Here is a 114,757-nt window from a genome sequence, read left to right on the forward strand (position 1 = left end):
GCATCGGCCAGCGCGGGCTCGACCAGCAGCGAATCGGTCAACACCGCAGCAGAGAGCCCGGGAACACACAGTGCCGGATCCAGAAGTGCCGGATCGAGCAGGCCCGGATCGAGCAGGCCCGGATCCCCGGCCTGCCATTCAATCGTCAGTGTGTTCTCAATTAGCCACGACGCGTCGGGCGGACGATCGGGCGGCGGGACCGGACTATCCAGCTCCTCATCTGGCATTTCCCGTGAAATGGTCATAGCTCTATTTTCCCACACCCCACCCCAAAACTCGAGCATTATTCAGGAATTGTGGCAAGAAAATAAGAGCTGTGTACTAGCCGATCCCCTAACAGGCTCGACACGGGTTCGAGTTTACACAGGGGGGGGCGGACAATTCAGTCCGCGTGCCCACGAGGTCGGCGCCATCGATGTTGCTCGATTGGGCAAAAAAAGAGCCACTCCCCAAGCAAGCCGCGAAGGCGATGCAAGGGAGTGGCGGTGGTGGCCCCGACCGGCGTCGATCCGGTGACCTTTCGATTTTCAGTCGAACGCTCTACCAACTGAGCTACAGGGCCAGAAAGCTGTGCACGCTTTCGCTTGCGACCGCTCTCTAAGACGAAAAGCCCTTCCTTTCGAAAGGGCTTTTGCCTTTGCGACCCTGACCGGACTTGAACCGGCGACCTCCGCCGTGACAGGGCGGCGCGCTAACCAACTGCGCTACAGGGCCAAACTTGGTGCTGGTGATGCGGTGCCTTGCGGCACTTGGTAAGACTATTCTATTTTCTCTCGTGCTGTGTACAGGTGAAGCTGATGCCCATCACTTGCGTGACCCCAACGGGATTCGAACCCGTGTTAACGCCGTGAAAGGGCGCCGTCCTAGGCCACTAAACGATGGGGCCGAAGCAGCCACAAACTGAATGGCTGCCGACGAGTAAGCATAAGGGGTGATTCGCCATTTTCCCAAATTGAACGCGGATCCGTCGAAAAGATGTCCCACCCGTTGACAGCCACGCCTGCGAATCAGCGGGGTTCCACCCCCGTGGCGGGTTAGATTCGATGGGTCATTGGGTGAACAGCGCCCGGTTTGTTATTGTGAAAGCTGTTAACAGCGTGATAGATGTGACAAGCGCTTCGCAGTAGCCACAGTTTCCGCAAGCCCAGGCCCGATCGGGGAGTAATGAATCGCACGGCACTCGTGATCGGCCGCGGCCGAACCGCCCTCCAACGGTTTCGCGCCCCCGCATCCGACCGTGCGAACCGCACCGCGTTCACCGTCGTCGGCCTCGCCGCGACGCTGGCGTTGCTCACGACCCTCATCGCCCCGGTGTCGTCCGCCCAGGCCATTGAGTACCCCACCTGGGAAGACCTGCAGAGCGCCAAGGCCAGCACCAGCTCGGCGGCCGGCAAGGTCACCGAGATCCAGGGTCTGATCGCTGACCTGCAGGCGCAGGTCGAACAGACCCAGGCCGAGTCCGAGGCTCGTGGCCTCGAGCTCGAGGTCGCCCAGGAGAAATATGATGACGCCACCCGCCGGGCGACCGACCTGCAAGCGCAGGCCGATGCAAGCGCCACGGTAGCGGATGCCGCCACCCGCCAGGCCGGCCAGCTCGCCGCCCAGCTCTACCGCACCGGCGGCACCGACCTCAGCGTGAACCTGTTCCTCGACGGAGACTCGTCGGATCCCGCCGCATCCGGTTCGACCGACGGCACGGATGGTGCCGATGCCCTGCTCTCCAAACTGGGCAACATGAGCAAGCTCGTCGAACGTAGTACCGGCGTCTACGAGGAAGCACAGACCGCCCAGAACAGCGCCCAGGCCCTGGGGGATTCCGCCAAGGAGGCCCAGGCCGAGCGGGAAACCCTGCGCATCGCCGCCGAAGGAGCCCTCGAGGCCGCGCAGGCCGCAGCCGATGCGGCCGCAGCAGCCCTCGTCGAGTCCGAGGCGAAGAGCGTCGAACTCGCCGCACAGCTCGCTTTTCTGCAGGACGCGGAGGCCACAACATCCGCCGGCTATCAGGCCGGAGTCGTCGAGCGCGCCCGCATCGAGGCCGAACGGGTCGAAGCGGAGCGCGTTGCCCGTGAAGCGGCAGCAGCCGCCGCCCGGGCGGCAGCTGCGGCCGCCGCCGCAGCCCGACCCTCAGGTGGCAGCTCAGGCGGCAGTGCTCCGGGATCCAGCCTCGGTGGTGGCTACACCAGCGGCTCCGGCTGGGGCGTACCGGCCAGCGGCCGCATCACCGGCGGATATGGGCCTCGCTCCGTGATCTGCGGCGGCGGCAGCTGCAGTGGCGGCTACCACTACGGAACCGACCTCGGCACCGGCTGCTACGCGCCGATCTATGCCGCCAGCGCCGGAACCGTCACCTACGCCGGTCGCCTCGGCACCTACGGCAACTTCGTGAAGATCGACCACGGCAACGGTGTGTCGACGGGCTATGCCCACATCGTTGACGGCGGCATCTTCGTTCGCGCCGGCCAGCAGGTCAGTGTCGGCGACAATATCGCCAGTTCGGGATCCACCGGAGCATCCACGGCCTGCCACCTGCACTTCGAGGTCTGGCTGAACGGCGTTCGCAGCAACGCCGTGCCGTTCATGGCCGCTCGCGGTGCCAGCCTTGGATAGTCTCTCCACGCACACCGGCAGCGCGGCGACCCCGCCTCGCCAGCGGCCCGCCCGCCGCGTGCGGCATGCGGTTCGCCCGGTCACCGTGTTCTCCGCTGTCGCCGTGAGCGCCGTGGTTGCCACGTTCGGTCTCACGGTACCGGCCGCCGTCGCGGACGAGGACTACCCGAGCTGGACCGACGTCGAGCAGGCCAAACTCAACGAGGACACCAAACAGGCCGAAATCGAGAACCTGACGGAGCTGCTCGTCGGCCTGCAGACGACGGCAGCGGATGCTGCCACCGCCTCGCAGATCGCCGCCGAGGCGTACCGCATCACCCAGGACGACCTTGACGCCGCGGCCGAGCGCGAGACGAGTCTCACGGCGCAGGCCCAGGCCGCGCAGGCCACCGCGGACACCTCGAAGCTGCGTGCCGGCCTCATCGCCGCGCACCTCGCCAAAACCGGCGCCCAGAGCCTCTCGCTCAACCTGTTCATGAACTCCAATGGCGCCGACGACCTGCTGGGACAGCTCGGCACCGCGAGCAAGCTCAGCGAACAGTCGGAGCGCATCTACGCGGAAGCATCCCAAGACGCCAACACCGCCGAGTCCCTCGCCGACCAGGCTGCCTCTGCCGCGGTCGAACGGGAGCGCCTGACCGAGGAATCCGCGGCCCGATTCGATGAGGCATCCGCTGCCGCCGCGATTACGCAGACGGCCCTCGAGACCGAGCAGAGAAAATCGCAGGAGCTGTACGAACAGCTCGCCCTGCTCAAAGACACCACCGCCGAGGCCGAGCGGAGCTATCAGACCGGCCTTGACGCCGCAGCCGCGGCACGGGCCTTCGCCGCGGCCCAGGCCGCGGCCGCCCAGATCGCCGCCCAGGTCGCTCAGCCGCAGGCCCCCACGGAGCCGAGCGGCTCGGGCAGCAGCGGCTCGGGCAGCAGCGGCTCGGGAAATACGGGCTCGGGTAACACGGGTTCCGGTTCGGGTGGATCGTCCGGCGCCGGAGAAGCGGCCGCCCCCGAGGCATCCGTTCCCGCGGAGTCGGTTCCGGCACCGACCGTGCCCGAGACGAGCGTTCCTGCCCCGAGCGCGAGCGCGGTCTCGACGGCCTTGAGCTTTGCCCGCGCACAGCTCGGCGATCGCTATCGTTTCGGTGGCGCCGGCCCCGACGAGTGGGACTGTTCCGGCCTCACCAAGGCGGCATATGCCGCTGCCGGCATTTATATCGGAACGCACTCGGCGACAAACCAATACAACACCCTGGCCGGCCAGGGCAAGCTCGTCTCCTTCGCCAATGTGCAGGTCGGCGACCTGCTGTTCTGGGGCAGCCCCGGCAACTATTACCACACCGCCATCTATGTCGGCGGCGGCCAGATTCTCGAGGCACCGAACCCGAGCCAGCGTGTGCGCGTGCACTCCATCTGGTCGATCGGCGCCGTCGCGCCCTACGTCGGGCGCCCCTCCGCCTGACCCGCCCTCTCACGGCTCGGGCGGTGAGGTGCGGACTTCGCGCCTTTGTGGGGCTCGTGAAGGTGCGTTCTCCGCACCTCAACCGGCCGATGGCAGCGGATGCGCGGTGCGGGCGCGAAAAAGGCCCCCACCAGTGTGTGGCGGGGGCCTTCGTGCAGTTCTCAGAGAGGTCAGTGACCCTCGGCGAGCAGCTTCGCGATGCCGTCGACGACGATCTGCTCGGCCTCAGCGGCGTCGCCCCAACCCTCGGTCTTGACCCACTTGTTCGGCTCGAGGTCCTTGTAGTGCTCGAAGAAGTGCTCGATCTCCTTGCGGGTGTACTCGGGAATGTCGAGGACATCCTGGATGTGCGCCCAGCGCGGGTCGCCGGCCGGAACGGCGATGACCTTCGCGTCGGAGCCGCCGTCATCGGTCATGTTGAACACGCCGACGGGGCGAACGGACACGCCCACCCCCGGGAACAACGGGTAGTCGAGCAACACGAGCACGTCGACGGGGTCGCCGTCGAGCCCGAGGGTGTTCTCGAAGTAGCCGTAGTCGGTCGGGTACATGAAGCTCGTGTAGAGCACCCGGTCGAGGTAGACCCGGCCGGTGCCGTGGTCCACCTCGTACTTGTTGCGGCTCCCGCGAGGGATTTCGATCACTGCGTCGTATTCGGCCATAGCTGTGTTTCTCCCTTGTTTCACGTCTGCGGATAACGTTACTGGATGCAGTATGAACGCCGCCCCCGCTTGACTCCGGCCATCGCCGACGTGCGGAGGGCCGTGCGCGCCGTGCTTCCGGCCGACGGGCTGGTGCTCGTCGGCCTCAGCGGGGGAGCGGATTCGCTCGCCCTCGCCGCCGCGACGGCCTTCGAGGCCCACCGTGCGGGCCTGCGCGCGGGCGCCGTGATCGTCGACCACAACCTGCAATCCGGGTCAGCTGCTGTCGCGGCACGGGCCGCCGGGCAGGCCCGCTTCCTGGGCCTCGACCCGGTTCTCGTGTTGGCCATCGACGTGCCGCCCGGCGCAGACGGCCCGGAGTCCGCCGCCCGAGATGCCCGCTACGACGCCTTCACTCGCGCGATCGAACAGACCGGGGCCTGCGCAGTCGTGCTCGGCCATACCCTCGACGATCAGGCCGAGACCGTGCTCCTTGGCCTCGCGCGGGGGTCGGGGCCGGGCAGCCTGCACGGCATGGCGGCCCGGAGCGGGCCGTGGCTGCGCCCGCTGCTCGGCATCCGTCGCGCCCAGACCCACCAATTCTGTCTCGATGTCGGCCTGACCCCCTGGCACGACCCGCAGAACCGCGACCCGCGCTACGCCCGGGTGCGCGCCCGGCAGACCGTGCTTCCGATGCTCGAGCGCGAACTCGGCCCGGGCATCGCCGAGGCCCTCGCGCGCACCGCCGAGCAGCTGCGCGAAGACGCCGACGCCCTCGACGCCCTCGTGCCCGCCCTCCTCGCCGCACTTCCTGCCTCGGGGGAGCCGGGCCGGCGGGTTGCCGCAGTCGTTCTGCAGCGCCAACCGGCCGCCCTGCGCCAGCGGATGATCCGCGCGATCGTGCGGGAATCCTTCGGAATCTCCCTGGACCGCTCGCATACCCTCAGGGTCGCGGCGCTCGTCACCGACTGGCACGGTCAGGGTTCCCTCGACCTCCCAGGCGTTAGAGTTATACGGCAGGACGGAGACCTCGTGTTCTCCCGTTCTGGACCCGCACCGATCGAAGGACATTTCCGCTCCTATGGAACCCCGCGACATTCCTGAAGACCTCACCGAGATTCTGATCAGCGAGGAGCAGATTCGCACCCGCCTGGCCGAGCTCTCCCGCCGCATCGAAGCCGACTACGCCGGTAAAGACCTGCTTCTCGTCGGGGTGCTGAAGGGTGCCGTGATGGTGATGGCCGACCTCGCCCGCGAGCTGCACCACCCCATCACGATGGACTGGATGGCCGTGAGTTCCTACGGGTCGGGCACCGAGTCCAGTGGCGTCGTGCGCATCCTCAAAGACCTCGACACCGACCTGTCGGGCCGCAACGTGCTCATCGTCGAAGACATCATCGACTCCGGACTGACCCTCTCGTGGCTGCTGGCCAACCTGAACACGCGAGGCCCGGCATCCGTCGAGATCTGCGCCCTGCTGCGCAAGCCCGAAGCCGCACGCGTCGAGATCGACGTGAAGTATGTGGGGTTCGAGATTCCGAACAAATTCGTCGTGGGCTACGGTCTCGACTACGACGAGAAGTACCGCAACCTGAAGTCCGTCGGCATCCTGGCGCCGCACGTCTACACGCCCGTCGCCGCGCAGTAATCCCCGCAGTAATGTCCGCCCCCGCGTGCTGGAGTCACGCCTGAGTTCTCCTGAGGGCGAACACACGGCCATCGTCCAGTGCCGCCACGCTAGCCTGTGAGGATCATGAACGTCAAGAAGCTTCTTCGCGGCCCCATTCTCTATTTCGTTCTGGCCATCATCGTGGTCTGGGTGGGGTCGAGCCTGCTCACCATGTCCGGTTTTCGCGAGGTGTCGGTCCAGCAGGGTCTCGAGCTCCTGGAATCGGGAGACGTCGTCGAGGCCAAGATCGTCGACGGCGACCAGCGCGTCGACCTCACCCTCAGCAAGGCGACTGGCGACCTCGGCACCGAGGTGCAGTTCTACTACGTCGCCCCGCGCGGCGAGGAGATCATCCAGGCCGTGACCGCCGCCGATCCCAGGGACGGCTACACCGACGAGGTGCCCCAGCCGAGCTGGATCCTCTCGGCCCTCGGTTTTCTGCTTCCGCTGCTGCTGATCGGTGCCTTCTTCTGGTTCATGCTCGCGGGCATGCAGGGTGGCGGCAACAAGGTCATGCAGTTCGGCAAGTCGAAGGCGAAGCTCGTCTCGAAGGAAAGCCCACAGGTAACCTTCGCCGACGTCGCCGGCTCCGACGAGGCCATCGAAGAGCTCGAAGAGATCAAAGACTTTTTGAAGGAACCGGCCAAGTTCCAGGCCGTCGGCGCCCGGATCCCCAAGGGCGTGCTGCTTTACGGCCCTCCCGGCACCGGTAAGACCCTGCTCGCCCGTGCGGTGGCCGGCGAGGCGAACGTGCCCTTCTACGCCATCTCCGGCTCCGACTTCGTCGAGATGTTCGTCGGTGTCGGTGCCAGCCGGGTGCGCGACCTGTTCCAGCAGGCGAAAGAGAACGCCCCCGCCATCATCTTCATCGACGAGATCGATGCCGTCGGCCGTCACCGCGGCGCAGGTATGGGCGGCGGCCACGACGAACGTGAGCAGACCCTCAACCAGCTGCTCGTCGAGATGGACGGCTTCGACGTCAAGGCGAACGTCATCCTGATTGCGGCGACCAACCGTCCCGACATCCTCGATCCCGCGCTGCTGCGCCCGGGCCGCTTCGACCGCCAGATCGGTGTCGACGCGCCCGACATGCTCGGCCGCAAGCACATCCTCGAGGTGCACTCCAAGGGCAAGCCGATGGCCCAGGGAGTCGATCTCGAGGTGCTCGCCCGCAAGACGCCCGGCTTCACCGGCGCCGACCTGGCGAACGTGCTCAATGAGGCCGCGCTGCTGACTGCCCGCTCCAACGCCCAGCTCATCGACAACCGCGCCCTCGACGAGGCCGTCGACCGCGTGATGGCCGGCCCGCAGCGCCGGTCCCGCGTCATGCGCGACAAGGAGAAGCTCATCACCGCGTACCACGAGGGCGGCCACGCCCTCGTCGCCACCGCGATGCGCAACACCGACCCCGTCACCAAGATCACGATCCTGCCGCGCGGCCGCGCCCTCGGCTACACGATGGTCATGCCGCTCGAAGACCGCTACTCGGTCACCCGCAACGAGCTGCTCGACCAGCTTGCCTACGCGATGGGCGGCCGGGTCGCTGAAGAGATCATCTTCCACGACCCGACCACCGGCGCCTCGAACGACATCGAGAAGGCCACCGCCACGGCCCGCAAGATGGTCACCGAGTTCGGTATGAGCGCCGCCGTCGGCCCGCTCAAGCTCGGCCAGGGTTCGGGTGAGGTCTTCCTCGGCCGCGACATGGGTCACCAGCGCGACTACTCGGAGCGTCTGGCCGAACGGGTCGACGCCGAGGTGCGCCAGCTGCTTGAAGACGCCCACGATGAGGCCTACGAGGTGCTCATCAACAACCGTGAGGTGCTCGACCGGCTCGCCACCGCGCTGCTCGAACACGAAACCCTCGACCAGGTCGCCCTGGCCGAGATCTTCACGGACGTCGAGAAGCTCGCGCCGCGCCCGCAGTGGCTCTCGAGTGACAAACGCCCCGTCAGCGATGTGCCCCCCATCGAAATGCCGGCACCGAAGGCTCCGATCGACGGCGCCGCCGTCGACGGCGGCATCTCCAGTGGCGACTCCGCCAAGCCCACCCGAGCGCCGGTACGCCACCCCCGCCCCGCGACCGCCTAGGTCACCGGTGGCAGTCGACAGGGAACGCGTGGGCCGTGCCGTGCTCGAAATTCTCGCCGCCATCGGGGAAGACCCCGATCGCGAGGGAATCGCGGAAACTCCGCGGCGGGTAGCGGATGCCTACGCTGAATTCTTCGGCGGCCTCGACCAGGACCCCCTCGCGCTGCTCGCCGACACGGTTCCGGTCGGGCCCGCCACGGGCGAACTCGTGCTGTTGCGCGACATCGCGTTCCGCTCGATCTGCGAGCACCACCTGCTGCCCTTCCTCGGCATTGCGCACGTCGCCTACCTTCCGGGCGACCGGGTCGTCGGCCTCGGCCGGCTGCCTGCGGTCGTGGAGGCCCTCGCAGCCCGTCCGCAGCTTCAGGAACGCCTGACCGAAGAGATCGCCGGCGCACTCGACACCGGCCTCGCCCCGCGCGGCGTGCTCGTAGTGCTCGACGCGGTGCACGGCTGCGTCGGTACCCGGGGCCCGCGGCAGAGCAACAGTTCCACGGTCACCATGGCCAGCCGCGGTGAGCTCTCCGACCCCGTGCAGCGCGCCGAGATCATCGCCCTCATCGCCGCGGGACATCAGGCATCATGAGCCGCACCCTGATCATGGGCGTGCTGAACGTCACGCCGGACTCCTTCAGTGACGGGGGCCGCTGGGCGTCGACGGATGCCGCGATCGAGCACGGCCTGCTGCTCGCCGCCCAGGGCGCCGACCTCATCGACGTCGGCGGAGAATCAACCCGCCCGGGCGCGACCCGGGTGCCGCCCGCCGAAGAACAGTCCCGCGTAGTGCCCGTCATCACGGAACTGGCCCGGCAGGGGCTGCGAATCAGCGTCGACACGCTCAACGGCTCGACCGCCCGGGCCGCGGCGGAAGCCGGCGCCGAGATCATCAACGACGTGTCCGGTGGTCTCGCAGACCCGCTGATGGCATCCGTCGCTGCCGAAACCGGCCTGACCTACGTCGCCATGCACTGGCGCGGCCACGCCCAGCAGATGGATGCCCTCGCCCTGTACGACGACGTCGTCGCCGAGGTGCACGCCGCCCTTGCCGAGCGCATCGCCGTGCTGACCGCGGCGGGTGTCGCCCGCGACCGCATCGTGCTCGATCCCGGCCTCGGCTTCGCCAAGCTGCCCGAGCACAACTGGCGGGTGCTCGCCCACCTCGATGCCCTCGCCGACCTCGGCCTGCCGGTCATGGTCGGCGCCAGCCGCAAGCGGTTTCTCGCCGAGGTCGTGCCCGACGGCGCCCCGGTCACGGACCGGGACCTCGCGACGGCCGTCGTCAGCGTGCTCTCCGCCCAGGCCGGCGCCTGGGCGGTGCGCGTGCACGACGTACCCGGCACCCGCACAGCACTGAACGTGCTCGACCGGCTCGGGTCGACCAGAATGGTCTCATGAGCCTCGACTGCATCACCCTGACCGGGCTGCGCATCAACGCCCACCACGGCGTCTACGACTTCGAACGGGAAAACGGCCAGGACTTCGTCATCGACGTCACGGTCTGGCTCGACCTGCTGCGCGCGGCCGCGAGCGACGACGTGACCCAGACCATCCACTACGGCGAACTCGCCGTACAGGTCGCCGACGCCGTGCGCCACAACCCGGTCGACCTGATCGAAACGGTCGCCGAACGCATCGCCACCGTCGTGCTCGCCCATGCCGCCGCCGAGCGGGTGCGGGTGACCGTGCACAAGCCGCAGGCGCCGATCGAGATCCCCTTCACGGATGTCTCGGTGCAGATTGAACGGAGCCGCGCGTGACGGCGCCGGCGGCCGCGTCTGACGCCCGTCCGGTCATTCTCGCTCTCGGCAGCAACCTCGGCGACCGCGCTGCGACCCTGGTCCAAGCGGTGCAGGACCTCTTCGCGGTCGATGGCCTCGAACTGAGCGCCGTCTCGCCGCTCTGGGAATCGGCTGCCCTGAAACTCGACGGGGTCGATGAGGCAGCGCCGCGGTACCTGAACGGCGTCGTCGCCGGCAGCTTTGCGGGCGAGCCGCTCGACCTGCTCGCGGCCGTGAACGCGATTGAAGCCGAGCACGGCCGGGTGCGCGCCGAACGCTGGGGCGACCGCACCCTCGACATCGACATCGTCGTGATCGGCGATCTGGTGCAGACGGATGCCCGACTCACGCTGCCGCATCCGCTCGCCCATACCCGTGATTTCGTGCTGGCCCCGTGGCTCGACGTTGACCCCGACGCCGTGCTGCCCGGCCGCGGCCCGATACAAGACCTGCTGGCCGCGACCGAGCGCAGTGCCGTGCGCTACGCCGACACACGCCTCGATTCGAGCGCGGATACCGCCGCCGAGGCCACGCGGTGAAGCGCAGCCGGCCGACACCGCTGATCGCCCTCGGCCTGCTGGGCTTCGTGCTCGGGCTGCTCGTCGAGATCGCGGCCGCCGCATCGGGGCGGGCGATCATCGTTCCGCCCGTGACGCTTCCGCTCACGCTGATCGTGGTGGGCATCGTCGTGGTGATTCTGGCTTGGCCGATCCGGCAGGTGACCCGCGGCCGAGGCCGCCGACTCGTCGACCCGTTTCGGGCGATGCGCGTCGCGGTGCTCGCCAAGGCGTCGAGCCTCAGCGGATCGCTCGTGCTCGGTGCCGGACTCGGAATCGTGGCGTTCATCCTGACGCGCTCGGTCGTCCCGGCGGTAGCATTATTGTGGCTGGCCATCGCAACAGCGTTCGGGGCCGGAATCCTGCTGGTGGGGGGCCTGGTCGCCGAAAAGTTCTGCACCCTGCCGCCGGACGACGACGAAAGCCAGCCGGGAGGCGAACGTGCCTAATCCACCATTTGACGCCGCACAGTACGACGAAGTGCCCTTCGACTCCGAACCGGCTCCCGAGCCGACTCGGCTGCCCGAGCCGACGCTTTCGGAGCAGCCGGTTTCGGGGCAGCCGCTGTCTGAGCCGCGGCCGCCGCGCCTCGACCTCGACGGCGAATGGCAACGAGTGTCGCCCCGCTACGTTGTCGTCGAAATCGTCGGCACGATCATCTTCGGGCTCGTCGTCTGCATCGGCGCTGCACTGCTCTGGCTGCTGGCCGACCAGACCTGGGCGCTCTGGGTGGGAGCCGCGATGCTGCTCATTACGGTGCTGAACCTGATCTTCGAACCGCGCCGGGTGCGTTCGATCGGATATCAGTTGCGCGCGGACGACCTGCTCTTTCGCCGTGGCATCCTCTTTCAACGTTTTGTGGCCGTGCCGTATGGCCGCATGCAGCTCGTCGACATCACCCGCGGGCCGGTAGCCCGCTGGCTGGGGCTCGCGGACCTCAAATTCGTGACCGCCGCCGCGACGACCGCCGTGTCGATCCCGGGACTGCGTGAAGCCGACGCCGAGAACCTGCGCGACCGGCTTGTCGAGCTGGCCGAGAGCCGCCGGGCCGGACTGTGACCGACCCGGCAGCGTCGGCACACGCCGCGTCGGCGGATGCAGCGTCGGCACACGCCGCGTCGGCGGATGCAGCGGTGGCTGCCAAGCCGGCGCCGCCGAGCCTGCGCCCGCAGGCGCCGCTCACCGACGGGGAGTGGCACCGGCTGCACCCGGCCACCCCGCTGTTGCGTGGCGGAATCTTCGTGGTCGCCATCCTCGGTTTCGTCATCACGAACCTGCGCGAACGCCTCGTCGAGTTCTTCTTCGGGGAACCGCACTTCGAGGGCGACCCGCTCGACGAGATCGTGCGCCGGGGCGCCGTCGGTTGGGCGCTGCTGATCATCGCGGCCGTGCTCATCATCATCCTGCTGGCCTTCTACGTGTCCTGGCGCATGCACACGTTCCGCGTCGGGGCCGACGCTGTCGAGGTGCGCAGCGGCATCCTCTTTCGCAGTCACCGCAAGGCCCGCCTCGACCGCATCCAGGGCGTGAACCTCATGCGGCCGTTCATTCCGCGGCTGTTCGGCGCCGCCCGGCTCGAGGTCAGCGTCGGCGGGCAGGACGGCTCGGTTCAGCTCGCCTATCTGCGCGGCGACCTGGCCGATGACCTGCGCCGGGACATCCTGCGACTCGCCTCGGGCATCCGCCAGGCTGCGGCGACGGATGCCGCGGCCCCGCCCGACGAGTCGGCCTCCGGCCCCGCGGGCGCTCATGATGCGGCGCACCCACGGTCCGCCGCCGGCTTCGGCGACCTCGCCTCCGCTCGCATGCACGAGTTCATGGCGCCCGAACTCGACCCCGACGCCGCGCCGCCGGAGTCGGTCGTGCGCATTCCGGTCGGCCGGCTGATCGGCTCGATCGTGCTGAGCGGCTTCACCGTCTTTCTGCTGGCGGCCGTGGTCGCCCTCATCATCGGCGTGGTCAACGGCGGCAGCGGCTGGCTGCTGTTCGCCATTCTGCCCGGCATCATCGGCAGCGTCGGCTACTACTGGTCCCGCATCACGAAATCGCTGCGCTACAGCATCTCGAGCACGAGCGACGGCGTGCGTGTCGGGTTCGGCCTGTTGTCGACCAGCAGCGAGACCCTGCCGCCCGGGCGCATCCACGCCATCGGGGTGTCCCAACCGCTGCTCTGGCGGCCCTTCGGCTGGTGGCAGGTGCAGATCAACAAGGCAGGCCAATCCGTGATGCAGGGCGCCGGGGGCGCGGCGAGCACCCTGATGCTGCCGGTCGGCACCGTGACCGACGTAGAACGCGTGCTCGAACTGCTGCTGCCCGGGTTCTCGACCCCGGAGCAGCGCCACCTCGTGCAGCAGGGCATGGCTGGCGCCGGCAGCGACGCGGATGCCCGCAGCGCGGTGGCCGACGGCAGCCCCTTGACCGACGGCGGCCCGGTCGGGCTCGGCGACGGCCGGGGTGACGGATTCACCAACGCGCCCCGCCGTGCCCGCTTTCTGCGCCCGTTCTCGTGGCGCCGCACCGGCTACGCCGTCTCCGGGGGAGTCGCGCTGCTGCGCCACGGCGTCATCTCCCGCGACCTGATCCTCGTTCCGCTCGCCCGGTTGCAGAGCGTCGGCATCGACCAAGGCGCGATCAAGCGGCGCCTCGGCCTCGCATCCGCTCGCCTGCACACCGTGATGGGTCCCGTGACGGCGCAGCTCAGCGTGCTCGACTCTGACGAAGCCAAGCGGATGTTCGCCCGCATCTCCGCGGACGCGGCCGCCTTCGCCGCGACGGACACCAGCCACCGCTGGAACCAGCCCACGGTGCTGAGCGCCCCGGCTGCACCGATCCCCACGGCTGGCCCGACCCCCGCGACTGGCCCGACCCCCACGGCTGGCCCGACCCCCGCGACTGGCCCGACCCCCACGGCAGGCCCAACCCCCATGACAGGAATGGCCGAATGACCTCTCGCCCCGGACGCCTCGGCGTCGGCATCATCGGCGCGGGTCGCGTCGGCCCGATCCTCGGCGCGGCCCTGGCCGGCGCCGGCCACGCCCTCGTCGGCATCTCCGCGATCTCGCAGGCCAGCCGCGACCGCGCCGAGGCGATTCTGCCCAACGTTCCCATTCTGACCGTTCCCGAAATCGTCGAGCGCAGCGAACTCGTCATTATCTGCGTTCCCGACGACGCCCTCGACAGCCTCGTCACCGGCCTCGCCGCGACCCACACCTGGCAGGCCGGCCAGCTCGTCATGCACACCTCGGCCCGGTTCGGAACGGATGTTCTCGCCCCCGCCCTGCTCGGGGGTGCGATTCCGCTCGCCATCCACCCGGCAATGGCCTTCACGGGCACGAGCCTCGACCTGGCCCGCCTCGCCGACAGCTACTTCGCCGTGACCGCGCCGACGCCGGTGCTGCCGATCGGGCAGGCCCTCGTGGTGGAAATGGGCGGCGAACCACTCATCGTGGCCGAGCGCGATCGCGCCGCCTACGCGGAAGCGATCGAGACCGCGACCACCTTTTCCACCTCGATTGTGGAACAATCGACACGGTTGCTCGCCGGAATCGGCATCGAGAGTCCCGGTGCGGTGCTCGGCCCGCTCGTGCGTTCCGCCGTCGAAAACGCCCTGCAGCGCACCAGCCCTGAACCGCTCGACGTCGACGTCGCCGCCCTCGACTATTCCGCACCGCCCCGCACCGACCCGGAGGACGAATGACCGTGCTCACCCGGCCAGAACTGATTGGCTCCATCACCGACCTGCGCGCTGCGCTCGACCGCGCCCGCGCCGCCGCGCGCTCCCGTGTTCGCGGTGACGGTCACGCCGGCCGCGTCGTGCTGGTCCCGACCATGGGCGCCCTGCACGCCGGGCATCTCTCGCTCGTGCGTCGCGCCCGCGCACTCGGCGACATCGTCGTCGTCTCGATCTTCGTCAACCCCCTGCAGTTCGGCGTCGGCGAAGACCTCGACGCCTACCCGCGCACCGTGGAGGCCGACATGGCCCTGCTCGCCGATCTCGGCGTGGACTACGTGTTCGTGCCGACGGCCACCGAGATGTACCCGGCCGGGGCCGGCGAAACCCGCGTCGTCGCCGGCCCGGTCGGCTCGCTGCTCGAGGGCGCCGCACGCCCCGGACACTTCGACGGCATGCTCACCGTCGTCTCGAAGCTCATCAACATCGTCGGGCCCGACACGGTGATGTTCGGCCAGAAAGACGCCCAGCAGGTCTTCCTCGTGCAGAGCATGATCGCCGACCTCAACGTGCGCGTCGCGATCGAGGTCGCCCCCATCGTGCGGGAACCCAGCGGCCTCGCGCTCTCCAGCCGCAACCGCTACCTCGCAGCCGACGAGGTCGAGGCGGCGGTGACCCTGTCGGCCGGGCTCGCCGCGGCATCCGTCGCCGCAGCACTGGGAACCGCGGATGCCGCGGCCGCCATCGAGACCGCACGCGCGATCATCGCCGCCCGCCCGCTGGTTAAACTGGACTATCTCGTTGTCGTGCACCCGCAGACGTTCCTGCCCGTTGAGGCCCAGTACCACGGCCCGGCCCGCATGCTCGTGGCCGCGCTCGTGGGCCACACCCGCCTCATCGACAACGTGCCCCTCGACCTGAACCCCACAGCACGCCCCGAAGCACGCCCCGAAGCACGCTCCACAGCACAGGAAATCTGAGAAACGTTATGAGCACGAACCCCTCCGCCCCCGCCGAGCTGACCGACAGCGCCCTGGCCTTCGCCGGCCTGAGCGATTCGGAGGTCAGCGAGCAGCAGGCCGTGCGCCTCGGCAAGCGTGACCGCCTCAACGCCGCCGCGGCCACGCCCGGTGGTGGCGCCTACCCGGTCTCCGTTCCCGTGACCCACACGATCCCGGCCGTGCGCGCCGAATTCGGCACCCTCGAAGCGGATGCCGTCACTGGCGTCACCGTCGGCGTCGCCGGCCGCGTGGTCTTCCTGCGCAACACCGGCAAGCTCTGCTTCGCCAGTCTGCAGTCCGGCGACGGCACTCGCATCCAGGCCATGGTGAGCCTTGCCGCCGTGGGCGCGGACTCCCTCGCCGAATGGAAGGACCTCGTCGACCTCGGCGATCACCTGTTCGTGACGGGCGAGGTCATCTCAAGCCGCCGCGGCGAGCTCTCGATCATGGCCACCGACTGGCAGATCGCCGCCAAGGCCCTGCTGCCGTTGCCGAACCTGCACAGCGAGCTGAGCGAAGAGACCCGCGTGCGCAGCCGCTACCTCGACCTGATCAACCGCGAACAGGCCCGCCGCACCGTCGTTCAGCGCTCGCAGACCGTCGCGAGCCTGCGCAAGACGTTCACCGACCTCGAGTTTCTCGAGATCGAGACGCCGATGCTGCAGACCATGCACGGCGGGGCATCCGCTCGCCCGTTCGCGACGCACTCCAACGCCTTCGACACCGAACTGTTCTTGCGCATCGCGCCCGAGCTGTTCCTCAAGCGTGCCGTCGTCGGCGGCATCGACCGGGTCTACGAGATCAACCGCAACTTTCGCAACGAGGGCGCCGACTCGACGCACTCGCCCGAGTTCGCGATGCTCGAGGCCTATGAGGCGTACGGTGACTACAACTCGATCGCCGACCTCACGCAGAAGCTGATTCAGAACGCGGCGATGGCGATCGCCGGGTCGCACGTGGTGACCTGGGCCGACGACACCGAGTTCGACCTCGGCGGCGACTGGGACCGCATCAGCATGTACGAGAGCCTCTCCGCCGCCGTGCACCGCGAGATCTCGCCCGCTACGCCGCTCGCCGAGCTGCAGGAGCTGGCGACCCGCGAGGGCCTCGAACTCGACCACCCGATCCACGGCAAGTACGTCGAAGAGCTCTGGGAGCACTTCGTGAAAGACGGCCTCGTGCGCCCCACCTTCGTGATGGACTTTCCGATCGACACCAGCCCGCTCGTGCGCGGCCACCGTTCGATCGCCGGCGTCGTCGAGAAGTGGGACCTGTACATTCGCGGTTTCGAGCTCGCCACCGGGTACTCCGAGCTCGTCGACCCGGTCATCCAGCGTGAACGTTTCGTCGAGCAGGCGAGCCTCGCCGCCGACGGCGACCCCGAGGCCATGCGCCTCGACGAGGAGTTCTTGCGGGCCCTCGAATACGGCATGCCGCCGACCGGTGGCATGGGCATGGGCATCGACCGCCTGCTGATGGCCCTGACCGGCCTCGGCATTCGCGAGACGATCCTGTTTCCTCTGGTGAAGTAGCTCGGCTGCCATGAGCACGGGCCGATGAGTTACCTCCCACCCGGCGAGCTCGACCCCGACAGGGGCGGGCGGAAGCCGCCGTCGATGAACCGGATCGCCATCTGGGTCATCGCCGGCGGCATCGGAGTGTATTTCGTGGGCACAGGCCTCTACGGGCTGCTGACGAGCTAGCCGCGCGCCGCGCCATCCGCTCGCCCGCGTGGCGCAGGGAGGACGTTTCGCTCCCGCGTCGGCTGGGGGAGGATGATTTGACTGTTTTTGCGCGTTCTGTCCTCCCTTGGCGACGGGCGCCGTTCCTCCACAGCCCCGCCCGCGGGCGGCTTATACACAAAACGCTCGGGTGCCGCCACGAAACCGGCCTGCTTCAGCGATGCTCGACCCATGAATCGTTCACTCGCTCAGGATCTGGCCCGATTCGGTAATTTGGCCACCCGCTCGCAATTGCGAACTCTCGGCTATACCGACCGTGACCTGCGTCGGGCAATGGCAGCCCAGGAGTTGTGGCCACTTGGACGCTCCTGGCTTGCCCACCGCGGCGTCGACCATGATGCCCTGCGGGCCGTGGCCCTGCATGGCCGGCTCGCGGCAGAATCCTCTCTGGCGAATCACGGCGTCTGGGTCACTCGCCCCACCGGCTTGTGGATCGGAACAGCACTCCACTCGGGTCACGCTCCGGCCACCGGTGCAAACGAGCACCGGATCTGGGTGAATGAACGCTTCCCGCGCGACACAGACGTTCGCTGGCGGATGTCGGTGCCCGACTCGCTGCTGCAATTCGCCGCTCTCGGGGAGGGTTGCGACGTGGTCGCGTCGATGGACAGCGCGCTCAATAAGGGGTTGGTGACACCGGCCGAACTTGAACGGGTGATCGCTGCGGTGCCGCGGCGTCTGCGCCGGCTGCTGGGACGCGTGGACGGCCGCGCTCAATCGGGGCTGGAAACCCTGCTGCGCCTGGCCGCCGAAGCCGAGGGCTGGAATGTGCGGATCCAGGTGGTGATCTCCGGGGTCGGCCGCGTCGACGTACTCATCGACGGCTGGCTCGTCATCGAACTCGACGGGGCCCGGTGGCACGACGACGAGCAATCCAGAGATGAGGACAGCCGCCGCGATGCCGAACTCACCCTGCTTGGCTATCGGTACCACCGCTTTCGGTCGCGCCAGGTGCTGGAGGAGATGCCGCTGTGCCTGGCGGTCATCCGCACCATTCTGGCGAGCGGGCGGCCCCTAGTGGCCGCGTGAGCGCATCCGTTGCCGCAGCCGTGTGGCAAGCGGAGGACGATTTGCTCGAGCGTCGGCGCAGGGAGGGCATTTTGACGAGAAGCGGGTGTCGCTTCCTCCCTGCGGTGCGGGTGTCAACTCCCAGCGCAACCCCGTATTCTGGAACCATGGTTGAGAACTTTTGGGCGAACGCGGCATGGTCGGTCATTCCCACGATTCTGCTGGGGCTGACGTTCTGGTACGTGCTGCGCTCGATCATTCGGGCCGACCGCACCGAGCGCAAGGTGTACGCCAAGATCGAAGCCGAAGAGCGCGCGCGCCTCGGCCTGGACGCTCCCGGCCTCGACACACCCGCCACATAATTCCGCATGCCGGCCCTTGACGGTTCGACCTTCCTCGTTCTAGCCGCCTTTGTCGTCGACTTCATCGTTCGTGTCATCGCCGTCATCGTCGTGCCGCGCAATCGCCGACCGATGTCGGGCATGGCCTGGCTGCTGACGATCTTCTTCATCCCGTACCTGGGTGTCTTTCTCTTTATGCTGATCGGCTACCGCACGCTGCCCAAGAAGCGGCTGGCCCAGCAGCAACTCATCAACCGGTTTATTCTGGAGAGCACCGAGGGCGTCGAGTTGGTACGCCACGAAGAAGTGTGGCCGGGCTGGCTGGAATCGGTGGTCGAGCTCAACCGCAACCTCGGCGCGATGCCGCTTGTCGGCGATAACACCGCGACCCTGCTCGGCGACTACCAGGGCAGCTTCGACGCCATGATCGCCGACATCGACCGCGCCGAACGCTACGTGCACGTCGAGTTCTATATCCTCTCCCTCGACCCGACCACCAAGCCGTTCTTCGACGCCCTCGAGAACGCGGTGAAGCGCGGGGTCAGTGTGCGGGTGCTGATGGACCACATCCAGTCGATGCGCAAGCCCGGATACAAGGAGACCAAAGCGCGGCTGACCGCCTCCGGCGTGAAGTGGGAACTCATGCTGCCGGTGCAGCCGTTCAAGGGCAAGTGGCAGCGCCCGGACCTGCGCAACCACCGCAAACTGCTCGTCGTCGACGGGCTCGTGGGGTTCATGGGCTCGCAGAACATCATCGACCGCTCCTACAACATGCGCCGCAACATCCGCCTGGGGCTGCAGTGGAAAGACTTCATGACCCGCCTCGAGGGCCCGATCGTCTCGGGTCTCAACGCGATCTTCATCACCGACTGGTACAGCGAGACCAACGACATGCTGATCCGCGACATCGAGCCTGTGCATCCGCGGCCGCTGACCGACGGCCTGGACTGCCAGGTCGTGCCGAGTGGGCCCGGATTCAAGGGCGAGAACAACCTGCGCCTGTTCCTCGCGCTGCTGTACTACGCGCAGGAGCGCATCATCATCACGAGCCCGTATTTCGTGCCGGACGAGTCGATGATGTACGCGATCACCACGGCGACCCAGCGCGGTCTGCACGTGGAGCTCTTCGTCTCCGAGATCGGCGACCAGGCCGTGGTTTACCACGCGCAGCGCTCATACTACGAGGAGCTGCTGCGCGCCGGGGTGCACATCTACATGTACAAGGCGCCATACATTCTGCACGCCAAGCACTTCACGATCGACGACGAGGTCGCCGTGGTCGGCTCGAGCAACATGGACCAGCGCTCCTTCAGCCTCAACATGGAGGTCTCGCTGATGGTGCGCGGCCACACCTTCGTCGAGCGCCTGCGCGCCATGGAAGACGAGAACCGGGCCAACAGCCGAGAGCTCACCCTCGAGGAGTGGATGAAGCAGCCGCTGCGCTCCACGATCCTCGACAACCTCGCCCGGCTCACGTCGGCCGTGCAGTAGCCCCGGTCGTCAGTAGGTCCCCGACCTCACAGTCGAGCGCCGTGCAAATGGCTTCGAGCGTCGAAAAGCGGATGGCCCGGGCTCGGTCGTTCTTGAGTACCGACAGGTTCACGACACTCACCCCGACCAGCTCGCTGAGTCGGGTCAGGGTCAGCCCGCGTTCGGCGAGCAGCTCGTCGAGGCGGCAGTGAACCGTGCTGCCTGCTTCGGGCACTATACGAGCCCCTCGGTGTCGCGCTGCAGGCGGTTTCCGACCTCGAAGACCATCGCCACCAGCAGAATCACGAAGCCCACCAACACCGGTGTCGGATCGACCTGAAACCCCAGGGGCCAAAACCCGCCGGGGGAGACCGTGTCGAGTTCCGTGCTGGCGACCATCAGGCCGAACCCGCCCAACGCCCCGCCCAGCGTCGACCCGAGCACCAGCACCGCGCCCACCGACGTGGCCATCCACGAGACCGACTGGTCAAACGCGCGGCGCCGCAGCAGCTTCCAGCACAGGTGTGCCACGGCGGCGCAGATCAGGGCAGTCGTCACCATCGCGACCACGTTGCTGAGGGCCCACAGGAAGATGGGCAGGGAGCTCAGGCCGGAGATCAGAACGGATGCGCTCGAGAACGTTCCCTCGACCAGCTGCGCGGTGCCGGCATCCGCTTCGGCTGGCAGCGGAGCGTCGATCAGCAGGCTGAGGGGAATGCGGTCGGAGGTCAACCCGGTGATCAGGTGGACCAGGCCGAGAGTGAGGTTGATCACGGCGACCAGGATGGCCGCGCCGAGGAAGGTCCAGAGGATGGGGCGTTCGAGCCGGGCATCCAGGCGCTTCAGCCGAGCGTAGGTGGTGGACATGTGATCCCCTCATCGTCGTAATGTCTGTAGAGCCATAATGCTTATCGATATGGTTAACATATTGCTTATCGATATGTCGCACAAGCCCGCGTGCCCCGACGGGGGTACCCGGGCGCAGCATCCGTCACGCCCACGGCGAACAACGACCATCTCGTGCCGAAGGATCGTTACTCTCGATGTATCGGCACCATATAACTGCCCTGGCGCCAGAGGAGCGATCACATGTTTGAGAGATTTACCGACCGAGCTCGTCGTGTCGTCGTTTTGGCCCAGGAAGAGGCCAAGATGCTCAACCACAACTACATCGGGACCGAGCACATTCTGCTCGGCCTGATCCACGAGGGTGAAGGCGTCGCCGCCAAGGCTCTGGAGAGCCTCGGCATCTCCCTCGATGCCGTGCGCGAACAGGTGCAAGACATCATCGGCCAGGGTCAGCAGCAGCCGACCGGCCACATTCCCTTCACGCCGCGCGCGAAGAAGGTCCTCGAGCTCAGCCTGCGCGAAGCGCTGCAGCTCGGCCACAACTACATCGGCACCGAGCACATCCTGCTCGGCCTGATCCGCGAGGGCGAGGGCGTTGCCGCCCAGGTTCTCGTGAAGCTCGGCGCCGACCTCAACCGGGTGCGCCAGCAGGTCATCCAGCTGCTCTCGGGTTACCAGGGCAAGGAGCAGGTGCAGGTCGGAGCGAACGAGCAGGTTGCCGGCGCCGCCGGAAGCCAGATTCTCGACCAGTTCGGCCGCAACCTCACGCAGTCCGCCCGGGACAACAAGCTCGACCCGGTCATTGGCCGGGAGAAGGAAATCGAGCGGGTCATGCAGATCCTGTCTCGACGTACCAAAAACAATCCCGTGCTGATCGGTGAGCCCGGAGTCGGAAAGACGGCCGTTGTCGAGGGCCTCGCCCAGGCCATCGTCAAGGGTGATGTCCCCGAGACGCTGAAGGACAAGCAGCTGTACTCGCTCGACCTCGGTTCGCTCATCGCTGGCAGCCGCTACCGCGGTGACTTCGAAGAGCGCCTGAAAAAGGTCACCAAGGAGATCCGTACCCGCGGCGACATCATCGTCTTCATCGACGAGATCCACACCCTCGTGGGTGCCGGAGCCGCCGAGGGCGCCATCGACGCCGCATCCATTCTGAAGCCGCTGCTCGCCCGTGGTGAGCTGCAGACGATCGGTGCGACCACCCTCGACGAGTACCGCAAGCACTTCGAGAAGGATGCCGCCCTCGAGCGCCGCTTCCAGCCCATCCAGGTGAACGAGCCGTCGCTGCCGCACACCATCAACATCCTCAAGGGCCTGCGCGACCGGTACGAAGCGCACCACAAGGTGTCCATCACGGATGGCGCCCTCGTCGCCGCGGCGAACCTCGCCGACCGCTACGTGTCCGACCGCTTCCTGCCCGACAAGGCCATCGACCTGATCGACGAGGCCGGCGCCCGCCTGCGCCTGTCGATCCTGTCGAGCCCGCCCGAGCTGCGCGAATTCGACGACAAGATCTCCGTGGTGCGTGCCGCCAAGGAGACCGCCATCGAGGAGCAAGACTTCGAGAAGGCCGCGGGCCTGCGCGACGAGGAGAAGAACCTCCTCGGCGAGCGTCTGCGCCTCGAGAAGAAGTGGAAGTCCGGCGACGTCAAGACGACCGCGGTCGTCGACGAGGGCCTGATCGCCGAAGTGCTCGCCCAGGCGACCGGCATCCCGGTCTTCAAACTCACCGAAGAAGAGTCCTCGCGCCTCGTCTTCATGGAGAAGGCACTGCACCAGCGCGTCATCGGTCAGGAAGAGGCCATCTCGGCGCTCGCCAAGACCATCCGTCGCACCCGTGCCGGCCTGAAGGACCCGAAGCGTCCGAGCGGTTCCTTCGTCTTCGCCGGCCCGACCGGCGTCGGCAAGACCGAGCTCGCCAAGGCGCTCGCCGAGTTCCTGTTCGACGACGAAGCCGCACTGATCGCCCTCGACATGAGCGAGTACGGCGAGAAGCACACCGTCTCGCGCCTGTTCGGTGCTCCCCCCGGATTCGTCGGCTTCGAAGAGGGCGGCCAGCTCACCGAGAAGGTACGCCGCAAGCCGTTCTCCGTGGTGCTGTTCGACGAGATCGAGAAGGCCCACCCGGACATCTTCAACTCCCTCCTGCAGATTCTGGAAGAGGGCCGGTTGACGGACGGCCAGGGTCGTGTTGTCGACTTCAAGAACACCGTGATCATCATGACGACCAACCTCGGTACCAAGGACATCTCCGGCGGACCGGTCGGGTTCCAGATCGAGGGCGACACCTCGACCGGGTACGACCGCATGGCCGGCAAGGTGAAAGACGAGCTGAAGAAGCACTTCAAGCCCGAGTTCCTCAACCGCGTTGACGAGATCATCGTCTTCCCGCAGCTGACGAAGCCCGAGCTGCTGCAGATCGTCGACCTGTTCATCAAGCGACTCGGCGACCGCCTGCTCGACCGCGACATGACCATCGAGCTGACCCTCGCGGCCAAGGAGCGCCTCATCGAGGTCGGGTTCGACCCCGCCCTCGGTGCCCGCCCCCTGCGCCGCGCGGTGCAGCACGAGATCGAGGACCGCCTGTCGGAGAACATCCTGCACGGCGAGCTCAACGCGGGCGACCACGTTCACGTCGACTTCGTCAATGCGGAGTTCGTGTTCACCACGACCCAGCGCGCCGACGCCGTCTCGGTCGGCGTCAACGCCGGCGCGAGCATCGGCACGGGCGCGGGCACGCCCGACCTCGCGATCACGAGCGACTAAGCACCAGAAACACCGAGAACGGGCCCGGCAGATCTTGCCGGGCCCGTTTTTTGCGCCCGTGATTACCCACCGAAGCGGATGTCTAAACTGGGCAAATGACGAAATCGAGCGTTTCCGAGACCGAGCAGGGTGCCAGCGAGCAGGGGCTGGCCGATCGGGGCTACACCGTGCGACGTGCGCGCACCGGCGACGTTCCCGGCATCCAGGCCCTCGTCGAACCCCTCGTGCAGCAACGCATCCTGCTCGGCAAGGACCGCGTCGTGTTCTACGAGGCGGTGCAGGAATTCCGCGTCGCCGAAGACCCCGACGGAAAACTGATCGGCGTCGGCGCCCTGCACGTGATCTGGGAGGACCTCGGCGAGGTGCGCACCCTGGCCGTGACCGAAGACTGGCTCGGCAAGGGCGTCGGTCACGTGCTGCTGCGTCGCCTCGAAACGGATGCCCGCGAACTCGGCCTCACCCGACTGTTCTGCCTCACCTTCGAGGTGCCCTTCTTCAGCCGCAACGGGTTTCGCGACATGGGCACCGAGACCGTCGATCCGGAGGTTTATGCCGAACTCGTCCGCTCCCACGATGAGGGCGTCGCCGAGTTTCTCGACCTGGCCCGGGTGAAGCCCAACACCCTGGGCAATACCCGCATGGTGAAAGCCCTGTACTGAGGCTGTTTATCTGTGCTCATGTGAGCAAACTTTTCCTCCGTAACCCAATGGACACCTGGGCTACTTAGTCTCAGAGAGTTGCACCATTAGAGCCACTCTCACAGGGGGAACCAATGTCACGACCGCCCAGGAGCGTTTCCACGCTCATTTCCGCAAGCCTTCTCGGGGTGAGCCTGGTGGTCGCCCCGCTGGTCGCACTGCCGGCGTCGGCCAACACCGATGGCACCGGGGTGATCATCAACGAGGCCTACCTCAGCGGTGGCAGCGCCGGGTCCGCCTACAAGAACAAGTTCGTCGAGCTCTACAACCCGACGGATGCCGCGATCACCCTCGACGGAACATCCATTCAGTATCGTTCTCCGACGGGAAAAGTGAACCCGACCGGAGTGGTCGAGCTCACCGGGTCAATCCCCGCAAACGGTTACTTCCTCGTCGGCGGCGGATCGAATGTGGCCACGTCCACCAGTCCCGCCTTGCCTGCCCCGGACGTTGACAGCAATGCAGGTTGGGGCGGTACCAACGGAACGATCTTCTTCGCTGACCAGACCGACCCGCTCACCGAGCCGGCCGTCGGCAGCCAGATCGACAACCCCCTGATCATCGACTTGCTCGGCTACGGCTCCTCAAACACCTTCGAAACCGTTGCGGCGTCCTCGCCCAGCGGCACCGGAGACGTGCGATCCTTCAACCGCACCGACTTCGTCGACAGCGATGACAACTCGGCCGACTTCACCCTCTCGGCCACCATCACGCCGACGAACTCGACGTCAGGCAGCACGCCGGAGCCGACCGGCACCCCGACGCCGACCTCCACGAGCACGCCCAGCGCAACGCCGACGTCGACGCCGACCGCCGAGCCGACCGAGACGCCCGCCCCGACCGACGTCACCCCGATCGACGCGATCCAGGGAACGACCGACATCAGCCCGTTCGCCGGCCAGGCGGTCAAGACCGTCGGTGTTGTCACGGCCGCCTACCCGGGTGGCGGCTTCAACGGCTTCTACATCCAGTCCCCGGACACCGGCGGACCGATCGACCTGGAGACCCACACCGCTTCCGACGGAATCTTCGTCTACGGAACGGCAGCCACCGCATCCGTCGCCATCGGCGACTATGTCTCGGTCGTCGGTAAAGTCAGCGAGTACTACAACCTCACCGAGATCTCGGTCGCCTCCGCCTCCGATGTCGAGCAGCTCGACGACAACGGAATCGTCGACCCGATCGCCGCCACGGTGACTCTGCCCGAAACGGAAGCCGCCCGCGAGTCGCTCGAGGGCATGCTCCTCGCGCCGCAGGGTGACTTCACCGTCACGAACAACTACACCACCAACCGGTACGCCGAGATCGGTCTCGCCGCCGGCACGACGCCGCTCGTGAACCCCACGGTCACCAACGTTCCCGGATCCGACGGCTACACGGCCGCGATCGCCGCCAACGCGGCCCGCGCGGTGACGCTCGACGATGGTGCCAGTACCGACTACCTCTACTCTGACGCTGAGAACACCGCGGTGCCGTACCTCTCCACGACCGAACCGGTGCGCATCGGAGCGGCCGTGACCTTCACGAAGCCCGTCATCTTCGACTACCGCTTCGAGGTGTGGAAGTTCCAGCCGACCACCGCGCTCGTCGCGGGCAACGCTGACACGGTTCAGCCGGTCACGTTCGAGAACGACCGCACGGATGCCCCCGAGGACGTGGGCGGCGACATCCGCCTGGCCAGCTTCAACGTTCTCAACTACTTCTCGACCACCGGCGACTCGCTGAACGGCTGCAACTACTACAGCGACCGTGCCGGCGACCCGACCACCGTCAGCGGAGGCTGCGACGCCCGCGGCGCCGCCGACGCCGAGAACTTCGAGCGCCAGCAGGCCAAGATCGTCGCCGCGATCAACGCCCTCGATGCCGATGTCGTCTCGCTCGAAGAGATCGAGAACTCGGCCGCCTTCGGCAAGGACCGCGACGACGCACTGCAGAACCTCGTCACCGCGCTCAACGCCGATGCCGGCAGCGCCGTCTGGGACTTCGCCGGTACCCCCGACGCGCTTCCGACCAGTGAAGACGTGATTCGCACCGCGTTCATCTTCAAGCCCGCCACGGTTGAACTGGTCGGGGATTCGGTCATCCTGGCCGAGTCCGAGGCCTTCAACGGCCGCGCCCGCGAGCCGCTCGCCCAGGCGTTCCAGCAGGTCGGCGACGACAGCAGCAGCTTTCTCGCCATCGCGAACCACTTCAAGTCCAAGGGCTCCGGCTCGGGCGTCGACGACGACCAGGGCGACGGGCAGGGCAAATCGAACGCCACCCGCGTCGAACAGGCCGAGGCGCTCGTCGCCTTCGCCGCTGAACTGAAGACCGACACGGGCATCGACCGGGTCTTCCTGATGGGCGACTTCAACGCCTACGACCTCGAAGACCCGTTGCAGGTGCTGCTCACGGCCGGCTACATCAACCAGGGCGCCACAACCGGCGAATACACCTACGCGTTCGGGGGTACGGTCGGTTCGCTCGACCACGTCTTCGCCTCGCCCGAAGCGGATGCCGCGGTCAACGATGTCGACGTCTGGAACATCAACTCGGTCGAGTCCGTCGCGCTGGAGTACAGCCGGTACAACAACAACCTGACCGACTTCTACACGCCCGACGCGTTCCGCTCCTCGGACCACGACCCGGTCGTGCTCGGTCTGAACCTGTCCAACCGCACCGACATCAACCTGCTCAACATCAACGATTTCCACGGCCGTATCGATGACAACACGGTGCGCTTCGCGGGAACCATCGATTCGCTGCGCGCCGAGTACGGTGACGACGCCACGCTGTTCCTCTCCTCGGGGGACAATATCGGCGCCTCGTTGTTCGCCTCGTCGTCGCAGCTTGACGTTCCGACCATCGATGCCCTCAACGCGCTGGGCCTGAAGACCTCCGCCGTGGGTAACCACGAATTCGATCAGGGCTTCGATGACCTGACCGGGCGCGTCACCGACGCGGCGGACTTCTCCCACCTGGGCGCGAACGTCTACCTCCAGGGAACCACCACCCCCGCCATGGACGAATACGCGATCTTCGACGTCGACGGGGTGCAGGTTGCCGTCATCGGCGCCGTCACCCAGGAGACACCGGCGCTTGTCTCGCCGAACGGCATCGCCTCGCTGAGCTTCGGCGATCCCGTCGAGGCCGTCAACCGCGTGGCCGCGACGCTGACCGACGGCAACCCCGCGAACGGTGAAGCGGATGTCATCGTGGCCGAATACCACGAGGGTGCCGGTGCCGGAACGGTCGAGAATGCGACGCTCGCCCAGGAACTCGCCCTGACGGACAGCGCCTTCGAGCGCATCGTCAACGACACGTCCGCCGACGTGAGCGCCATCTTCACCGGTCACACGCACAAGCAGTACGCGTGGGACGCGCAGGTTCCGGGGGCCGCCGATGGCGTGACCCGCCCCGTGCTGCAGACCGGCAGCTACGGTGAAAACGTCGGACAGGTCGTGCTCAGCTACGATCCCGAGTCGGGCGATACGACGACCGTGGTGAACAAGAACGTCAAGCGTCTCGTCGGAACCCACACTGTGACCGGAACCTCCGCTGAGGTTGCGGCCGCGCAGAAGGCCGCCGATGCGGCCCTCAACGTGTCGCTGATCGCCGCGTACCCGCGGGTCGAGATTGTCGACGGCATCGTCAAGGCCGCGCTCGAACAGGCGGCAATCCTGGGTGATGTTCCCGTGGGTTCGCTCACCGCAGATATCAGCCGGGCGTGCCTCGTGGCCGGCATCGCGACCTGCTCCGAAGACCGTTCGGCCCCGTCGGCGATGGGCACCCTGGTGGCGAACTCGCTGCGCGAGTCGCTCTCCAGCGACCTCCGTGGTGGTGCCGAGATCGGCATCGTCAACCCCGGTGGCATGCGCACCGACCTCACCGTCGGCGACGACGGCGTGATCACCTACGCCGACGCCAACGCGGTGCTGCCGTTCCTGAACAACCTGTGGACGACGACCCTGACGGGTGCGCAGTTCAAGACCGTCCTGGAACAGCAGTGGCAGCGCACGGCTCTCAACGTGGTGCCGAGCCGCCCGTACCTGCAGCTCGGGCTGTCGGACAACGTGAACTACACGTTCGACGCCAGCCGCGCCGAGGGTGACCGCATCACGGGAATCTGGGTCGACGGAGTCGCCGTTGACGCAGAGCAGCCCTACCGCATCGGGTCGTTCAACTTTCTGCTCACGGGAGGCGACAACTTCCACGAGTTCAAGAACGGCACCGCCACGGTCGACTCGGGACTCGTTGACCGGGATGCCTGGATCGACTACATCAAGGCCGAGAGCCCGCTCTCGCCGTCATTCGCCGTCAACCAGGCGTCGGTCACTGGAGCGCCGACCATCGCCGTCGCCCCCGGCGACACGGTCAACTTCACGGTCGCCGATGTGGACCTCTCCTCGCTCGGGGCTCCGGCCAACACCGAGTTCAGCGTGGAGTGGGTGGGCAGCAGCACCAACCCGGGTTCGGCATCCGTCGACGCCTCGGGCGTGTTCCCGGTCAGCGTCACCGTTCCCGCCGACGCGACCGAGAACAGCGTGATTCTGCTGACCTCGGCCGCGACCGGCACCGTCGTGCGCGTCCCGATCACGGTCGACACGACCGTGATCGCGCCGACCCCGACGCCGACGCCGACGGATGGCACGACCCCGGTCGTGCCGAAGCCGAGCGCCACCGTGCTGCCGACGATCGCCCCGGTCTCGGCCGCAGCAAGCGTGCTGGTTCCGTCCCTGGAAGACGTGATCGACACCGCCGAGGGCATCGACACCGCCGGTGAGACCATCACCATCGACGTCGGCGTCGAATATGCCGGCCAGTTCGTGTCGGTCTGGATGCGCTCAGTGCCGGTGAACCTCGGAAGCTGGCTGCAGGTCAGCGCGCAGGGATTCGTGACCGTCACGATCCCGGCGAACACGGCAGCCGGCACGCACCGCATCATCGTGCAGGATGCGACCGGAGCGGTGATCGGCTGGACCGAGATCCAGGTCGCTGCCGCGGCATCGTCGACGGCGAGCCTGCCGTCGATGGGCATCGACGCGACGCCCGGGCTCTTCGCCGGAGCGCTGCTGTTGCTGCTCGGTGCGGTGCTGATGATGCACCGCCGTCGGGGAGGAATCGCACAAATCTAGCCGACACGCACGCCATTACCGGCGCCGGCGCGGAACGTGAATAACCTTGGGGCATGTCGACGATCAAGCATCCGGTCGGCCGCCAGTCCAGCAAGGTGTACCGGCGCCGGCGTCTCGTGGTTGGGATCGGCCTGCTTGCCGTTCTCGTCATCATCTTCTTTCTCGTGGTTCGGCCCGGGGCCAGCAGCGGGGAGTCCAACTCGGGCTCCCCGGCTGCGGGCTCCGCGGCCGCAACCGATACGGCGACGGATGCCGCGGCGACCCCGGTCCCCGAGCCATCCGCCGTCGACGGCGCGCCCTGCGATCCCGGCCAGGTGCAGGTTGAAGCCGTGACGGACGCCGTACGTTACGAGGCCGGGCAGCAGCCGCAGCTCTCGCTCAGCCTGACCAACACGGGCACGAATGCCTGCCTGATCAACGCCGGCACCGCGGCACAGGTGTTCACCATCACCAGCGGCGCGGAAACCTACTGGACCTCCACCGACTGCCAGAGCGAGTCCTCGGATAGCCAGGTCACTCTCAAGCCCGGCATCGTGGTCAGCTCCTCGACGCCGATCGCCTGGGACCGCACCCGCAGCGCGGTCGACACCTGCGACGCCGTCACCCGCGACGGCGCCCCGGCCGGCGGCGCCTCCTACAACCTCAGCGTGACCGTGGACGGCATCACGTCGGCTTCGGCCAAGCAGATTCTGCTCTTCTAACTGCGGGCCAGATTCCGCGCCGGGAGCGCCTCCTGATTGAATAGGAGGGTGACCGACGTGCCCCCCACCCCACCCACCCATTCCGAAGCCCTCGCCGCGGCGCTCGCCGCCCAGGACGTCGTGGCCGTCGCCTACGCGCTGCGCAACGACTACATCATCGTGCCGCAGCTCGTCATCGACGGCCAGGGTGAACAGGTGCGCGTCTTTGGCCGCGAGGGCAGCGACAAGCGCATGCTGCTGCTGTTCTCGTCCGCCGCGAACTACGCGCTGATGCTGCCCGACGACCCCGACCTGCGGGTCATGGTCTGCGACGGGCAGTGGCTGCGCGAGTTTCTGACCGTGCACGCGAGCACGGTCGAAATGGTGTTTTTCGACATCGCCGGCCCGAACGTCATGCAGGCCGCGCCCGCGGACCTGCTGAAAGCCCTCGGCCCGCTCGACGAGATCGCGCCCGACGAGTCGTGACGAAAAGCGGATGATTCGAGTCTCAGCGGCTGAATGCCGGATCAAACGCTGGGTATCTGTCAGCGCATCCGCTTCTCGTGCCGGGTGTGCGGCGACTAGATGCGGCGGCGCCGCGACAACTCCCCGCCGAGCAGCGACAGGTCGGTCGCGACGTCGATCGAGACGATCGATGCGTCATAGGTGGTCGTGAAGCCGAGGCGTTGGGCCTCGCTGGCGCGTTGCCGGGCAGCGGATGCCGGCCGCACCTCGCCCGCGAGGCTGATCTCCCCGAACGCCACGACGTCGTGCCCGATGATGGCGTCTTTGGCCGCGGAGGCGATGGCCAGGGCGATCGCCAGGTCGGCCGCCGGCTCGGTCAGGCGGATGCCGCCGACCGTCGACACATACACGTCGCAGTCGGACACCTTGATGCCGGCGCGCACCTCGAGCACGGCGATGATCATGGCGACCCGGCTCGAGTCGACGCCGTTGGTGACCCGGCGCGGGTTGGGCGCGTTCGTGGCAGCGACGAGCGCCTGCACTTCGACGGGCATCGCGCGCCGGCCCTCCATGGCGATCGTGACGCAGGTGCCCGGTACGGACTTGGCGCCGCGGCTGAGGAACAGCCCACTCGGATCGGGTACCTCGGCGATGCCGTCACCGGTCATCTCGAAGCAGCCCACTTCATCCGTTGAGCCGTAACGGTTTTTGAGCGCGCGCACGAAGCGCAGTGCGGTCTGCCGATCGCCCTCGAACTGGCAGACGACATCGACGAGGTGTTCGAGCACCCGGGGGCCCGCGATCGACCCGTCTTTGGTGACGTGGCCGACGAGCATCACGGGCAGGTTGCGGTCTTTGGCGAGGCGGATGAGGGTCGAGGCCACCTCGCGCACCTGGCTGGGCCCACCCGGGGCCCCCTCGGAGAGTGCGCTCGAGACGGTCTGCACCGAGTCCACAATGAGCAGGTCGGGTTTGATGGCGTCGATCTGGCCGAGGATGGTGCCGAGGTCGGTCTCGGCGGCGATGAACAGCAGCGGCTCCAGGGCGCCGGTGCGTTCCGCCCGCAGGCGAATCTGGCTGACCGATTCTTCGGCGCTGACGTAGAGCACCCGGCTCTTGGCAACAGCGGCTTTGGAGGCGACCTCGAGCAGCAGGGTCGACTTGCCGACACCCGGCTCGCCGCTGAGCAGAATGACCGAGCCGGGCACGATGCCGCCCCCGAGCACGCGGTCGAATTCGGCGACGCCGGTGGGCCAGTGGGCCGCGGCATCCGTCGCCGCATCGGTGATCGGACGGGCGATGCTGCCGTCGCGCAGGTGACTGGCGGCGACGGTGCGAATGATGCCGGTTTTCTCGTCGCTGGCCTGAACGGTGCCCCATTGCTGGCACTCGCCGCAGCGGCCGGCCCATTTCAGGGTGGACCAGCCACACTCGGTGCACCGGAAGGAAGCTGAGGGTTTCGCCATGCTGCGAGCCTAGCCGCGACCTCCGACAGTCGAAGAAGCAGACCGGTCGATCGGGGGAAACCGCTGCGCGAGGTCGGCTGTGAGGGAAGGCAAAAAGGCCTCGGCCCAGACCCGGTAGCCGCGGTCATTCGGGTGGAACATGTCGTTGGCGAACTGGGTGGCGACGCTGCGCAGGCCCTGCCGCTTGGTGATGGCGTGCAGGGGAACCACCGACAGGTCGTGCACGGCGGCGCGCTGCCGCAGCAGCCGGTTGGCGATCGCGACCTTGCGTTCGTTGTGGGGCAGGTGAAAACACGGCAGGTCGGCCACGAGCGAGTGCTCGGGAAGCGCCTTGAAGAGGCGACGGATACCGGCGGCGAACACCGCGGCATCCCACTGGGCGATGTCATTGGCGCCGATCGCGACCGTGACGACGTCGGGGGTGAGCTTCTCGAAGCGCGGCAGCTGGTCGCGCACCGCGAGTTCGACGGTGGCACCCGACACGCTCAGGTTGATCACGCGCACAGTGCGACCGGTCACCAGGCGCATGTGGTCGGCGAGCAGGCCGACGTAGCCGCGGTTCGGCACGCTCGCGCCGATGCCCTGGGCGGCGCTGTCGCCGATGGCAACGTAGAGCAGTTCGCCCTTGACCTTGGAGTGGTCGCGCCACCACTGGGAATTCACCGGCAGGGTGTCGTTGAGAATGGCCGCCTGCTCGGCCAGGTGGCGGCGAAAGCTGCGGTAATTGAGGGCGGCGATGCCGAGGCCCACGGTCGTGGCGAGCGTGGCAGCGGCGGGCAGGGTCAGCGAACGGATGCCTCGGGTCGGGTGAGTCATTCGACGAATGTACCTCGATTCGCCGGGCAGCGGTCGCGGTCGAGGCGGGTTTCCGTGCCCGGATTCGCGTCGAGCCTCGGATTCTACTAGGATCGACGGCGGTACCGTGTCCGAGCGGCCGAAGGTGCGACTCTCGAAAAGTCGTGTGGGGGAGACTCCACCGTGGGTTCAAATCCCACCGGTACCGCCACCAATCAGCCCCCTGCATCCTGGTTTTTTTACTGGGAAGCGGGGGGCTTTGTTGTGCCTGGATGGACGAAGTGCCCACTCTTTGGATCAACGGGGTTCTTGAGATGAGCGCGCCCGGAATGGGTAGCCGCTACACCCGTTACCGTCGCGGCCACCGAAACGGGGTGCCGGCGTCGCGCTACGGCGCCTCACCGGGAGATTTTTCGTCGGATCCCGCTACCTGGTGATCGGCGATGTCGTGAAGCGTCGAGGAAGTTCGTGACGATATCGCGACCCGCGACGTCTCACTGGTAGCCCGTTCGGGCTGGTGTGTGCGCCGGAAATCCCCGTTGATGGACCCCAAGGAGCGAAATGACAGACAACACCCGCAACGCTGACGATCCCACGACCAAGTACTTCTCGGGCGGCTTTCCCCGGCAAGAACAAGAGCAGCCCGGCCTCACCTCACTGACCCAGCCGCGCCCAGACCACGGCGAAGCCTCCTACGTGGGCAGCGGCAAGCTTGTCGGCAAACGTGCCCTGATCACCGGCGGTGACTCCGGAATTGGTCGAGCCGTCGCCATCGCCTACGCGAGGGAAGGCGCCGACGTCGCCATCTCCTACCTCCCCGACGAGCAAGCGGATGCCGAGGACACTGCCACCGTAATCCGGGAGAGCGGCCGAACCGCGCTGCTGCTGCCGGGAGATATCCGCGACGAGGAGCACTGCATCTCACTTGTGAATGAGACGGTCGAAGCGCTCGGCGGTCTGGACATTCTGGTTCTGAACGCGGCGTATCAGGAGAATCGCGACGGACTCGAGAATCTGCCGACAGAGGAGTTCGACCGGGTCTTCAAGACGAACCTGTATGCAACCCTGTGGATCGCGCGCACCGCCATTCCCCATCTCACACCGGGATCGTCGATCATCTCCACGTCGTCCATTCAAGCATCGAGTCCGTCTCCGGCCCTGATCGACTATGCGATGACCAAGGCGGCGCTCGTGGCTTTCACCCAGGCCCTCGCGCAGCAGATGGGCCCGGTGGGGGTGCGCGTCAATGCGGTGGCGCCTGGGCCGATCTGGACGCCACTGATTCCGGCGACGTCGTGGCCCGACAAGCTGCCCACTTTCGGTCAAAATACCCCGCTGGGGCGGGCTGGCCAGCCCGCCGAGCTCGCCGCAGCGTACGTGTTTCTGGCCTCAGCCGAAGCGTCATACGTCTCCGGTGCGGTCGTGCCTGTCACGGGCGGACGCGGCTTCTAGGGGCCGGCGGTTGAGCGATGGCCCTTCTCTGGGCACGGATGGGCTCAGTCGCTGGCCCCGGGCCGCAGATCGAGGCGGCGCAGCAGCTGGGCGTTGACGGCCACGACGATCGTGGACACCGACATCAGGAGCGCCCCGATCTCCATCGGCAGCACGAAACCGATCGGCGCCAGCACGCCGGCGGCGAGCGGCACCGACAACAGGTTGTAGCCGGCGGCCCACCACAGGTTCTGCTTCATCTTGCGGTAGCTTGCCCGTGACAGCTCGATCACGGACAGCACCGATCGCGGGTCATCGCTCGCGAGGATGACGCCGGCCGAGGCGATCGCGACGTCGGTTCCGGCGCCGATGGCGATGCCGACATCCGCTTGGGCGAGCGCCGGAGCGTCATTGACGCCGTCGCCGACCATCGCGACCCGACGCCCTTCGCGTTGCAGCTCGGCGACCTTCTGTGCCTTGTCTTCGGGGTGCACACCGGCGAAGACCCGGTCGATGCCGAGCTCGGCGGCCACGGACTGCGCCACGGCCTCGGCGTCGCCGGTGATCATCACGACCTGGATGCCGCGGGCCGTGAGCGCGGTCACGGCCTGCCGGGACTCCTCCCGCACCTCGTCGGCGAGGCCGATCGCCCCGACGACTGCGCCGTCACGCAGCACGTGCAGGATGATCGCGCCCTGGCTCGTCCACGTCTCGGTGACGGCGAGCGGCGAAGCGTCATGGGCCGTCAGCAGGCTTGGCCCGCCGACGCTGAGTGTCGCCCCCGCGACGGTGGCCCTGACGCCGACCCCGGCCGCGGTGCTGAAGTCGGTTGCCCGCGGCGCGGTCAGGCCGCGACCCACGGCGGCGGCCACGATGGCCCGGGCCAGCGGATGCTCGCTGTCGGCCTCCGCGGACGCGGCCCAGGCGAGCAGGTCGGCTTCGTCAACGCCGTCGACGGCCGACACGTGCGACACGGTCGGCTCGCCCTTCGTCAGGGTTCCGGTCTTGTCGAACAGCACGGCGTCGACGGTGCGCATGCTCTCGAGGGCGAGTCGGTCCTTGATCAGCACCCCGCCCTTGGCCGCACGTTCGGTGGCGATCGACACGACCAGCGGGATCGCCAGGCCCAGGGCGTGCGGGCAGGCGATGACCAGAACCGTGATGGTGCGGATGACGGCGTCCTGCGGCTGTCCCAGCAGGGTCCAGGCGACGGCCGTGATCGCGGCGGCGCCGAGGGCGAACCAGAACAGCCAGCCGGCGGCGGTGTCGGCGATGCGCTGGGCCTTCGACGACGAGCCCTGCGCCTCGGTGACCAGACGCTGGATGCCGGCGAGGGCGGTGTCGTCGCCGACCGCGGTCACCCGCACCCGCAGGGCCGAGTCGGTCGCAACGGTGCCGGCGACGACCTGGTCGCCCGGCGCGCGGGTGACCGGGCGGGATTCGCCGGTGATCATCGACTCGTCGACGTCGGCGGTGCCCTCCACGATGCGGCCGTCGGCGGGAACCCGCCCGCCGGGGCGCACCACGACCACGTCACCGAGGGCGAGCTCGGTGGGGGAGACGGTGACCACCTGGTCGCCCTCGACCCGTTCGGCCGTGTCGGGCAGCAGCGCGGCGAGCGATTCCAGGGCAGTGGATGTCTGCGCCAGCGACCGCATTTCAATCCAGTGCCCGAGCAGCATGATCACGATGAGCAGCGCGAGTTCCCACCAGAAATCGAGCTCGGCGTCGATGAGGCCGAGGCTCGCAGCCCAAGAGGCGAGGAACGCCACCGTGATCGCCAGCGCGATGAGCAGCATCATGCCGGGCTTACGGCTGCGGAGCTCCGACACGGCGCCGGTCAGGAACGGGCGCCCGCCCCAGACGTACATCACGGTGCCGAGCACCGGGGAGATCCACGTCAGCCAGCCCGACATCGGAAGGTCGTAACCGACGAGCATGGAGAACATCGTACTGAAGCCCACCACGGGAACCGCGAGCACCAGCATCACCCAGAACAGGCGGCGGAACTGGCCGACGTGGTCCATGTGGCCGGAGTGCCCGCCGTGGTCCATGGCGCCGTGGTGCATGGCCCCGTGCTCCATCGACGCATGGTCCATGGCGGCGTGCTCGCTTGCTGCGGTGTCGGGATCGTGCTGCATGGCTGTCATGACCCCGAGTTTATACCCATGGGGGGTATGCATCAATCACTCCCATCATTCCGGAATCCTCATGATCCAGAATGTGGCAGTGGTACACACTGCGGCCGCTGAAGTCCTCGAACGCGACGCGTACACGCACCGAACCGTTCGCCGGCACATTGACCACGTCCTGCCACTTCACGGTGCGCACCGGCTGGCCGCCTTCTTCGACGATCTGCATCGGCCAGACATGCAGGTGCAGGGGGTGGTCGAGGGTGCTGGTATTCGTGAGCAGCCATTCTTCGACGCTGTCGAACTGCACGGTCGTGTCGATGCGGGAGGCATCGAAAACGCGGCCGTTGATGGTGGCGCTCATCATTCCGCCCCCCATTCCGCCGCCCATCCCCATCGCGAAGACCAGCTCGCGTCGGGCGGACACCGTCGTCGCGCGCAGGTCACGCGGAACCGGCTGAGTGGGGATCTGCTCCAGGGCCTCACCGGCCTTACCGGCCACGGTTAGCGTGGCCAGATCGACGTCGACTGGGGTCCCTGAGCCGCCACCCATCATGCCACCGGATGCTCCGCGGTCGAAGGCGAGCGAGCGCAGCACCGCAGTTCCCGCCGAAACAGTCACGAGCAGGTCGGCGCGGTTGCCGGGAGCCAGCACGATTTCCTCCATCTCCTGGGCGGATTCGAAACGGCCCGAATCGATCGCGAGCAGTGACATCCGCTGCCCGTCGAGACGCAGGCGCAGGTAACGCGAAACGCACGCGTTGACGATGCGCCAGCGCTCGCGCTCGCCGGGGCGGGCGGCGAGGGTCGGGTTGAGCTGCCCGTTGACGAGCACGAGTTCGCCCTCCCGTCCGGACATGATCTCGTGCGCGGTGGCCGCCGCAATGTCGCCGACCCCGGTGAAGGTGATGTCCGAAATGACGAGCACGCGTTCCCGGCTGGCGGCGATCGGGACCGGGTCCTCGACGATGATGGCGCCGTAGAGGCCACCGAACACCTGATCTGCGACAGACCCGTGCGCGTGCGGGTGGTACCAGTAGACGCCCGGCGGATGATTTGCCGGCAGCACGTACTCGTAGTCGAAGGTGTCACCGGCCGCGACCGAGACGAACATGTTGTCCCCATTGTTCTCGGGCGACACGTGCAGGCCGTGCACGTGCAGGTTGCTCGGGTCGGTCAGGCCATTGCGCAGGCTGACGCTGAGCGTGTCGCCGGCACGCACCCGCAGTGTGGGGCCCGGCACGCCGCCGTTGTAGCTCAGCGCTGACACGTCCCGGCCGGCGAGGGTGACCTGCTGCCGCGCGGGCGTGAGGGTCGCGGCGAGCCGACCGTTGGTGCTGCGCAGCTCGGCGGGCTCGAGAAAATCCTGCCCGCCGCCGGGGTCGCCGCTCCCGGAGCCGACTCCGGGGCGTGTCGCCGCGAAAACCGTTCCCCCGATTGCCATGCCGGCGACCCCGATCCCTCCCAGGATCAGGGCGTTGCGCCGCGTCATCAGCGCCATGGTTGTGCTCCTTCCTGGCCTCGCAGGGGTGTGGTCGGCCACATCAACATCCGATTCCGCTCGAGCGGGGCGGCCGGGTTAAAGCGTCTCGAGCAGGTCGGCCATGACGGCGATTTCTGCGGTCTGGGTGGTGACGATGCCGGTGGCCATCTTGACCGCGTCCGCGTTCTCCCCGTCGTCGATCTCGAGCTGGGCCATGGCGACCGCGCCCTCGTGGTGCAGGGTCATCTGCTGCAGAAAGAGACGGCTCGCATCCGTTCCCGAGGCATCCTGCAGCATGGTCATGTCCTCGGCCGACATCATGCCGTCGGACCCGTGGTCCATGCCGGCCATGCTGTCTTCCTCGGCGTCCCACTCGGTCAGCCAGCCCTGCATCCGGTCGATTTCGGGCTGCTGCGCGGTCTTGATGTCGGCGGCGAGGTCGACGACGTCCTGGTCGATGCCGTCCTTGGCGAGCAGGTCATCGCTCATCTCGACGGCCTGCTCGTGGTGCGGGATCATCATCTGCGCGAAGATCACATCGGCGGTGTTGAAGGTCGAGGTCTCACTGGCGGCTGAGGGGGTGGCGGCGGGGCTGCCGCCGGCGCAGGAGGTCAGGGTGAGGGCGGCCGCCATGGAGAGGGCGGCGAAAAGTGTGGTGCGGGTCGTGAGCATGGTTCATCCATTCGTCGTGAGTGTTTATCGGTGGCTGAGCGCCGTGGGTACGGCAGGGCCACGGTCTAAACGCGACTGATGGAGAGTTGGGTGAGACTCGGTTGGTGGCTCGGCGCATCGACCGTGCGCCGGGTCACGCCGAGCGCGGCGCCGCCGGCGTCGAGCAGGCGGCGATAGGACGCCGGACGCCGGGAGAGAAGCACGACGGCCGCGAGGGTGAGCAGCAGCACACAGGTCAGGGCGAGCAGTGCGCAGTCGAGCATGCCGTCTGTCGAGCCGGAGGCGAGCACCATGACCGCGGGTGCGGCCATGGATACTGCGGTCATGGACACTGCGGCCATGGATACCGCGGTCACGGCGTCGGCTTCGTCGGTGTGGTGCGCCATCGAGGTCGATGTTGCCGTGGCCGCATGCATCTCGTGCCCGGTCATCTGGCAGTGCAGGGCGAACACCCCGAGGAGCAGGGCGGCGAGGGCCAGCAGGGCCACCAGGGGGCGTGCCGCGCGCTGCTGCATTCGTGTCACCCCGTCCTAGTCTCCCTCGAACCCTACTCCGTTACGAAAAGAGGATGCAGCGTGCCTGGGGGTCCATTTCATCCGCTTTTCGTGCACGAAGCGCGATTTCGTGTGGTTTTCGTGCGACCAGATGCTCCGCTTGGCTGGCAATCTACTGATTGCCCACAACTGTATTGTGCACAATGTGTTAGTTTCGGGGTGTGGCCGACAACAGTATTTCCCTCAACACCGAGCAGGTCCCCGTGCTCGACGAGCAGATCTGCTTTGCGCTCTACAGCGCCTCCCGCGCCATCACCGCCCGCTACCGCGACCTGCTCGACCCGCTCGGCCTGACCTACCCCCAGTACCTCGTTCTGCTCGTGCTGTGGGAAACCGAGCCGGTCACCGTGAGCCACCTCGGCGAGCGGCTGCACCTGGACTCGGGCACCCTCTCGCCGCTCTTGCGCCGCATGGAATCGGCCGGCCTGCTCACCCGCAGCCGCCTGCCGCACGACGAGCGCAGCGTGCAGGTGTCGCTGACCAAACGCGGAAGCATCCTGCGCTACGAGGCGCGCGGCATCACCGACCTCGTCTGCGCCGCCACCGGTGTCGGGCTGGCCGACCTCCAGGCCCTGCGCGAACAGGTCGCCCTGCTCGACGGCCACGTGCGCGACGCCCTCTAACTCCCTCCCTCACCCGCACGACGACAGAACAGGAATCACACCATGCCTACACGTACCGCACGCACCGGATGGAACGGCAGCCTCGAGGCCGGCGCCGGCCAGGTTGAACTGACCAGCTCGCAGCTCGCGACCTACGACGTGTCGTTCCCGAAGCGCACCGCCGAGACGGCCAACGGCTCCACGAGCCCCGAAGAACTGCTTGCCGCCGCGCACTCCGCGTGCTACGCCATGCAGCTCTCCGCCGTGCTGACCGCAGCCGGCGGCACCGTCGAGGCCCTCGACGTGCAGGCCGACGTCTCGATCGGCGCCGACCCGGCCGGCGGATTCATGCTCACCGGAATCCTGCTCACCGTGCGCGGCGAAGTGACCGGCCTCGACAGCGCCGCGTTCCTCGCGGCCGCGACCGAAGCCAAGGGTGGATGCCCGCTCAGCAAGGCCCTGACCGGCGTGGAGATCACCCTCGACGCCGAGCTCGTCGCCGAAGCCGCATAAGCCGCGTCAGCAGGCTTGGCCTGAAACAAGCGGATGCCCGCGGCCGAGTGACGAATTCGTCACTCGGCCGCGGGCATCCGTCTGTTAGTGCGCCAGCGGAGGGATGAGCCCCTCGCGTTCGTAGCGCTCGAACAGCGCCGTGAAACTGTCGATGGTGCGGTGGAAGCTGGTGAAGCCGGCCAGCCGGCTCTTGCTCACATCGGTCACGACCTCGATCGTGCGGCCGAGGTCGGCGTCGGTGTGCCACCAGGAGGCGAGGCGGGAGACATCCGCTTCGGTGAGACCGTGCTCGGCGGCGATGCTGGCCCAAACCTCGTCGATGCCCTGCATCTGGTCTTCGAGCGGCTGCGGAACGGCGCTCGGGCCGACGGGCTCGACGCCGAACTGGGCGGCGAGCTGCGACCACAGGCGGCGCCAGCGAAAAATGTCGCCGTTGACCACGTTGAAGGCTTCGTCGCGGCCCGCATCGTGGGTGGCGGCCCAGACCATCTGCTCGGCCAGGATGGTGGCGTCGGTGACGTCGGTCAGGCCGTTCCACTGCATCTCACTGCCGGGAAACACGAACGGGCGGCCCGGTGACCGGCAGATCGAGGCGTAGACGGCGAGCGTGAGGCCCATATTCATGAGGTTGCCGACGGCGTGACCGATCATGGTGTGAGAGCGGTGCACCGACCAAGTGAATCCCTGCGCGGCGGCCGCGGCGAAGAGAGCGTCCTCCTGCGCGTAGTAGAAGTTCGGGGCGTCCAGGCGCGGTTCTTCTTCGCGAAACGGGGTGTCGGGCATGTTGCCCTGGCCGTAGGCCTCGAACGGGCCGAGGTAGTGCTTCAGTCCGGTGACCAGGGCGACGTGTTCGAGTGGCGCGACGGTGAGGGCGGCGAGCAGGTCGCGCACCATGCCGCCGTTCACGGTGATGTTCTCCTGCTCGGTCGCCTGGCGTGACCATGCGGTGAAGAAGACGTGAGTGGGGCGTTCGGGCGCCAGCACGCGCCTGAGGTCGTCGGCGGAGCGCAGGTCGGCCGACAGCCAGCGCACGCCCTCGCGGGCCTGGCCCGGGCGGCGGCTGAGTGCGAGCACGGTCCAGCCGGCGCTGAGCAGTTCATCGGTCACGGCGGAGCCGCTGATGCCGGTCGCGCCGACGACGAGAGCGGTTCGGTGCGGGGCGGTGGTCGGTGTGGTGGGGGTGTTCTGTGCGGAAGTCATTGTCAGGCACAACGCGGCGGGCTCGCGTGCCATTCCCGAGGCCCGGAGCGCAGCATCCGTCGCGGGATCGTGTGGCGAAGGGAGGACTGCACGGTGGAAACGGGCCACATCATCCTCCCCTGGATGACACGTGTGCGAATCGTCCTCCCTTCGCCAGGGCCGGCTCAGGTCAGGAAGCGGGGCGCAACTGCGGCTGCAGCACGACGACGTTCGCGCCGTACTGCTCGTCGAGCAGGGACTGCACGGTGCCGTTGTCGAAGAGAACGTCGACAAAGAGATAGCCGTGCGCGATATAGCTGCCGAGGGCCGGGGTCGATTCGGGCAGCGCCAGCTCCGCCTGGATGCGGGTCAGCTCGGCCTCGTCGGTGCTGCCCGGCTGGCTGCCGTCGCTGCGCGGGTCTTCGATCGGCATGGCGTCGTACAGCGAAAGTGGGATCGGGTCTCTCGTGGTGGTCAGGCTCGTGCCGTCCCAGGTTCCGAACACGGCGTAGGTGCCCCAGGTCACGTTTGACACGGTCTGCGACTGGTCGACGGATGTCCACTCCCACCCGATCACCGTCGGCCCACTGCACTGCGGCGGGTACGACTGGGCAATCGGGCCGAGGCAGAGTTCGGGCTCGGCGTCGCCCACCTGGATGACCGTGCCCTGGCCGATCAGCTCGGTCGTCTCATCCGCTGGGGGAGCGTTGCCGGCCGTGGATCCGTTCGCGCACGCGGTCAGGAGCAGGGCCAGGCCCGCCAGTGCCGCAATGCCAGCAGAAACCTGGGAACGACGCCGATTTTCACCCGAAGTTTCTCTCACGGTGCCACCTCTCGTCGACCCGGCTCGGGATATTAACCGAGTGTAGCGAGACGGGCCAGAACATGCTCGGGTACCGCAGTCGACGGAATCTCGGCGAGGAGGAATTCGCCCGCCGGCGGCTGCTCGACGCTGCTACCCGGCCAGAAGGCGGGCGGAATCACGACGCCGGCGCGCTCCTCCCCGCCGGACGGCACCGACAGGCGCACGCCGTCGCTGCCGCGCAACCCGAGCGTCCAGCCGTAGTGGTCTGTCACGTTGCGCACCGGGGAGTAGGTCTCCAGCGGCACCGCAACCGTGGCATCGTCGCCCGGCAGCGGGCGGTCGTCGAGCAGAACGGATGCCAGCGGCAGCACCGCAAATGCGCGCAGCCAATCCGCGACGTACATCGAGGCGTTCTCGGCGTTGTCCGCGTCGAGACCCGCGGCATGCGTCGCCCCGCTGAAGCCATGCGTGCGCGCCAGCCATTGCATGGGGCTGGGAATCTGCAGCACCACCGGTGCTCGCTGGGTCTTGCTGAAGGTGGTCGCAAAATCCACCGCGTCGGCCAGCAGCTCGGCATCGCCGAGCAGGGTGCGCAGCGCGAAACCGGTGCGGCTCTTTGCGGCCATCGTCTCGCGCAGGGCCGCGTCGGACTGCAGCCGATAGGCGTAGAACCGGTCGAGGCTGAGCAGCGCCAGGTCGCTCGCGAGCAGCCCCTGGGCCTGCCCGAAAAAATTGCAGTAGGCCATCGGCTCGCCCCACGGCACCGGCTTGCCCTGCAGCAGGACGGCCTGGGCGTAGTCGTGGGAATCGACGAGCACGGCCCGGGGACGCCCGGTGGGCGGGGCGGCGATCACGGCGGCGAGCGAGAGGGGCATGGGGTCTCCGATATCGATGGGTATAAGCGAGTTGCCGGGGTGCGAGGCCAGTGAGCGGGCCCCGCACCCCGGCGGATGGTACGGCGTGGTGCGGCCCTAGGACTTGTGCACGACCTCCTCGCCGTACTTCTGCTCGAGTTCGCGCACCCGGGCCTCGAGCTTGCTGATCTTCAGCACCCGGCGGTCGGGAACCATGATGAGCGGCAGGTCCTCGAGTTTGCCCTTCACCCGTTCGGGTTCGAGGCCGCCCCAGTGGGTGGCGAGCAGCTGCTCGTCGTTGTCCTGGCCCCAGGATCCGAAGTACAGCAGCTCGGCCGGCGGCTCCTCCGTCACGAACTGCTTGACGAACTCCGCGTAGGGCGTGCCGCGGCTGATGCGGTCGCGGCGCAGCTGCGCGCGCAGCTCCACGGTCGCCTGCTCGTGAACGACGTAGGTGCCGGGCTCCCAGACCACGCCGTACATCGTCGTGGCGGTGTGGGCGCTGATGCGGTCGAGCTCGAGGTCGGTCACCACGAGTTCGGGGTCGCGTTCGAGAACGTCGCCGTAACCGCCGCCGGCGCCCTGGGCGATCATGTACAGCTCGCCCTCCTTGGCCACGTCGAACTGCAGCCCCATGTGCGCGGACTGGTAGTCGCCGCCCTCGAAGGGCTGCTCGTTCATGACGCGTTCCATGGACAGGTCGAACTGTGAGGGGTCCTTCCTGATCACGTCGTAGATGTTGATGTTCTTGACCATCGCGAGCGGATATACCGGGCAGCCGTAGCCGCCGAACATGCCGGGCACCGAGGAGAACTTCGACCCACTGGTGACGGTCATGAAACCCCAGCTGGGTGTGCCGCGGGAGGCGACGATCATCTCGTAGCCCATGCCGCCGCGAAACTTGCCGAAGCCTTGGTTGTCGCGCACCAGGCGCTTGCTGACCAGCTGCAGGAACGGCACCTCTTCCTCCATGACCTCCTGCTCGCCGATGTCGGCCATCGCGCAGAACAGCGGCGCCACGGCGTCTTCGCCGTCGCGGAACGCCTTCGCGCCGCCGCCCATTCCGTTGAGGTCGGCGCACAGGTTGCCGACCTGTTCGCCGTTCTGCGTGGTGCCGCCCCAGAGAAAATCGTTGATCTGGTTGAACCAGGGCGCCACGACGTTCGAGTATTTCTGCGGGGACGAGAACTGCATCTTGGCGAACGCCGTCTGCAGGGCCGAGAACCCGCGGAAGGAGGCCTGCAGCGACTGGCCGACGGGGGCGTCGTAGCCGGCATCCGCCCAGCTGTGCTCCTCGGTGATGACCTCGATCGGGCTCAGCGCGCCCGTCGAGCGGGGCAGGTCGGGCCACCAGTACGACAGGATGGCCTGCGCCATGAACGACTTCGTCGAGGCGAGCGGCGAGTTGATGGCCCGGTTCAGGATTTCCGGGCCGGTCCCGGTGAGGTCGACGATCATCCGCTCACCCGTGATAGTGATCTTGCAGGCGAACTTGATCAGGATGTTCTCTTTGAGGGTCGAGTCGACGAACTGGTTGAAGGTGACCGTGCCGTCGGGCAGCTCGCCGATGCGGCGCTTCACCTCGGTCTCGACGTCTTCGACGGTGACCCGCAGCGAGGCCACGAAGGTCTCCTGGCCGACCTCGTCGATGAGGCGGTCGACGGTGTCCATGATGCGGCGCACCGCGCCCATCTTCACCTTGATGTCGGCGAGCATGAGCTTCGGGTCGCGGGTGGAATGCTGCAGAAAGGTCAGCAGGTCGCGGCGCAGGTGCCCCTTCTCGACGATCTTGATCGGTGAGGCCCGCAGGCCGTCGTCGAACGGCGTCTCGGAGCCGCTCGGCATACCTCCCGGCTCGCAGGCGCCGTTTTCGCCCTCGTGGATGGTCGCGCCGACCCAGGCGATGATGACGCCGCCGCGGATGACGGGCACGAGCATCGACTGGTCGGTGTTGTGCACCATGCCGAAGCGCGAGTCGTTGTGGAAGAAGCCGTCACCCGCGTTGATGCCGACGGTCGGTTCGTCCTTCCAGTTCTTCATGATGTAGCGGATGGGGTGGTGCAGCACCGCGGAGAAGGCGATCACCCCGCGGTTGGAGAGGTAGGTGACGTCGCCCTCGGCGGTGTAGACCGCGCAGGAGAGGTCGGCCCACTTGGCGCCGGGTGCCGCGCCCATGCTCTCGCACATTTCGAAGGCCTCGTCGAGGGCACCGGCCAGGCGCTTGCGGATGCGGTCGATCTCGAGCGGGTCGATGCCCTGCGCGATGCACTCCTCTTCATACGCGGTGCGCGGCATGATCTCGTGGTGGCGCATGATGGCCGGGTCCGGGCCGAGAAAAAGTGTGGTCTCGTCCATGAATTTGTCGACCCACTGCTGTTCCTGGTCGCTCAGCAGCTGGGTTTCGTCGTCGCCGTCGGGGCCGGCGGGGGTGAACTGGTCGGTTGTCAGTGTCATTGTTCTCAAGCTCCTTTGCTTGTGTTCGAAGTGAGGGAAACGATCAGGCGCTGAGCAGCCACACGGCGCCCTGCACGGTCGGCTCGAGCCGCCAGCCCGGTTCGACCAGGTAGGTCGTGTTCTCGGTCGTCACGATCGCCGGACCGTGAATGACGTACTCGTGCGTGAGCGCTTCGGCGTCGTAGACGGGCGTGTCGACGGCGCCCGCGATGCCGGTGAAGTGCACCATCCGGCGGGCGACCGGCTCCGGTTCGGTCTTCTCGCCGCCGGCGAGGATCGACTCGAACTTGATCACCTCGCCCTCGATGTACGACGCCACCCGAATCGTCTGCACCCGGATGCCGGCCTCGGGCGCCTGGGTGCCCTCGCCATAGCGCTCGCCGAAGATCTCCGAGAACGTCTTGATCAGGTGCAGCACGTCGGCGACCCCGTTGACCCGGTTGATGTCGAACGCGACGGCGGTGGTGACGAGCTGGTTGCCGTAGCGCATGTCCATTTCGAGGCGGTAGCGAACATCCGCCCGGTCGTAGCCCTGGCGCACGAGGTCCTCTGCGCCCTTCGCTTCGAGTTCGGCGATGTAGCCGTTGAGCGCCTCGTACTGGTTGTACAGGCTGCGTTTGATGGCCTCGTAGAGCACGACGTAGGCGCTGCGCTCGTGGATGTGCAGCGGCCGCATATTGCCGGCGCCGAGGGCGGAGAACACCGAGGCGAACGGGGGAAACAGGATGCGGCTGATGCCGGCGCTCGCCGCGATGCCGCAGGCGTGCAGTGGGCCGTTGCCGCCGTAGGCGAGCATCGTGTAGTCCTCGATCAGGCCGCCGCGGGAGCGCAGCTCCTTTTCGATTCCAATCGCCATCTGCTCGTCGACGGTCTTCTTGATGACCTTCGCGACCTCCACCGCGTCGAGGTCGAGCTCGTCGCTGAGAGTCTCGTCGATCACGTAGATCGAGCGCTTCCGGTTGAGCTTGATGTGCCCGTTGGCGTAGTTGTCGGGGTCGAGATAGCCGAGCACGAGGTCGGCATCCGTCACCGTGGGCCGCAGCCCGCCGCGGTCGTAGCAGGCCGGACCCGGGTCGCTGCCGGCGGACTCCGGACCGATCTGGATCGCGTGGTGGATGCGGTTGTAGGCCGCGATCGAGCCGCCGCCGGCGCCCAGGGTGTTCAGGTGGATCATCGGCGCCGAGACCATCCAGCGCCCGATCGTGGGCTGGAAGTCGTAGTGCCGCACGCCGCCCTCGGGTACCAGGCCGATGTCGAAGGAGGTGCCGCCCATGTCCATCGACACCACGTCGCCGAGCCCGGTCGATTCTGACAGGTGCGAGGCCGCGCCGACGCCGGCGATCGGTCCGGAGTGAATCGTCTGCAGGGCATCCGTCGAATTGGGCTGGGCCATGCCGCCGGAGTTGTGGATCACGAGCATCGGTTTCTCGTAGCCGGAGTCGCGCAGGTTGTTCGAGAGCTGGTTGAGGGCGTGGAACATGGTCTCGTGCAGGAAGGCGTCGACGATCGTGGCCATGGCGCGTACGTATTCGCCCTTGCGGCCGGAGACCTGGCTGCTCAGCAGCACCGGGATCGACCCGAGCTCGTGCGTGGGGTACTCGTCGAGGATGATCTCGAGGATGCGGTCCTCGTGCACCGAGTTCTCGGTGGCGTTGGTGAGGGCGACCACGATCGCCTCGGCGCCGTTGTCCACGAGCTCGCGCACCATGGCACGCACGTCGTCGTACATCAGCGGCACGAGCACCTCACCGACGGAGTCGATGCGTTCTTTCACCGAGCGGATGAGGCGGCGCGGCACGAGCGGGTCGGGCCGCTGGGCGTCGGGCATGTCGCCCTGTTTGACGCCGTCGAGTCCTTCGCCGTAGCCACGGCCGCGGGAGAGCGGGATGGTGTCCTCGAATCCGTGGGTGACGATCGCGGCGACCCGGGGGCCCTTGCCCTCGATCAGGGCATTGGTGCCGAGGGTCGTCGCGTAGCGCACCGAGTCGACCTCGCGCAGGGCGGTGTCACGGCTGATGCCGGCCCGTTCGCAGGCCCGGTCGAGGGCCTCGTTGAAGCCGAGGGCCAGGTTGTGGTGGGTGGTGAGGGCCTTCGATTCGATGTACTTGTCGTCCCAGACGAAGAAGCAATCGCTGAAGGTGCCGCCGATGTCTACCGAGATACGTTTCACGGTCAGTGCCCTTCGGTCGTGGTGCCGCGGTGGGAGTGGGAGTGGTGGGCGACGGAATCGAACCGGGCACTCAGGTCGGTTTCGGCGTTCTCGCCGGGACCGTAGTTGACGACCTCTTCGGGGTTGCCGCCGTGGGTTTCCCACTTTTCGCGCAGCGAGTCGATGTCCCAGAGCATGTCGACGGTCGGCGGATGTCCCGGCGGCAGGTATTCGGCCTCGATCTGGGTGCCGCAGGTGGGGCAGTAGAACTCCAGGATGCGGCAGAAGGTGGGGTCGGGCGAGAACGTGAACTCGTACTTCTCCGGGTCGATCACCGGCGGATGGATCTCCCGCGGGTCCCGGTCGTAGACGAGGGTGCCCTCCTTGTAATTGCCGCGGGCGTCGCCGAAGTCGTGGGCGCAGATGCGGCAGATCCAGCGCTCGGTGTCAAGGTCGATGAGCAGATATTCGGTCATGGGGACTCGCATGGTGGTTACCGTCCTGATTCGGGGTTGGGGGTGCTCGCAGTGTCTGAGGCGGTGTCGTTCAGCAGCAGGTCGCCGGCGGTGGAGACGTTCAGGGTCCAGCCCTGCGGAACGCGGGCGGTGAAGAACGGGCCCTCCACGATGGCGGGGCCGTCAGCGCGGGCGCCGGGCACCTGGTCGTCGAGCTGGAAGACCTCGACGGTGTCGATGCGGTCAGCGGATGCCCGCACCCGGCGGGTTCCGCTGGCCACGGCGGGGCTGTGTTCGGAGGGGGTACCGCCGTCGAGGTGCGGGTGCGGCAGCCGGTAGGTCGCCGTGAGCAGCAGCACCTCGTGCTCGTCTTCGACGAGGGTGCTCCAGGCGAGGTCGCAGTCGGCGATGTCGTGACCTTCCTGGAACATGTCGCGCGAGGCATCCGTCAGCATCTGCTCGCGGGCGTCGGCGACCGCGGCGGCGGAGAAGCCGGTGATGGTGACCTCGTAGGACTGGGCAATGTCGCTGAAGCTGATGCCGTAGGCCGAGAACACCGCGGCCAGGCGCGGCACCAGAACCTGCGTCACCCCGGCAGTGCGGGCGGCGCTGCACGCGTTCATCGGACCGCCGCCGCCGAACGCGGCGAGGGTGGTGCCGCGGGTCGGGTCGACGAGGTGCGCGAAGCTCTGCGCGAGCCGGTCGGAGTAGGTGCGCTCCATGCGGATCAGGGCCTCGTCGAGGGTGATGCCGAGCGGCTCGGCGATCGTCGCGGTGATCACGGCCCGGGCGCGGTCGGCGTCGAGGGCCAGTTCCCCGTTCAGGTAGGTGGCCGGGTCGAGCACGCCGAGCAGCAGGTTGACGTCGGTGATGGTGGCCCGGGTGCCGCCGAACCCGAAGCAGGCCGGGCCGGGAGCGGCGCCGACACTCTCGGGGCCGACGGTGATCTCGCCGTCCTGCACGGCGATGATCGAGCTGCCGCCGACACCGCTCGAGTGCACGTTGCTCATCTCGTAGGAGATGTCGACGCCCTGGATCGATCCGCGTCGGTCGACCGCGATCGTGGAGTCTTCGACCACGCCGACATCGGTCGTCGTGCCGCCGACGTCGATCATCAGCACGCTCGGCAGGCCGTAGGCCTCGGCGAGGGCGCGGGTGCCTTCGAGGCCGCCGCGGGGCCCGGAGGAATAGGTCTTCAGGGCGACGGACTTGGCGACGCGGGAGGAGGCGCCGTCGTTGCGGTAGATGAGCAGCGGGTTCTTCATCTTGTAGGCCCGCAGCCGGTGCTCGGCGCTGTAGAGGAAGCGTTCCACGGTGGGGTGCAGGAAGGAATTGAGGATGCCCGACCAGATCTGGCGCGGCCGGGAGGTGTCGCTCGCGAACTCGCGGGAGAACAGGATCGGCACCGAACCGAGCAGGTGCCGGGGAAAGTTCCTGAGCATCGTGCGCTTGTACAGGTGCTCGCGTTCGAGGCTCGACGCGGCCACGACGAGGCGTTCGGCGCCGGCCGTGGTGAGCCGGTTGATCTCGGCGACGAGTTCGCTCGCGAGCTCGTCGTCGGCGCCGTGCGGGGAGACCACGCTGATGCGGGCACCGACGAGGTCGTCGAACAGGCCGGCCTTGGTCTCGGTTCCGCGCAGGGTCGCCGCGAGCGTCGGGTCGTCGGTGATGACCCCGATCAGCGGGCCCTTGCGTTCGACCAGGGCGTTGGTGCCCTGCGTCGAGCTGTAACGGATGTGCCGGGTCGAGTGCAGCAGGTCGGCCAGGTTGGCCTCGCCGTAGAGCAGGACCGAGGCTTTGGTCATGCCGTCGAACAGGCACTGGGACAGGTCGACGGGGGTGGTCAGGGTCTTCGTGAACGTGAAATCGGTGCCGGTGCCAACCACGATGTCGGTGAGCGTTCCCCCGTTGTCGATGTTGATGAGTCGTTCCATGAGCGCTCCTTTGCGTCAGGTACTTGCGTCAGGTACTTGCGTCGAGTGGTGTCGCTGGGCGGTGTCGCTGGGCCCTGCGAAACGGCCACGAACCTCAGCGTGCGGCCCCGGGCATCCGTGTCGATGTCCCAGATTGGGACACCGGTCAGGTAGCGCCGGGCCGGCGTTCCAAGGCATGCTTGCAAGGTCCACAAGGGAGTAGACATGCCGCACGCCCGTCTCAAGCGCCTCAAGATCGCCGCCGCGCGCGCGGATTTTCTGCGTGTCGGGCGGGCGCAGGCCGCCGCGGTGCCCGGCGACGCGGTGCCGAGCGTGGTGGCCGCCTCCTGGCAGCGGTCCTTCACCGCGGGGGTCAACGCGGCGACGGCCCAGGCCGCCTTTCACGCGGACCTCGACATGTCGAGCCGGCTGATGCGATGTGCCCGGCCGGTGATCGCCCGCCTCGGCGACGAGATGGCGCAGATGCCGCTGAGCATCGTGCTCACCGACAACCGGGCGCGCATCCTCAGCCGCTCGGAGACGGACGAGACCATCGCCCGCCAGCTCGATGACGTCTCGCTTGCCCAGGGCTTCAACTATGCCGAGGGCTCGGTGGGCACCAACGGGATCGGAACGGTGCTGGAGTCGGGCCAGCCACTCTACATCGTGGGTCCGGAACACTTTCACGAGCAGTTGCAGCCGTTCGCGTGCGCGGGAAGCCCGATTCGCGACCCGCTGACCGGACGGATCGAGGGCGTGCTCGACATCACCTGCCTGAGCGAATTCGCGAGCCCGCTGATGCACTCCCTGGTGCGTTCGGCCACCCACGACATCGAACACAACCTGCTGGCCGACCGCAGCCTGCGCCAGCAGGCCCTGTTCGACACCTTCGTGCGGGTGGATGCGCGCAGCCGCGGCGCCGTGATGGCCGTCGGCGGCACGATGGTGATGGGCAACGCCGCCGCGCAGAATCTGTTCGGCGCGGCCGAGCAACGCACGATTCACGAGCACGCCCGCTACCTGATGCTGGGTGTGGGAACGGCTTCGGATCGCATCGAACTCTCCAGCGGCCGCTGCGTCTCCCTGCACGGGAAACGGGTTGTCGTGGGCAGCGACGTGGCTGGCATCGTGCTCACCGTGGAGGTCCTGGCGGAGATCTTGGCGGCACCGACTGTGCCGGCGTCGGCATCGCCGCCCCGGTCGCCGGTGGCTTCGGCGGCGCCGCAGCGTGGCCCGTCACTGCTCGGCAAGCGCGCCGTGGAGGGGGTCTCGCGGGCGCTCCTCGCGCGCACCGCCCTGCTCGTCGTCGGCGAGGCCGGCTGCGGAAAGCTGTCGCTCGTGATCGAGCGCTACCGCCTGGACGTTCCGGACGGACACAGCGTGGTGGTGGCCTGCGCCCAGGCCGACCGGGCCGATCTCGCGGTGGCCCGCGCCGTGCTGGCGCGCACCGGGCCCGGCGATCGGCCGGGCCCGGTGCTCGTGGTCTTCACCAACATTGACCGGCTGGACACGGCCGGCGTGCTCGAGCTCGAGGCCTTCTTCGTGCAACTCGCGGCGAGTGCGTGGCCCGTGTCGGTGGCCGCGACGGTAGCTCAGGACTCCGTCAACGCGGATCTTCCGTTTCAGCAGTTGCTCGCCCACTTCGGCCAGGCCGTGACCGTGGCTCCGCTGCGGCATCGGATCGACGAGCTGCCCGATCTCGTCGCGGGGCTGCTGCAGGGCCTGCCGCCCCGCCGCGGGGCGACCCTGAGCCCGGCGGCCCTTCGCCTGGTCTGCCGCTACTCCTGGCCTCGCAACATTCGCGAACTGCGGCAGGCACTCGAGTTCGCGCTGCTGCGCCGGCCCGTCGGCGAGATTCAGGAGGACGACCTGCCCGGCCACTGCCACAGCGGTGCCGCACGCCTGCTGACCCCACTCGAGACCGGGGAACGCGACCTCATCGTGTCGGCACTGAACGACGCGCACGGCAACCGGGTGCACGCCGCCGCGGCCCTCGGCATTGCGCGGTCGTCGCTGTACCGCAAGATCAAGAGCTTCGGGATCGACGCGGCGTAGTCATCCGACCGCATTTGCCACCCGCCCGGATACCCCATAGGGTATACACGTCGGCTCGAACGAGCCGGGTGGAGCGAGGGTGAATTCGTGAGCATTCTGGTCAGAGACCTCGGAGCCTGGACCGGTCGCCGCTGGCTGCTCGCGGCCGGCACCGCGGCAGCGGCTTTCATCGGTATGGTCGCCGCCGGCGGTCTGGTCGTGACAGCGGATGCCGCACTCGGCAACCCGAGCGTCGCGGCGTGGTGGGCCCTTCCGGCCGTCGTCGTCGTTTCCGCGCTCGTTGCCATGGTCGTCGCCAGCTACGTCAACACGCCCATCGGCGCCGACGCGACGATGTGCGACACCCGCTGGCCCCTGTTCGGCCTGGTCGGGATCTACCTCGCGACGGAGCTGCGCTCCCTGGAACCGGTGCTCAGCACCCCGGTTCGCCCCGTCGTGGCGCTCGCCGCGGTCACCCTGCTCGTCTGGGCACTGCGCTCGCGGCTCGCGAAGGAACACCGCGCGACCGCCGCCCGGGTCGCCGACTCCGATGCCCAGCCGGGGGGAGGTCTGCACCACCTGCCGGCCGCTGTTCGTCCGCGCGGCGCGGCCCGCCGCATCCGCTCTCACCCCACCAGAAAGCCACCCATGAAGAAGACCCTCGCCACCCTCGTGCTCGCCCTCACCGCCGTCTTCGGCCTGGCCGCCTGCGCGCCGACCGCCGACCCGATCGAGGTGACGGCGAACACCGTGGTGATCGACGTGCGCACCGCGGCCGAGTACGACGCCGGACACCTCGAGGGCGCCGTCAACATCGACGTCGAGTCCGCCGATTTCGACGCCCTGGTCGGGGCGCTGCCGACCGACGGCGAGTACGTGGTCTACTGCGCCAGCGGCAACCGGTCCTCCGGCGCCGTGCTGCGCATGGCCGACCTCGGCTTCACCGCGGTGACGGATGCCGGCGGCATCTCCGCCGCCGAGTCCGCGACCGGCCTCGCGGTCGTCGCTGCCCCCTGACCTGCTGACCCCTGACCCGCTGGGCGCGTTCACGGTCGGCCGCCACTTAGCGCAGCCTGTCCTTCGTGGCGCGCCGGGCGCCCGGTCCCTAGCATGATGCTGTACAGGCAGTCCAGGGCGTGCTGGGCTTCAGCCGATCGCGGTGCTGCCTGGCTCAAGGAGCATCATGTTTGACGTCTTTTTCGGCCTCCCCATGCATCCATTCGTCGTGCACGCGACGGAAGTAACGGTGCCCCTGGCCGCGCTGCTCGTCGTGCTCGCGGCCGCCTGGCCACGTTTTCGCCGGTGGGCCGGGTACTTGCCCCTCGGCGCGGCGCTGGCCGCGCTCGTGCTGGTGCCACTGTCGACGGAGTCGGGCGAGGCGCTCGAGCACCGGGTCGGCGAGAACGCGCTCATTGAAACGCACTCCGACCTGGCGGAAGGGCTGCTCCCGTGGGTTGCCGGGCTGGTCGTCGTCGCGGCCGCGCTGCTCTGGTTCACCCTTCGTGAGCGCCGGGCGAAGTCGGCGCGCACGGGCGCAGAAGCCTCCGTGCGGCGCGACCCCAAGTGGATGGCGATCGCCCTGATCGTGCTCGCGCTCGTCGCCGCGACCGGAACGACGGTTCAGGCCATCCGTATCGGCCACAGCGGCGCGACGGCGGTCTGGTCCGAGGACATGGGCGCCCCGGCGCCCGCCGGGGACTAGGCCGGCGCGGCCCCGCGCCGATTCGATTCGGGGCGCGGCCGCGCCCGCGCCTCCGTGCGGCCTACTGGAAGGCAGAGATGCCGGTGATGGCGCGACCGACGAGCAGGGTGTTGATCTCGTAGCTGCCCTCGTAGCTGTAGACGGCTTCGGCGTCGGCGAAGACGCGCGCCATGCCGAAATCGGTACTGATGCCGTTGCCGCCGAGCAGGCCGCGGCCGAGCGCGGCCGATTCGCGCATGCGGGCGCTTCCTGAGGCCTTCGCCATGGCCGCGTGCTCGGGTCGCAGGGTGCCCGCCTGCTGCAGCTGCGCGATGCGCACCATCGTGCCGAGCGAGGCGGTGGCGTTCTCGAGCATGCGCACGAGCTTGTCCTGCACGAGCTGGAACGAGGCGATCGGCTTGCCGAACTGGGTGCGCTCGAGGGCATAGCGCAGCGAGTAGTCGTAGGCCGCGAACTGCAGGCCCACGGTCTGCCAGGCCACCCAGACCCGGGAATTGGTCAGCAGGGCGTTGGTGTCGCAAAAGGCGGATGCCCCGGGCAGCCGATCTGCCTCGCTCACCACGACATCCGCCAGCGTGATCGTGGCGTTCTGCACGATGCGCAGCGCGATCTTGTTCTCGATTTTCACGGCGTTGAACCCGGCGGTTCGGGAAGCCACGATGAAGCCCTTCACCTGGGCGTCGGCGGTGTCGCGGGCCCAGACCAGCACGTGGTCGGCGAAGGTGCCGTTGCCGATCCAGCGCTTCACGCCGTTCAGGGTCCACGAGTCGCCCGTGCGCGTCGCCGTGGTCTGCATGTTGCGCGAGATGTCCGAGCCGTGGTCGGGTTCGGTCAGCGCGAACGCGCCGATCGTGCGCAGGGCGAGGGCATCGGGCAGGTAGCGTTCGCGTTGCTCCGCCGAGCCGAGCTGGGCGATCGCGGCGGTGAAGAGCTCGCTGTGCACGCCGAGGAAGGTCGACATCGACGTGTCGACGCGGGCGAGCTCGAGGTGCATGAAGCGGTGCAGAAGGTAACTTTCCCCGGCGGCAGGCATGCCCACGAGGTGCAGGGCGGCGAGCGTGGGCACAACAGCGAACGGAAACTCTCCGCGGTCCCAGTGGTCGGCGACCAGCGGGCGCACGTCGAGCTCGAAAACCTCGCGGGCCGCGTCGAGTCGCAGGCGTTCGGCGGGCGTGAGCAGGTCTTCATAGCCCAGGAAATCGGCGGAGTGGAAGCCGGCGGTCGTGCAGTCGGCTGCGACGGCGGCATGCTCCGCAATGCTCATGGGGTCCTCTCTGACCGGTGCTCTCGAGCCTGCGCCATTAGCATCCGCTGCACAACGTCACGATTTCAATCCGTGCAAAGTGCACGCGTGAACCCCGGCGTGCCGTGCCATACTGCGGTACATGCCCACCATCGACGCGATCGACGCCCGCATTCTGCTCGCCCTCAGTGATGACGCCCGGCTCGCTGGGGTTGAGATCGCCCAGCGCCTCGGGCTCTCACGCAACACCGTGCAGAGCCACCTGGCCCGGCTGGAGTCCGGAGGCTTTCTCGCCGCCATCGACCGCCGCGTCATTCCGCGGGCGCTCGGCTATCCGCTGACGGCCTTCGTGTCGGCGCTCGCCGACCAGCACCGCCTCGCCGAGATCGAGATTGCTCTCACGACGATCCCGGAGGTCGTGGAGGTGCACGGCGTGGCGGGGGAGAGCGACGTGATGATCCAGATCGTCGCCCGCGACGCCGATGACCTCTACCGCATCGCCGGCGTGATCCTGGCGACCCCGGGCATCCAGCGCACCGAAGTGGCCCTGTCGATGCGGGAGATGGTCGCCTACCGCACCCGGCCGCTGCTCGAGAAAACCGCGGCCCCGCGCGACTGAGGGGTGTCGGGCGCGCCCTCGTTCTTCAAGGGTCTTGACACTGGCCCGTCCTGCGTTTCACAATGTACTAACTAGTACGTACTGAAGCGCGACTGTGACCACCAACACAGCGACCACGGACACAGTGACCAAGGATATGAATCAATGATGATTTCGGATCGAACAGACCTGCCGGACTCCGCGAGCCTGCCCCTCGTGCTCGTCGTGAACGGGCCCAATCTCAACCTGCTGGGCACCCGAGAGCCGGCCACCTACGGCTCCGAGACGCTCGCCGATGTCGAACAGCGCATCACGGCGGCGTGCGGCCGGCTCGGCCTGCGCGCCGAGTTCGTGCAGAGCAACCACGAGGGCGTGCTCATCGACGCGATCCACGCGGCGCGCGGCCGTGCCACGGGTCTCATCATCAACGCCGGCGCCTACACCCACACCTCGGTCGCGCTGCGCGACGCGATCCTGGCCGTGGAGCTGCCGATGGTCGAGGTTCACCTCACCAATGTGCACGCCCGCGAACCGTTCCGCCATCACTCCTACCTCTCCGACATCGCGCAGGCCGTCATTGTCGGTGCCGGGCCGCTCGGCTACGTCTTCGCCCTCGAACTGCTCGCCCGTCGCCGCGCCGCGCCGGGCAGCGCGCCGATTGTGGCAACGGATGCCGCGGCATCCGCTGCCGACACCGTCACGGCGGCCGTCGCATGACCGCGGCCACCAGCTTTCTCGTCGGCCTGATCGGCGAGGGCATCACCGCCTCGCTGACTCCGCCGATGCACGAGCGGGAGGGTCGCCACCTCGGGTTCGAGTACGACTACCGCACCCTGGACCTGCTGGAACTCGGCCGGGCGCCGGGGGATGTCGGTGCCCTGCTCGCGGAGTGCCGTGATGCCGGTTACGCCGCCCTGAACGTGACACACCCCTGCAAGCAGCTCGTCATTCCCTTTCTCGACGAGCTTGACCCCGCTGCCGAGCACATGGGCGCCGTCAACCTCGTGCTCATTCGCGATGGCCGCTTCCTCGGCCACAACACCGACTGGACCGGCTTTCGCTCGGCCGTGCTCGCCGGCCTGCCGGACGCTCCCCGTGACCGCATCGTGCAGTTCGGTTCCGGCGGCGCCGGCTCCGCGACCGCCTACGCGCTGCTCACCCTCGGCGTGGCGCACCTGGTCATCGTCGACGTGTTGCCCGAACGCGCCCAGGCTCTCGTCGACCGCTACGCCCCGCTGTTTCCGGCACAGGAGGTGGTCGCGGGCACCCCGCAGACGCTCGGTTCCGACCTCGCGACCGCCGACGGAGTCGTGCACGCCACCCCCACCGGCATGAAGGAACACCCCGGCCTGCCCTTCGACGTGACCGCGCTCGCCGCCACCGCCTGGGTCGCCGACATCGTCTACCGCCCGATCGACACCGAGCTGCTGGCCGCCGCCCGGCGGCGGGGACACCAGGTGCTCGACGGGGGACGGATGGCGGTGGGCCAGGCCGCGGACAGCATCCGTCTGATCACCGGCCGCGAACCCGACGCCGAGCGGATGCGTGCCCACTTTCTCGAGCTGCTCGGCGACGACGCGGCCCTCTCGGCCGCGGCCACGGGAGGGCGGGCCTGATGCGTTCCTCCATCGCGACCGTGTGCATCAGCGGATCACTCGGCGACAAGCTCACCGCGATCGCCGATGCGGGATTCGACGGCTACGAACTCTTCGAACTCGACCTCGTGACCAGCCGCCTGTCGCCCGAAGAGGTCGTCTCTCGCTCGGCCGACCTCGGGCTGTCGATCGACCTCTACCAGCCGTTCCGTGACTTCGAGGGCGTGACATCCGACACGCTCGCGCTCAACCTGCGCCGGGCCGAACACAAGTTCGCGCTGATGAACCGGCTCGGCATCGACACCATGCTGCTCTGCTCCAACGTCGGCACCGCGACGCTGCCCGGCGACGCCGTCGCGATCGACCAGCTCGGCGCGCTCGCCGCCCTCGCCGAGACGAACGGCGTGCGCATCGCCTATGAAGCCCTCGCCTGGGGAAAATTCGTCTCGACCTACGACCACGCCTGGGACCTCGTGAAGCAGGTCGACCACCCGGCCCTCGGAGTCTGCCTCGACAGCTTCCACATCCTCTCCCGCGGCAGCGACCTCGAGACGATCGCGACCATCCCGGGCGAGAAGATCTTCTTCTGCCAGCTGGCGGATGCCCCGCTGATGAACCTCGACGTGCTCAGCTGGAGCCGCCACTACCGCCTGTTTCCGGGGGAGGGCAGCTGGGACCTCGCCGATTTCGTGGCCCGGATCGTGCACGCCGGCTACCAGGGCCCGCTCTCGCTCGAGGTCTTCAACGACGTCTTCCGGCAGGGCGACCCCTGGGTCACCGCCCGGGATGCCCGCCGCTCGCTCGTCGTGCTCGAAGACGCCGCCCGCGCGGCCCGGCTGCCGGCCCCGGCCGTCGTCGTTTCGGGCGCCGCGCCGGCCCCCGCGCTGCTCACGGGCTTGCCGGCCGTCGATGCCAGCCGCGGCTTCAGCTTCATCGAGCTGCAGCCGGGCGCCGGAACCGCCGTCGACGTGGCCCTTACCCAGCTCGGGTTCACCCCGCGGGGCCGGCACCAGCGCAAGAACGCCGAACTCTGGTCGCAGAACGAGGTTCACGTGATCGTCAACCACGACCTCGCGGGAGTGCAGCCGCGGGTCGCGGCCCTCGGCTTCGAGGTCACCGACGTGCAGCGGGCGTCGGCCCGCGCGGTCGCCCTGCGCTCGCACCTGCTGCCCCGCGACCGCGCCACCGACGAAGACGTTCTCGACGGCATCCTGGCACCCGACGGCACCGAGGTGTATTTCAGTGAGCGTGACGGCGAAGCGCCGAGCTGGCTGGGCGAATTCGGCCCCGCCGACCCGGCCGAGGCACCCGCGTCGGCAGCCCTGCCGCCGACCGGCATCACCCACGTCGACCACGTCGCACTCGTGCAGCCGTGGCAGCGCGCCGATGAGGCCGTGCTCTTCTACCAGAGCATCCTCGGGCTCGTCGTCTCCGACGGCCTCGACCTCGCCGGAGAGGCGGGACTCGTGCGCAGCCGCAGCCTCGTCACCGCTGACCGCGGCATCCGTCTCGCGCTGAACGTGACGCCGTTGCAGCCGGGGGCGACGGATGTCTACCCCAACCACGTCGCGCTGCACACCGACGACCTGGTCGCCACGGTCACCGCGCTGCGGGCGCGCGGCGCCCGGTTGCTGCCGATTCCGCAGAACTACTACGACGATCTCGATGCTCGCCTCGACCTCGGCAGCGAGGTCATCACGACGCTGCGCGCGCATGAGATTCTTTTCGACCGTGACGAGCGCGGCGATTTTCTGCACGTCTACACGATGCCGGTCGGCCAGTTCTTCTGCGAGATCGTGCAGCGCACCGGCGACTATGACGGCTACGGAGCGGCCAACGCTCCCGTGCGGCTCGCGGCCCAGCGCGCCGAGGAACGCCAGCACCACACCGATTAACCTCCCCCTCACACAGAACAGGATCAACGATGACTCCTCCTTTGACCGCTCCCGCCCCGGGAAGCGCGCCCAGCGTCACCCAGGCCAATCCACGCCGCGCGGCGGCCGCCGCCTGGATCGGCAGCGCCCTCGAGTACTACGACTTCTTCATCTACGGCACCGCCGCGGCGCTCGTCTTCGGCCGGGTCTTCTTTCCCGACAGCAACCCGCTCGCCGGCACCCTGCTCGCCCTGGCCACCTTCGGCGTCGGCTACCTCGCCCGCCCGATCGGCGCCCTCGTGCTCGGCCACCTCGGCGACACCGTCGGCCGCAAGAAGGTGCTCGTCTTCACGGTGCTGCTGATGGGGATCTCGACCGTGCTGGTGGGCTTCCTGCCGAGCTACGAACAGATCGGGGTCGCCGCGCCGATCCTGCTGGTCGTGCTGCGCCTGGCCCAGGGCTTCTCGGCCGGCGGCGAACAGGCCGGCGCCAACTCGATGTCGATGGAACACGCCCCCGACCACCGCCGGGCGTTCTTCACGAGCTTCACACTCAGCGGAACCCAGGCCGGGCAGATCTTCGCCACCGCGGTATTCATTCCGGTCGCGCTGCTGCCCGAGGCCGACCTGCTCAGCTGGGGCTGGCGCATCCCGTTCTGGATCAGCGCCATCGTGATCGTGGTCGCCTTTCTCATTCGTCGCACCCTCGACGAGACCCCGGTCTTCACGGCCGAGGTCGCCGGCGGCGCCGTCGCCGAGGTGCCCGTGCGGGTGCTGTTCCGCGACCACTGGCGGGGAGTGCTGCGCGTGATCGCCGCCGCCCTGATCGCCTCCGTCAGCACGATCTTCACCGTTTACGCCCTGAGCTTCGCCGTGAACACGGTGGGGCTGGACCGCACCACCATGCTCTGGGTCGGGGTGCTGGCCAACGTGGCCGCGCTCGGCACGATCCCGCTGTGGGCCATGCTCAGTGACCGGGTCGGCCGCAAACCCGTCTTCATCACGGGGTCGCTCGGCTGCGCGGCGCTGATGTTCGCCTACCTCTACGCCATCTCGATCGCGAACTACCCGCTCATCTTCATCGTGGGTATCGGCATGTTCGGCTTCATCTACACGGCCACCTCGGCCGTCTGGCCGGCCTTCTATGCCGAGATGTTCCCCGCCGCCGTGCGGCTCTCGGGCATGGCCATCGGCACCCAGATCGGCTTCGCGGTTGCCGGATTCGCGCCGACGATCGCGATCGCCGCGGCCGGGGACGGCCCCAACGCCTGGCTGATCGTGGCCGCCATCACCGCGGTCATCTGCCTGATCAACGTGATCGCCGTCGCCACCGCCAAGGAGACCTTCCGGGTGCCGATGAACGAGCTCGGGCTGAAGCCCGGGGCAACCGTTCGCCAATCCGGTTCGGTCAAGGTGTAGGCGGCACCAGCGGATAGGGTGGGGAACCGGCGAGCACGACGGCCGGCTTCCCCGGCCTGCATTCCAGGTGTGGGACGGTAGAACGGCACGAAGGTCGAAGGAGAACCATGAACGCGATCGTCGCGGAGGACGGCCCGCTCCGCCGTGATCCGGAGCGCACGAAGCGCGAGATCCTCGAGGTCGCCACGGCCGAGTTTTCGGCGAGCGGCTTCGCCGGTGCCCGCGTGGACCGCATCGCGGAGCTGACCCGCACGACCAAGCGCATGATCTATTACTACTTCGAATCCAAGGAAGGCCTGTACCTCCAGGTCATGGAGCGGGCGTACGCGCTGATCCGCACCATCGAGCGGCAGCTCGACGTGGCGGGACTGACCCCGGTCGACGGCCTGCGCGCCGTCGCGGAATTCACCTACGACCACCACACCAGCCATCCAGACTTCATCCGTCTCGTCAACATCGAGAACATCCACCGGGCCGAGCACATCGGCAAGTCGGCCGTGATCCACGACCTCAACTCGACCGCGATCGACACCCTCGACGACCTGCTGCGCCGCGGAGTCGCGTCGGGCGAGTTTCGCACCGATATCGACGCCCTCGACCTGCACCTGCTGATCAGCTCCTACTGTTTTTTCCAGGTCGCCAATCGCTATACGTTTCGCACCCTGTTCGGTCGGGACATGCTCGAACCCGAGCGGCACTCGTATTACCGCCGGCTGGTCGGCGATATGATCGTGGCGACCATGACTGACCTGGCCCGTCCCGATCTGATTCAGCCGGCCTCGGGCAGTGACCGGTCGGGGCCGCTCCGCTAGAGACGACGGATGGCGACCGCATCTCGGTTTGCAACTTCGGACTGCGCTCAGGGACGCCTGAGGATATTCAGAAGCTGGTGCGCGGCGAGTCGGTGGATCCCGCGCGGATGTACTTTCGGTGCAGCATCCGTCTGGACGCTGCCGGGCAACGACGGTCGTGGCTGCGTTCCAAAATAATCATCGAAACGGACGAGCGGTTCACGAACAGCGTGCGTCTCAAGCTCTTCAACGTGGAGTGACGCCCTCGATGGGTGGGGTCTGGTCGAAGGCGATGCGGCGCAGCAGTGAGCGCAGTTGCTCGCGCTCGGCCGGGCTGAGATCACGCAGGGAGTCGTCTTCGGCGGCCTGGATGACGGCCGCGGCCTGCCGGTAGAGTATCCGGCCGGCGGCGGTGGCTACGATCACCTTGGAGCGACGATCGCGCGAGTCCTGCTCGCGGGTCACCGCGCCCCGATTTTCGAGGTGGTCGACCAAGGCGACGATCTGGCTCGGGTCGAGGCTGAGAAAAGCCGCGAGTTCGCGTTGGGAGGGATTCTGGCCGCTGCAGGCCAGGGACAGAACTGAATACGACCGCACGCGCAGGTCGAGTTCGGCGAGCATGGCATTGGCGCGACTTGATCCGATCGACCGAGCCCGCGCGGTCATGAACTCGATCTCGTTGGCCAGGTCCGTGTCGTGCAGCCGGTCCGGGTCGCGCAGTCGGACCCCGATCGCGTCGGCCGACCCCGGTGAGTCGGCTGCGGCGGCGGTGGTCGCCGGTGAGGCGGGCACCGTTGCGCCGGGAATGGACTCTGTCATTGTCATAGAATAAACCATACCTTTTTAGTTGACTTTTTCAACGGTATAGGTTTTCATGGGTTTTACAGCAGCACCAACCCGTGGCACCGACGCCACACCTGAGCTAGGAGTCACAATGACGTTGACCGGCAAAGTACTGAGTGGCAAGGTCGCAATCGTGACCGGTAGCGGCCGAGGCCTCGGCCTGGCCTATGCGCAGGAACTGGCGCGGCAGGGAGCATCTGTTGTGATCAACGACGTCGACCAGCTGATCGCCGATGACGCCGTCGCCAGCATCACGAACGCTGGCGGCCAGGCCGTCGCCGTGGTCGCCCCGGTGGGCTCGACCGCCACCGCGCAGCAGCTCGTCGCCCAGGCCGTGGAGAGCTTCGGCCGCCTCGACATCCTGGTGACCAATGCGGGCGTGCTGCGCGACACCGTGGTCTGGAAGATGACCGACGACGACTTCGACACCGTCATCAACGTACACCTGCGTGGCACGTTCACCTGCGTGCGCGAGGCCGCCATCCGCTTTCGCGAACAGGGCGAGGGCGGCCGCATCATCTGCATCGGCTCGCCCACCGGCCAGCGCGGCAACTTCGGCCAGACCAACTATGCCGCCGCGAAGGCCGGCATCGTGGGCATGGTGCGCACCTGGTCGATGGAACTGGCCCCCGCCAACGTCACCGTCAACGCCGTCGTGCCCGTCGCGGCGACCGCGATGACCGACACCGTTCCCTTCTTCAAGGCCTTCAACGACGCCGCGGCCCGCGGCGAGACCATGCCGCCCTTCGCCCGCCGCGTGCTCGGCTACGGCACCGCCCAGGACGTCGCCGGGGTCGTCGGGTTTCTCGCCTCCGACGCCGCGGCAGGCATCACCGGCCAGGTCGTCGGTTCCGGCGGCGACCGCATCCAGCTTTGGTCGCACCCCGAGGTCGTCGCGACCGCCTTCGAAACCGGCGGCTGGACCGTCGAAACCCTCAGCGAAGACTTCTCCTCGCTGTTCGGGGACAAGCTCCAGAGCGTGGGCGAGAAGCTGCCCGAACTGCCCGCCGAGCTGCAGCCCACCGCGGCAAAATAGCCATGGTCTACGAACTGGGCTTGAACGTTGACGCGCTCACGGCCATCGACACGCACGTGCACATCGAGGTCGGTGACGACGGGCACAACGCCCTGCCGCAGCCGCTCGTCGACGCCGCGAGCAAATATTTCAAAACGGATGCCCCGCGCCCCGGCCTCGATGAGATCGCTGCGATGTACCGCGAACGCGCGATGGCCGCGGTCGTCTTCACCGTCGACGCTTCCCGCAGCCTGAATCATCGCCCCAACAGCAGCGAGGAGATCGCGGTCGGCGCCGCGCGCAACAACGACGTGCTGATTCCGTTCGGCTCCGTCGACCCCACCCGGGGAGCGGATGCCGTGACCCAGGCCCAGCGCCTGGCCGGCGATTTCGGGGTGCGCGGCTTCAAATTCCACCCGACTGTGCAGAACTTCAACCCGAGCGACGAGCAGTTCTACCCGCTCTGGGCCGCGCTGCAGGACCTCAGGCTGCCGGCGCTCTTCCACACCGGACAGACCGGCATCGGCTCGGGCCTGCCCGGCGGTTTCGGCCTCAAACTCGGATTGTCCAACCCGATGCTGCTCGACAACGTCGCCGCCGACTTTCCCGCGCTGCCGATCATCATGGCCCACCCGAGCGTGCCGTGGCAGGACGAAGCCCTCGCCGTCGCCACACACAAACAAAATGTCTACATCGACCTGTCCGGGTGGTCGCCGAAGTACTTTCCCGAAAACCTCGTGCGCCAGGCCAACTCGTTCCTGCAGGACAAAGTGCTCTTCGGCAGCGACTTTCCCCTGATCAGCCCCGACCGCTGGCTGAAAGACTTCGCCGACCTCAACCTCAAAGACGCCGTGCGGCCCAAAATCCTCAAGGACAACGCCGTGCGCTTGCTGAAGCTCGCCTCATGACCGCGTTCTACCCGAGCGACCAGTTCGGCTACTCGACCCTGCTCACCGACCGCGAACTCGACCTGCTGGCGGACCTCCGCACGGTGCTCGAGGCCGACGTGCAGCCACTGCTCGCCGACCACTGGGAGGCGGGAGAGTTTCCGTCTGAGATCGTGCCGAAACTGGTCGAGCTCGACCTCATGAACCGGGGCACCAGCGCGCTCTGTGGGGGCTTTCGCAATTTCGAACTGGCCCGCACCGACGCATCCGTCGCCACGTTCTATAACGCCCAGTCCGGGCTGTTTCGCACCAGCGTGAACCTGGGCGGCAGCCCGGAGCAGGTCGCCGCGCTCGACGCGAAGATCACGCGCTTCGAGTACACCGGGGTCTTCGCGTTGACCGAGCCCGATCACGGCTCCGACATCGCCGGCGGGCTCGCCACCACCGCCCGCCGCACCGGCGACACCTGGGTGCTCAACGGCCGGAAGCGCTGGATCGGCGGCGCCTCGAGCGCCGACGTGCTCGCCGTTTTCGCCCGCGACGAAGCCGACGGCCAGGTCAAGGCCTTTCTGGTGCCGACGGATGCCCCCGGCGTCACCCTGCAGAAGATCCAGCGCAAAACCAGCCTGCGCATCATGCAAAACGCCGACATCGACCTGGTGAACGTACGGGTGGGGGAGACCGACCGGCTGCAGCGCATCAACTCGTTCAAGGATGTCGCAGCCCTGCTGCGGTCGATGCGCTCCGATGTGGCCTGGATCGCGACCGGCCTGCAGGCCGGCGCCTACGAAGCGGCCCTGCGCTACGTGAAGACCCGCGAGCAGTTCGGCAGGCCGATCGCGTCCTTTCAGCTCACCCAGCAGAAGCTCGCCACCATGCTCGGCAACGTGACGGCCTCGCTCGGCCTGGTCGTGCGGCTCACCCAGCAGCAGGAGGCCGGCGTCTTCACCGAGGAGAACTCGGCCCTCGCCAAGATGTTCTGTTGTGAGCGGATGCGCCACACCGTCGCCCTGGCCCGCGAGGTCGTGGGCGGCAACGGCATCACCCTGGACACCGATGTCGCCCGGTTCCACGCCGACGCCGAGGCCGTGTACTCCTACGAGGGCACGCACGAGATCAACAGCCTCATCGTGGGCCGGGCCGTGACCGGCCACAGCGCTTTCCTCTAATCTCCCTCGTCGTTTTCTCCACGTCGTCATCCCTATATATAAGGAGCACCATGAGCACGACCACCACCACCTTCGCCGAACTGCCCGGCTTGGCCGGAACCGACCTCGGCTACACCGACTACATCGAGGTCGACCAGACCCAGATCGACACCTTCGCCGACGCGACCGATGACCACCAGTGGCTGCACGTCGACCCGGTCAAGGCCAAGGACGGCCCCTTCGGCACCACCGTGGCGCACGGTTTTCTCACCCTGTCGCTGGCGATTCCGTTCTGGACCGAGCTGCTCGACGTGACCGACGTCACCACCAAGGTCAACTACGGCCTCGACAAGGTGCGGTTTCCCGCCCCCGTGACCGTCGGTTCGAAGATCCGCATGCGGGCGACTATCGCATCGGTCACCGAGATCGCCGGCGGCGTGCAGCTCGGTGTCGACCAGACCATCGAGATCGAGGGCGGCACCAAGCCGGCCGTCGTCGCGCACGGACTGTACCGCTTTTACGTGTGACCCACAGTTTTTACGTCTGACCCGCAGTTTTACGTGTGACCCGCATTCGCTCCACCGCAGAACACCACACCCCTCACAGTCACCTCAAGGAAGAGGCACTATGTTTCATGTCACCGCACGGTCATCCCGCACCCTGGCCGGCCTGGCCGGCTTCGCCCTCGTCGGCCTGGCCCTCACCGGCTGCTCGGCGGCCGCCACCCCGACCGGCGACGCCACCGACGCCACCAGCGATGCCGCCGACGGGGCGCTGACGCCGGTCACCGTGGGTGTGCTCGCCATCGCACCGTCGGTCGCCATGCAGTACGGCATCGACGAGGGCATTTTCGAGGAGCACGGCCTCGACCTGACGTTGCAGACCGGGCAGGGCGGCGCGGCGATGCTGCCCGCCGTCTACGCCGGCAGCATGGACTTCGCCGTGGGTAACCCGCTCTCGGTCATGGTGGCCGTGGACAAGGGCCTCGAAATGCAGATCGTCACCGGCTACAGCAATTCCAAGGCCGAGGGCGACGACATCAACGGGGTCGTCGTGCGCTCCGACTCCGGCATCGAAAGCTTCGCCGACTTGGAGAACAAGACGGTCTCGGTGAACGCGGTCAGCACCCAGGGCGACCTCACGATCAAGGAGAGCACCGCGATCGACGGCGGCGACCCCTCGTTGATCAACTTCAACGAGATGCCGTTCCCCGACATGGAGGCCCAGCTCGCCGCGAGTAACACCGACGCCATCTGGCTGCCCGAGCCGTTTCTGAGCAAGGCGCTCGCCAGCGAGGACTTCACACTCATCGGCTACCCGAACCAGCAGGCCCTCCCCGGCCTGCCCACGATGGTGACGTTCACGAGCGCCAAATACGCTGCGGACAACGCCGACACGCTGGCGAAGTTTCGAGATGCCGTGGAAGAGACCCTCGCCCTGGCCGAAGCCAACCCCGACGATGTGCGCGCCACGTTGCCCGCCTTCATGGGTATGGACGCGGGTGTCGCCGAGAACATGAAAATGGAAACCTTCGACGGCGAGGTGCAGACCGATGTTCTCGTCGACCTCGGCGAACTCATGCAGAAGTACGCGGTGGTCACCACGGCCCCCGACGTTTCAGCGCTGATCGCCGGCTAGCGCCCGATCATCTCAGGGGTGTGCTCCCCGGTAGTACGGTGAGCACACCCCTGACCCACCCAGTGTCAGTGTCTCCGCCCGCGGAGACGTGTGAAAGGTACATGCAACGATGCATAACCAAGGTCTCGGTTCCTGGATCCACCGCCGACGCGTGAAGTCGGCCACCCACACCGCGCTCATCAGCGGCGACAATCGCCTCAGCTACGACGAGCTCGCCGAGCGGGTCGACCGGCTGGCGAATGCGCTCGATGCCCGCGGCATCCGCTCGGGCGATCGCGTGGCGTATCTGGGCGAAAACCATCCCGCGTTCCTCGAGACGCTGTTCGCCTGCGGGGTGCTCGGGGCGATCTTCGTGCCGCTGAACACCCGCCTGGCCGCGCCCGAGATCGCCTTCGCCCTCACCGATTCGGGCAGCCGCATCCTCGTGCACGCGGCGAGCCTCGCCGCCCTGGCCGAACGTGGATCCGAGGGCACGCAGGTGGCCGAGCGCATCATGGTGGCGGATGCCGCAGCGCCGGCGGCGGGGACCGGCTCGGCCGGGCAGGCCAGCCGCATCGAAATGCTCGATGACGTGATCGCTGGCGCCTCCGCCACCCATCGTGACGAGAACGTCACCCTCGACGACCCGGCGCTGATTTTGTACACGTCGGGAACGACCGGCCAGCCCAAGGGTGCGCTGCTCACCCACGGGAACATGACCTGGAACAGCTTCAATGTGCTCGTCGACTACGACTTCGTCAGCAGTGACGTGGCTCTCATGATCGCGCCAATGTTCCACGTCGCCTCGCTCGGCATGGGGGTGCTGCCCACCCTGCTGAAGGGCGGCTCCGTTGTGCTCGAGCCCAAGTTCGAGCCCGGCCGCACCCTGCACCTGATCGAGCAGCACCGGGCGACCGTGATCAGCGGGGTACCGACGACCTACCAGCTCTTGTGCGAGCACCCCGACTGGGCGACCACCGACATCAGCTCGCTGCAGAAGCTGACCTGCGGCGGCTCAGCCGTGCCGGTGCGCGTGCTCGAAGCCTACGAGAAGCGGGGCCTGTCGTTCTCCGGCGGCTACGGCCTCACCGAAACGGCGCCCGGAGCCACCAGCCTCGCCCCGCATAAGTCACGCGAGAAGGCCGGATCGGCCGGGTTGCCGCACTTCTTCACCGACGTGCGCGTCGTCGACGAGCTCGGCGACGAGGTCGCCCGGGGCGAGGTCGGCGAGATCCAGATCTCGGGGCCGAACGTGATTCGTGAATACTGGAATCGAGCCGAGGCCACCGCCGACAGTTATGCCGGCAACGTCTGGTTCCGCTCCGGCGACATGGGCTACTTCGACGAGCACGGTTATCTCTTCATCAGCGACCGGCTGAAAGACATGATCATCTCCGGCGGGGAGAACATCTATCCGGCCGAGATCGAGCTGGCCATCTCCGAACTCCACTCCGTCTCGAGCGTCGCCGTGATCGGCGTTCCCGACGAGAAATGGGGGGAAGTGCCGTGCGCCATCGTGACCGTGCGCGACGGGTTCACCCTCGACGCCGCCGACATCCAGACGCACCTGCGTGATCGCCTCGCCCGGTACAAGATTCCCAAACGCGTCGTGGTCGTGGCCGAGATGCCGCGCACGGCCAGCGGCAAGATCCGCAAGGCCGACCTGCGGCGAGCCCACGCGGGCTGACAACCCTAGGGAGGCCCGGCCATAACCGGCTTTCGACACAGTCGCCGTCCTGAATTATGTCTGTGGTCGCTGGCCCGTGAGCAGCCGAACGACCTCACACCCAGGGGCATGGCAGCTAGTCGCGGGGAGTTGGAACGGCAGAATACCGTCGCGCAGTCGATCCCAAGTACTCCATGGATTTGACGGACGAATTGACTAGAGGGCGGTACCGGCCCCCGGGCAGCGCCTGTGGATGGCGTGGGGGCAGATATGCCGACCGGAGCGCCAGGGACATTTGCTGCGCCGCCCTGCGCAGAATATCCCGCGTGGCTTCCCATGGCGTCTCGTCGTTTGGCACCACGACGCTGATGGCTGCGACGACGACCTGATTGGCACCGAAGACGGGAACCGCAATGCCACGGGCGTCGGGGTGAATGTAACCGTCAGCCACGACGAAGCCCCGGGAACGAATCTCACTCAAAGTCGCAGTCAGTTCGCTCAAAGAACGGATGGTGTGATTCGTATATGAGAAGAGGCCATCGTTGACAATCTGGTCCACGAACGCGGAAGGCATGTGGGCGAGCAGGACCAAACCGCTTGAAGAGGCATGGAGCGGCAAACGGCCACCGATAAGCGTGGCATTGACGACCGCGTTCCGCTTGGAGAGCCTCTCCAAAAAGAGCACGTCCGTGCCTTCAAGAATACCGAGCTGGGTATGTTGACCAACTACCGCGTGAACATCTTGCAGATAAGGCATCGCAATTTCGCGCAGGCCCAGCGCCCCTGGCGTGCAACACGCCAGCTCCCAGAGGCGAACGCCGAGCCGGTAGGTTTTGTCTTCATTCCGTTCTAGGAGACCGTGAGACTCTAATTCGGTGACAAGCCGATGAGTGGACGCCAGAGGGAGGCCTGCACGTCGGGACAGTTGGGTAAGGGTGAGAAACGCAGAGTCTGCGTTGAAGGCGCTCAAAATTCGCAAGTGGCGACTCAGAGCCGATCTGCCTGCTGATGCATTTGCCATGGCTGCCTTCTCGGATGCCCGGAGTATTCAACTCTGAATGGTCGGGGTCACGCACTGAAATTCAATGATGGCACGTCGTCTGAGCGGAGATTGAATACTTCCGTTCATCGGAATAGTTGCTTCTTGCGTAACTCTGCTGTGTGTTACTTTCCCCGGGTTGGTGTCAAAGAAGACTCAATCCAGGAAAGTAGTCCAATGTCTAAGAAGCGCAATCGCAGTCTGAAGTCAATTCTCCCCATTGTTGGCACAATGGCAGTGCTCCTCACCGGGTGCTCCGGTCCAGCTGCGGGCAGCGCTGCTGATGGTCCACCACCCGTCAAGGTCGGGTATTTTCCCTTGGCTCATACGGCTAGCGTCGTCAACGCAGACGAGGAAGGACTCTTTGAAGCTCAAGGGCTTGACGTTGAGCTTATTCAGACTGGCGGCGGAGCCGCCGCAATCACCACACTCGTTTCTGGTTCTATCGACATCACCTACTCGAACTACACTTCAGCGCTGTTGGCAGCCGAAAAGGGGCTCCCGGTCATGTTGGTCGCCGCTAACGATGTCGGCGGCGCCGATCACGGAATCTTCGTGACCAGCGACTCCGCGATTGGGACCGCGGCAGATCTTTCGGGAAAGACGTTCGCCGTCAACAACCTGCAAAATGTGGGAACTCTCGCCGTGTATGCCCTCCTCGAGGATGCCGGCGTAGACCCGACTGACGTGTCTCTCGTTGAGATGCCCTATCCAGACATGCAGGCCGCCTTGGAGCGTGGAGCCGTCGACGCTATCTGGCAGGTTGAACCCTTTCAATCCGGAGCCCTTGCCGCTGGCTTTGTCAAGTTGTCGGACATGTTCACGGGGACGATGGCTGACATACCGGTTGCCGGGTGGGTCACCACAAAGAAGTTCGCCGAGGAAAATCCTGAAGCTATCAGTGCATTCCAGATAGCAATATCCGAGTCGGGTGAGGATCTGCAGGGTCACCGAGAGCGGTTCGTGGAATTAGTGCCGACCTTCACCAAAGTGCCTGTGGCTGTCGTTGAACAGATGGAACTTCCCGTGTTTGAGAGTGATCTCAATCTCGAGCGGTTGCAGCAGACGGCCGACCTGTTGAAGAAATACGAGATAACGAAGACATCTGTTGATGTGAACTCCCTCGTGGTCAAATGATGCCGCTCGTGAGGAATGTCTTTTTTTACGCATCCACGGTTGTCTGCAACGCACGTAAGGCGATGAAGTCGTGACTGAGACGTCGGGTCATGCTGCTCCTGCGCCGTCAGATCCAGCCCAGATGCAACTGATCGTGCGGGATAAATACTACCAAACGGACGATCTGGTTTCGGTTGTGCTGAGTCGCACGGATGGCGGGAGGCTGCCCGACTGGACACCAGGGGCGCACATTGATGTGTTTCTTCCGAATGGATTGGCCCGCCAGTATTCTCTCTGCGGCGACCCTTGGAACACCGATAATTATCACATCGGTGTGCTCGGCGCTTTAGAGAGTCGCGGGGGCTCGCGCTTTATCCACGACGAGCTGAAGATCGGTTCTGTTGTGGGGCTCGGCGGCCCTCGAAACAACTTCGCCCTCACCCCGTCAAAGACGCTCCTGTTCGTCGCGGGCGGCGTCGGCATCACGCCAATCTTGCCCATGATCAACCAGGCTGAACAGATGGGCATCAGCTGGCGTCTCTTGTATTTGGGGCGGAATCTCGCCTCGATGGCGTTTCGTGATCGCGTCGAGCGGTTTTCTGACCGAGTGACGCTGCACCCCGGAGATGAGCTGGGTCGCATGGCGGTCTCGGACTGGATCGGGGCGCCGAGAGACGGAACAAAGATTTATGTCTGTGGCCCGGAGCGATTGCTAACTACCGTTACGGAGCATTGCGCCGACTGGCAAATGGGCACGGTACGCGCCGAACGCTTTACTGCGAGGAAGTTTGATGCGCCTCTGCGGTCGGGCTCCTTCGAGATCCTGATGGCCGGGTCCGGGAAAGTAATCCGCGTCCTGCCGACTGAAAGTATGGTCGCGGCGCTGCGGTCGGCAGGAGTAAACACCTTGACCTCGTGTGGCATGGGCATATGCGGCACCTGTGAGATGTCAGTGCTCTCCGGTGTGCCAGACCATCGGGATTCAATCTTGGACGAAGACGAACGTCTTGCAGGCAACTGTATGTTTCCCTGCGTATCTCGTTCTTTGACCGACCGACTCGTTCTAGGACTGTGAACATCAATGAAAGGACAGCTCGTGACCGCACCGACCATCAGTACTGACATCGTGACAAGCTCCGAAGATCCCTTCGGACCCGAGGTTCTCCATGATCCCTTGCCTTTTCAAGCACGCCTTCGAGAGGCAGGCCCGGTGGTCTACCTGCCGACGTACAACGTTTACGCCATGGGGCGATACTCCGACGTCCACGCCGCGTTAACAGATTGGCAAACTTTCGAATGCTCTGCGGGAGTCGGCCTCAGCAACTTCCGTAAGGAAAAGCCGTGGAGGCCACCCAGCCTGCTCCTGGAAGCAGACCCCCCCTTCCACAACGCGCCACGCGCGGTACTCAGCAAAATTCTGGGCGCTCGCCAACTGCATACTCTGCAGGCTCAATGGGCCACTGACGCAGACGACGTCGTCGACGCACTGGTGAGCTCCACGCTCGAGTTTGATGCGGTACCGGCACTCGCCGAGGCATTTCCTTTGCGGGTCTTCCCCGATGCCGTGGGTATCCCCCACGAAGGTCGTGAACGCCTGCTCCCGTATGGCGATCACCTCTTCAACGCCTTTGGACCAGAAAACGCACTCGTTCAAAGGGGCGCCGGTACGATCGGAGAAATCTCAGGCTGGGTGAACGATCAGTGCGCCCGAAACGTTCTGACACCCGGTGGCTTCGGAGCTGAAATCTGGGCTGCCGCGGACCGAGGTGATATCTCACATGAGCAGGCACCCACGATCGTGCGATCATTGCTATCGGCGGGCGTCGATACGACAGTTCACGCCCTTGCCGCAGTTCTCTACGCCCTCGCTTCGAATTCTGAACAGTGGGTTTTGCTGCAGAGCGATCCAAATCTTGCGCGGCGGGCATTCGACGAGGCAATTCGTTTGGAATCGCCGGTCCAGACTTTTTTCCGCACAACGACTCGAGACATTCGGGTCGGCGGGACTCTTATTCCCCAAGGCGAGAAGATCCTTATGTTTCTTGGCTCGGCAAACCGTGACGAGAGACGGTGGCAGAATCCAGACGCATTTGACCTGACTCGTGACCCGTCTGGACACGTGGGGTTCGGAATGGGTATCCACCAATGCGTAGGACAACACGTCGCTCGTTTGGAAGCGGCCACGGTCATGGCCGCCCTGCTCAAGAGAGTGAAAACCATTGAGGTCAACGGACCGGTTACGAGGCACTTGAATAACACGTTGAGAGCTTGGGAAAGTCTTCCCATGCGCGTGACGTTGAAATAGGCGCGACCCGGTTACCCAGGCCAGCTGGGAGCGGCCGTGAGTGGAGTAGTGTCCCACGGGATCAAAAACCCGTTTCATGCCAAGCTGATCAGGCAGTCGGTGGCGCGGCATCCGCTTGAAGAAGGTCGTCGATGAGGTCGAGCCCGCGCTCGGCCCACTCGATCTCGTGCTCGGCCCGCGCGATCAGCCCCTCATAGGTGTAGCGCTTGTAGGCGCGGATGCTGGTGTGCTCGCTGGCGGGCGCGTGGGCGAGGCGTTTCTCCAGCATGGTGCTCGTGCCGGTGTCGATCTCGCGTACCTTCTCGAGCCACTCCGTGCGCTGCTGGTCGAAGTTTGCGATGTGCGCGCGCAGCTGGGCGCGGGCCGCATCGGGCTCGGCCCACTCGAGGTAGGCGGCTTTGAGGTGGGCCGGGTCGCGTTCCCGGGTGTAGCTGAGCGGTTCATTCATCCAGGCGCGAAAGGCGTCGAGGCCGGCCGCGGTCACGCTGTACTCACGCTTCTTGCCGCGCGGTCCCCACGGCACCTCGGTGCCGACGACCAGGCCGTCGGCCTCCATGCGGCGCAGCTCCGGATAGATCTGGGAGTCGGGCGCGTGCCAGACGTGCGAGACGGATGCCTGGAACGCCTTGGACAGGTCGTAGCCGGTCATGGGTTCCACCGTGAGCAGCGCCAGTAGTGCGTGCCGAAGGCTCATCGGGTTCTCCTCTCGGCCTTGTGAGTAACTACCAGCATAGATAGTCTGGACCGGAGCCAACTATCTATGGGGATAGTGAGCTGACCGGAGGATTTCAATGACGATTATCCAAACCACGAGTTCGACCACCAATAAGGTGCTCAACTATCCGCTCAACACCTGGTATGTCGCGGCCTGGGACCACGAGGTCACCCGCACGCTGATCTCCCGCACGGTCGCCGACAAGCCGCTTGCCATCTACCGCACCGAAGACGGCCGCCCGGTCGCTCTCGCGGATGCCTGCTGGCACCGGCTCGCCCCGCTGTCCCAGGGCAAGGTGCTCACCCGAGACGAGATCCAGTGCCCGTACCACGGCATCGTGTACAACTCGGCGGGCCGCTGCGTGTCGATGCCGGCCCAGGAGACCATCAACCCGAGCGCGACCGTGCCGTCCTACCCGGTCGTCGAACGCCACCGCTTTCTCTGGGTCTGGCTCGGTGACGCCACCCTCGCCAACCCCGACACGATCCCGGACATGCACCAGATGGATCACCCGGAGTGGGCCGGCGACGGCCTCACGATTCCCGTCACCTGCAACTACCAGCTGGTGCTGGACAACCTGATGGACCTGACCCACGAGGAATTCGTGCACGGCTCGAGCATCGGTCAGGCTGAGCTCAGCGAGAGCGACTTCGAGGTCACCCACGACGATACGACCGTGACCGTCTCGCGCTGGATGCACAACATCGACGCCCCGCCGTTCTGGCTGAAGAACATGCGCGACAAGTTCCCCGACTTCACCGGCAAGGTCGACCGGTGGCAGATCATCCACTTCGAGGCCCCCTCGACCATCTGCATCGATGTCGGCGTCGCCAAGGCCGGGACCGGCGCGCCGGAGGGCGACCGCAGCCAGGGCGTCAACGGCTACGTCATGAACACGATCACCCCCGAAACGGCCCGCAGTGCGCACTATTTCTGGGCCTTCATGCGCAACTACCGCCTGGAGAGCCAGCTCATCACCTCGCAGCTGCGCGCCGGTGTCTCCGGGGTGTTCAAGGAGGACGAGGACATGCTCCTCGCCCAGCAGACCGCCATCGACGCGAACCCCGACTACGAGTTCTACAACCTGAACATCGACGCCGGCGGCCTGTGGGTGCGCCGCCTCATCGAGCGGATGCTCGAGGCCGAAGGCCGACCGGTCTCCGCCGGGCGCGCCGGCCGCCTGAGCACCGCCAACTAGGCGGGCAGCACCATGGCCGCAACAAATATCGAGGTGTGGCAGCGGGCGACGGTGGTCGAATCCGTGCTCGTCGCCGCCAACATCCGCCGCATCGTGCTGGCCCCGGCCCTGCCGAAGCGGGCCGAACCCGGCTCCCATATCGACCTGTACACGACGATCACCGGCGAACGTCAGAAACGCTCCTATTCGGTCGTCGACTCCACCGAGGACGGCACGAGGGTGGCGATCAGCGTGCTGCAGGCGCCGTTGTCGCGTGGCGGGTCGATCTTCATGCACGGCCTTCAGCCCGGGGACACGCTGGAGATCACCCAGCCCCTGCAGAACTTTCCCCTGCGGGTCGGAGCCCCCAGCTACGTGCTGCTCGCCGGCGGCATCGGCGTGACGGCGATCGTCAACATGGCCCGGGTGCTGAAGAGCCTCGGGGCGAGCTACACGCTCGTCTACGCCGCGCGCAGCCGCGAGCGCATGGCCTACCTGCCCGAGCTGCTCGCCCTGCACGGCGACAACCTGCGGGTGCATATCGACGACGAGGGCTCAGAACTGTCGGTGGCAGACCTGGTTGCCGGCGTCGACCCCGCCGCCGAGCTGTACATGTGCGGCCCGATCCGCCTGATGGACGCCGTGCGTCGCGCCTGGCGTGACCGCGAGGTGAACGAAACCAACCTGCGCTTCGAGACCTTCGGAAACAGCGGATGGTACGACCCCGAAGAGTTCATCGTGCGCGTGCCGCGCCTCGGCGTCGAGACGCGCGTGCCCGCCGGCCGGTCGATGCTCGAGGCCCTCGAAGACGCCGGCGTCGAGATGATGTTCGACTGCCGCAAGGGCGAGTGCGGCCTGTGCGAGGTGAAGGTTCTCGCCCTCGAGGGCGCCATCGACCACCGCGACGTGTTCTACAGCGAACGCCAGCAGCACGCAGCCGAGAAGATCTGCTGCTGCGTCTCCCGCGCCGTCACCTCCGCCACCGGCCTCCAGGCGGATGCCGCGCGTGGTGGTCCCGCGATCCTCACGATCGGCGTCTCCTAGTCGCACAGACACAGACACACACAAGCGGATGCCCCGGTGAGGTTCACCGGGGCATCCGCTTGTGTGCCTGTCTGCGACTTACTTACGAGCCGCCTTGCGCTGGGCCGTGATCTGTTCGGTGACCGGGCCGAGCTTGGCCCGCTGGATCTCGGCGTAGACGTGTGAGCGCAGCTCCATGAAGCGGGGCAGGGCGCGGGTGTTAAGCTGGTCGCGTTCGGCGGGCAGGTCGATTTTCAGGTCTTCCTGCACGACGGTCGGCGAACTCGACAGCACGATGACGCGTTCGCCGAGGTATACGGATTCGTCGATGTCGTGGGTGACGAAGAGAATCGTCACGCCGAGCTGCTTCCAGATCGTGCGGATGAGGTCTTCCAGGTCGGCGCGGGTCTGCGCGTCGACGGCCGCGAAGGGTTCGTCCATCAAAAGGACCTGGGGGCGGTAGGCGACGGCGCGGGCGATCGCCACGCGCTGCTGCATGCCGCCGGACAGCTGCCAGGGGTAGCTCTTCGGCACGTGGTCGAGTCCGACTGACTTCAGGGCGGCATCGACGAGTGCGGTGCGCTCGGCCTTGGGCACCTTCTGGTTCTTGAGCGGCAGCTCGACGTTGCCGCGCACGGTCATCCAGGGAAAGAGGCTGCGGCCGTATTCCTGAAAGACGACGGCCATCGACTTCGGCGGGCCGGTGACCTTGCTGCCGGCCAGTTCCACGGTGCCGCTGGTCTGTTCCATCAGCCCCGAGATGCACTTGAGCAGGGTGGTCTTGCCCGAGCCGGAGGGCCCGACCAGGCAGACCAGCTCGCCCTCGGCGAGATCAAAGGTGAGGTCGCGCACGGCCTCGACCTCGCCGCCGGGCACCTTGTAGATTTTCTGCAGGCCGCGCACCGAGAGCATCGGCACGGTCTTGACGGGTCGATTCACGGTTGTGTCGCTAACTGTCATGAGTGATCTCCTTCAGACCGTGGTACCAGTGCAGCACCCGGCGTTCGACGAATTGGAAAATGAGGGCCAACCCCAGGCCGATGAGGCCGAGAACGACGATGCCGCTCCACATCTCGGGAATGGCGAAGTTGCGCTGGAACTGCACGATCGTGAAGCCCAGGCCCGACGACGAGGCGAACATCTCGCTGATGACCATCAGGATCAGGCCGATCGACAGTGACTGCCGCACGCCGGCCATGATCTGCGGTGTGACGGCCGGAAGCACAAAGTAGCGGATGCGCGCGAAACCGCGGATGCCGTAGCTGCGGCAGCTGTCGTTCAGCACCGAGTCGACGGCACGGACACCCTCGACCGTGTTGAGCAGCACCGGCCAGATCGCGCCGGAAATGATGACGGCGACCTTCATGCTGTCGTTGACACCGATGAGCAGCATGAGCAGCGGCACAAGCACGGGCGGCGGAATCGCACGGAAGAACTCGAGCATCGGTTCGAGCAGGTTGCGCAGCCAGCGGGTGGAGCCGATGAGCAGGCCGAGTACAATGCCGAGGCCGATGGCGAAGAGCAGCCCGACCGCGAGGCGACCGAGGCTCGGCAGCACGTCCTCGAAGAAACGCTCACCGATCCAGGTGGTCCACAGCGTTTGGGCGAGTTCGAAGGGTTTCGGCACGAAGAAGTTGGTGGAACCGAAGGACAGCGCCCACCAGAGCACGATGAGCACGATCGGCAGGCCGAAGAAATAGGCGACACGTTTAAGGGGACTCACAGCACAACCTCTCCTCTGACCGAGGGGTGCCAGGACAGCACCCGTTTTTCGATGATGCGGGCGGCGAGGTTGATGAGCACTCCGATGAGGCCGGTGGCCAGCACGAGGGCGTACATCGACGAGATCGCGCCGCCGGACTGGGTCAGGGCGATCTGCTTGCCCAGCCCCGGGGTGCCGATGATGAGCTCAGCGGTGATCGCCAGGATGAGGGCGACGGCCGCCGCGAGGCGCAGGCCCGTCATCAGGTACGGCAGGGCCGTTGGCCAGATCACGTACCGTACCCGGGCGAGGCGGCCGAGACCGTAACTCTTGGCGGTATCGTTGGCGACGGCATCCACATCGGCAATGCCGTAGAGCAGTTGCAGCAGCACCTGCCAGAAGGAGGCGTAGACCACGAGCAGCAGCGTCGACTCGATGCTGGTGCCGAAGATGAGCACCGCCAACGGAATCAGCGCGACGGAGGGAATCGGCCGCAGAAACTCGATCGTGGTGTGGGTGGCGCGGCGCAGAAAGCGGCTCGAGCCGATGATGAGTCCCACGACGATCGCCGCGACGGTGGCGATCGCGAGGCCCAGGGCCCAGCTCGTCATGGTGTCGGCGACGTCCTTCCAGAACGCGGCCTCGGTGAAGTACTGAGCAAGCCGCACGAGCACCTCGCTCGCCGGCGGCAGGTAGCGGTCGCTGACCAGGCCCAGGCGCGGGGTAGCTTCCCAGATCAGGAAGAACAGGACTATTCCGCCGATGCCGAGGCCCAGGGCTTTCGCCCGGGGCCCGGCAGGGCTTCGTTGTTTTTTCATGCTGGCAAGCCACTTCCTTGTGGTTGGGGGGAGTGAGAGGGGGTTGGGCTTAGGGCAGGAACGTGCTCATGTCGGGTGCGGTTTCGACCACGCCGTATTCGAGAGCCGCGTCGCCGAGGGCGGTGACGGCATCCACGTTGAATTCGGTCGGGAACTTGGGCAGCACGATCTTCGCGAGCACCTCTTCGGGCGTTGCCGTGAAGGTGGCAATAATCGCGCGCACCGCGTCAGGGTTGGCCTGGGCGTACTCGAGGGACTTGGTCATGGCGGCCTGGAACTTGGTCACCATCTCCGGGTCAGCCGATACGGTGGCGGCCGACGAGAAGTAGGCGGCGACGTCGAGGTTGACGTCGAAATCGGCGTAGCCGTAGGAGATGACGCGCTGGCCGCTTTCGAGGGCGGCGGTCACGAAGGGTTCCACGACGAAGGCCGCATCGACCTGGCCGTTCTCCACGGCGGCGCTGGCATCGGGGAACGGGATCTCGACGAAGGAGATCGACGACGAGTCGCCGCCGAGGCGGTCGATCGAGGAGCGCATGACCGTGTCGACGATGTTGTTGAGGCTGTTGCCCGAGACGGTGCCGCCGTCGAGGTCGGCGAGCGACGTGACCGGCGAGTCGCCCTTGACGATGACCGCGCCGAAGTCGCTGTCGACGTCGCCGGTGGAGGCAACGGCGGGGCTGACGACCTCGAGCGGCAGGCCCTTGTCGTTGGCGACCATGAGTGAGATCAGGTTGCTGAACCCGAACTCGTAGTCCCCGCTCACGACGGCGGGAACGATGGCGGCGCCGCCGGTCGCAGTCTCGATGGTGAGCTTGAGGCCCTCCTCTTCGAAGAAGCCCTGTTCGAGACCCAGGTAGAGGGGAGCGGTGTCGGCGATGGGGATGACACCGACCGTGACGGGGGTGAGGGCGTCGCCGTCGGCGGCGGGGGTCGTGGCGTCGGTGCCCGCGGAGCAGGCGCTCAGTGCGATGACGGATGCCGCGGCGAGTCCGATCATGAACTTTTTCTTCATTTCACTCCATTGTGTGGGGGGTCGCGGTCTGCGGGGGTGGTGCTGGGGTCGAAGACTCTGTTGTCTACTTCGGATAGTAGCCAGCGCCCACAAGCACCGTCGCGACGTTTCCGCTGAGTGGAAGGTCTAGGGCTGAGGCGGTCTTGGTTACGCTGAAACCGGGGTGAAGAAGGGTATTGAAAGTGGATCTGAACCTATTGCGCACATTCCTCTCGGTCTATGAGACCGGCAGTCTCACCAGATCAGCGCGGGATCTGTACGTCACTCAACCGTCAGTGAGCCATTCTCTGGCGCATCTGCGCCGCGAATTCTCCGATGAGCTGTTCGTCCGCCGGGGGCGGGGCATGGTGCCCACGCTCCTTGCTGACGAGCTGTATCCCGTGGTGAAGGATTCTGTGGGAAGCATCGATAACGTCGTGCTGGGGATGAAATCCTTCGATCCTGCGTCATCGACCCACCGATTCCGACTGTGCCTGTCGGATTTGGGCGAGTTGGCTTTTCTGCCCCAAATTCTCAAGACCATTTCGCGAGATGCGCCCGAGGTGGAGATCGAAGTGGTTCCCATGGATATCCGCCTTCTGCCGGATTGGCTGACGCGGGGTTCTGTGGATGCGGCTATCGCATCGTGGCCGCTCGCCGGTGAATACGGCGGCACGCTCCTCAAGACGGAGGAGTACGTGTGTGTGCTTCGTGCGGACTATCCAATGGCCGGGCCCGAACTGACCCTGGACGAGTTCCTGCGTGCGCGGCACGTCATTGTCGATCCGGTCACGGGTCATCAGCTGGCCGAACAGGCGATGCAGGCGCTCGGAATCGTCCGTCGATCGACCGTCGTCGTGCAGCACTTCGCTGTCATCCCCGAGTTGATCTCGGAGTGTAATCTCTTCGCAATCGCCCCGGAGAGCATGGCGCGTCGGTGGCTGGACAAATGGCCGGTACGACTGGCTGCATTGCCTTTTGATGTGGGCGCCGTGGAAGTGAAACTCTACCTTCGAGCAAATGGGCGTGAATCATCCGCCCTGGCGTGGTTTCGCACTGCCGTGAGCGAAGCTCTCAAGTATTAGTTTTATCTATTCTGACCGGTCAATTTATTCATTGGACTGATGCAATTCGTCCCCGTAGGCTGCGAACAACTACCAATCGCGTCAACACAAGGATGTGTGCATGATGAAAAGATTGACAATGACTCTGGTCGCGGTCGCCTCCGTGGTTTTGGTAAGCGGATGCGGCGCTGCCACTCCTGAAAATTCCGCCGAACCCGGCGCCGCCGGCCTCACACCGGTCACGGTGGGTGCTATTCCGATTGGCGACGTTGCTCCCCTGCACCTGGGGCTCGCCGAGGGCTTTTTCGAGGATGAAGGTATCGACCTGTCCATCGAGACGATCTCTGGAGGCGCAGTCGCTGTGCCCGGTGTCGTCAGCGGGAGTTTCGACTTCGCTTTCGGCAACACCGTTTCCCTCATGGTCGCCCAGGATAAGGGCCTCGACCTGAAGTACGTCACGAACGGAACGACAAGTACGGGGTCGTCCGACGCTGACTTCGCGGGCGTTGTGGTGATGGATGACTCCGCCATCGAGACCGCGACAGATTTGGAAGGCAAAACGGTGTCGTCCAACAATCTGTCGAACATCGGCGACACCAGCATTCGCACAGCCGTCGACAACGCCGGCGGCGACGGGGCGTCACTGACGTTTGTCGAGGTCGCGTTCCCCAACGCCCTCGCCGCGCTGGAAACGGGGCAGATTGACGCGGCGCTGATTCTGGAGCCGTTCCTGACGCCGGCACTTCAGAATGGTGCTCGCGTGGTGTCGTGGAACTATGCGGAAACGCACGAAAACCTTGATATCGGCGGGTACTTCACCACGGGTGATGTCATCAAGGACAGCCCCGAACTCGTCGCCAGCTTCGCCGCCGCCATGAATCGGTCTCTCGAGTACGCCCAAGAACACCCTGCTGAGGTGCGCACAGCCATAGGCACCTACACCGAGATTCCTGCCGACGTGCTCGACCAGATCACCCTTCCGAGGTTCACGACTGAATTCGACCGTGATGCGGCAGCAGTGCTGGGGGCTGCGGCGGTGAAATACGGCACCATCAGTCAGGCGCCAGACCTTGACGCTCTGCTGCCCTCATGAACCTCGACACAGCTGTCCCCGCAAGGCTCGATACGAAGGAGATGCACACAATGAGAGTCGCAGAAGCTGTCGGTCGCACCTTGGCGCTCCTCGGGGTCGGCCACGTCTTTGGCGTGGTGGGCAGTGGGAACTTTCACGTCACGAACGCCTTGATCAGCGGCGGGGTCACATTCACGGCGGCCCGCCACGAAAATGGGGCGGCCTGCATGGCGGATGCATTCGCTCGGGCCAGTGGACACGTCACCGCCCTCACGGTTCACCAGGGTTGTGGCCTGACCAACGCCCTAACGGGCATCGGCGAGGCGGCCAAGAGCCGAACGCCCGTGCTGGTCCTAGCCGGGGAGACGCCGGGAACAGACCAAACGTCCAATTTTTGGATCGACCAAGCGGGTGTCGTTGCCGCGCTCGGCGTGCGTGTGGAGCGGATCCACAGCGCAAAAACGGCCGTGAACGACACCATACGAGCCTTCAGGCTCGCCCGGGACCAGCGGCGTACGGTGCTGCTCAACCTTCCGCTGGACGTGCAGGAGGAAGAGGTGGCCTGGTCCCCTGACCTGGTCGGGGAGCTGTCACCGCGGATGGCGTCGGGTCCGTCTCCAGATGCCGTGGGGCGCCTGGCCGACCTGCTCGCGGGGGCGGATCGCCCGGTCCTGGTTGGCGGTCGGGGTGCCTTCGGCGCCGTCGAAGAGATACGGCGGGTGGCAGCGATCTCGGGTGCGCTCCTGACCACGTCGGCGGTAGGTCGGGGTCTCTTTCACGAAGACGCGTGGTATCTCGACGTCATGGGTGGTTTTTCAACACCGGTGACCGCAGAACTCATCGAGGGCGCGGACCTCATCGTCGCATTCGGGGCGAGCCTCAACCGATGGACGACGCGCAGCGGGGCACTTCTGCGTGGATCCACCGTGGTGCAGATCGATGACACGGCTGATGCCATCGGCGTCCACACTCCGGTCGCCCTGGGAATTGTCGGCGATTGCGCCCAGGTTGCCGGACTCGTCGCGGCCGAGCTCGCCCGCCGCGAGGTACAGCAGGTCGGCTACCGCACCGAACTCGTGGCGGGAGTGATTGCATCCGGCGTGCGTTGGCGCGACGTGCCATTCGACGACATCGATTCGGCCTCAACGGTCGACCCGCGCGCTCTGACCATCGCCCTTGACGACATGTTGCCGATGGAACGGGTCGTGGTGCCCGATGGTGGGAATTTCAATGGATACCCGGCCATGTTTTTGCAGATACCTGACGAAAAAGGCTACTGCGTGCCGCTGGCGTTCCAATCCATTGGGCTCGCTCTCCCGTCTGCGATCGGGGCGGCTCTGGCGACCCCTGGGCGGCTGGCCGTCGCCGGGATCGGCGACGGGGGTTTCATGATGAGCCTCGTGGAACTGGACACTGCGGTGCGCCTTCACCTGGGCCTGGTGGTGATTGTCTACAACGACAACGCGTACGGCGCCGAAGTTCACCACTTCGTGCACGGTGGCGGCTCGCTGGAGACCGTCGAATTCCCGGAGACCGATATCGCGGCGATAGCTCGAGGGTTCGGTTGTCGCGGAGTGACCGTGCGCTCCATCGCCGACCTTGTCGGCGTAAAGAGTTGGCTTGACGGCGAGCGCAGCGTGCCTCTGGTCATTGACGCCAAGATCAGCTCGTTCCCGTCCTGGGTCCTGGCCCACACGTTTGACGAAGAATGACCCTCGTTTCGACTAGCGTGGGGACCGATGTCAGGAAAGCCGGAACGGACGAGTCGCCCCGAGAGTGCTTTCGACGCTGCCGCCGACCGCCGCTCGGTCGCAGCGCGGCTGTTCGCCATTCTTGATGCCTTCGCCGCCCCCGCCGGGGCGACCTCGCTGACCCTGACCCTGACCGCAATCGCGCAGCGTGCGGGCCTGCCGCTGTCGACCACCCACCGGATGGCGGCCGAGCTGGTGGGCTGGGGCGGGCTGACCAAACACGACAACGGCCAGTACTCGCTCGGCATGAAGCTGTGGGAGCTCGGCGTGCAGACGCCGACCGCGCGCAACCTGCGCACGATCGCGCTGCCCTACCTCGAAGATCTCTATGAGACGACCCGGGAGCACGTGCACCTCGCCATTCTCGACGGGCGTGATGCCCTGTACCTCGAGAAGCTCTCCGGACACCACGCCGTGCGGCTGATCTCCCGGGTCGGCGCGCGGTTGCCGCTGCACTCCACCGGTGTCGGCCTGGTGCTGCTCGCCTACGCCCCGTCCGAGGTGGTGCAGCAGTACCTTGCGACGAGCCTCGAGCGCTTTCTGCCGCGCACGGTCACCGAGCCCGAGGCCGTGCGCCGGCGACTCGCCGAGATTCGCCAGCTCGGCCTCGCGCGCATGTCGGAGGAGATGACGGCCGGTTCGAGCTCGATCGCGGCGCCGATCCGGGACCGCACCGGACAGGTCGTGGCGGCGGTCTCGATCGTCACTCGCACCACCGAGCTGGTCGACGCCGGGCAGGAGCGCGCCGTGCGCGAGGCGGCCCAGGGGATCAGTCGTGCGCTCGGCTATCGCCGCGCCCAGCAGTGAACCGGCCGGCAGTGAACCGGCAGCGCGCCGTTCCTGACAGAAGATCAGCACTTTCACTGAGTGGAAGAATCATACTCGGGGTGGGCCGGGCGCAGCACACTGGGTACACCACCCCCTGTCATCGTCGCTAGGAGAGCCCGTGCCCCATGAAACCACCCGTGTCGCCATTATCGGCGCCGGTCCCGCCGGTCTTCTCCTCAGTTGGGCCCTGCGAGATGCGGGCATCGACTCGATCGTCATCGAAAATCGCTCGCAGGACTACGTGCTCGGCCGCATCCGCGCCGGCGTTCTCGAACAGGGCTCGGTCGAGACCCTGACCCGCCTCGGGCTCGGTGACCGCCTCGCATCCGAAGGCCTCGAGCACGACGGAATCTTTCTGCAGTACGCCGGCGAACGCCACAACGTGAACTTCAAAGACCTGATCGGCCGCACGGTCACCGTCTACGGCCAGCAGCAGGTCGTGAAAGACCTCGTCACCGCCCACGAACAGGCCGGGTCGACCATCTACTACGAAGCCGCCGACGTCGCCGTCGACGACCTGACGAGCACCAACCCGACCGTCACCTTCAGGCACGGCGGCGAGCAGCACACGATCAGCGCCGACTTCGTCGTGGGCGCCGACGGGTTCCACGGCATCTGCCGCGCCAGCATCCCCGCCGCGGACATCACCCTCTTCGACCGCAGCTACCCCTATGCCTGGCTCGGAATCCTGGCCGACGTCGCCCCGTCCTCCGACGAACTGGTCTACGCCCTGCATGAAGACGGCTTCGCCATGCTGTCGATGCGCTCACCGGTGGTCTCGCGCCTGTACCTGCAGGTCGACCCCGCCGACGACATCGGCAACTGGTCAGACGCCCGCATCTGGGATTCCCTGCAGACCCGGCTCGGAACCGACGGCTGGACCCTCAACGAAGGCCCGATCACCGACAAATCGATCACCCCGATGCGCAGCTTCGTGGCCTCGAGGCTCACCTACGGCAATCTCTTTCTGGTCGGCGACGCCGGCCACATCGTGCCGCCGACCGGCGCCAAGGGCCTCAACTCGGCCATCTCCGACGTCACCCAGCTGGCCGCGGCCCTCACCGCGTTCTACTCCGACGACGAGACGCTGCTGGGTCGCTACAACGACATCGCGCTCGCCCGACAGTGGCGGGTGCAGCAGTTCTCCCGCTGGATGACCGAGATGCTTCACACCAGTCCGGCCGACGAGCAGACCGGCGCGTTCGACTACCGCAGCCAGCTGGGCCAGCTCGACTACGTCACCCATTCGCCGCTCGCCCAGCGCATGCTCGCCGAGCAGTACACCGGCCTCCTGCTCTAACCGCACCGCCGACCGAGGACACCATGAGCCACACTTCTTCCCCCGCATCCAGACTTCGCCCCGGCACCGGCGCGTCGAGCCAAGACGAGATCAACGCCGAAATCGTCGCGATCGAAGCGGATGCCGCCGCCCGCGTCGCCGCCGGTGGCTCGCCCGAGCTGCACCCGCGGCGCGACTACGCCCCCTACCGCAGCTCCCTGCTGAGGCACCCGACCCACGAACTCGTGCGCATCGACCCGGAAGAGGTCGAGCGCGTCTCGCCCGCCTTCGGCCACACCGACGTGAACAGTCTCGAAAGCGACCTCACCATCCAGCACGCCGGCGAACCGATCGGGGAGCGGATGACGGTGGGCGGCCGGGTGCTCGACGGCGAGGGCCGCCCCGTGCGCCACCAGCTGATCGAGCTGTGGCAGGCCAACGCCGGCGGTCGTTACGTGCACAAACGCGACCAGCACCCGGCGCCCCTCGACCCCAACTTCACCGGGGTCGGCCGCGCCATCACCGGCGACAACGGCGAGTACTCGTTCACGACCATCAAGCCGGGGCCCTACCCGTGGAAGAACCACGTGAACGCCTGGCGACCGGCGCACATCCACTTCTCGCTGTTCGGGAACGCGTTCACCCAGCGGCTCATCACCCAGATGTACTTTCCCGGCGACCCGCTGTTCGCCCTCGACCCGATCTACCAGTCGATCGCCGATGCGGATGCCCGTGCCCGCCTGGTCGGGCAGTACGACCACAGCCTGAGCGTGCCCGAGTTCTCGCTGGGCTACCGGTGGGACATCGTGCTCACCGGCCCGAAATCGACCTGGATGGAAGGCGAAGACGCCGATGAGTGACCTGACGACGCCCCAGAGCCCGACACTGCAGAGCCCCGCGCTGCAGACCCCTTCGCAGACGGTCGGCCCCTTCTACGGGTACGCCCTGCCGTATACGGGCGGGCCGCAACTGGTTGCCGGGTACCATCCCCGCGCCATCCGCTTTCACGGCACGGTCACCGACGGGGCGGGCGAGCCGATCCTCGACGCCCTGCTGGAGATCTGGCAGGCCGACGAGAGCGGGGCGCTCAGCCGGGAGCTCGGCAGCCTCGACCGTGACGGGTTCACCTTCTCCGGCTTCGGCCGCTGCGCGACCACGATCGCCGGCCACTACACCTTCACGACGCTCAAGCCGGGGGCGGCCGGCAGTGCGGCGCCCTACATCCTGGTGTGCGTCTTCGCTCGCGGCGTGACCCACCACCTGTTCACCCGGGCGTACTTCGCCGAGGACGCCGCCCGGCACGAGACGGACGCCCTGCTGAACGCGGTGCCGGCCGACCGCCGCGACACGCTGGTCTGCGTCTCCGAGGGCCTGGTCGGCGGCGCGGAATCGTACCGCTTCGACATCCGGCTGCAGGGCGAGAACGAGACCGTGTTCCTGGATTTTGATGCTTGACCACACGTTCGACGCCGGACTGCTCAACCCGCTCAGTCACGGCACGCGCGAATCCGAACTGACCAGCGACCAGGCCTGGCTGCAGGCGATGGTCGATGCCGAGCTGGCGCTGACCCGGGCGCTGATCGATGCGCAACTCGTCCCCGAGTGGATGGCGGCGGTCTGCGACGCCCTCGCCGACGCCAGCCTGCTCGACCTCGCCGCGATCGCGGTCGAGGCCCGCGGCGGCGGCAACCCGGTCATTCCGTTCGTCAAGCACCTCGGTCGCGCGGCCGAGAAGGTGCGCTCCGGCGCCTCCGACCACCTGCACGTCGGGGCGACCAGCCAGGACATCCTCGACACCGCCGCCATGATCGTGGCCCGCCGGGTCAGCTGCGAGCTCATCCACCAGCTCGATAACCTCGGTGCCACCTTCGCTGACCTCGCCCACGAGCACCGCGGCACGGTCATGAGCGGCCGCACGCTCGGGCAGCAGGCCTCCCCGACGAGCTTCGGCTTCGTGGTGGCGGGCTGGCTCGACGCCGTGTTGCTCATCGTTACCCGCCTCGAGCGCCTGCGCGACACCCTGCCCGTGCAACTCGGGGGAGCTGTCGGCAATCTCGCCGTGCTCACCGAAATCGCCCGAGCCCGGCGCAGCGACGTGGCCGATGGCACGGTGAGTGTCGATGCCGTGCTCGACACGGTGCTCGAACGCTTCGCCGACCACGTCGGCCTGGTCGTGCCGCGCCTCAGCTGGCACACCAACCGGGTCGTCATCTCCGAGCTGGCCTCGGTGCTCGCCGCCGCCACCGGGGTCGCCGGAACCTTCGCCCTCGACGTGTCCGTGCTCTCCCGCACCGAGATCGCCGAGGTGAGCGAACGGCTGGCCCCCGGTCAGGGCGGGTCGAGCGCCATGCCCCACAAGCGAAATCCGGTCTCGTCGGTGCTGATCACGGCGGCGGCGCTGCAGACGCCGGGTCTCGCATCCACTCTCTACGGCAGCATGCTGGCCGAAGACCAGCGCCCGAGCGGTGCCTGGCACGCCGAGTGGCAGTCCCTGCGGGTGCTTGAACGGCTGACGATCTCGGCCGTGACCGGGGCCGCCTCGCTCGCCGCCCGCCTCGACGTGGCCCCCGACCGCATGCGCGCCAACCTCGACCTCACCGACGGCCTGGTGTTCAGCGAGCGCGTCACCACGATCCTGGCCGAGACCGTGGGCAAGACCACCGCGTTCGCTCTGGTCGAACGCGCCTCGCAGGAGGCGTTCCTCACCAACCGGCCGCTGCAGGTGGTGCTCGCGAGCATGCTGATCGCCGAAGGCTGTTCCGATGTGCTGCGCACCCAGGTCTGGGCGGCCTTCAACTACGAGGGCCAGCCCGGGCAGTCGGGGGCCGGCATCGACCGCGTCGTGCGCAGCTTTCGGCAGCGAGCGGATGCCGCGGCCCTGCTCGCCGCCGCCCCCATCCCCGCTCTCGCCCGCGCCAACCCGAGGACCCCATGACCCAGCCTGCAATCCTGTGCACCGTCAAGCCGGCGGGCACCGGTGACATCAACGCGCCCCTCATCGTGCTGGGCCCCTCGCTCGGCACGACCGCCGACCTGTGGGCCGCGGTGGTGTCCTCCCTCGCCGCCACCCACCGGGTGCTGCGCTTCGACCTGCCGGGCCACGGTTTCAGCCCGCCCGCGACCGAGCCGTTCACCCTGGAAGAACTGGCCGACGCCGTCGTCGGCCTGGTCGACTCGGTCGGCGTCACCGCGTTCCACTACGCCGGCATCTCCCTCGGCGGCGCCGTGGGACTGGCCATCGCCGCGCGGCACCCGGGCCGGCTCGCGAGCCTGGCCGTGTTCTGCTCCGGCTCGAAAATCGGCACGGCCTCGGCCTGGACCGACCGGGCCGCCGGAGTGCGTGCGAGCGGCACCCCCTCACTCGTCGCCGGCAGCGCGGCACGCTGGTTCGCCCCCGATTTTCTCGGCCGGGACCCCCGGGCCGGCTCGCACGCGCTCGACCAGCTGCTCGACATCGACGATGAGTCCTATGCGCTCGCCTGCGAGGCCCTCGCGGTCTTCGACCAGACGGATGCCCTCGGCGGCATCCGCACGCCCGTGCTGTGCATCTCGGGCGAGCACGATACCGTGACGCCGCCCGCCCAGCTGCAGGAGCTGGCCGCCCGCATTCCCGGCGCCCGGGCCGTGCAACTCGCCGGGGTCGCCCACCTGCCCGCGCTCGAGCAGCCGATCGAGGTCGGCGCGCTGCTCGGTGAGTGGATCGCGGGGGCCGGCGCTGCCCGCTCCGCGGCATCCGCCCACGACGCCGGCATGCTCGTGCGCCGCGCGGTGCTCGGCGACGCCCACGTCGACCGGGCGAACGCGTCGATCACTCCCGAGACGGCCGACTTTCAGGACTTCATCACCCGCTACGCCTGGGGCGAGATCTGGACCCGCCCGGGGCTGGACCGCCGCACCCGCAGCTTTCTGACCATCGCGGCCCTCGTCACCGGCGGCCACGAGGGCGAACTCGCCATGCACGTGCGCGCAGCCCTGACCAACGGGCTCAGCCGCGCCGAAATCAGCGAGGCCATCCTGCACACCGCCATCTATGCCGGAGTGCCGGCCGCCAACGCCGCCTTCGTCGTGGCCCGCGAGACCTTCGCAGGCCTCGATGCGGCCACGACGCCGAGCGAAACACCCTAAGGACAGCTCATGGACAAGTCATTTTCCACTGCCGCCGCCGCCGTCGCGGATATTCCCGACGGGGCATCTATCGCCGTGGGCGGGTTCGGCCTCGTCGGCGTGCCGATCGTGCTCATCCGCGCGCTGCTCGCCCGCGGTACGACCGACCTGCGGGTGGTCTCCAACAACTGCGGTGTCGACGGCTGGGGACTCGGCGAACTGCTGCGCGAGGGCCGGATCAGCCGCGTGATTGCCTCATATATAGGAGAGAACAAGGACTTCGCCCGTCGCTACCTCGGCGGTGAGCTCGAGGTCGAACTGACCCCGCAGGGCACCCTCGCCGAGCGGCTGCGTGCGGGCGGCACCGGGATCCCGGCGTTCTTCACCGCGAGCGGGGTGGGCACCATGGTCGCCGACGGCGGGCTGCCGTGGCGCTACGGACCGGATGGCGAGGTCACGGTGTCGAGCCCGCCGAAAGAGACCCGGTTGATCAGCTCGCTCGGGTCGGAAAAGGAATACGTGCTCGAAGAGGCGATCGTGACCGACTACGCCTTCGTGCGCGCGGCGAAGGGCGACCGGCACGGCAACCTCGTCTTCGAGAAGTCGGCCCGCAACTTCAACCCGGTCGCCGGTATGGCCGGCCGCATCACGATCGCCGAGGTCGACGAACTCGTCGAACCGGGGCAGATCGACCCGGACGAGGTGCACCTGGCCGGAATTTACGTGAACCGCATCGTGCAGCTCGGGGCAGCGGATGCCGCCGACCTGCCCATCGAGAAGACGACGACCCGGCCGCGCCCCGCGGCGGCAACCCCGAACGGACAGCGCTGATGCCCCTCACCCGCAACCAGATGGCGGCCCGCGCCGCCCAGGAACTCGCCCCGGATTCCTACGTCAACCTGGGCATCGGCCTCCCGACGCTGATCCCCAACTTCCTGCCCGCAGGCGTTCACGTGGTGCTGCACTCCGAAAATGGGGTGCTCGGCGTGGGCCCCTACCCGTGGGAGGGTGAAGCCGACCCGAAGCTCATCAACGCGGGCAAGGAGACCGTGACGGTGAACCCGGGCGCGGCCTACTTCGACTCGGCGCAGAGCTTCGGCATGATCCGCGGCGGCCTGATCGACGTGGCCGTGCTCGGCGCCATGCAGGTGAGTGTCAGTGGCGACATCGCGAACTGGGCGGTGCCGGGCAAGATGATCAAGGGCATGGGCGGCGCGATGGACCTGGTGCACGGCGCCGACACCGTCATCGTCGTGATGGAACACACGACCAAGACCGGTGAGCACAAGATCAAGACGGTCTGTGATCTGCCGCTGACCGGCAAGGCCGTCGTGACGCGCATCATCACCGACCTCGCCGTGATCGACATCACGCCCGACGGCCTGGTGCTGCGCGAGCTCGCGCCCGGCGTCACCGTCGACGAGGTGCAGGCCGCGACCGAAGCACCCCTTCTGGTGCCGGAGCCGCCGCTGACAATCCGCACCCTGCTCGACACACCGACGTCCGATGGAGCTGCCGCATGACGAACACCCGAAACCCCACCGTGCTGCGTCAGGTCGTCATCTGTGAGCCGCTGCGCACCCCGATCGGCCGGTTCGGCGGCGCCTTCAAGACGGTCGCCCCGGCGGACCTTGCCGCGGCGGTGATCGCAGCGCTGATCGAGCGCACCGGCCTTGACGGCTCTCTCGTCGACGACGTCATCTTCGGCCAGGCCTATCCCACCGCCGAAGCCGCCCCGGTGGCCCGCGTCGCCGCCCTGAACGCGGGCCTGCCGGTCACGGTCGGCGGCGTGCAGGTCGACCGCCGCTGCGGTAGCGGGCTGCAGGCCGTGCTCGACGCCGCGATGCAGGTGCAGACCGGGGTCAGTGACCTCGCCATCGCCGGCGGCGTCGACGTGATGAGCCAGGCTCCCTTCTATACGGTCGATTCCCGCTGGGGAGTGGCCGGAACCGCCGGAATGCTGTTGCGCGACGCCCTCGGCCGCGGCCGCGAGACGGCCGGCGGGCGGCGGTTCCCGGTTCCGGGTGGCATGCTCGAAACCGCCGAGAACCTGCGCCGCGACTACAACCTCGGCCGGGTGGAACAGGATGAACTGGCGGTGGAGTCGCAGCGCCGCGCCCTGGCATCCGTCGCCGCCGGCCGCTTCACCGACGAGATCGTGCCGGTCACCGTTCCCGGCCGCAAGGGCCCCACCGTCGTCTCGGTCGATGAGACCCCGCGCGCGACGAGCCTCGAGGCCCTCGCCGGGCTTAAACCCATTTTGGGCACGGCGGATGCCGACGCCACCGTCACCGCCGGCAACGCCAGCGGGCAAAACGACGCGGCCGCGGCCTGCATCGTGACCACCCCCGAACGCGCCGCCGAACTCGGCCTCACCCCGCTCGTGCGCCTGGCATCGTGGGCGCGCGCCGGGGTGGAACCCTCGCGGATGGGCCTCGGGCCGGTGCCGGCCACGAAACTCGCCCTGGAACGGGCCGGACTGAGCCTGGCCGACATCGACCTGATCGAACTCAACGAGGCCTTCGCCGCGCAGGTGCTCGCCGTCACCCGGGAGTGGGACTTCGCCGAGAAGGACTGGGACCGCACCAACGTCAACGGCTCCGGCATTTCGCTGGGCCACCCGGTCGGCGCGACCGGCGCCCGCATCCTGGCGACCGCAGCGCGGCATCTGCAGCGCACCGAGGGGCAGTTTCTGCTCGAAACCATGTGCATCGGCGGCGGCCAGGGCCTCGCCGCCATCTGGGAACGCGCCTAGCCGGGCGCACCCACCGCAACGGCCGACGCCGGGGAATCCGCTGGTGACGAGTGCCCCGGCGTCGCTGTCTGCGCGAATGGTGTCGATACATGACAGCTGTGAGCGCGCCACCCCGTTATACGGGGGTGCCGCGCTCACAGCTGTCACGCATCGACGAACGGAAGCTCCCTAAAGGGGACTCCGCCGGGGAGCGGCCCCAGACGGCACCCGTTCAGGCCGGTTGTCGAGCCAGCCTGCGGCGGAACGGTCCGCGTGCGCTCAGGGCGACGCCCCTGCGTTAGGGGATGCTATTCCCGAACTCGCGGAGCGGGGTGGTACCCGCGGACTCGCCATCGACGATTCGCTTCGCCATCCAGGCCGGTACGGATGCCGCCCGGCGGCTCGGAGCGCTGCTCGGCTAGCGCCGCGCGTCTTCGGCTCGCGGTGACTTCCTCCAACGGGATTGGTGACTATCCCGAAATGAGGGTAGACAACCAGCATCAGGGCCACTATCAGGGCAGATACCACCGGCGTTTCTGGGCCCGGCGGATGTTTCGATACTGGAGTGAAGCTCATGACAACACAGAACCTCGAGAGAACACAGAAGCTGACGAGAACACCTAACCCGAAGAGAACACGGAACCTGAAGTCCGGTGCCCTCGCGGCGGTGCTGGTGGGGGCACTGTTCACGGCGGGTGGACTGCTGGCCGGCGGTGGGGCATCCGCTGTCGCACAACCGGCCGCCGGCTCGCGAACGACCGACGTCGACCAGTGGAACGTTCCGCAGGCGGAGCAGGGCTCACACTATTGGACCCCGGAACGCATGCAGGCCGCGGCGCCGGGCGACGTGCTCGTGGAGGAGAAGGCCGCCCGGAAAACCGACGAGCCGCCGCAGGCCGCGGCCCAGTCTGCCCGGTCCGCGTCGCCCCGGGGTCGGTCCCATGGCACCCGGTCCCACGGTTCCGGGTCACACACGGCGCCCCCGGCCGTGCCGGCAACCTCCTCGAACCACATCGGCAAGGTCTTCTTCACCCTGCAGGGCCTCGACTACGTCTGCTCCGGCAACGCGATCGTCGCCGCCAACGAGAACACCGTGGCGACGGCCGGGCACTGCGTCAGCTCCGGACCAGGGGCCTACGCCTCCCGCGTCGTCTTCGTGCCCGCCTACCTCAACGGTGCCGCGCCATTCGGCCAGTGGCTCGCGACCGACCTCTTCGCCCCCACCCAGTGGAGCGAGGATGGCGACATCAGCTACGACACCGGTTTCGCCGTCGTGCAATCCCCGACCGGCTCGACGTTGAGCGACACCGTCGGCGCCTCGACCGTGGCCTTCAACCAGAGCCGTGGCCTCGGCTACACGGCCTACGGGTACCCCGCGATGGCCCCGTTCAACGGCGAATCACTGCAGACCTGCGGCGGCGGCGCGATCGCCGACCCCTACGCGCAGACCCAGTCGCAGGGGATCCCCTGCGACCTGACCGGCGGGTCGTCGGGCGGCCCGTGGTTCATGGGCGGCGACTTCGGCGGGGTGCAGAACTCGAACAGCAGCTTCGGATACGGCACGATGACGGGCACCATGTTCGGCCCGTACTGGGGCTCCGTGATCGAAAACGTGTACAGCACGGCATCCGCCTGAGCCCGCCTTTGCCTGAGCCCGCTCACGCGGGCGTCGTGCGCCCGAAAGCCGCTCGTGCGCGCGAAACCTGCGTGACGTCGTGCGTCCGGACGCTGCGTCTGCGCTCGAAACCTGCGCGCTCGGGCGCTCATGCGCCGCAAAACTGCACGTGCGCCTGGCCTGCCACGCGCACGAGCAATTTTGAGGCGCATGAGGCTCCACGCGGGCGGGATCGCGGGCGGGATCGCGGGCGGGATCGCGGACCGGCGCGGGGCCCACGGGTCAGTTGGTCCGGCCGAGCTGCTCGACGATGGCGCCCCAGCAGCCGGCGTCCTGCCAGCGGTAGTCAGCGCCGGTGCCCGCGTCGCCGTCGAGGGCGGAGGCCCAGGCGTCTTCCTGGGCCGGGGTGAGGCCGTCGGGAAGCGCGGGGTTCGAGTAGTCCGCCGGGTCGTGGTCGTCGGCCCGGTTCCACCACTCGAAGTAGAGGTACTCGTGGCCCTCGGCCGCCATGCACTCGCGCACGAGTTGCTGCTGGGCGAGCCAGCTCTGGCGCGGCGTGAGGGCAGAGTCGGCGTCGAGCTCGGTCACGGGCCCAGTCTCGGGCTCTGTGGTCGCGGTGGTCGGCTCTGTTGCCGCGGGGGTGGCCGCTTCGGTGCCGGATGCCTCGGCGCCGGTCGTCGGACCGACCGACGCGGTCGGCGCGGGCTGCGGCACGGACGTGCTGGTCGGGGTGGCGGTGCCGGCCGCGCTGTCCTGTCCCGTCAGGGTGAGGGTGGCTGCGGGGCCGCTGGCCGCGGAGCCGGGTGGGAGCAGCGCGACCGCGGCTGCGAGCAGCCCGGCTGTGGCGAGCCCGGCCGTGGTGAGGGCGATGGTCTTGGTGATGCGTGTTTTCCCGAGGTGCAGGTGCATGTCGTCGACTCCTTCTCGTGATCAGTGGACGGTGTCGCCGGTGATGTGCAGGCCGTAGCCGGAGCATCCGCTCTCACGCCAGTCGGAGGAGGGATTCAAGCGATTTGCGCCGTACATCGCCTGCAGCCAGGCTTCTCTCTCGGCGAACTCCTGACGCGGCGGCTGGGGGCTCTCATTCAACCGCCAGTCGAAGTCGAGAAACTCGAGGCCCTGCTCGGTCATGCACTGTCGGATCACGTCCTGCAGCGCGTACCAGGTGGTCATCTCCGCCTCGGTCACGTAGGCCGGGTCGCTCGGCTCGAGGAACGGGTTGTACGCGGCGGACATCGGGTCGAGGGCGACCGGGATGGGCGGGGCGACCGGCGCCGGCGCCATCGAAGGATCTGCGGGGGCCGTCGGAGCGGGCTCCCGCGTCACGTCGCTGGTGATGCCGCTCATCACGAAGGACTCGCTCGTGCCAGCCGACTCGGCGGTGGCGGTGTCGGACATCGAGGCGCCGAGATAGAGGGTGAGGCCGCCGATCAGGATTGAGCCCGCGGTGATTCCGGCCATGAAGGCCGCTGTGCTCGTGCGCATTGTTCCTCCGGTTGCGTCGGTGCTCTGTAGCACTCCACAATCTATAGGAAGATAGGTGCTTTTAGCAAGGATTGGGCGCGAGTAATATAGGGGGAGTGAATGAAACTCTGCCCCCGTGCCCGAAATGCTCCAGTGACCTGACCTATGAAATGGGCGCCCTGCTCGTGTGCCCGCTCTGCGGCCATGAATGGAATGACGAACCGGTCGAAGAGGCGCAGGACGAGGTCATCAAGGATGCCTTCGGAACCGTGCTCACCGACGGCGACACCGTCAGCGTGATCAAGGACCTCAAGTTCAAGGGCAGCTCCACCGCCATCAAGGTCGGCACCAAGGTGCGCAACATCCGCCTCGTGCTGGATGCGACGGACGGCCACGACATCGACTGCAAGGTCGACGGCTTCGGTGCGATGCAGCTCAAGTCCAGCGTCGTCAAGAAGGTCTAAGCCGCCCGCCGGGCCTCGCCTCAGATCGCGAGGCTCGGGTGCAGCCGCGCAACGCTCCAGAACCGATTGCGGTGCGCCGCCATAATCGACAGCCCGAGGGCGATCCCGAGGAACAGCACCAGGTGGGCCGCGGCCGCCCAGGCGTACTCCACCCCGCCACCCGCGATCAGGTGCCGCAGGCCCGAGACCGCGTAGGACATGGGCAAGAACGGGCTGATCGCCTGGAAGAACGCGGGGGAGACCCCGACCGGGTACGTTCCCCCCGACGACGTGAGCTGCAGCATGAGCAGGATGAGCGCGACGAGTCGCCCCGCCCCGCCGAGCAGCGCCACGAGTGACTGGTGCACCGCCGTGAAGACGATGGCGACGAGCACCGTGAACGCGATCACCGCGGGCAGGTGCGGCGACTCCAGCCCCACGAATCCGATCAGCACCGCCATCAGCACAAGCGCCTGAACCACGCCGAACAGCGCGCCGGGCGCGAACCCGGCGAGGGCGACCCGCCAGGAGCGTGCCGTCGACGCCAGCGCCCGCGGCGACAGCGCGCGCAAAATCATGAACGTGACGATGCCGCCGATCCACAGCGAGAGCGGGATGAAGTACGGTGCCATGCCTTCGCCGTAGGCGTCGACGGCATTCTCGTGCACCCGGTCGACGGCGATCGGATTCGACCCGACATCGGTCAGGGCGGCGCGCTGCGCTCCGGTGTACGACGGCACCGCCTCCGCGCCCGCCGTGAGCCCGTCGGCCAGGGTCGCCGTGCCGGTGGCGAGCGTGCCGAGGCCGGTTTCGAGGTCGTTGGCTCCGGCATCCGCCGTCGCCGTGCCCGCGGCGAGACTCGTTGTTGCCGTTGCCAGGCTGCCGGCGCCCGCCGAGACGGATGCCGCCCCTGCGCCAACGCCGTCGGCCCCGGCGGCCGCGTTCACGATGCCGGCGCGCAGCTCGGGGGTTGCCTCCGCGAGCGCCTGCGTGCCCGCCGAGAGGGTGCCGAGGCCGGTCGCCACGGTGTGGGCCCCGGTTGCCAGCGCCGTGGCGCCCTCGGTGAGCGGGGTGAAGGCGGCGGACAGGGTTGCGGCGCCGGTGCTGACTCCGCTCGCCCCGGTCGCGACTCTCGCGGCCCCGTCGGCTGCGACCGCGGCGTTCGTCGTGAGGGCTTCGGCACCGTCGGCGGTCGTGTTCGCCCCGGCCGCGAGCTGCTGCAGCAGCGCGCGGCGCTGGCCGTCGCTGAGGGTCTCGTAGCTCGAGAGCAGGGCCGCGGCCGCGTCGGAGACCGTTCGGCTGGCCGTGGACAGGGTGTCCGCGCCGGTGGCCAGCGCGCCGGTGCCCGTGGCAAGGGCGGCGCTTCCGGTGGCGACCGCGGCCGCTCCACTGGCGAGCGTGCCGGCCCCGGTCTGTGCGGTGCCGAGGCCGGTCGTGAGAGCATCGGCGCCGGTGGCGAGCGTGCTGCTGCCCGACTGGGCGGATGCCGCCCCCGCCTCCAGTGCGCCGGTCTGCTCGGTCAGCCCCGCGGTCGCCGAGGTGAGGGTGCCGAGGCCCGCTGACAGCTCGGCGGTGCCGGATTCGAGGGTCGTCGCGCCGGCGGTGAGGTCGGTGCTGCCCGTGGCGACGTCGCCGCTGCCGGCGGCCAGCTGGTCGAGTCCGGTCGCGAGCGTGGTGGAGCCGTCGTGGGCGGTTGCGGCGCCCGTACTGAGGTCGGTGGCGCCGCTGCCGGCCGTCGTCAGATCGTCGTGCACGGCGCTGAAGGCGAGGTAGATCTGGTCGAGATAGGAGTCGGTCGCCCCGCCCTGTACCTGCTGGCGCAGGGTGGCGGCGATGGAGTTGCTGACCTGCCCGACGATGTAGTTGTCGGCGTCGTTCGTGGTCACGGTGAGCAGCGCCTGCTCGGGGGAGTCGCTGCCCATCGAAGCGAGGTGGGCCGAGAAGTCGGCCGGCACCACGATCGTGGCCGCGAAGGTGCCGTCGTCGAGGCCCACCCGTGCGGCGGCCGCATCGGTTTCGACCCAGGTGAAGCCGGCGTCCGAGCTGCTGCCGGTGAGCGTGTCGGCGAGGTCGGCGCCGGCCGCGAGAGTGCCGGGCTGCGTCGTGGTGCCGGGGGCGGCATCCGTCGTCACCGGCTCGTCGTTGTTCACGACCGCGGCCGTCAGTTGGTCGAGGTTGTCGGTGGGGCTCCAGGTGGAGGACAGGTAGAGCCCGCCGTAGAGCGCCGGGAGTACCGCGATCACGACCAGGGCCGCCTTGGTCAGGCGGGTGACCCGAAACCGGGACAGCTCGATGCGGGGCAGGGAGAATACGGGCATCAGGCGCCTTCGAGGATGGGGAGAGCCGGGACAGCGGGTAGGGCGGCGGCGGGCAGATCGAGGTCGAGCACCGTGACCCGACGCAGCGATCCGTCGGCGTGTGACGCGGCAAGGGCCAGCACGGCCTCGCCAAGCTCACGCGTGTCCTGGCAGGTCACGATGATCGTCAGGTTCGGGATGCGCTGGGTCGTCAGAACCAGCAGGCTCGCCCAGGCGAGCCGACGGTCATCGGTGTCGCGCAGCACGTCGAGGTCATCGATGACGAGCACCTCCGGTGCCGACATGAGGGCCAGCACCACGCCGAGCACGAGGCGCGGCAACGGCTGCGTGCTCGCGACGATCTCGTCCCGCCACAGCGGTTCGAGGCGGTGCGCCTGCCGTGCGGTGGAGTCGGCGTTGGAGTCGGCGTTGGTCGGCGCGAGGGAATCGATGACCGCGTTGGCACGCGCGATGATGGCATCGACCTGGGCGTGGGTGGTCCAGGGGCGCCACCACGGCCCGTTCAACACAATGGCCTCCGCGACGTGCTGGCCGACCGTGAGGGTGTCGTCGAGGGCATTGATGGCCGTGTTGTTGGCGAGGGCTACCCGCTGCCGCACCGGGCTCGCCTGCCGGGGCAGCTCGTGGCCGAGCACGGTGAGCTCGCCGGTGCTTGCCTTCATGCGCCCGGCGAGCGTAAGGGCGAGGGCCGACTTGCCGGAGCCGAATGACCCGGCGATGACGCACAGGTCGCCCGCGGCAACGTGCAGGTCGACACCCGCACGCAGGCGTGGCCCGGTACCGGCGATCGTCATCGCGGTGGCGCGGATGATGGTGGCCCTGGTGGTCTCAGCTGTCATGTCAGCCAGTCTCGCACGGTTTCAATACTTTCAGTATCAAAAACTTAAAGTATTCATAGCGCTTTCAGGCGCCGAAATCTGAGACACTGGAGTCAATGTCCGAGACGACCCTGCAGCCATCCGTATCCCCGCCCGACCCCGCCGTCGATCTGACCGTCTCCGGCTCCGTTCGACGCCGCCCGCGCCGCGAAGACGTGCGCGCGGCCCTGCTCGAAGCCGCCGTCGAGGTCTTCGAGGAGACCGGCTACCTGGCGGCGCGCCTCGACGTGATCGCCGAGCGCGCTGGCTACACGAAGGGTGCCATCTACTCCAATTTCGGCTCCAAGCAGGAACTCTTCGCGAGCCTGCTCGCCGAGCGCCTCGCCGGCATCACCGCCGACTTTCTCGCCAAGTCCGCGGACTTCTCCTCCTTCGGTGAGCTGCTGCAGTATTCGGCGGCTCGCCTGGCCGACGAGGTGCTGCGGGAACAGGCCTGGCACACGCTCGTCGTCGAATTCACCATCCAGGCCGGCCGTGACTCCGAGGTGGGCGCGGTCTACCAGGCCCAGCGCCGCATCCGCCGCGATCTGCTCGCCGCGACCATCGCCGACCGGGCGGCGCCCTTCGGCGGATCGGCCGACCCGAACGATTACAGCGTGCTCGCGATGATGCTGCTCGCAACCGTGAACGGCCTCGCGATCGAGGTCGCGGCCGACCCCGACGGTGTGACCCGGGAACAGATTCGGGACAGCCTCGCCGCGGTGCTCACGGCCGCGCTCGCCCTGCGCTCGCCGTAACGGCGGCGTCGACGGTCGGGGGCGCTCGTCGGGAGGACTGCCGCCTGATCACGCATCAGGAGAAGTCGGGCGCGCATCAGTGCGAAACGGGGGTGACCAGGCTGCCGTCGAGCAGGAAACTGTGCAGGTTGGCCAGGGTCAGATCCGCCATCATCGCTCGGGTTTCGGTTGTCCCGCTGGCAAGGTGCGGGAGCAGCACCACGTTGTCGAGGGCGAGCAGCGCCTCGGGAACGTGGGGTTCGGCCTCGAAGACATCGAGGCCAGCGCCGCCGAGTGCTCCGCTCAGCAGGGCCTCGACCAGTGCAGCTTCGTCGACGACGGTGCCGCGCGCAATGTTGATGAGGACTCCCTGCGGGCCGAGGGCCGCAAGAACCTCCGCGGTGATGAGTTTTACGGAGTCGCTACCGCCGGCGGCCGCCACGATGAGGGCGTCGGAGTCGGTGGCGAGTTCGGTGAGCGAAGCCACGTAGCGGTAGTCCACCCCGACGGCTGGCTTGCGGTTGTGGTACGAGATCACGCAGTTGAATCCCTCGACGCGCTGGGCGATGGCCGTGCCGATGCGCCCCAGGCCGACAATGCCGATGCGCTTGCCGGAGAGCTTGGTGGCGAGCGGGAAGTTACCGTTCAGCCAGTCGCCGCGGCGCACGAAACGGTCGGCCGCGCTCGTGCGCCGAAAGACGTCCAACAGCAGGGCAAGAGCCGTGTCGGCCACGCAGTCGTTGAGTACGTCGGGAGTGTTGCTGATCAGGATGCCGCGGGCGCGAGCCTGGGCGACATCCGTCGTGTCATAGCCGACGCCGAAATTGACCACCGCGCGAAGATTGGGCAGTGCGGCCATCAGCTCGGCGTCGACGCCGACCTTGCCCGACGTGACGGCCACGGTGAACTCCGAGCCGTGTTCGGCGAGAAACGCCGCTCGTTCGACTCCGTCGGGAACCCGCACAGCCCCGTGCTCGGCTGCGATCGTGGCCTGCACGATCGGCATCAGGGGCCCGACCTGCAGGACACGCTCGGGCGCACGGGTGGGAATTGTCGGCGCCGAAAGACCCGCGGCTTGGACGTCTGCGTTGATAGTCACATTCGCAGGTTAGTTTCCGGGACCGATACCGTCCAACACGTAATTCGTATGGATCGATACCCGCGGTGAATGAAACGGGTGTTCCCGGTTGACTTCCGCGTATTTCCGCGGCGCCAGGGGGCCCACGATGGGGCACAACTGCCGAAAACCGCCCTCGGGGCACCGTCGACGCCGGCCCGCAATACATTCGTGCCTTGACCTTGCCTGCATGGCCCCACAAGCTAGGGCGTGTCTACAAGCACAGACTCCAGCTTCATCCGTAGACGAGAGGGCAGCGCAGACGCTGCGCTCGACACAGCTTTGTGTGAGATCACCCCGTGTGCCAGATCAACCGGAGGAACCAATGAAGTTTTCTTTTACCCGTAGTGCACGGTCACCCCAGGGTGTCATCGTCGGCGCCGCGGTCGCCGCGAGCACCGTGCTGCTGCTGAGCTCGTGTGCGGTCGCCAATTCCGAACCGACGGGCGGCGGCGAGTCGTCCGACACCATCCGCATCGTCCTGCAGCAGGAACCGCCGACGCTCGAGGCCTGTGAGTCCAACCTCACCTCGACCGGTGTCGTCACGCGGTCCAACATCACCGAGCCGCTCGTGGAGCGCAACCCCACAACCGGTGACCTCGACCCGTTGCTCGCCACGTCGTGGGAGCAGACGAGCGACACCGAGTGGACCTTCACCCTGCGTGACGACGTGACTTTCTCCGACGGCACCCCCTTCAACGCCGAAGCGGCGGCCTTCACGATTGACCGGGCCGTCAACTCCGACCTCGCCTGCAACGTCGAGGGCTACGTGTTCGGCGACGATGACCTCGTCGTGAACGCCGTCGATGACACGACCCTCACGGTGACCACCGTCTCGCCCGACCCCATCCTGCCGCTGCGGCTCTCGTTCATCGAGATCGTGCCGACCTCGACGGATGGCACGGCCAAGGTCCGCGAGCCCATCGGCACCGGCCCCTATGCCATCGCCCAGTGGGATGCCGGCACCAAGCTCACCCTCGAGCGCAACGACAGCTACTGGGGTGACGCTCCCGCCTACGCGACCGCCGAGTACCAGTGGCGCTCCGAGGGCACGGTTCGCGCGGCCATGATCACGAGCGGCGAAGCTGACCTCGCGATGGGCCTCGGTCCGGACGACGGCGCCGGCGACCTCGGTATCGACTACCCCAACAACGAGACGGTCGGCCTGCGCATGACCGCCGAGATCGCGCCCCTCAACGACATACGCGTTCGTGAGGCCGTAAACTACGCCATCGACAAGTCGGGCATCATCGACTCCCTCTACCAGGGCGCGCACCTCCCGGCCGCCCAGCTCGTGCCGGAAGGCATCGTGGGCCACAACGCCGACCTCGAGCCGTGGGAATTCGACGTCGAGCAGGCCAAAGCGCTCGTCGCCGAGGCCAAGGCCGATGGCGTTCCCGTTGACGACACGATCACCATTGTCGCCCGCAACGCGCAGTTCCCGAAGGTATCCGAGATGGCCCAGGTGCTGCAGGAGCAGCTCACCCAGGCCGGCCTCACCGTGGAACTCAAGATGGTCGACACCACCCAGCACCTGCAGTACCAGCTGCGTCCGTTCGTCGAGAACGAGGGTGCCATCGCCCTGCTGATCCAGCACGGCAACCAGGCCGGGGATGCCCAGTTCAGCGCCGACCAGTACATGACCACGACCGGTGCGCAGAGCGTCTACGGCACGGCCGAGTTCGACGCCATGCTGGAAGCGGCATCGACCGAGACCGGAGCCGACCGCCAGGCCGCCTACGAGGACATCTTCGAATACCAGAACGATGAAATCGTGCAGTTCGCGTTCATTTCGCACCAGACCGGCATTATCGGCAAGGCGGCGAATGTGAACTACGAGCCGAACTCCTCCTCGGGCGACGAACTCCGCATCGCGGAGATCACCCCCGCGAGCTGATGCAACCGCTGACACTGCGCATCCGCTGACAGCCATTCAAAGGTAGAAGACACTCATGCTGACATTCCTCAGACGCAGAATCGTCTCCAGCGCACTTCCCCTGCTCGTGGTGATCCTGGGCGTCTTCGCCCTGGCTCGCCTGACCGGTAACCCGGCGAGCCTGTACCTCCCCCTGAACGCCACCGAGCAGATGCGCGCGGACTTCACGGAGAAGAACGGGCTCGACGACCCGATCTGGGTGCAGATGGCCGACTACTTCGGCGGGGTGCTCCGGTTGGATTTCGGCGAGTCTCTTCGCACGGGAGAGTCCGCAGCCGCCATGGCGCTGCGGGCCTTCCCGGCCACCCTCCAGCTCGCCGGCACGACGATGCTCCTCGCCGTCGTACTGGCCGTCATCGTCGGCAGCTGGGCAGCCCTCAAGCCCAACGGCCTCGCCGACCGCATCTCCAGCTTCATCTCGATGGCCGCCGCCAGTGTTCCCGATTTCTGGCTCGCGATCATGGGCATCTGGGTCTTCGCCATCACCCTCGGTTGGGTCCCCACCTCGGGCGTCGGCGGACTGAGCGCCTGGGTGCTGCCGATCCTCACCCTGCTGTTGCGCCCGTTCGGGGTGCTCGTGCAGATCGTGCGCGGCGCCATGGTCTCGTCACTGTCTGAGCCCTACATCAAACTAGCCCGCAGCAAGGGTGCCAGCGAGTACCGGGTCGTCACCCGGCACGCCCTGCGCAACGCGGCGGCGCCGGCCCTGACGGTGGCCGGCGACCTGGCCGTGGGCCTGGTCAACGGCGCGGTCGTCGTCGAGTCGATCTTCGGCTGGCCCGGCATCGGAAAGCTCATGATCGACTCGATCCTGCAGCGTGACTTCGCGGTTCTGCAGGCGGCGGTGCTCCTGACCGCCATCTCGATCTTCATCCTCAACATCCTGATCGACCTCGGTTACGCCGGGCTCGACGCCCGGGTGCGCCCCGCCGGCAAACGCTCGAAGGCCCCCAAGGCCGTCGTGCCCGCCGCTGCCGTCGCCGTCGAGCCGAAGGAACGGAACGCCCATGTCTAAGCCGCCCCGCAACGTGAACCAGCTGCCCACCGGGGGCCGCGCCGTCGCCCCGCCTGGCACCGAAGCGATCGCCCTGCCCCGGCCGGAGTTGCCCGACAAGAAGGCCAGCCTCTTCCACCTGCTGCTCAAGGACCGCTTCGCCACGGCCGCCGCGATCGTGCTCGTCTTCGTCGGGCTGACCGCCCTGTTCGGCCCGACCCTGATGAGCGACCTCGCCACCCGCCAGGATCTCAGCGCCACCAACCGGCCGCCGTTCAGCCTCGGTGACGGCTGGGCCTTTATCCTCGGCAGCGACTCCCTCGGCCGCAGCATGGTCGCCCGCCTCGTCGTGGCCACGCAGACCACCCTCTCGGTGGCCCTGCCCGCGGTCGGCATCTCCCTGATCGTCGGATCGCTCTGGGGCGTCTGGGCCGGCTATCACCGCGGCATCCGCGAGACCGTCTCGATGCGCATCGCCGACGTCATCATGAGCTTCCCGTCGCTGCTGCTCGCCGTGGTCATCCTCTACGTGTTCTCGCCGAGCGCCGCCAACATCGTGCTGATCCTCGCGGTCACGCGCATCCCGATCTACCTGCGCACCGCGCGCGCCGAATCGGCGGAGCTGCAGAGCCGTACCTTCGTCGACGCGGCCCGCACCTTCGGCACCAAGCCGAACGCCATCATCCGTCGCCACGTCATTCCCGTCGTGACACCCACCCTGCTCACCCTCGCCACACTCGAATTCTGCTACGTGATGCTCGCCGAGAGTTCGCTGAGCTTTCTGGGCATCGGCATCCAGCCGCCGGACGTGAGCTGGGGTCTCATGGTCGCCCAGGGCCGCCAGTACCTGCAGACCGCCTGGTGGCTGTCGTTCTTCCCGGGACTTGCGATCGTGCTCACCACCGTCGCCGCCAACGTTCTCGCCGCCTGGCTGCGCATCGCGACCGACCCCGCCCAGCGCTGGCGGCTCACGCTGCCTCGCAAGCGGATGATCCGGCGCATCACCCCGAAGGAGGTTCAGTCGTGACCACCCAGACCGCCCGTTCCAGCCAGACCGCCTTGGCGTCCCGCGACCAGCTCACCGAGAACGAGGTCGTTCTCACCGTGACCGGGCTCGACGTGGACATCCGCACCCCCAAGGGCGTGTTGCGAGCCGTGAACAACGTCAGCTTCGAGGCCCGTGCGGGGCGCACCTTAGCCCTGCTCGGCGAATCCGGCTGCGGCAAGTCGATGACGGCCAAAGCCGTCGCGGGCCTGCTCGACCCGGTCGCCGACGTCACCGGCGGCACGGTCGTGCTGAACGGCACCGATCTGGCCGCCCTCACCCCTAAGCAGCGCCTGAAGTATGCCGGCCCCGAGCTGGGCATCGTCTTCCAGGACGCCCTCACTGCCCTCAACCCGGTGTACACCGTGGGAACCCAGCTCGGCGAGGCGTTTCGCATCCACCAGGGCCTCTCGAAGAAGGCCGCGAGGGTCAAGGCCATCGAACTGATGGGCCACGTCGGCATCCCGCAGCCGGAAACCCGCGTCGACTCGTTCCCGCACCAGTTCTCAGGGGGTATGCGCCAGCGCATCCTGATCGCGATGGCCGTGGCCCTCAACCCCCGGCTGTTGATCGCCGATGAACCCACGACCGCGCTCGACGTGACCGTGCAGGCCCAGATCATGAAGCTGCTGCGGGACCTCCGCACCGAGAGCCACATGGCCGTCGTGCTGATCACCCACGACCTCGCCCTCGTTGCGGAGGAGGCCGACACCGTGGCCGTGATGTACGCCGGCAACGTCGTGGAGACCGGCCCGGTGCGCGAGGTCTTCGGCTCGCCCAAGCACCCGTACACCCGCGGACTGCTCGATTCCGTGCCGGCGGATGTGGGGCGTGGCGCCGACCTGAACTCGATCGCCGGGTCCCCTCCCGAACTGCACCGCATCCCCGAGGGATGTGTCTACCAGTCCCGCTGCCCGCTCGTGCAGGACGTCTGCCGAGCCATCCGCCCCGCCCTCGAGCCGGAGGGCGACGGCAACCGCACCGTGGCCTGCCACTTCGCACTGACGACCGACAGCAAGGAGCTGGACAATGTCTGACACCATCGCCTCTACCCTTGCGCCGGTTCCGTTGCTCGACGTGCGCGGGCTCACCAAGAACTTCCACGTTCCCGGCCGCGGCAACAACGTGCTCTGCGCGCTCGACAAGATCGACCTGCACGTGGGCCACGGCGAGACGCTGGGGCTCGTGGGTGAATCGGGTTGCGGCAAGTCCACCCTGGCCCGCACCCTGCTGATGCTGGAGCAGCCGGACGAGGGCAGCATCCGCTTCGAGGGAACCGACCCCTTCGGGCTCAAGGGCAAGCAGCTGCTGGCCTGGCGGCGCCGGGTGCAGATGGTCTTCCAGGACCCGTTCGCCTCCCTCAACGCCCGCATGACCGCCGGGGAGATCATCTCGGAGCCCTGGGCCACCCACACCGACCTGTACCCGGGCAAGAAGGCCCGCGCGGCCCGCCTGGCGGAACTCATGGAACTCGTGGGCCTGCGCCCGAGCGACGGCGGCAAGTCCCCGCAGGAATTCTCCGGCGGCCAGCGCCAGCGCATCGGCATCGCCCGCGCCCTGGCACTCGACCCCGACGTCATCGTGCTCGATGAGCCCGTCTCGGCGCTCGACCTGTCGGTGCAGGCGCAGGTGCTCAACCTGCTCAACGACCTGCAGAAACGTCTCGGCGTGGCCTACATCTTCATCTCGCACGACCTGTCGGTGGTGCGCCACGTCGCCGACCGGGTCGCCGTGATGTACCTCGGTCGTATCGTGGAGACCGGAACCACCGAGCAGGTCTTCGACCGGCCCCGGCACCCCTACACAGCCGCCCTGATGTCGGCGTCGCCGCACCTGGATGTGAGCGGGCTGACCCCGCGCAACCGGATCGTGCTCGAGGGCGAGATGCCCTCGCCGCTCGACCCGCCGAGCGGCTGCCGATTCCGCACCCGCTGCTGGAAGGCGCAGGACGTGTGCGCCACGACGCCGCCGCCGGCATCGAGCTCGGCGGCGGAGCCCCTCCACGCGGCGGAGTGCCACTTTCCCATGACGCCCGAGGATCTGAAGACGGCTGGTGCCCCGATCAAGCCCAAGAACGCGGTGAACTTGCTCGCACCCACATCGTGAGCGCCCGGGCGTACGGCCGGCGCTCGTGACCGGGCTGGAGATCGCCATCATCGCGGTGGCGATCGTGGCGGCGTCAGCCCTGCAGGCGTCGATCGGCTTCGGCATGGGTATGCTTGCCGCACCCGTGATCGGGCTCATTGACCCGACCCTGCTGCCGGGCACGGTGATCATGCTCGCGGTGCTCCTCACAGCGGCGGTGGCCCTGAAGGAACGCTCGCACCTCGACCTCAGGGGCGCGGGCTGGGCCCTCGTGGGGCGCATACCGGGCAGCCTGATCGGGGCGTGGCTGGTCTTTGTGCTGCCCGCGAGCGGGCTGGCCTGGGCCGTGGCGGTCGTCGTGCTCGGCGGTGTGGTGATGGCGCTCTCCGGCTGGGCGCCCGTACCCAATCGGGTCTCCCTCATCACCGCAGGGGCGGCATCCGGCGTGATGGGAACGGCCACGTCGATCGGCGGCGCCCCGATGGCGCTGATCTGGCAGCGCTCGCGGGGGCCGCAGCTGCGCGGCACCATGAGCGCGTTCTTCCTGGTGGGCTCGTCAATCTCGCTGATCGCACTCGCCGCGCTCGGCACGGTCACCCCGGCAACGCTGCAGCTGGCGGCTTGGATGGTGCCCGCGGTGCTGGTGGGCTATGTGCTGTCGCGGTTCGTGAACCGGTTCCTGAACCACCGGCGGCTGCGGATGACGGCGCTCGCGGCATCCGCTCTCGGCGCGGTGCTGCTGATCGGTGCCCAGCTGCTCTGACGCCGCGATGCGCGCGTCTGAGCGGGCGCACAATGCCCCATGACGCCTGGCCGCACCGCGCGAGTGGGCGCAATCTGCCCCGTGAACGCCGGGCAAGGGTCCGTTTGAGCCCACTCGTGAAGGTGAAGGGGCGATTTGCGCCCACTCGTCGGGCGTCAGTGCACGACGCGGGCAAGCGGGCGGCCGTGGGCCAGGTTGTCGACGTTCGCGGCGATGTCGGCGGCGCGCAGCTGAAAGGTGCGCTCGGCGTGCCCCGAGTAGTGCGGTGTGAGCACGACCGTGTCGAAGCCGGCGAAGCGGGCGACGGCGGATGGCGCGGCGCCGGTGGCGTTCGGAGCGCCCCACCACACGTCGAGCCCGGCGCCCGCAATGCGCTTGTCGTCCAGGGCTTCCACGAGCGCGTCCTCGTCGACGAGCGGCCCGCGGGCCACGTTGATGAGGATCGCGGTCGGCCGCATCTGGCCGAGGGCCTCGGCGTTGATCACGCCACGGGTGGCGTCGCTGAGCGGCAGGGTCACCACGACGACATCGCTGCTGCCGAGCAGCTCGGGCAGCTCGTCGAGGCCGCCGACCCAGTCGAGGGTCAGGTCAGCGGGCACGGCGCCAGCCGGGTTGTGCCGCACGGCGCGCACGCGCATGCCGAGGCCTGCGGCCAGGCGCGCCACCTCCTGCCCGATGCCGCCGAAGCCGAGCAGCCCGAGGGTTTGACCCCGCAGGCTGACATGGAACGGCACCGCAGGGTCGTTGGCGACCGTGCGCCAGGTCCCGGCGCGCATCTCGCGGTCGACCGGAATCACGCGGCGGGACAGCATTAGGGCGGTCATGATGACGTGCTCGGCGATCGGCTCGCCGTGGTGGAAGGTGTTCGCGACCCGGGTCCGGGGCGCGAGCGACGCGAGCGGGATCTTGTCGAACCCCGCCCCCGTGACGTGCACGAGCCGCAGCCGCGCTGCGGCGGCCACCATCGCCGGGGACATCGAGGAGCAGACCAGCACATCCGTGGTCGGCAGCGCGCCGAGCACCTGCTGCTCGCTCCAGGAGTTCGCGATGGTCCAGTCGTTGCCCCCGTCGCCCTGGGTGAGCTCCGCTTCGAACCGGCTCATGATGTTGTCCGTCACGAGCACCCGCTGCGCGGTGAAAGCGGTCTCGGCGCTCACCAGCGCGGGCTTTGCAGCTCGTAGTCGGGCTGGATGCGCTGCATGTAGCCGGTGTCGTCGCGGTTCAGCAGCCCCGACTTCAGGTACTGCTCGTGCAGGCGTGCGAGGGCGTCGCGGTCGAGTTCCACCCCGAGGCCGGGAGTGGTGGGCACGGCAACGGCTCCGTGATGGAATGACAGCACGCCCGGCACGATCACGTCCTGGTCGGTGTCCTTCCACGGCCAGTGGGTGTCGCAGGCATAGTCGAGGTTGGGCGTCGCCGCAGCGAGGTGCACCATGGCCGCGAGGCTGATGCCGAGGTGCGAATTGGAGTGCATCGACAGCCCGAGGTCGAAGGTCTCGGTGATGCCGGCGAGGGCCTGAGAGCGCCGCAGCCCGCCCCAGAAATGGTGGTCGGAGAGGATCACGTCGACGGCACCCTCGCGCACGGCCGGGGCCACGTCGTCGAAGCTCACCACGCACATGTTGGTGGCCAGCGGCATCGGCACCGCGCGCCGCACCGCGGCCATGCCCGGGATGCCGGGGGTCGGGTCTTCGAGGTACTCGAGCACGCCGTCGAGGGCCTGCCCGACCCTGACCGAGGTGGGCACCGTCCAGGCGCCGTTCGGGTCGAGGCGCAGCGGATGCGTCGGGAAGGCCCGGTGCAGCTCGAGCACGGCGTCGATCTCTTCTTCGGGCGTGAACACACCGCCCTTGAGCTTGAGCGCGGTGAACCCGAAGTCGGTGACCATGCGCTGGGCCTGGGCGACGATTCCGGCCGGGTCGAGCGCAGCGCCCCACGAGTCGTCGTCCTGGCCGGGATGGCCCGCCCACTTGTAGAACAGGTAGCCGCTGAAGGCAATTTCGCTGCGCACGGCGCCGCCGAGCAGGTCGCTGACCGGTCGCCCGACGACCTTGCCCTGGATGTCGAGCGCCGCCACGTCGAACGGGGACAGCACCCTGTCGGGCGTGCTCGACCCGGTGACCATGCCGCTCATGCCGTGGCCGCCAACGGTGGTGTCGGCGCGCAGCGACACGATGATGCGTCGCCGCATCTCGCTGATGTTGAAGATGTCCAGGCCGACCAGCTCGCGGGCGACCAGGTTCAGCCGGGCCAGGTGCGGGGCGTCGCCGTAGGTCTCGCCGAGGCCCGTGTAGCCCGAGTCGGTCTCGATCTCGACGATCGCGCGCAGGGCGAAGGTCTCGTGCACGCCGACCGTGTTGAGCAGCGGTAGGTCGCGAAAGGCGATCGGGGTGATCACGATTTTCGTGATGAGGTGACGTTCGGATACGACGATGGGGCTGGTCACTGCGGGTGACTCCTTCGGGTGTCAGGTCTTTTCGGAAACAGGTGAAATCGAAGCGGCAGACTAAATCCAGGCGGCGTCCTTGATCGGGCGCACGATTCTGCAGACCTTCTGCCCGGCCAGGCGCAGCGCGGAGATGACCTCCGCCTCTCGTGCGGGAGCGAGGCCGGCCAACGGCAGCGAGACGCTGATCGCGTCTGACGCCGGGTCTGCGTAGGGAAGGGCCACTGCGAAGCAGCGCAGGCCGGGCGTGTTCTCCTCGTTGTCGATGGCAAAGCCTCGGGCGCGGGTCTGTTCGAGGTCGCGGTCGAGGTCGGCGCGCACGGCGAGCGTGTGGGGGGTGAGGCGGGCCGCATCCGTCGGGATATGACGCGAGCGGTCGGCGCCGGTGCGCTCGGCGAGCACCGCCTTGCCGAGCGAGGTGGCGTATGCCGGAAGTCGGCGCCCGACCCTGCTGAGAGGACGCGAGTACCGGCTCGACTCCCGGGTGGACAGGTAGACCATGTCGAAACCGTCGAGGCGCCCGAAGTGGAAGGTCTCGTCGAACTGCGCGTGCAGCTCGTCGAGATAGGTCTGCACGATCGGCAGGTAGGGGTCGGCGTCGAGGTAGCTGGTGCCGGCCAGCAGGGCACGGATGCCGATCCGGTACAGCGACCCCGAGCTGTCACCGCTCACCCAGCCGTGTTTGGCGAGCGTGCGCAGGAGCGCGTGCAGGCTGCTGCGCGGCACGTTCATCGCCTCGCTCAGCTCCCGGATGCTGGTGGGCCGGTTCTGGCGCCCGGCCAGCAGCTCGAGCAGCTCCACGGTACGCGCCGCGGACTTCACGTCGCGCACCCCGGATTCCATCGGGGTTCCGGTGTCGCTGGGCTCGCTGGGCACGCTCACGTTCGGAATGGCGGAAAGCGACATGGTCATCTCCTTCGTGAGGCGCCCGTCCTTGGACGCCCAGATGCTGGTGAGCCTAGCCGAGCGTCCCATCGACGTCTACGTATATGGACGCCGGCTTCATCCGTGGAAGGTTCAGCCGACCAGCACGGCGCGATCGGCGAGGACGCGGCGCCCCGCGGCGATGATGCTGACCAGCTCGGCCTCGTGCGCCGCCGTGATGTCGCGCAGCGGCGGGCGCACGGCCCCGGTCTGGATGCCGCCGAGTCGGGCGCCCGCCTTGACCAGCGCCACGGCATAGCCGGGAGCCTGGTCGCGCAGGGCTACGAGTGGGTGGAAGAACTCGCGGCTGAGGGCGTTCGTGAGCTCGGTGTCGCCCGAGATCAGGGAGTCGTAGAAAGCGACCGAGAGCTCGGGGGCGAAGGCGAAGGTGGCCGAGGAATACAGCTCCACGCCGATGGCGCGGTAGGCCGCCTGGGACGACTCGGCTGTCGGCAGGCCGTTGAAGAACTGGAATTCCTTGCCGGCCGCGGTGGTCGCGTCTTCGACGGCGCGCACGATGCGGCTCATCAGATCGAGGTCGCCAACGCCGTCTTTGAAGCCGATGACGGTCGGGAAGGTGGAGACCTCCACCGCGGCCGCCACCGTGAACTGGGCGTTGCCGCGGTGGTAGACGATGATCGGCAGCTCGCTGGCATCGGCGACGGCGCGCACGTAGTCGAGCAGGCCCTCGACGGGGCTGCCCACGAGGTAGGGGGGCAGCAGCAGCAGGCCGTCGGCGCCGGCCTCGGCTGCCTTCCGGGCCATCAGCTTCGCGGAGGCGATCGGGCCGCCGACTCCGGCGAAGACGGGGGTGCGGCCGGCGGTCACCGTGACGGTAGTGGCCACGATCTCGGTGAATTCGTCTACCGCCAGGGTGTGGAATTCGCCCGTGCCGCAGGCCACGAAGATTCCACCGGGGCCGTATCCGATGCCGTGCTCGAGATGGGCGGTGAGCGCCGCGTGGTTGACGGTGTCATCCTCGTTGAAGGGCGTAATCGGGAAGAACAGAATTCCGTCGAGCACGGGAGGACTCCTTAGGTCGGCTGCGCATTGCTGGGCGGCTCTGGGTGGCAGCGGGTATGTCCAGAACGATAAAAGACAAATCGATTCAAGTCCAAGCTAAAATATGCACAGACTGATACAAGGAGTAGATCGATGTTTTCGCTGGTGCAGTTGGAATGCTTTGTTGCCGTGGCCGAAGAGCTGCACTTCGGGGCCGCCGCCGAACGCCTGCGCATCACGCAGCCGCCGCTCAGCCGCCAAATCCAGCTGCTCGAGCGTGAGCTCGGCGCCCTGCTCTTCAACCGCACGAGTCGACGGGTGGAGATGACCGCCGCCGGGCAGTCGCTGCTGCCGAGCGCGCGGCGGGTGCTCGACCTCGCCGCCAAGATGGCCATCGACGTGCGCCGGGTGGCGTCGGGCGTGGCCGGCACGCTCACCGTGGCCTACACGGCCATGGCCGCCCAGAGCGCGCTGCCCCTCTTCATTCGCCGCGCCGCCGAAGACATGCCCGATGTCAGCCTGGTGCTGCGCGAACTCGTGACCACCGATCAGATGGACCAGCTCGTCAAGGGCACGGTGGACCTGGGGCTGTTGCGGCCCCTGGTGGCGCGCCCCGGCATCAGTACGCGGCAGATCATGTCAGAGCGGATGGTTGCGGCGATCCCCGCGACCAGTCACCTGGCCCTGCCTCCCGGCCCGATCTCGCTGCTGGACTTCGACCGCGAGCGCCTGCTGATGTATTCGCCCACGGAAGCCCGATACTTTCACGACCTGCTCCTGCGGCTCTTCGCCGCCAGTGAGAGCCAGCCGGTGGTGATCCAGTACGCGAGCCAGGTCCCGGCCCTGCTGGCCCTCGTGCAGGCGGGGCTCGGCCTCACGCTCGTGCCGGCATCCGCCCAGCGCTTCGCTCCGGAAGGAGTGGTCTTTCGTGACCTCGACACGCACTCTCCGGCCGACAGCCTGAATATCGTGCACCTCGACGTTGCCTGGAGTGACGAGAGTGCCAACCCGGCCGTGGCCAAGGCCGTTGAGATGCTGACCCGGGCGGAAACCGGCACCGATCCCGCCGCCGACCCGGCCACCCCGGCGACGGACCCGTCGCACGCAGCAGCACCAGCGACCGGCGACGTCGGGCTCTGAGAACGTTCGCACGGCGGATCGATCCATTCCACGTATCGGTGCATGCGGATTTCATGTTGAATCAACATCGGTTCGTTCCTAGGCTGAAAGCAGACAGCGCGACCCCGCCGCCCGAAGGAGTGCCCTCATGACCGTGCAGACCGCCACCGTTTCGACCAGTACCGACCTGACGGGTTTCTCGTTGATCGGCGGAGTGCCCGTAACCGGAACCCACGGCGAGGTCGCCGGCGTCAACCCGGTCACCGGTGAGACCCTGGCTCCCGGATACGGACTGGTCGGCGTCGACGAGGTCGATCGCGCCGCCGAGCTCGCCTGGACGGCCTTCGCCACATACCGCAAGACCGCGCCCGAAGCCCGAGCGGCCTTCCTCGAGACCATCGCCGACAACATCGCGGGCCTCGGCCAAGCCCTCACCGACCGCGTCATCGCCGAAACCGGCCTGCCGCTGCCCCGCGTGCTCGGCGAAACCGGGCGCACCGTCGGCCAGCTGCGCCTGTTCGCGGCCGTGCTGCGTGAGGGTAATCACCACGGCGCCCGCATCGACCCGGCCCAAACCGACCGTGCCCCGCTGCCGCGCCCCGACATCCGCCTCACCTCGATCGCGCTCGGCCCCGTCGCCGTGTTCGGCGCGAGCAACTTTCCGCTGGCCTTCTCGGTGGCCGGCGGTGACACCGCGTCCGCGCTCGCCGCCGGATGCCCCGTGATCGTCAAGGCGCACAGCGCCCACCCGGGCACTTCCGAGCTCATCGGCCGCGCCATCAGCGACGCCGTGGCCACCCACGACCTGCCCGCCGGAGTCTTCTCGCTGCTGTTCGGCGGCGGTGCCTCCGTCGGAGCGGCCCTCGTCAGCCACCCGCGCATCAAAGCTGTGGGCTTCACCGGCTCCCGCAGCGGCGGACTCGCCCTGGTCGCCGCCGCGGCAGCCCGACCCGAACCCATCCCGGTGTATGCCGAGATGAGCAGCATCAACCCCGTCTTCGTGCTTCCGGGCGCGCTTGCACAGGGTGCGGCCGCCCTCGGTGAGCAGTGGGTCGCATCCGTCGCCACCGGAACCGGCCAGCTCTGCACGAGCCCCGGCCTGGTCTTCCTGCCGCAGGGCCCCGACGGCGAAGCGTTCACGGCCGCTGCCGCCGCCGCCATAGAGAAGCTCGTCGCGACCCCGATGCTCACCGGCGGCATCCGTGACGCCTTCGACCGGGGCGCGGCCGTGTTCCGTGACCATGCCGGCGTCGAGAACGTGGCCGTAGCGCGGGCCAACCCCGACGTGGCGATCGGGGCAGCGCCGCAGCTCTACGCCACGGATGCCGCCACCTTTGTGGCCGACCCGGCCCTGCAGGAGGAGGTCTTCGGCCCCGCGAGCCTCGTGGTGACCGTGCGCGACACTGCCGAGATGGCCCGGATTCTGGCCGGCCTCGAAGGCCAGCTGACCGTAACTCTGCACACCGATGGCGCCGAGAACGGCGCCGCGGAGTTGCTGGATGAGGCCGAGTTACGCGCCGGCCGGGTGCTCTTCAACGGCTGGCCGACCGGGGTCGAGGTCGTCTCCGCGATGGTGCACGGCGGACCGTTCCCCGCCACGTCCAACGCGCAGGGCACCTCGGTGGGCACACTCGCGATCGATCGTTTTCTGCGCCCGGTCAGCTACCAGAACGTGCCGGC

The 114,757-nt window shown here is 67.5% G+C and carries 105 protein-coding genes and 4 tRNA genes (1 of these 109 cut by a window edge); 72 read left to right on the plus strand and 37 right to left on the minus strand.

Features of this window, described 5'->3' with window-relative positions:
- The 4 genes from D6T64_RS22335 to D6T64_RS19275 form a co-directional block, all read right to left on the minus strand.
- The coding region (locus tag D6T64_RS22335; protein WP_199719233.1) for a hypothetical protein at positions 1-245 on the minus strand (245 nt) is incomplete at its 3' end.
- Between the two features lie 241 nt (positions 246-486).
- A tRNA-Phe gene (locus D6T64_RS19265) sits at positions 487-562 on the minus strand.
- Positions 563-640: 78 nt separating this feature from the next.
- Positions 641-714: transfer RNA gene (locus tag D6T64_RS19270), tRNA-Asp, on the minus strand.
- 99 nt (positions 715-813) lie between these two features.
- Positions 814-886 (minus strand) — tRNA-Glu (locus tag D6T64_RS19275).
- A gap of 278 nt (positions 887-1,164) precedes the next feature.
- Here D6T64_RS19275 and D6T64_RS19280 point away from each other — a divergent pair.
- Entirely contained in the window at positions 1,165-2,607 is a 1,443-nt protein-coding gene (locus D6T64_RS19280; protein ID WP_119976311.1) for a M23 family metallopeptidase, read from the plus strand.
- Positions 2,600-4,063 carry a C40 family peptidase gene (locus D6T64_RS19285; protein WP_147364621.1) on the plus strand — a complete coding sequence of 488 codons (1,464 nt, stop codon included), beginning with the start codon at positions 2,600-2,602 and terminating at the stop codon, positions 4,061-4,063. The genes D6T64_RS19280 and D6T64_RS19285 overlap by 8 nt, the downstream gene beginning before the upstream one ends.
- A 170-nt stretch (positions 4,064-4,233) precedes the next feature.
- On the opposite strand, the gene D6T64_RS19290 is transcribed toward D6T64_RS19285, so the two are convergent.
- A complete protein-coding gene (locus D6T64_RS19290) occupies positions 4,234-4,725 on the minus strand; it encodes an inorganic diphosphatase (RefSeq protein ID WP_119976313.1) in 492 nt (163 codons plus the stop codon).
- A 45-nt stretch (positions 4,726-4,770) separates the two neighbouring features.
- Between D6T64_RS19290 and tilS the strand changes: the two genes are divergently transcribed.
- The 17 genes from tilS to cls all read left to right on the plus strand — a co-directional run bounded on the left by tilS (position 4,771) and on the right by cls (position 20,052).
- Complete coding sequence (gene tilS / locus D6T64_RS19295) at positions 4,771-5,808, plus strand: tRNA lysidine(34) synthetase TilS (RefSeq protein WP_119976314.1); 1,038 nt, start codon at positions 4,771-4,773, stop codon at positions 5,806-5,808.
- Complete coding sequence (hpt, locus tag D6T64_RS19300) at positions 5,786-6,352, plus strand: hypoxanthine phosphoribosyltransferase (protein ID WP_119976315.1); 567 nt, start codon at positions 5,786-5,788, stop codon at positions 6,350-6,352. The genes tilS and hpt overlap by 23 nt, the downstream gene beginning before the upstream one ends.
- Positions 6,353-6,457: 105 nt before the next feature.
- Complete coding sequence (ftsH, locus tag D6T64_RS19305; protein ID WP_119976316.1) at positions 6,458-8,464, plus strand: ATP-dependent zinc metalloprotease FtsH; 2,007 nt, start codon at positions 6,458-6,460, stop codon at positions 8,462-8,464.
- A 7-nt stretch (positions 8,465-8,471) separates the two neighbouring features.
- Positions 8,472-9,050, plus strand: coding sequence for a GTP cyclohydrolase I (folE, locus tag D6T64_RS19310; protein ID WP_119976317.1), 579 nt, complete (start codon positions 8,472-8,474; stop codon positions 9,048-9,050).
- On the plus strand, positions 9,047-9,859 hold the full coding sequence (gene folP / locus D6T64_RS19315) for a dihydropteroate synthase (protein ID WP_233551428.1): 813 nt from the start codon (positions 9,047-9,049) through the stop codon (positions 9,857-9,859). Before folE ends, folP begins: the two co-directional genes overlap by 4 nt.
- A complete protein-coding gene (gene folB / locus D6T64_RS19320) occupies positions 9,856-10,221 on the plus strand; it encodes a dihydroneopterin aldolase (RefSeq protein ID WP_119976318.1) in 366 nt (121 codons plus the stop codon). The genes folP and folB overlap by 4 nt, the downstream gene beginning before the upstream one ends.
- Positions 10,218-10,781: a 2-amino-4-hydroxy-6-hydroxymethyldihydropteridine diphosphokinase gene (folK, locus tag D6T64_RS19325; RefSeq protein WP_119976319.1), complete on the plus strand. Its 564-nt coding sequence runs from the start codon at positions 10,218-10,220 to the stop codon at positions 10,779-10,781. The genes folB and folK overlap by 4 nt, the downstream gene beginning before the upstream one ends.
- Positions 10,778-11,248 carry a DUF3180 domain-containing protein gene (locus D6T64_RS19330; RefSeq protein ID WP_119976320.1) on the plus strand — a complete coding sequence of 157 codons (471 nt, stop codon included), beginning with the start codon at positions 10,778-10,780 and terminating at the stop codon, positions 11,246-11,248. The genes folK and D6T64_RS19330 overlap by 4 nt, the downstream gene beginning before the upstream one ends.
- A 115-nt stretch (positions 11,249-11,363) precedes the next feature.
- Positions 11,364-11,858: a PH domain-containing protein gene (locus tag D6T64_RS19335; RefSeq protein WP_119976508.1), complete on the plus strand. Its 495-nt coding sequence runs from the start codon at positions 11,364-11,366 to the stop codon at positions 11,856-11,858.
- The gene (locus D6T64_RS19340) at positions 11,855-13,744 is read left to right on the plus strand and encodes a PH domain-containing protein (RefSeq protein ID WP_233551432.1); all 1,890 of its coding nucleotides are present in this window, start codon (positions 11,855-11,857) and stop codon (positions 13,742-13,744) included. Before D6T64_RS19335 ends, D6T64_RS19340 begins: the two co-directional genes overlap by 4 nt.
- Entirely contained in the window at positions 13,741-14,496 is a 756-nt protein-coding gene (locus tag D6T64_RS19345) for a Rossmann-like and DUF2520 domain-containing protein (protein WP_119976322.1), read from the plus strand. Before D6T64_RS19340 ends, D6T64_RS19345 begins: the two co-directional genes overlap by 4 nt.
- Entirely contained in the window at positions 14,493-15,449 is a 957-nt protein-coding gene (gene panC, locus D6T64_RS19350; RefSeq protein WP_119976323.1) for a pantoate--beta-alanine ligase, read from the plus strand. The genes D6T64_RS19345 and panC overlap by 4 nt, the downstream gene beginning before the upstream one ends.
- An 8-nt stretch (positions 15,450-15,457) precedes the next feature.
- Positions 15,458-17,002, plus strand: a complete 1,545-nt coding sequence (gene lysS, locus D6T64_RS19355) for a lysine--tRNA ligase (RefSeq protein WP_119976324.1) — start codon at positions 15,458-15,460, stop codon at positions 17,000-17,002.
- A gap of 24 nt (positions 17,003-17,026) precedes the next feature.
- Positions 17,027-17,173, plus strand: coding sequence for a hypothetical protein (locus D6T64_RS22945; RefSeq protein ID WP_199719234.1), 147 nt, complete (start codon positions 17,027-17,029; stop codon positions 17,171-17,173).
- Positions 17,174-17,383: 210 nt separating this feature from the next.
- The gene (locus tag D6T64_RS19360; protein ID WP_119976325.1) at positions 17,384-18,241 is read left to right on the plus strand and encodes an endonuclease domain-containing protein; all 858 of its coding nucleotides are present in this window, start codon (positions 17,384-17,386) and stop codon (positions 18,239-18,241) included.
- Positions 18,242-18,387: 146 nt separating this feature from the next.
- Positions 18,388-18,582 (plus strand): hypothetical protein, encoded by a 195-nt coding sequence (locus D6T64_RS19365; RefSeq protein WP_119976326.1) that lies wholly within the window; start codon positions 18,388-18,390, stop codon positions 18,580-18,582.
- 6 nt (positions 18,583-18,588) lie between these two features.
- Entirely contained in the window at positions 18,589-20,052 is a 1,464-nt protein-coding gene (gene cls / locus D6T64_RS19370; RefSeq protein WP_119976327.1) for a cardiolipin synthase, read from the plus strand.
- On the opposite strand, the gene D6T64_RS19375 is transcribed toward cls, so the two are convergent.
- Positions 20,033-20,266, minus strand: coding sequence for a helix-turn-helix domain-containing protein (locus D6T64_RS19375; RefSeq protein WP_377010969.1), 234 nt, complete (start codon positions 20,264-20,266; stop codon positions 20,033-20,035). The genes cls and D6T64_RS19375 overlap by 20 nt on opposite strands.
- Positions 20,266-20,898 (minus strand): hypothetical protein, encoded by a 633-nt coding sequence (locus D6T64_RS19380; protein WP_119976328.1) that lies wholly within the window; start codon positions 20,896-20,898, stop codon positions 20,266-20,268. The genes D6T64_RS19375 and D6T64_RS19380 overlap by 1 nt, the downstream gene beginning before the upstream one ends.
- Before the next feature lie 222 nt (positions 20,899-21,120).
- Here D6T64_RS19380 and D6T64_RS19385 point away from each other — a divergent pair, with 222 nt between their 5' ends.
- The 5 genes from D6T64_RS19385 (at position 21,121) to D6T64_RS19405 (ending at position 30,624) form a co-directional block, all read left to right on the plus strand.
- On the plus strand, positions 21,121-23,646 hold the full coding sequence (locus D6T64_RS19385; RefSeq protein WP_119976329.1) for an ATP-dependent Clp protease ATP-binding subunit: 2,526 nt from the start codon (positions 21,121-21,123) through the stop codon (positions 23,644-23,646).
- 95 nt (positions 23,647-23,741) lie between these two features.
- Complete coding sequence (locus tag D6T64_RS19390) at positions 23,742-24,305, plus strand: amino-acid N-acetyltransferase (RefSeq protein ID WP_119976330.1); 564 nt, start codon at positions 23,742-23,744, stop codon at positions 24,303-24,305.
- A 167-nt stretch (positions 24,306-24,472) separates the two neighbouring features.
- Positions 24,473-29,458, plus strand: a complete 4,986-nt coding sequence (locus tag D6T64_RS19395; protein ID WP_233551434.1) for an ExeM/NucH family extracellular endonuclease — start codon at positions 24,473-24,475, stop codon at positions 29,456-29,458.
- 53 nt (positions 29,459-29,511) lie between these two features.
- Positions 29,512-30,159, plus strand: a complete 648-nt coding sequence (locus D6T64_RS19400) for a hypothetical protein (RefSeq protein ID WP_119976332.1) — start codon at positions 29,512-29,514, stop codon at positions 30,157-30,159.
- A 48-nt stretch (positions 30,160-30,207) separates the two neighbouring features.
- Positions 30,208-30,624, plus strand: a complete 417-nt coding sequence (locus D6T64_RS19405) for a dehydrogenase (RefSeq protein WP_119976333.1) — start codon at positions 30,208-30,210, stop codon at positions 30,622-30,624.
- 95 nt (positions 30,625-30,719) lie between these two features.
- On the opposite strand, the gene radA is transcribed toward D6T64_RS19405, so the two are convergent.
- Together radA and D6T64_RS19415 are read right to left on the minus strand one after the other, a co-directional pair.
- Positions 30,720-32,069 carry a DNA repair protein RadA gene (gene radA / locus D6T64_RS19410; protein ID WP_119976334.1) on the minus strand — a complete coding sequence of 450 codons (1,350 nt, stop codon included), beginning with the start codon at positions 32,067-32,069 and terminating at the stop codon, positions 30,720-30,722.
- A 9-nt stretch (positions 32,070-32,078) separates the two neighbouring features.
- Positions 32,079-32,885 carry an SGNH/GDSL hydrolase family protein gene (locus tag D6T64_RS19415; RefSeq protein ID WP_119976335.1) on the minus strand — a complete coding sequence of 269 codons (807 nt, stop codon included), beginning with the start codon at positions 32,883-32,885 and terminating at the stop codon, positions 32,079-32,081.
- 100 nt (positions 32,886-32,985) lie between these two features.
- Here D6T64_RS19415 and D6T64_RS19420 point away from each other — a divergent pair.
- Both D6T64_RS19420 and D6T64_RS19425 read left to right on the plus strand, forming a co-directional pair.
- A tRNA-Ser gene (locus D6T64_RS19420) sits at positions 32,986-33,075 on the plus strand.
- A 350-nt stretch (positions 33,076-33,425) separates the two neighbouring features.
- Positions 33,426-34,316 carry an SDR family oxidoreductase gene (locus D6T64_RS19425; protein ID WP_119976336.1) on the plus strand — a complete coding sequence of 297 codons (891 nt, stop codon included), beginning with the start codon at positions 33,426-33,428 and terminating at the stop codon, positions 34,314-34,316.
- Positions 34,317-34,360: 44 nt separating this feature from the next.
- On the opposite strand, the gene D6T64_RS19430 is transcribed toward D6T64_RS19425, so the two are convergent.
- The 4 genes from D6T64_RS19430 to D6T64_RS19445 form a co-directional block, all read right to left on the minus strand.
- The gene (locus D6T64_RS19430; protein WP_199719243.1) at positions 34,361-36,436 is read right to left on the minus strand and encodes a heavy metal translocating P-type ATPase; all 2,076 of its coding nucleotides are present in this window, start codon (positions 36,434-36,436) and stop codon (positions 34,361-34,363) included.
- Positions 36,437-36,455: 19 nt separating this feature from the next.
- A complete protein-coding gene (locus D6T64_RS19435; protein WP_119976338.1) occupies positions 36,456-37,928 on the minus strand; it encodes a multicopper oxidase family protein in 1,473 nt (490 codons plus the stop codon).
- Between the two features lie 78 nt (positions 37,929-38,006).
- Positions 38,007-38,582, minus strand: coding sequence for a DUF305 domain-containing protein (locus D6T64_RS19440; protein ID WP_119976339.1), 576 nt, complete (start codon positions 38,580-38,582; stop codon positions 38,007-38,009).
- Between the two features lie 65 nt (positions 38,583-38,647).
- Complete coding sequence (locus D6T64_RS19445; RefSeq protein WP_147364622.1) at positions 38,648-39,106, minus strand: hypothetical protein; 459 nt, start codon at positions 39,104-39,106, stop codon at positions 38,648-38,650.
- A 191-nt stretch (positions 39,107-39,297) separates the two neighbouring features.
- Here D6T64_RS19445 and D6T64_RS19450 point away from each other — a divergent pair, with 191 nt between their 5' ends.
- Both D6T64_RS19450 and D6T64_RS19455 read left to right on the plus strand, forming a co-directional pair.
- Positions 39,298-39,759 (plus strand): MarR family winged helix-turn-helix transcriptional regulator, encoded by a 462-nt coding sequence (locus D6T64_RS19450; RefSeq protein ID WP_199719235.1) that lies wholly within the window; start codon positions 39,298-39,300, stop codon positions 39,757-39,759.
- Between the two features lie 42 nt (positions 39,760-39,801).
- The gene (locus D6T64_RS19455) at positions 39,802-40,251 is read left to right on the plus strand and encodes an OsmC family peroxiredoxin (protein WP_119976341.1); all 450 of its coding nucleotides are present in this window, start codon (positions 39,802-39,804) and stop codon (positions 40,249-40,251) included.
- Between the two features lie 84 nt (positions 40,252-40,335).
- Here D6T64_RS19455 and D6T64_RS19460 read toward each other — a convergent pair whose 3' ends face one another.
- From D6T64_RS19460 to D6T64_RS19490, 7 genes are all read right to left on the minus strand, one after another.
- Positions 40,336-41,451, minus strand: coding sequence for an SDR family oxidoreductase (locus D6T64_RS19460; RefSeq protein WP_119976342.1), 1,116 nt, complete (start codon positions 41,449-41,451; stop codon positions 40,336-40,338).
- A gap of 169 nt (positions 41,452-41,620) precedes the next feature.
- Positions 41,621-42,253 (minus strand): hypothetical protein, encoded by a 633-nt coding sequence (locus tag D6T64_RS19465; RefSeq protein WP_119976343.1) that lies wholly within the window; start codon positions 42,251-42,253, stop codon positions 41,621-41,623.
- A gap of 32 nt (positions 42,254-42,285) precedes the next feature.
- Positions 42,286-43,110, minus strand: a complete 825-nt coding sequence (locus tag D6T64_RS19470; RefSeq protein WP_119976344.1) for a hypothetical protein — start codon at positions 43,108-43,110, stop codon at positions 42,286-42,288.
- Between the two features lie 96 nt (positions 43,111-43,206).
- On the minus strand, positions 43,207-45,543 hold the full coding sequence (locus tag D6T64_RS19475; RefSeq protein WP_119976345.1) for a hydantoinase B/oxoprolinase family protein: 2,337 nt from the start codon (positions 45,541-45,543) through the stop codon (positions 43,207-43,209).
- A 43-nt stretch (positions 45,544-45,586) separates the two neighbouring features.
- Complete coding sequence (locus tag D6T64_RS19480; protein ID WP_119976346.1) at positions 45,587-47,713, minus strand: hydantoinase/oxoprolinase family protein; 2,127 nt, start codon at positions 47,711-47,713, stop codon at positions 45,587-45,589.
- 2 nt (positions 47,714-47,715) lie between these two features.
- Positions 47,716-48,168: an acetone carboxylase subunit gamma gene (locus D6T64_RS19485; RefSeq protein WP_233551436.1), complete on the minus strand. Its 453-nt coding sequence runs from the start codon at positions 48,166-48,168 to the stop codon at positions 47,716-47,718.
- Positions 48,169-48,185: 17 nt separating this feature from the next.
- Positions 48,186-50,081: a hydantoinase/oxoprolinase family protein gene (locus D6T64_RS19490; protein WP_119976348.1), complete on the minus strand. Its 1,896-nt coding sequence runs from the start codon at positions 50,079-50,081 to the stop codon at positions 48,186-48,188.
- 204 nt (positions 50,082-50,285) lie between these two features.
- Between D6T64_RS19490 and D6T64_RS19495 the strand changes: the two genes are divergently transcribed.
- The 3 genes from D6T64_RS19495 (at position 50,286) to D6T64_RS19505 (ending at position 53,796) form a co-directional block, all read left to right on the plus strand.
- Positions 50,286-52,115: a sigma-54-dependent Fis family transcriptional regulator gene (locus tag D6T64_RS19495; RefSeq protein ID WP_119976349.1), complete on the plus strand. Its 1,830-nt coding sequence runs from the start codon at positions 50,286-50,288 to the stop codon at positions 52,113-52,115.
- 87 nt (positions 52,116-52,202) lie between these two features.
- Positions 52,203-53,111: a rhodanese-like domain-containing protein gene (locus tag D6T64_RS19500; RefSeq protein WP_119976350.1), complete on the plus strand. Its 909-nt coding sequence runs from the start codon at positions 52,203-52,205 to the stop codon at positions 53,109-53,111.
- 166 nt (positions 53,112-53,277) lie between these two features.
- Positions 53,278-53,796, plus strand: a complete 519-nt coding sequence (locus D6T64_RS19505) for a DUF2231 domain-containing protein (protein WP_119976351.1) — start codon at positions 53,278-53,280, stop codon at positions 53,794-53,796.
- Between the two features lie 61 nt (positions 53,797-53,857).
- On the opposite strand, the gene D6T64_RS19510 is transcribed toward D6T64_RS19505, so the two are convergent.
- A complete protein-coding gene (locus D6T64_RS19510) occupies positions 53,858-55,060 on the minus strand; it encodes an acyl-CoA dehydrogenase family protein (protein ID WP_119976352.1) in 1,203 nt (400 codons plus the stop codon).
- A 121-nt stretch (positions 55,061-55,181) separates the two neighbouring features.
- Here D6T64_RS19510 and D6T64_RS19515 point away from each other — a divergent pair, with 121 nt between their 5' ends.
- The 7 genes from D6T64_RS19515 (at position 55,182) to D6T64_RS23690 (ending at position 61,575) form a co-directional block, all read left to right on the plus strand.
- A complete protein-coding gene (locus tag D6T64_RS19515) occupies positions 55,182-55,658 on the plus strand; it encodes an Lrp/AsnC family transcriptional regulator (RefSeq protein ID WP_119976353.1) in 477 nt (158 codons plus the stop codon).
- A gap of 144 nt (positions 55,659-55,802) precedes the next feature.
- Complete coding sequence (gene aroQ, locus D6T64_RS19520) at positions 55,803-56,354, plus strand: type II 3-dehydroquinate dehydratase (protein ID WP_233551438.1); 552 nt, start codon at positions 55,803-55,805, stop codon at positions 56,352-56,354.
- The gene (locus tag D6T64_RS19525; protein ID WP_119976354.1) at positions 56,351-57,253 is read left to right on the plus strand and encodes a shikimate dehydrogenase; all 903 of its coding nucleotides are present in this window, start codon (positions 56,351-56,353) and stop codon (positions 57,251-57,253) included. The genes aroQ and D6T64_RS19525 overlap by 4 nt, the downstream gene beginning before the upstream one ends.
- Positions 57,253-59,127 carry a bifunctional sugar phosphate isomerase/epimerase/4-hydroxyphenylpyruvate dioxygenase family protein gene (locus tag D6T64_RS19530; protein ID WP_119976355.1) on the plus strand — a complete coding sequence of 625 codons (1,875 nt, stop codon included), beginning with the start codon at positions 57,253-57,255 and terminating at the stop codon, positions 59,125-59,127. The genes D6T64_RS19525 and D6T64_RS19530 overlap by 1 nt, the downstream gene beginning before the upstream one ends.
- A 29-nt stretch (positions 59,128-59,156) precedes the next feature.
- The gene (locus D6T64_RS19535) at positions 59,157-60,524 is read left to right on the plus strand and encodes an MFS transporter (RefSeq protein WP_119976356.1); all 1,368 of its coding nucleotides are present in this window, start codon (positions 59,157-59,159) and stop codon (positions 60,522-60,524) included.
- A 107-nt stretch (positions 60,525-60,631) separates the two neighbouring features.
- The gene (locus D6T64_RS19540) at positions 60,632-61,336 is read left to right on the plus strand and encodes a TetR/AcrR family transcriptional regulator (RefSeq protein WP_119976357.1); all 705 of its coding nucleotides are present in this window, start codon (positions 60,632-60,634) and stop codon (positions 61,334-61,336) included.
- A 41-nt stretch (positions 61,337-61,377) separates the two neighbouring features.
- Positions 61,378-61,575 (plus strand): DUF3237 domain-containing protein, encoded by a 198-nt coding sequence (locus D6T64_RS23690; protein WP_407643271.1) that lies wholly within the window; start codon positions 61,378-61,380, stop codon positions 61,573-61,575.
- Here D6T64_RS23690 and D6T64_RS23555 read toward each other — a convergent pair.
- Positions 61,562-62,134 carry a MarR family winged helix-turn-helix transcriptional regulator gene (locus D6T64_RS23555; RefSeq protein ID WP_119976512.1) on the minus strand — a complete coding sequence of 191 codons (573 nt, stop codon included), beginning with the start codon at positions 62,132-62,134 and terminating at the stop codon, positions 61,562-61,564. The genes D6T64_RS23690 and D6T64_RS23555 overlap by 14 nt on opposite strands.
- Before the next feature lie 115 nt (positions 62,135-62,249).
- Here D6T64_RS23555 and D6T64_RS19555 point away from each other — a divergent pair, with 115 nt between their 5' ends.
- The 6 genes from D6T64_RS19555 to D6T64_RS19580 all read left to right on the plus strand — a co-directional run bounded on the left by D6T64_RS19555 (position 62,250) and on the right by D6T64_RS19580 (position 68,512).
- A complete protein-coding gene (locus D6T64_RS19555) occupies positions 62,250-63,194 on the plus strand; it encodes an SDR family NAD(P)-dependent oxidoreductase (protein ID WP_119976359.1) in 945 nt (314 codons plus the stop codon).
- A complete protein-coding gene (locus D6T64_RS19560) occupies positions 63,191-64,081 on the plus strand; it encodes an amidohydrolase family protein (protein WP_119976513.1) in 891 nt (296 codons plus the stop codon). The genes D6T64_RS19555 and D6T64_RS19560 overlap by 4 nt, the downstream gene beginning before the upstream one ends.
- The gene (locus tag D6T64_RS19565) at positions 64,078-65,229 is read left to right on the plus strand and encodes an acyl-CoA dehydrogenase family protein (protein ID WP_119976360.1); all 1,152 of its coding nucleotides are present in this window, start codon (positions 64,078-64,080) and stop codon (positions 65,227-65,229) included. Before D6T64_RS19560 ends, D6T64_RS19565 begins: the two co-directional genes overlap by 4 nt.
- A gap of 50 nt (positions 65,230-65,279) precedes the next feature.
- Positions 65,280-65,735 (plus strand): MaoC family dehydratase, encoded by a 456-nt coding sequence (locus D6T64_RS19570; RefSeq protein ID WP_119976361.1) that lies wholly within the window; start codon positions 65,280-65,282, stop codon positions 65,733-65,735.
- 100 nt (positions 65,736-65,835) lie between these two features.
- Positions 65,836-66,846, plus strand: coding sequence for an ABC transporter substrate-binding protein (locus D6T64_RS19575; protein ID WP_119976362.1), 1,011 nt, complete (start codon positions 65,836-65,838; stop codon positions 66,844-66,846).
- A gap of 109 nt (positions 66,847-66,955) precedes the next feature.
- Positions 66,956-68,512 (plus strand): acyl-CoA synthetase, encoded by a 1,557-nt coding sequence (locus tag D6T64_RS19580; RefSeq protein ID WP_119976363.1) that lies wholly within the window; start codon positions 66,956-66,958, stop codon positions 68,510-68,512.
- A gap of 115 nt (positions 68,513-68,627) precedes the next feature.
- On the opposite strand, the gene D6T64_RS19585 is transcribed toward D6T64_RS19580, so the two are convergent.
- Positions 68,628-69,512, minus strand: a complete 885-nt coding sequence (locus tag D6T64_RS19585) for an IclR family transcriptional regulator (protein ID WP_119976364.1) — start codon at positions 69,510-69,512, stop codon at positions 68,628-68,630.
- A 195-nt stretch (positions 69,513-69,707) separates the two neighbouring features.
- On the opposite strand from D6T64_RS19585, the gene D6T64_RS19590 reads away from it, so the two are divergent.
- The 3 genes from D6T64_RS19590 to D6T64_RS19600 all read left to right on the plus strand — a co-directional run bounded on the left by D6T64_RS19590 (position 69,708) and on the right by D6T64_RS19600 (position 72,951).
- Positions 69,708-70,667 carry an ABC transporter substrate-binding protein gene (locus tag D6T64_RS19590; RefSeq protein WP_119976365.1) on the plus strand — a complete coding sequence of 320 codons (960 nt, stop codon included), beginning with the start codon at positions 69,708-69,710 and terminating at the stop codon, positions 70,665-70,667.
- A 70-nt stretch (positions 70,668-70,737) separates the two neighbouring features.
- The gene (locus tag D6T64_RS19595; protein WP_199719236.1) at positions 70,738-71,721 is read left to right on the plus strand and encodes a PDR/VanB family oxidoreductase; all 984 of its coding nucleotides are present in this window, start codon (positions 70,738-70,740) and stop codon (positions 71,719-71,721) included.
- Between the two features lie 21 nt (positions 71,722-71,742).
- Entirely contained in the window at positions 71,743-72,951 is a 1,209-nt protein-coding gene (locus D6T64_RS19600) for a cytochrome P450 (protein ID WP_199719237.1), read from the plus strand.
- An 88-nt stretch (positions 72,952-73,039) separates the two neighbouring features.
- Here D6T64_RS19600 and D6T64_RS19605 read toward each other — a convergent pair whose 3' ends face one another.
- The gene (locus D6T64_RS19605; protein WP_119976368.1) at positions 73,040-73,645 is read right to left on the minus strand and encodes a helix-turn-helix transcriptional regulator; all 606 of its coding nucleotides are present in this window, start codon (positions 73,643-73,645) and stop codon (positions 73,040-73,042) included.
- Between the two features lie 97 nt (positions 73,646-73,742).
- Here D6T64_RS19605 and D6T64_RS19610 point away from each other — a divergent pair, with 97 nt between their 5' ends.
- Positions 73,743-74,864 (plus strand): aromatic ring-hydroxylating dioxygenase subunit alpha, encoded by a 1,122-nt coding sequence (locus tag D6T64_RS19610; RefSeq protein ID WP_119976369.1) that lies wholly within the window; start codon positions 73,743-73,745, stop codon positions 74,862-74,864.
- 12 nt (positions 74,865-74,876) lie between these two features.
- Positions 74,877-75,887: a PDR/VanB family oxidoreductase gene (locus D6T64_RS19615; protein ID WP_119976370.1), complete on the plus strand. Its 1,011-nt coding sequence runs from the start codon at positions 74,877-74,879 to the stop codon at positions 75,885-75,887.
- Between the two features lie 78 nt (positions 75,888-75,965).
- Here D6T64_RS19615 and D6T64_RS19620 read toward each other — a convergent pair whose 3' ends face one another.
- Genes D6T64_RS19620 through D6T64_RS19635 form a run of 4 tightly spaced genes read right to left on the minus strand, consistent with a single transcriptional unit; the run spans position 75,966 to position 79,401 of the window.
- Positions 75,966-76,826, minus strand: a complete 861-nt coding sequence (locus D6T64_RS19620; RefSeq protein ID WP_119976371.1) for an ABC transporter ATP-binding protein — start codon at positions 76,824-76,826, stop codon at positions 75,966-75,968.
- The gene (locus D6T64_RS19625; protein ID WP_119976372.1) at positions 76,816-77,589 is read right to left on the minus strand and encodes an ABC transporter permease; all 774 of its coding nucleotides are present in this window, start codon (positions 77,587-77,589) and stop codon (positions 76,816-76,818) included. The genes D6T64_RS19620 and D6T64_RS19625 overlap by 11 nt, the downstream gene beginning before the upstream one ends.
- Complete coding sequence (locus D6T64_RS19630; RefSeq protein WP_119976373.1) at positions 77,586-78,386, minus strand: ABC transporter permease; 801 nt, start codon at positions 78,384-78,386, stop codon at positions 77,586-77,588. The genes D6T64_RS19625 and D6T64_RS19630 overlap by 4 nt, the downstream gene beginning before the upstream one ends.
- 49 nt (positions 78,387-78,435) lie before the next feature.
- Complete coding sequence (locus D6T64_RS19635) at positions 78,436-79,401, minus strand: ABC transporter substrate-binding protein (protein ID WP_119976374.1); 966 nt, start codon at positions 79,399-79,401, stop codon at positions 78,436-78,438.
- A gap of 182 nt (positions 79,402-79,583) precedes the next feature.
- On the opposite strand from D6T64_RS19635, the gene D6T64_RS19640 reads away from it, so the two are divergent.
- The 13 genes from D6T64_RS19640 (at position 79,584) to D6T64_RS19700 (ending at position 93,848) form a co-directional block, all read left to right on the plus strand.
- Positions 79,584-80,465: a LysR family transcriptional regulator gene (locus D6T64_RS19640; protein WP_119976375.1), complete on the plus strand. Its 882-nt coding sequence runs from the start codon at positions 79,584-79,586 to the stop codon at positions 80,463-80,465.
- Between the two features lie 100 nt (positions 80,466-80,565).
- Positions 80,566-81,537 carry an ABC transporter substrate-binding protein gene (locus tag D6T64_RS19645; protein ID WP_325049815.1) on the plus strand — a complete coding sequence of 324 codons (972 nt, stop codon included), beginning with the start codon at positions 80,566-80,568 and terminating at the stop codon, positions 81,535-81,537.
- 50 nt (positions 81,538-81,587) lie between these two features.
- Positions 81,588-83,228 carry a thiamine pyrophosphate-binding protein gene (locus D6T64_RS19650; RefSeq protein ID WP_119976515.1) on the plus strand — a complete coding sequence of 547 codons (1,641 nt, stop codon included), beginning with the start codon at positions 81,588-81,590 and terminating at the stop codon, positions 83,226-83,228.
- A 27-nt stretch (positions 83,229-83,255) separates the two neighbouring features.
- Positions 83,256-84,074, plus strand: coding sequence for an IclR family transcriptional regulator (locus D6T64_RS19655; protein WP_119976376.1), 819 nt, complete (start codon positions 83,256-83,258; stop codon positions 84,072-84,074).
- A 139-nt stretch (positions 84,075-84,213) separates the two neighbouring features.
- Entirely contained in the window at positions 84,214-85,395 is a 1,182-nt protein-coding gene (locus D6T64_RS19660) for a 4-hydroxybenzoate 3-monooxygenase (protein ID WP_119976377.1), read from the plus strand.
- Positions 85,396-85,418: 23 nt separating this feature from the next.
- Entirely contained in the window at positions 85,419-86,234 is an 816-nt protein-coding gene (gene pcaH, locus D6T64_RS19665; protein WP_119976378.1) for a protocatechuate 3,4-dioxygenase subunit beta, read from the plus strand.
- On the plus strand, positions 86,227-86,829 hold the full coding sequence (gene pcaG, locus D6T64_RS19670; RefSeq protein ID WP_119976379.1) for a protocatechuate 3,4-dioxygenase subunit alpha: 603 nt from the start codon (positions 86,227-86,229) through the stop codon (positions 86,827-86,829). Before pcaH ends, pcaG begins: the two co-directional genes overlap by 8 nt.
- Complete coding sequence (locus D6T64_RS19675) at positions 86,822-88,309, plus strand: lyase family protein (RefSeq protein WP_119976380.1); 1,488 nt, start codon at positions 86,822-86,824, stop codon at positions 88,307-88,309. Before pcaG ends, D6T64_RS19675 begins: the two co-directional genes overlap by 8 nt.
- A complete protein-coding gene (pcaDC, locus tag D6T64_RS23560; RefSeq protein ID WP_119976381.1) occupies positions 88,306-89,499 on the plus strand; it encodes a bifunctional 3-oxoadipate enol-lactonase/4-carboxymuconolactone decarboxylase PcaDC in 1,194 nt (397 codons plus the stop codon). Before D6T64_RS19675 ends, pcaDC begins: the two co-directional genes overlap by 4 nt.
- Before the next feature lie 9 nt (positions 89,500-89,508).
- A complete protein-coding gene (locus tag D6T64_RS19685; protein WP_119976382.1) occupies positions 89,509-90,309 on the plus strand; it encodes a CoA transferase subunit A in 801 nt (266 codons plus the stop codon).
- Positions 90,309-91,001 (plus strand): 3-oxoacid CoA-transferase subunit B, encoded by a 693-nt coding sequence (locus D6T64_RS19690; protein WP_119976383.1) that lies wholly within the window; start codon positions 90,309-90,311, stop codon positions 90,999-91,001. The genes D6T64_RS19685 and D6T64_RS19690 overlap by 1 nt, the downstream gene beginning before the upstream one ends.
- Positions 90,998-92,233, plus strand: coding sequence for an acetyl-CoA C-acetyltransferase (locus D6T64_RS19695; protein ID WP_233551440.1), 1,236 nt, complete (start codon positions 90,998-91,000; stop codon positions 92,231-92,233). Before D6T64_RS19690 ends, D6T64_RS19695 begins: the two co-directional genes overlap by 4 nt.
- Before the next feature lie 553 nt (positions 92,234-92,786).
- On the plus strand, positions 92,787-93,848 hold the full coding sequence (locus D6T64_RS19700; RefSeq protein WP_119976384.1) for a trypsin-like serine peptidase: 1,062 nt from the start codon (positions 92,787-92,789) through the stop codon (positions 93,846-93,848).
- Positions 93,849-94,109: 261 nt separating this feature from the next.
- Here D6T64_RS19700 and D6T64_RS19705 read toward each other — a convergent pair whose 3' ends face one another.
- Positions 94,110-94,736: a hypothetical protein gene (locus tag D6T64_RS19705; RefSeq protein WP_119976385.1), complete on the minus strand. Its 627-nt coding sequence runs from the start codon at positions 94,734-94,736 to the stop codon at positions 94,110-94,112.
- A 21-nt stretch (positions 94,737-94,757) separates the two neighbouring features.
- The gene (locus tag D6T64_RS19710; protein ID WP_119976386.1) at positions 94,758-95,312 is read right to left on the minus strand and encodes a hypothetical protein; all 555 of its coding nucleotides are present in this window, start codon (positions 95,310-95,312) and stop codon (positions 94,758-94,760) included.
- A 95-nt stretch (positions 95,313-95,407) separates the two neighbouring features.
- On the opposite strand from D6T64_RS19710, the gene D6T64_RS19715 reads away from it, so the two are divergent.
- Positions 95,408-95,755: a zinc ribbon domain-containing protein YjdM gene (locus D6T64_RS19715; RefSeq protein ID WP_119976387.1), complete on the plus strand. Its 348-nt coding sequence runs from the start codon at positions 95,408-95,410 to the stop codon at positions 95,753-95,755.
- Positions 95,756-95,775: 20 nt separating this feature from the next.
- Here the strand turns inward: D6T64_RS19715 and D6T64_RS19720 are convergent, their stop codons facing one another.
- Positions 95,776-98,052 (minus strand): YhgE/Pip domain-containing protein, encoded by a 2,277-nt coding sequence (locus tag D6T64_RS19720; protein WP_119976388.1) that lies wholly within the window; start codon positions 98,050-98,052, stop codon positions 95,776-95,778.
- The gene (locus tag D6T64_RS19725) at positions 98,052-98,891 is read right to left on the minus strand and encodes an ATP-binding cassette domain-containing protein (protein ID WP_119976389.1); all 840 of its coding nucleotides are present in this window, start codon (positions 98,889-98,891) and stop codon (positions 98,052-98,054) included. Before D6T64_RS19725 ends, D6T64_RS19720 begins: the two co-directional genes overlap by 1 nt.
- Before the next feature lie 95 nt (positions 98,892-98,986).
- Between D6T64_RS19725 and D6T64_RS19730 the strand changes: the two genes are divergently transcribed.
- Complete coding sequence (locus D6T64_RS19730; protein ID WP_119976390.1) at positions 98,987-99,667, plus strand: TetR/AcrR family transcriptional regulator; 681 nt, start codon at positions 98,987-98,989, stop codon at positions 99,665-99,667.
- 76 nt (positions 99,668-99,743) lie between these two features.
- Here D6T64_RS19730 and D6T64_RS19735 read toward each other — a convergent pair whose 3' ends face one another.
- Positions 99,744-100,745 (minus strand): 2-hydroxyacid dehydrogenase, encoded by a 1,002-nt coding sequence (locus tag D6T64_RS19735; RefSeq protein ID WP_233551442.1) that lies wholly within the window; start codon positions 100,743-100,745, stop codon positions 99,744-99,746.
- Between the two features lie 343 nt (positions 100,746-101,088).
- Here D6T64_RS19735 and D6T64_RS19740 point away from each other — a divergent pair, with 343 nt between their 5' ends.
- The 6 genes from D6T64_RS19740 to D6T64_RS19765 are packed head-to-tail and all read left to right on the plus strand — an operon-like array spanning position 101,089 to position 107,586.
- Entirely contained in the window at positions 101,089-102,660 is a 1,572-nt protein-coding gene (locus D6T64_RS19740; protein ID WP_119976391.1) for an ABC transporter substrate-binding protein, read from the plus strand.
- A gap of 55 nt (positions 102,661-102,715) precedes the next feature.
- Positions 102,716-103,714 carry an ABC transporter permease gene (locus D6T64_RS19745; protein WP_119976392.1) on the plus strand — a complete coding sequence of 333 codons (999 nt, stop codon included), beginning with the start codon at positions 102,716-102,718 and terminating at the stop codon, positions 103,712-103,714.
- Positions 103,707-104,720 (plus strand): ABC transporter permease, encoded by a 1,014-nt coding sequence (locus tag D6T64_RS19750; RefSeq protein ID WP_119976393.1) that lies wholly within the window; start codon positions 103,707-103,709, stop codon positions 104,718-104,720. The genes D6T64_RS19745 and D6T64_RS19750 overlap by 8 nt, the downstream gene beginning before the upstream one ends.
- Positions 104,717-105,775: an ABC transporter ATP-binding protein gene (locus D6T64_RS19755; RefSeq protein ID WP_233551444.1), complete on the plus strand. Its 1,059-nt coding sequence runs from the start codon at positions 104,717-104,719 to the stop codon at positions 105,773-105,775. Before D6T64_RS19750 ends, D6T64_RS19755 begins: the two co-directional genes overlap by 4 nt.
- The gene (locus D6T64_RS19760) at positions 105,768-106,844 is read left to right on the plus strand and encodes an ABC transporter ATP-binding protein (RefSeq protein ID WP_119976394.1); all 1,077 of its coding nucleotides are present in this window, start codon (positions 105,768-105,770) and stop codon (positions 106,842-106,844) included. The genes D6T64_RS19755 and D6T64_RS19760 overlap by 8 nt, the downstream gene beginning before the upstream one ends.
- Before the next feature lie 25 nt (positions 106,845-106,869).
- Entirely contained in the window at positions 106,870-107,586 is a 717-nt protein-coding gene (locus tag D6T64_RS19765) for a sulfite exporter TauE/SafE family protein (protein ID WP_119976395.1), read from the plus strand.
- A 155-nt stretch (positions 107,587-107,741) separates the two neighbouring features.
- Here D6T64_RS19765 and D6T64_RS19770 read toward each other — a convergent pair whose 3' ends face one another.
- From D6T64_RS19770 to D6T64_RS19785, 4 genes are all read right to left on the minus strand, one after another.
- Positions 107,742-108,743: a 2-hydroxyacid dehydrogenase gene (locus tag D6T64_RS19770; protein WP_233551445.1), complete on the minus strand. Its 1,002-nt coding sequence runs from the start codon at positions 108,741-108,743 to the stop codon at positions 107,742-107,744.
- On the minus strand, positions 108,740-110,032 hold the full coding sequence (locus tag D6T64_RS19775) for a glucarate dehydratase family protein (protein ID WP_199719238.1): 1,293 nt from the start codon (positions 110,030-110,032) through the stop codon (positions 108,740-108,742). The genes D6T64_RS19770 and D6T64_RS19775 overlap by 4 nt, the downstream gene beginning before the upstream one ends.
- A gap of 60 nt (positions 110,033-110,092) precedes the next feature.
- Positions 110,093-110,938 (minus strand): IclR family transcriptional regulator, encoded by an 846-nt coding sequence (locus tag D6T64_RS19780; RefSeq protein WP_233551447.1) that lies wholly within the window; start codon positions 110,936-110,938, stop codon positions 110,093-110,095.
- A gap of 111 nt (positions 110,939-111,049) precedes the next feature.
- Positions 111,050-111,979, minus strand: coding sequence for a 5-dehydro-4-deoxyglucarate dehydratase (locus tag D6T64_RS19785; RefSeq protein WP_119976396.1), 930 nt, complete (start codon positions 111,977-111,979; stop codon positions 111,050-111,052).
- 132 nt (positions 111,980-112,111) lie between these two features.
- Here D6T64_RS19785 and D6T64_RS19790 point away from each other — a divergent pair, with 132 nt between their 5' ends.
- Positions 112,112-113,098: a LysR family transcriptional regulator gene (locus D6T64_RS19790; protein ID WP_119976397.1), complete on the plus strand. Its 987-nt coding sequence runs from the start codon at positions 112,112-112,114 to the stop codon at positions 113,096-113,098.
- Between the two features lie 127 nt (positions 113,099-113,225).
- A protein-coding gene (locus tag D6T64_RS19795) for an aldehyde dehydrogenase (NADP(+)) (RefSeq protein ID WP_119976398.1) crosses the window boundary here: on the plus strand, positions 113,226-114,757 show its 5' portion. The gene runs 82 nt beyond the window's last position; 1,532 of the gene's 1,614 nt are visible here — the first part of the coding sequence; its start codon is at positions 113,226-113,228; the stop codon falls past the right edge of the window.

This window comes from Cryobacterium melibiosiphilum (assembly GCF_003602235.1).
Lineage (GTDB): Bacteria > Actinomycetota > Actinomycetes > Actinomycetales > Microbacteriaceae > Cryobacterium > Cryobacterium melibiosiphilum.

Bases quoted from the DNA above. Each gene is read 5' to 3' on its own strand.
- D6T64_RS23555 (WP_119976512.1), bottom strand. From the start codon at position 62,134: ATGACAGAGTCCATTCCCGGCGCAACGGTGCCCGCCTCACCGGCGACC.
- folP (WP_233551428.1), top strand. From the start codon at position 9,047: ATGAGCCGCACCCTGATCATGGGCGTGCTGAACGTCACGCCGGACTCC.
- ftsH (WP_119976316.1), top strand. From the start codon at position 6,458: ATGAACGTCAAGAAGCTTCTTCGCGGCCCCATTCTCTATTTCGTTCTG.
- D6T64_RS19380 (WP_119976328.1), bottom strand. From the start codon at position 20,898: ATGTCCACCACCTACGCTCGGCTGAAGCGCCTGGATGCCCGGCTCGAA.
- D6T64_RS19495 (WP_119976349.1), top strand. From the start codon at position 50,286: ATGCCGCACGCCCGTCTCAAGCGCCTCAAGATCGCCGCCGCGCGCGCG.
- D6T64_RS19430 (WP_199719243.1), bottom strand. From the start codon at position 36,436: ATGCAGCACGATCCCGACACCGCAGCAAGCGAGCACGCCGCCATGGAC.
- D6T64_RS19610 (WP_119976369.1), top strand. From the start codon at position 73,743: ATGACGATTATCCAAACCACGAGTTCGACCACCAATAAGGTGCTCAAC.
- pcaH (WP_119976378.1), top strand. From the start codon at position 85,419: ATGAGCCACACTTCTTCCCCCGCATCCAGACTTCGCCCCGGCACCGGC.
- D6T64_RS19490 (WP_119976348.1), bottom strand. From the start codon at position 50,081: ATGGAACGACTCATCAACATCGACAACGGGGGAACGCTCACCGACATC.
- cls (WP_119976327.1), top strand. From the start codon at position 18,589: ATGCCGGCCCTTGACGGTTCGACCTTCCTCGTTCTAGCCGCCTTTGTC.
- tilS (WP_119976314.1), top strand. From the start codon at position 4,771: ATGCAGTATGAACGCCGCCCCCGCTTGACTCCGGCCATCGCCGACGTG.
- D6T64_RS19695 (WP_233551440.1), top strand. From the start codon at position 90,998: ATGACGAACACCCGAAACCCCACCGTGCTGCGTCAGGTCGTCATCTGT.
- pcaDC (WP_119976381.1), top strand. From the start codon at position 88,306: ATGACCCAGCCTGCAATCCTGTGCACCGTCAAGCCGGCGGGCACCGGT.
- D6T64_RS19675 (WP_119976380.1), top strand. From the start codon at position 86,822: ATGCTTGACCACACGTTCGACGCCGGACTGCTCAACCCGCTCAGTCAC.
- D6T64_RS19615 (WP_119976370.1), top strand. From the start codon at position 74,877: ATGGCCGCAACAAATATCGAGGTGTGGCAGCGGGCGACGGTGGTCGAA.
- D6T64_RS19725 (WP_119976389.1), bottom strand. From the start codon at position 98,891: ATGACAGCTGAGACCACCAGGGCCACCATCATCCGCGCCACCGCGATG.
- D6T64_RS19635 (WP_119976374.1), bottom strand. From the start codon at position 79,401: ATGAAGAAAAAGTTCATGATCGGACTCGCCGCGGCATCCGTCATCGCA.
- D6T64_RS19720 (WP_119976388.1), bottom strand. From the start codon at position 98,052: ATGCCCGTATTCTCCCTGCCCCGCATCGAGCTGTCCCGGTTTCGGGTC.
- D6T64_RS19750 (WP_119976393.1), top strand. From the start codon at position 103,707: ATGTCTAAGCCGCCCCGCAACGTGAACCAGCTGCCCACCGGGGGCCGC.
- D6T64_RS19620 (WP_119976371.1), bottom strand. From the start codon at position 76,826: ATGACAGTTAGCGACACAACCGTGAATCGACCCGTCAAGACCGTGCCG.
- D6T64_RS19705 (WP_119976385.1), bottom strand. From the start codon at position 94,736: ATGCACCTGCACCTCGGGAAAACACGCATCACCAAGACCATCGCCCTC.
- D6T64_RS19515 (WP_119976353.1), top strand. From the start codon at position 55,182: ATGCCCACCATCGACGCGATCGACGCCCGCATTCTGCTCGCCCTCAGT.
- radA (WP_119976334.1), bottom strand. From the start codon at position 32,069: ATGGCGAAACCCTCAGCTTCCTTCCGGTGCACCGAGTGTGGCTGGTCC.
- D6T64_RS19555 (WP_119976359.1), top strand. From the start codon at position 62,250: ATGACGTTGACCGGCAAAGTACTGAGTGGCAAGGTCGCAATCGTGACC.
- D6T64_RS19710 (WP_119976386.1), bottom strand. From the start codon at position 95,312: ATGCGCACGAGCACAGCGGCCTTCATGGCCGGAATCACCGCGGGCTCA.
- D6T64_RS19570 (WP_119976361.1), top strand. From the start codon at position 65,280: ATGAGCACGACCACCACCACCTTCGCCGAACTGCCCGGCTTGGCCGGA.
- D6T64_RS19385 (WP_119976329.1), top strand. From the start codon at position 21,121: ATGTTTGAGAGATTTACCGACCGAGCTCGTCGTGTCGTCGTTTTGGCC.
- D6T64_RS19760 (WP_119976394.1), top strand. From the start codon at position 105,768: ATGTCTGACACCATCGCCTCTACCCTTGCGCCGGTTCCGTTGCTCGAC.
- D6T64_RS19290 (WP_119976313.1), bottom strand. From the start codon at position 4,725: ATGGCCGAATACGACGCAGTGATCGAAATCCCTCGCGGGAGCCGCAAC.
- D6T64_RS19575 (WP_119976362.1), top strand. From the start codon at position 65,836: ATGTTTCATGTCACCGCACGGTCATCCCGCACCCTGGCCGGCCTGGCC.
- D6T64_RS19525 (WP_119976354.1), top strand. From the start codon at position 56,351: ATGACCGCGGCCACCAGCTTTCTCGTCGGCCTGATCGGCGAGGGCATC.
- D6T64_RS19425 (WP_119976336.1), top strand. From the start codon at position 33,426: ATGACAGACAACACCCGCAACGCTGACGATCCCACGACCAAGTACTTC.
- D6T64_RS19400 (WP_119976332.1), top strand. From the start codon at position 29,512: ATGTCGACGATCAAGCATCCGGTCGGCCGCCAGTCCAGCAAGGTGTAC.
- aroQ (WP_233551438.1), top strand. From the start codon at position 55,803: ATGATGATTTCGGATCGAACAGACCTGCCGGACTCCGCGAGCCTGCCC.
- folB (WP_119976318.1), top strand. From the start codon at position 9,856: ATGAGCCTCGACTGCATCACCCTGACCGGGCTGCGCATCAACGCCCAC.
- D6T64_RS19565 (WP_119976360.1), top strand. From the start codon at position 64,078: ATGACCGCGTTCTACCCGAGCGACCAGTTCGGCTACTCGACCCTGCTC.
- D6T64_RS19645 (WP_325049815.1), top strand. From the start codon at position 80,566: ATGATGAAAAGATTGACAATGACTCTGGTCGCGGTCGCCTCCGTGGTT.
- D6T64_RS22945 (WP_199719234.1), top strand. From the start codon at position 17,027: ATGAGTTACCTCCCACCCGGCGAGCTCGACCCCGACAGGGGCGGGCGG.
- D6T64_RS19460 (WP_119976342.1), bottom strand. From the start codon at position 41,451: ATGACTTCCGCACAGAACACCCCCACCACACCGACCACCGCCCCGCAC.
- D6T64_RS19650 (WP_119976515.1), top strand. From the start codon at position 81,588: ATGAGAGTCGCAGAAGCTGTCGGTCGCACCTTGGCGCTCCTCGGGGTC.
- D6T64_RS19360 (WP_119976325.1), top strand. From the start codon at position 17,384: ATGAATCGTTCACTCGCTCAGGATCTGGCCCGATTCGGTAATTTGGCC.
- D6T64_RS19690 (WP_119976383.1), top strand. From the start codon at position 90,309: ATGCCCCTCACCCGCAACCAGATGGCGGCCCGCGCCGCCCAGGAACTC.
- D6T64_RS19345 (WP_119976322.1), top strand. From the start codon at position 13,741: ATGACCTCTCGCCCCGGACGCCTCGGCGTCGGCATCATCGGCGCGGGT.
- D6T64_RS19630 (WP_119976373.1), bottom strand. From the start codon at position 78,386: ATGAAAAAACAACGAAGCCCTGCCGGGCCCCGGGCGAAAGCCCTGGGC.
- D6T64_RS19510 (WP_119976352.1), bottom strand. From the start codon at position 55,060: ATGAGCATTGCGGAGCATGCCGCCGTCGCAGCCGACTGCACGACCGCC.
- D6T64_RS19530 (WP_119976355.1), top strand. From the start codon at position 57,253: ATGCGTTCCTCCATCGCGACCGTGTGCATCAGCGGATCACTCGGCGAC.
- lysS (WP_119976324.1), top strand. From the start codon at position 15,458: ATGAGCACGAACCCCTCCGCCCCCGCCGAGCTGACCGACAGCGCCCTG.
- D6T64_RS19535 (WP_119976356.1), top strand. From the start codon at position 59,157: ATGACTCCTCCTTTGACCGCTCCCGCCCCGGGAAGCGCGCCCAGCGTC.
- D6T64_RS19390 (WP_119976330.1), top strand. From the start codon at position 23,742: ATGACGAAATCGAGCGTTTCCGAGACCGAGCAGGGTGCCAGCGAGCAG.
- D6T64_RS19580 (WP_119976363.1), top strand. From the start codon at position 66,956: ATGCATAACCAAGGTCTCGGTTCCTGGATCCACCGCCGACGCGTGAAG.
- D6T64_RS19455 (WP_119976341.1), top strand. From the start codon at position 39,802: ATGCCTACACGTACCGCACGCACCGGATGGAACGGCAGCCTCGAGGCC.
- D6T64_RS19655 (WP_119976376.1), top strand. From the start codon at position 83,256: ATGTCAGGAAAGCCGGAACGGACGAGTCGCCCCGAGAGTGCTTTCGAC.
- D6T64_RS19475 (WP_119976345.1), bottom strand. From the start codon at position 45,543: ATGACACTGACAACCGACCAGTTCACCCCCGCCGGCCCCGACGGCGAC.
- D6T64_RS19505 (WP_119976351.1), top strand. From the start codon at position 53,278: ATGTTTGACGTCTTTTTCGGCCTCCCCATGCATCCATTCGTCGTGCAC.
- D6T64_RS19485 (WP_233551436.1), bottom strand. From the start codon at position 48,168: ATGACCGAATATCTGCTCATCGACCTTGACACCGAGCGCTGGATCTGC.
- panC (WP_119976323.1), top strand. From the start codon at position 14,493: ATGACCGTGCTCACCCGGCCAGAACTGATTGGCTCCATCACCGACCTG.
- D6T64_RS19605 (WP_119976368.1), bottom strand. From the start codon at position 73,645: ATGAGCCTTCGGCACGCACTACTGGCGCTGCTCACGGTGGAACCCATG.
- D6T64_RS19280 (WP_119976311.1), top strand. From the start codon at position 1,165: ATGAATCGCACGGCACTCGTGATCGGCCGCGGCCGAACCGCCCTCCAA.
- pcaG (WP_119976379.1), top strand. From the start codon at position 86,227: ATGAGTGACCTGACGACGCCCCAGAGCCCGACACTGCAGAGCCCCGCG.
- D6T64_RS19585 (WP_119976364.1), bottom strand. From the start codon at position 69,512: ATGGCAAATGCATCAGCAGGCAGATCGGCTCTGAGTCGCCACTTGCGA.
- D6T64_RS19740 (WP_119976391.1), top strand. From the start codon at position 101,089: ATGAAGTTTTCTTTTACCCGTAGTGCACGGTCACCCCAGGGTGTCATC.
- D6T64_RS19415 (WP_119976335.1), bottom strand. From the start codon at position 32,885: ATGACTCACCCGACCCGAGGCATCCGTTCGCTGACCCTGCCCGCCGCT.
- D6T64_RS19470 (WP_119976344.1), bottom strand. From the start codon at position 43,110: ATGCCCCTCTCGCTCGCCGCCGTGATCGCCGCCCCGCCCACCGGGCGT.
- hpt (WP_119976315.1), top strand. From the start codon at position 5,786: ATGGAACCCCGCGACATTCCTGAAGACCTCACCGAGATTCTGATCAGC.
- D6T64_RS19440 (WP_119976339.1), bottom strand. From the start codon at position 38,582: ATGCTCACGACCCGCACCACACTTTTCGCCGCCCTCTCCATGGCGGCC.
- D6T64_RS19590 (WP_119976365.1), top strand. From the start codon at position 69,708: ATGTCTAAGAAGCGCAATCGCAGTCTGAAGTCAATTCTCCCCATTGTT.
- D6T64_RS19780 (WP_233551447.1), bottom strand. From the start codon at position 110,938: ATGTCGCTTTCCGCCATTCCGAACGTGAGCGTGCCCAGCGAGCCCAGC.
- D6T64_RS19540 (WP_119976357.1), top strand. From the start codon at position 60,632: ATGAACGCGATCGTCGCGGAGGACGGCCCGCTCCGCCGTGATCCGGAG.
- D6T64_RS19790 (WP_119976397.1), top strand. From the start codon at position 112,112: ATGTTTTCGCTGGTGCAGTTGGAATGCTTTGTTGCCGTGGCCGAAGAG.
- D6T64_RS19700 (WP_119976384.1), top strand. From the start codon at position 92,787: ATGACAACACAGAACCTCGAGAGAACACAGAAGCTGACGAGAACACCT.
- D6T64_RS19685 (WP_119976382.1), top strand. From the start codon at position 89,509: ATGGACAAGTCATTTTCCACTGCCGCCGCCGCCGTCGCGGATATTCCC.
- D6T64_RS19435 (WP_119976338.1), bottom strand. From the start codon at position 37,928: ATGGCGCTGATGACGCGGCGCAACGCCCTGATCCTGGGAGGGATCGGG.
- D6T64_RS19365 (WP_119976326.1), top strand. From the start codon at position 18,388: ATGGTTGAGAACTTTTGGGCGAACGCGGCATGGTCGGTCATTCCCACG.
- D6T64_RS19730 (WP_119976390.1), top strand. From the start codon at position 98,987: ATGTCCGAGACGACCCTGCAGCCATCCGTATCCCCGCCCGACCCCGCC.
- D6T64_RS19745 (WP_119976392.1), top strand. From the start codon at position 102,716: ATGCTGACATTCCTCAGACGCAGAATCGTCTCCAGCGCACTTCCCCTG.